This is a genomic window from Rhizobium leguminosarum (genome assembly GCF_004123835.1).
GTDB lineage: Bacteria > Pseudomonadota > Alphaproteobacteria > Rhizobiales > Rhizobiaceae > Rhizobium > Rhizobium leguminosarum_M.
The window spans coordinates 1,403,653-1,516,098 of sequence record NZ_MZMU01000003.1 but is presented as its reverse complement, the minus strand read 5'-3'; the positions used below and the strand labels follow the sequence as shown (position 1 = coordinate 1,516,098).

Here is a 112,446-nt window from a genome sequence, read left to right as displayed (position 1 = left end):
AAGCGTGCCGGCATGCCATTGTCGCATTCCGGTTCTGCTGGTAGAAACTTGGCAAAGCGCTTCGGAAGTGAGCGAAGCCGCAGTCAAGGTCGCATCATGGGAATAACCAAGTCCGCAGACAAATAAGCCGCAACAACTCTGCCCTGTTGTTGCGGCGTCTGTCCGGCCAATCCCGATACTGCTGAAGAGACAGATCGCCGCCGAATGAAATCATTTGAGCGGGTTCTTTTCCATGTCTTATCCCAAAATCCAACGCTGGACCTATTCCTTGCCGGCAGCCTTGCTGCTGATGGCGCCTTTCGACATCCTGACCTCCCTCGCCATGGATATCTATCTGCCGATTGTGCCGATCATGCCGGAGGCGCTCGGCACTTCGCCGGCGGTCATCCAACTGACCCTCAGCCTCTACATGCTGGTGCTCGGTGTCGGCCAGATCATCTTCGGCCCGATTTCCGATATTGTCGGACGACGGCCCGTCCTGCTCGGAGGCACGGCACTCTTTGCCGCTTCCTCCTTGCTGCTTGCTGGCACCTCGTCGGCATCGCTCTTCGTGACCTTGAGATTGCTGCAGGCAGTGGGTGCGTCGGCCGCCCTTGTCGCAACTTTCGCAACAGTGCGCGACGTCTACGCCGGGCGTCCTGAAAGCAGCACGATCTATAGCCTGCTCGGCTCCATCCTCTCCTTCGTGCCTGCATTGGGCCCGATCGCCGGAGCCTTGATCGCCGATCGCTTCGGCTGGCGCGCCATCTTCCTCGTCATCGGCCTTCTTTCGGTTATCGCCCTTTTCAACGCCGGTATGCGGTGGCATGAGACCCGTCCCGCCGCCACCGCGAAGATCGCTCCCCGCCCGATCCTCACAAGCTTTGCCTTCTGGGTTTATACCGGCGGATTCAGCACGGCGATGGGGGCCTTCTTCGTCTTCTTCTCGACGGCACCTCGCATCTTGATCGATAGAGCCGGTTTTTCCGGCATCGGCTTCAGCTTCGTCTTTGCCACGGTGGCGCTGGTGATGGTCGTGACCGCGCCTTTCGCCAAACGTTTCGTCATGCGCTGGGGCATTGCAGGCAGCCTTGCCAGAGGCATGGTGATGCTGCTTCTCGGCGCCGTGCTGCTTGCCTTGGGAGAGTTGTTTCTGCAGCCCTCCCTCGTCAGCTTCGTCGTGCCGATGTGGATCATCGCGATCGGCATCGTCCTGGCGACGGCGGTCACCGCCAACGGCGCGCTTGAGGCCTTTGGCGACACGGCGGGAACGGCGGTCGCGTTCTATTTCTGCGTCGAGAGCATCATCGTCGGCTTTGCCGGAACCGTCTTCGTGCTTCTGCTCGGCGGGGACAGCGCCTGGCCGCTCGTGGGCTATGTCTCAGCGAGTGCGCTGGCGACGCTCGCCGGATTATGGTCCCTGCGGCGGCTGGCCTGAGAGCAGATAGTCAAGAACGGCCGCTCGACCGGAACGAGCGGCCGTCATCCGATCGATGGCTTGAAATCTGCGGGTACCTCGCCTACCCCTTTCTGCGCGCAAGGGATCAGCCAACTCCTTTGCGAGACCCGCCACCCGACGCTTTGGCGTCGAACGGTGATGATGCAATGCAGCGTCCGCATCGAACGCGACTATGGTTTTGCGACCGAAAAAAGGAGCATGACTTGGCGAACAGATCGATTGACCACGCCTTCACGGCGACCAGCCTGACCTCCGCCGCCAGCGATCCGACCTTTGCCGGCGCGCTGTCCTTTATGCGCCGCCGCTTCACCAAGGAGCTCGCCGGCGTCGACGTCGCCGTCTGGGGCATTCCCTTCGATGCCGCCACATCGAACAGGCCGGGCACACGCTTCGGGCCGCAGGCGATCCGGCGCGCCTCGGCGATCTTCGACAATGATGCGCAATATCCCTTCAACCGCGATCTCTTCGCCGAAATGGCCGTGATCGACTACGGCGATTGCCTGCTCGACTATGGCAATCATCAGGACACGCCAGCCGCTATCGAACGCCAGGCGAATGTCATCCTCGACAGCGGCGCCTTCCTGCTGACGCTCGGCGGCGATCATTACGTCACCTGGCCGCTGCTGAAAGCGCATGTGGCAAAACATGGCCCCCTCGCTCTCGTGCAGTTCGACGCGCACCAGGATACCTGGTTCGACGAGGAACGCCGCATCGACCACGGTTCTTTCGTGGCGCGGGCCGCGCGCGAAGGCATCATCGATCCCGACCGCTCCATTCAGATCGGCATCCGCACCCATGCGCCTGAGGATTGCGGCGTCAATATTCTCTACGGTCATCAGGTCGAGGAGATGAGCGCCAGCGATATCGCCTCGGCGATCATCTCCCAGACGCGCGGGGCGCCGGCCTATCTCACCTTCGATATCGATTGCCTCGATCCGGCCTTTGCGCCGGGCACCGGCACGCCGGTTTCAGGCGGGCCATCGAGCGCCAAGATCCTCTCGGTGCTGCAGCGTCTGCACCAGCTCGATATCCGCGGCGCCGATGTCGTCGAGGTATCGCCGCCCTACGATCATGCCGACATCACCGCCATTGCGGGGGCAACGGTGGCGATGTATATGCTGGGGCTTCATGCCGAGCGACGCGCCATCGCCGTGTCACAAGGCTGACCTATCATCCTCAAACTGAATCCGGAAACCTTCAGAACCCATTGAAAGCGCAGGTTTAACATGGCACCGAAAATCTTCATCGACGGCGAACACGGCACGACGGGTCTGCAGATCCGCACGCGTATGGCCGGCCGCCGCGATGTCGAACTTCTGTCCATACCCGAAGCCGAGCGGCGCAACGCCGCCATGCGCGAGGACATGCTGAACGGCGCCGACATCGCCATTCTCTGCCTGCCCGACGATGCGTCGAAGGAAGCGGTGCAGATGGTTTCAGCCAATAACAATGTGCGCGTCATCGACACCTCGACCGCCTTCCGCGTCAATCCCGCCTGGGCCTATGGTTTTGCGGAAATGGACAAGCAGCAGGCCGACAAGATCGCTGCCGCTCGTTTCGTCGCCAATCCCGGCTGCTATCCCACCGGAGCGATCGGCCTTATCCGGCCGCTGCGCGCCGCCGGCATTCTGCCGGACGGTTATCCCGTCACGGTCAACGCGGTCTCCGGCTATAGCGGCGGCGGCAAGCAGATGATCGCGCAGATGGAAAACCCGGATCACCCGGATGCGATCACCGCGCCGCATTTCCTCTACGGCCTGCCGCTCACCCACAAACACGTGCCCGAGATGACCGTGCATGGCCTGCTCGACCGCGCGCCGATCTTCTCGCCGTCGGTCGGCAAGTTCGCGCAAGGGATGATCGTGCAGGTGCCGCTGCATCTCGACGATCTCGCCGAGGGCACGACGATGGAGAGCATCCATGCCGCCCTCGTTGCCCATTATGCCGGCCAGGATATCGTCAGTGTCGTGCCGTTGGCCGAAAGTAAGGCCCTGCCCCGCGTCAATGCCATCGAGCTCGAAGGCAAGGACACGATGAAGCTATTCGTCTTCGGCACACCAGGCGCTTCGCAGGTCAATTTGGTGGCGCTGCTCGACAATCTCGGCAAGGGGGCGTCGGGCGCTGCCGTCCAGAACATGGACCTGATGCTCGCCTCGTAAGGCGCAGACGACGGCATCAGCGTGGATGCCGTTCGAGCTTTGTATCGATGTCTTCATCATGATCTTTCCGCGGCCGCTTGCATCGGCGGCCGCAGCATCGCTTTCGCGCTCGATCATCGATGACGATTGGGCTATGAAACCGGATCCTTCCTCGCTGCCCATCCCGAATCACGGAGCCGATGTCATGACGCTGGATGCGCTTATCGCTGGCGTCGGCGCATGGTTTGCCGCAGCCTTGCCCGATCATGGCATCTATGCGCTGATGGCATTTGCCTTCATCGCCGGGCTTGCCCGCGGCTTTTCGGGCTTTGGCGCCGCGTTGATCTTCATTCCGCTCGGCGGCGCGATCGTCGGGCCGAAGCTGATCTCACCGATCCTGCTCGTCATTGACGGCATTGCCACACTTGGGATGATCCCGCCGGCCTGGCGCGGCGCCAACCGACCCGAGGTTTTCGTCATGGCGGCGGGTGCCGCGCTCGGCGTCCCGGCCGGCACGGCGATGCTGGCGCTGCTCGACCCGATGCTGTTGCGCTGGAGTATCACGATCATCGCCATCTCCTTGCTCGCGCTGCTGGTATCGGGATGGCGCTATCACGGGGAGGCGTCCGCACCGCTCACCAGCGGAGTCGGGCTGATCGCCGGGCTTTTCAGCGGCGCTGCGCAGCTCGGCGGGCCGCCGGTCGTCGCCTACTGGCTCGGCGGCAAGAGCGACTTCACCCGCGTCAGGGCGAATGTCGTGCTCTACTTCTCGATCTCGTCCGTCTTCAGCGCCATCAGCTATTATATCGGCGGACTGTTCGTGCCCGCCGTCTTTGCGCTCACCGTCGTCATCCTGCCGAGTTATGTGGTCGGGCTCTACGGCGGCTCGAAACTGTTCGGGCTTGCTAAGGAACGAACCTTCCGCATCGCCTGCTACATCCTGATCGCCGCCTCTGCAATCATCGGCATGCCGCTGCTCGACAGCGTATTGCGTTAGACCGGTTGTGGATTTTTGCCGCTGGCGATCTTCTGTAGGTAATCCTCTGCGAAATCCGTGTCGATCTCCAGCCAGAGCGGTGCATGATCCGACATCTGCCAGGTCCGCCATTTCTCATAGAGCGCTTCCGGCGTCTTCGCCTTGAATTCCGGGTTGGTCTCCGGATCGCTTTTCGGCAGATGTCCGGCATAAATTGCCTATCCCCGTCATTGGAGCGGAAGACATCGGCATACATGTCGACCATGCCGCCGGTGATCACCTTAAACCGCTTATCCATAACGCGCACGGCAATCTGGTCATAGAAATGGTCGCCGAGCTTGCGCACTTTCTCGCCGTCGATTTCGGCCGGGACCACGAAACCATGGCTTTTCAGAGCCTTCATCGTCTTGTGCTCAGGGCTGACGACGTTGAAATCGCCGAGCAGGATGTAGTTTTCGACGGCGCCGCTCCGGTCAAGTTCCTGGGTGCTCGCCTCGTCCTGCCGCTCGGCGAAGAATTCGACGAGCCGTTCGATCTCGCCAATGCGCCTCTTCAACTGCGGGCCGGAGTCGGCGCCATAATAGATATGCACGGTGCAGAGGCTGAAGCGGAACCAGCCGGACTGGAACGCCACGAGAAACGGGCTGCGGGCGAATTGCTGTTCCATCTCGACGGTCTTCGGCTCGACGTCGGGCTGATTCTTCGGAGCCTTGACCTTCTTGCTCGAAACGACGAGATGGCCGTCCGGCAGCACGATTTCCCCGGCGACCTTGCGAAACCAGACCTTCTCGGTGTTGTAGACGAAGGCCATGCGCTCGGAATTGCCGCCGGACCCGGCCGTCGTATCCGTTGCGATATAGTCCCATTCCCGGCCGAGAATCTTCATCACCTTTTCCAGGGCCGAAAGATCGCGGTTGACCTCCTGGATCGCCACCAGATCGAAGCAGGCGATCATCTCGGCGATATAATAAAAGGTCTCCGGCAGGCGTGGACCGAAGCCGAATTTGTTGGAATCGAAATCGCGGATGTTCCAGGTCGCCAGCAAGAGCGAGCTGTCTTTCTTCTGGGTGCGCAATGGCGTTAGCGTCTTGCGAATGTCGAGAAGGCGTTGCGCGCAGCGCTCGATCGTTCCCTTCGGTTGCCCCTCCAATGCCCTGCGCATTCCGGCATAATTATTGGACATCGCCCCCTCCACGCTGTCGCCGTTCGCCGAACCTAACCCAGTTGCATATATCGATGCAATATTACACGTTTAAGTCAGCAAGCGCCCGTTGGTCGTGAACGATTACATCGGTCCGCGGCGCCACGGTGAGGCCCAGCTTCAATCGCGCTCGGCGATCATCGTCCCGTGCGGATATTCGCCGTAAAAGCCGCGCCAGTTGGCAACCGCGAAGCCGAAAACGACAAGCGCGCCGGCCTGGTGCAGCAGGCCCCAGTGAAGCGGCACCTGCATCAGCAGTGTCGCTATGCCGATCGCTGCCTGCAGCGTGACCAGCACGAAAAGCAGGATGGCGCGGCGTGCGTGGGTGGTCCAAGGTGCTGCGCGAAGGGCGATCACCATGTTGATCAGCGTCAATGCGAAGAGCGTATAGGCGCCGATGCGATGGATGAACTGCACCGTCTTCGGGTTCTCGAAAGCATTGATCCAGAAGGGCTGCTGGATCAGCAGATCGGAAGGGATGACGGCGCCATCCATCAGCGGCCAGGTATTGTAGGAGAAACCGGCATCAAGCCCCGCCACCAGCGCGCCGAGATAGATCTGGAACAGTGAGAAAATGGCGATCGCGGCGGCAAAACCGCGCGAGCTTCGTGCCGGCTGCGGATCGTCGGAATGCGGTGAGAGACCACGCATGATCCACATGCAGGCGGCAAAGATCAGGCAGGCCATGACGAGATGCGTCGCCAGCCTGTACTGGCTGACGTCGGTGCGGACGGAAAGCCCCGAGGACACCATCCACCAACCGATAAACCCCTGCAGGCCGCCGAGCGCCAGGATGCCGACGAGCGGCCAGCGCAGGCGCTTTTCGATCCGCCCGGTCAGCCAGAAATAGATGAGCGGCAGCGCGAAGATCACGCCGATGGCACGCGCGATCAGCCGGTGCGCCCATTCCCACCAGAAGATGCCCTTGAACTCATCGACGGTCATGGAACTGTTCAACTGCTGAAATTCGGGAATGCGCTGGTAGAGGCGGAATTCCTCCTCCCATTCGGCGGCGGACAGCGGCGGGATGACGCCATGAATCGGCTTCCACTCGGTGATCGACAGGCCGGAATTGGTCAGCCGCGTGGCGCCGCCGACGAGCACGAGACAGAAGAGCGCCAAAAGCACGAAGCCGAGCCAGAGGCGCAAGGCGCGGCGGTCGCGATTCTGCTTGCGCATTTCGCTCAGGATCGCCTGTTCCGTGGTCGGGTTTGCGACGGCCATGATGTCTCCTTCTATCCGGCAGTTGATTTGCCCCACCGGCTCATGCAAAACAAGCCCCGAACCTTTGCGGCATGCCGTCGCGCCGGTTCGACCCCTCCATGCCGAGAGATAACCGATGCCCGTCCGCCTCCGCAAATTCATCGGCACGATCCTCATCATCGTGCTCGTGGTCGTCTATGCGCTGGTGGCGAATACGATCGCGGTGGCAACGCTCGGCAACGCGCCCTGGTGGGGACATCTGCTCTATTTCCTGCTCACCGGTCTGCTCTGGGTATTGCCGGCGATGGTGATCATTAAATGGATGGCCGGACCACCGCAGCGCTAAAGCGCGTCGCGATCTTTCAGATTCGCTTGTCGCGCTTTAGGTCTTTGTTTTTACGCACGTCGTTGTCGCAAAACCGCTGCACACTTTTGCGCGACATGCTTTAGGGCCGTTAACGGCCGAATAACCGTGATCTGCGGAAAACCTCGCCCATCGCCTGCGGTTAAACCAAATATACGTCCGGCATACCTACCTTTCCGTTCAGCATTCTTGACCGGAGAAAACCGTGCAGACGCAAAAGCTCGATGTCCATGAACAGCCGTCCGACGACGTGGCGCTGGCCGATACGGCCATTTCGCGCCTGCGCCAGCTGAGCATGAAACTCGCCATGGCCCAACTCGACATCGAAGTCTTCGACGTAATGCAGCCGCTGGAGGATGACTGGCGGGCGCTGGAGCGCGACAACCTCCAGTCCCTGCATCAGAGCTACGACTGGTGCGCCGCCTGGGTGAGCGCCTTCCAGCGGCCGCTTGCGATCCTCAAAGCCACTCATGCGGGTCAGACCTCCTTCATTCTGCCGGTCGAGATCGTCAAGTCTCGCGGCCTCAGGACGGCGAAATTCATTGCCGCCGATCACAGCAATATCAATACCGGCCTGTTCGCAGAGAGCTTTGCCGAAGCAGGCAGGACCATCGACCCCCATGAGTTCGCCGGCCGGCTCCGGCATGCGCTGAAGGGCCGCGCCGATCTGCTGCTGCTGCAGAACATTCCGCTGGAATGGCGCGGGCGAGAGAGCCCACTCGCCGGGCTGCCGATGGTGCAGAACCAGAATCACGCCTATCAGCTGCCGTTCCTTACCGCTTTCGAGGACACGCTGAAGCAGCTCAACGCCAAGAACCGGCGCAAGAAATTCCGTGTTCAGTTGAAGCGTCTCGAGGCGGCCGGCGGCTTCGCATACGTCATTCCCGAGACATCGGCAGAACAGCACGGCCTGCTCGATATCTTCTTCCGCCTGAAAAGCGCCCGCTTCGCCAGCCTCGGCCTGCCCGACGTTTTTGCCGACAGGGAAACGCAGACCTTCCTGCACGGTCTCATCGACAAGCAGGACGACACCAGGCAGTACTTCGGGCTGCAGATGCATATGCTCCGGCTCAAGGGCGAGCATGAGGGTAAGATCGCCGCGATTTCGGGGATTTCGCGCAAGGGTGACCATATCATCTGCCAGTTCGGCGCGATCGATGAAGAGCTCGTGCCGGATACGAGCCCCGGCGAATTTCTCTATTGGCAGACCATCTCGGGATTGCATGGCAAGGGCGTCGCGCTGTTCGATTTCGGCCTCGGCGACCAGACCTACAAGCGTTCCTGGGCGCCGGTCGAGACCGTGCATTACGACGTGGTGCTGCCGGTATCGCCGTTCGGCGTCGTCGCCGGCGCCGCCCACCGGATGGTCACCCGCGGCAAGGCGCACATCAAGGCCCGCCCGAAGCTCTATAAATTCGCCCAGGGTATCCGGGCACGGATCGGCTAATCTTCAAGCGGCCTGGCCGAGTGTCTGCTCGGCCCCTTCGCCGCCCGACATCAGCACGACGCGCTCATAGCCGGCAGCCTGGAATTCCGTCATCAGTGCCACGAAAATGGTCTCCTCAACCTCAGGCAGCGAGAGGATGATCTCGACGTCCCGGCTGCGCGTCAGCCGCGAGACGCCGGCGACATCGGCCGAACCGCATTCGACCACCACGAGGTCGTAGGCGGCGGCGAGCGCATCGAGCAGCAACGACAGCCGGTCGACACCACGCATGGCGCGGCGCACGTCGCTCTGGCCCTGGGGGATCAGATGGGCATCGGAAAGGCGGTCGCCGTGGATCGTGTCGCCGAAGGCGGCCTCGCCGCAAAGCAGATCGGTGACGCCAAGGGCGGCCTGGTCCTCGGCCATCAGTTCCGTGGGGTAGCCGGAGCCGGTCATATCGATCAGGATGACGCGGTGGCCGGCATCGGCGAGCATGCGGGTCAGCGAAACCGTCGCCGCCGAGCCATTGTCACCAGTCGGAGATATGGCGATTGCCAACGGGGCGCGGCTGCCGGTGAGATAATCCGCAACTGAGGCGACGGAGAATTCATTGTCATCCTCCGGCTCGTCCTCTGGCCCCTCATCGGCAACCTTCACGTCCTCGATCGTATCCTCTTCGTCCGCGACGACGGCGAGCATGCTCGGCTGAACGGGTTTTCCGACGGCAGCGGCGATCGGAGCGGCCTGCGGCACATGTTTCTCCTCGACGACTGCTTCTGCCTCGATTGTCTCTGAAGCCGCATCTGTCGGGCGGAGTGCCCGGCCACTGAAGAGTTCGGCCAGCATGATGACGATGGCGCTCATGATCAGCGTCGCGACGGCAGCGACGACGACGATCGGCACCACCTTCGGGAAATAAGGATCGACCGGCTCGACGGCCCTCGAAACGATCCGGGCATCGGCCGGGCTCGAATTGCTGTCGGCGCGGGAAGCGGCCTCGCGGTAGCGCACCAGATAGGTTTCGAGCAGCTGGCGCTGGGCGTTCGCCTCGCGCTCCAGCGCATTGAGACCGACCTCGTCCTCACCGGCGCGGGCGCTGTTTGCCTGCACCGTGTCCGACTGGCGCTCGAGCTCGCTCGCCCTCAGATCCGCGACCTTCGACTCGTTCTCGATGCTCGCCAGGATCTTCTGCGTCTCCTGGCGGATCTGGGTGCGGATATCGGAGAGCTGGGCGCGCAGGCTTTTCAGCCGTGGATGGTTGTTGAGAAGGCTGGTCTGCAGATCGGAGATCTGCGACTGCAGGCCGGATTCCGTCGCCTTCAGCCGCTGGATCGCCTGGGAGGACATGATGTCAGGCAACGTGTCGGAGGCTTCGCCCGAAGACAGTGCATTGCGCACCGCCTGCGCCCTCGCCTCGGCATTGGCCTTGTCGCCCCGCACGCGGGTCAGCTCAGCGGAAATATCGTTCAGTTGCTGGGCCGGAAAAGTGGTCGTGCCGTTCGTCTGCAACAGCCCGTGCGAGGTGCGGTATTCGGCGACCTTCTTCTCGGCTTCACTGACCTTCCGGCGCAGACCTTCGATCTCCGGCTCCAGCCAGCGGGTCGCCTCGGAATTGGAATCGAGCTTGGCGCCGCTCTGGGTCGAAAGATAAACATTCGCCATGGCGTTCGGGATGGCGGCGGCGAGCTTCGGATCCTTGGAAGTGAAAGTGATGCCGATGACGCGTGAACCCGGCACCTGATAGACCTGCAGGCGTTCGACGAAGGCATCGATGACGCGCTCTTCCGGCGGATTTTCCAGCGGGTTCTTCTTCAGGTGCAGCTTCACCAGAATACTGCTCATGGCCGAGCCGCTGGCGGCATCGTCGAATTCCGGCAGGTTATAAAGCTTCAGATCGTTGATGACCTTCTTGAGAAGATCGGCCGATTGCAGAAGCTGCACCTGGCTGGCGATATTCAGTTCATCCATCAGCGGACCGGCGCTGGCGTCATTGGCCTGCTGCGTGCTGGCGAAAGCCGGCGCACGGGGTTCGATGAGGATGCGCGTTTCGCTGCGATATTGCGGCGACATAATCTTGGCGCCGGCAAAGGCGACGCCCGCCCCCACGAGGGTGATTGTCAAAATCCGCAGGCGGCGCGCCCAGACCGCACGGACCAACTGGCCGAGGTCGATGTCCACATCCTGATCACGAGCTACGCCGGACATGCTCTTACTCCACAACAAAGGTGCCGTAAGCGTAAACGACCATGGTAACTCAACGGTTAATGGCGATCTCGCCGGGAAAGAGCGATGATCGATGAAGGAAACCGGGAAATTGCACCGCGCCCTTTACCGGGCATTAACCCTAACGGATCGATAACGACTGCACCGAGTTCATTTTTGTGAGCACAAGCGGATGTCTGTCGTCCAGCCCAAGATCCTTTTGGCCCTGAGCCTTGCAGCCATGACGGCAGCACTGAGCGGCTGCACGACGTACAGGCCGGCGCCGAAGGCCTTCAACGAGGCCACCATCCAGCCCTATACGCTGGACAGCGGCGATCGGCTGCGCATCACCGTCTTCGACCAGCAGAGCCTGACCAATACCTATACGGTGGATCAGGCCGGCTATGTCGCCTTCCCGCTCATCGGCCAGGTCCCTGCCCGCGGCCGAACCCTGCAGCAACTCTCGGGACAGATCGCCCAGAAACTGCAGCAGGGCTATCTTCGCGATCCCGACGTCACCATCGATGTCGATCGCTACCGTTCGGTCTTCATCATGGGTGAAGTCGGCCAGCCCGGCCAGTATGCCTATGTTCCCGGCATGACGGTGCAGAATGCCATCGCGGTCGCCGGCGGCTTTACCAGCCGCGCCAACCAGCGCATGGTCGATGTCACCCGCAAGATCAACGGACAGGTGCTGACCGGCCGCATCAACATATCGGGGCCGATCATCGCAGGTGACACGATCTACGTTCGCGAACGGCTTTTCTGAGCGATGGCAAAACAGCAGCCGCTCCGCATCCTTCATTGCTTCAGGTCGCCGGTCGGCGGAATTTTCCGCCATGTCCGCGATCTCGTCGAGGAGCACAGCAAGGCCGGCCATGAAATCGGCATCCTCTGCGACAGCTCGACCGGCGGCGAATACGAGGACAGCCTGTTCGACGATATCCGTCCCTATCTCTCGCTCGGCCTGACGCGCGTGCCGATCCGGCGCTCGATCAGCCCGTCCGATATTGCGACGATGTGGGATACATACAAGAAAATCAAAAGTTTGCGGCCGGACGTGCTGCACGGGCACGGCGCCAAGGGCGGCGTGCTCGCGCGACTTGCCGGCTCAGCGTTGCGGGTGAACAGGTATCGCGTAGCCCGCCTCTATACCGCGCATGGCGGAAGCCTGCATTATTCGCGCTCCTCGCTCAGCGGACAGTTCGTCCTCAGGATGGAGCGTCTGCAGGAATATTTCACCGATGCGCTGGTCTTCATCTGCGAGTATGAGCGCGACATCTATGCACGCAAGGTGGGCAAGCCGCGGACGAAGACGAGACTAATCTACAACGGCATCGGCGAGCGCGATTTCGAGCCGATCCCGACCCGCTCGGATGCCGTGCATTTCATCTATGTGGGAATGCTCCGGGACCTCAAGGGTCCCGATCTGTTTGTCGATGCCTTCGCCAAGACCGAACGGCTGCTCGGCAGGCCGCTGTCGGCGCTGATGATCGGCGACGGTCCGGATCGCGACCGCTACCGTGAAATGATGGTCGAACGCGGCCTTGGCAAACGCATCGGCATGCTGCCGGCAATGCGGGTCCACGAAGCCTTCTCCATGGCGCAGAACCTCGTCGTTCCCTCGCGCGCCGAAGCCATGCCCTATATCGTGCTCGAGGGGCTCGGCGCCGGCAAGACGATCATTGCAAGCCGTGTCGGCGGCATTCCCGAGGTGCTCGGCGCGGACAGCGCAGCACTGGTGGAGCCCGGCAATTCCGACGATCTCGCCCGCGTCATGGCGGAAACGCTGACTACGCCCGGCTGGCACGCCAGGACGATGCCGCAGCCCGAGGCGGTAAAGGCGGTGTTTTCCTCCGCCGTCATGGCACGGGATGTCCTAAAATTGTACCATGAGCTCGTCGATCCCGCCGCCGGCTGGGCAATGCCCGCCGCCTCGTAAATATTTCTTAGGGGCTTTCTGGTAATCGCTTGGTGACAACGAGCGAAAAGCCCCCATGAACAAGCTGGAAAAAGGCGATCAATTCGACGTGGAAGCCCTGCGCAAGCAGGTCTCCGACATCGAGGCGCGCGGCGGCGCGGGTCAGGAGAAGCCTTCCGACCCGACCGAAATCAACCCCTATGCCCGGCAGATCGCCGAACAGTTCCGCGACGGAACCAATTCGCCGGTGATCATCATCGGGCAATTGCGGCTGCTGGAATTCCTGGCGCTCTTCGCGATCGCCCTGATCGTCCACTATTTCTGGCCCGGTGACGGCAGCGATTCCACCTGGATGCGGACGGGCATGGCAGCGATTGCTTCGGCCCTGACCGTCATCGGCCTGCAGCTTGCCGACACCTACACCATTCCCGCCCTTCGGGCGAAGCTGCGGCTGATGCCGCGCATCGTCGCCGCGTGGACGACCGCGCTTCTCCTAACCGTCGGCCTGTTCGCGCTCATTCGCGGCACCACATGGGCGATGGTCGATGCCTATATCCCGTGGTTCGCTGCAGGCGCGCTCTTCCTTGCGGCCGAGCGGTTCCTCGTCGCCTACGGCATCCGCAATTGGGCGCGCAACGGCATCATGGAACGCCGCGCCGTCATCGTCGGCGGCGGCGAGCCGGCCAAGGACCTGATCCGTATCCTCGAACAGCAGGCCGACAACGACATCCGCATCTGCGGCATCTTCGACGACCGCGGCGAGAAACGCTCGCCGCTCATGGTCGCCGGTTATCCGAAGCTCGGCACCGTGGCCGAACTCGTCGAATTCGTGCGGCTGACGCGCATCGACATGCTGATCATCGCCCTGCCGCTATCGGCCGAAGCCCGTATCTACGACCTTTTGAAGAAGCTCTGGGTTCTGCCGGTCGATATTCGTCTTGCCGCGCATGCCAACCGGCTGCGCTTCCGGCCACGCGCCTATTCGCATGTCGGCTCGGTGCCGATGCTCGATATTTTCAAGAAGCCGATCCGCGACTGGGATTCCGTCGCCAAGCGCGGCTTCGACATCTTCTTCACGCTCGTCGCACTTGCGCTGCTCTGGCCGATCATGGTCACGACCGCGATCGCCATCAAGGTGACGTCGGAAGGCCCGGTCTTCTTCATGCAGAAGCGCCACGGCTTCAACAACGAAATCATCAACGTCTTCAAGTTCCGCTCGATGTACACCAACATGGCCGACCCCACAGGCAAGGCCGCGGTGACCAAGGGCGATCCGCGCGTCACCCGCGTCGGCCGCTTCATCCGCAAAACCTCGATTGACGAATTGCCGCAGCTTTTCAACGTTTTGAGGGGCGAGCTCTCGCTGGTCGGCCCACGCCCGCATGCGGTTCTCGCCCAGGCGCGCGATCGCGCCTTCGCCGATGTCGTCGAGGGTTATTTCGCCCGCCACCGCGTCAAGCCCGGTGTTACCGGCTGGGCGCAGATCAACGGCTGGCGCGGCGAAGTGGACAATGACGAGAAGATCAAGTTCCGCACGGCCTACGACCTCTACTACATCGAGAACTGGTCGCTCTGGTTCGATCTCAAGATCCTGTTCCTGACGCCGATCCGACTGCTCAACACGGAAAACGCCTATTGACCGCGATCGAGGCGACATATCCCCGTGTCGCCCAACCGCAGCGGATGACGCTGCGCCTGATCGGCTCGGCCTTCGTCGCCTTCGGCGTCTTCCTTTCCGGTTTCGTGATCGACGAGCCGGCACCTTATGAACTCTGGATGGCGGGACTGATCGGCCTCTGGTTCATCCTGGGCCTCAGGATTTCGCGCAGCGTGGCGCCGCTGCTTGCCCTGCTGCTGACCTTCAATATCGGCGGCATGCTGTCGCTGACGCAGATGAAGGACCTGGCAACGGCGCCGATGTATATCGCGGTGTCGACCTTCCTGGCGCTGACGGCGGTCTTCTACGCAGCAATCATCGAGGACAGCCACAAGCGGCTGCCGCTGATCTTCAACGCCTGGACCTTCGCCGCCGTCGCCACCTCCGCGCTCGGCATACTCGGTTATTTCCACGCCTTCCCGGGCGCGGAAATCTTCACGCTCTACGACCGCGCCAAAGGCGCCTTCCAGGATCCGAATGTTTTTGGCCCCTTCCTGGTGCCGCCATCGCTCTATCTGGTCCACGGTATCCTGGTCGGCGACCTGAAGAAATCGCCACTGAAGGCCGCCGCCCTGCTCGTGCTTGCGCTCGGCATTTTCCTCTCCTTTTCCCGTGCCGCCTGGGGGCTCTTCGCGCTCGGCGTAGGGCTGCTGATCTTCATCATGCTGCTGAAGGAGCGCAGCGGCGCCTTTCGCTTGCGAGTCCTGGTCCTGTCGCTGGCGGCGATCATCATGCTGATCGCGTCGCTGCTGGTGGCGCTGCAGATCCCGAAGGTCGCCGAATTGTTTTCGGCGCGCGCCCAGTTGGTACAGCAATATGACGGCGAACATCTCGGCCGTTTCGAGCGTCACCGGATCGGCTTCACCATGATGATGGAGCGCCCGCTCGGCATCGGCCCCCTGGTATTCGGCACGATGTTTCCCGAGGACGAGCACAATATCTGGCTGAAATCGCTCACCTCCTATGGCTGGCTCGGCTTCGTCAGCTATGTCGGCATGCTTGTCTGGACGCTGGCTCTCGGTTTCCGGAACCTGCTGCTCGACCGGCCGTGGCAGCCCTTCCTGATGATCGCCTGGATCTCGGTTCTCGGCCATGCGACAATCGGCAACGTCATCGATATCGACCACTGGCGCCATGTCTATCTGCTGCTCGGCACGGTCTGGGGCTGCGCGGCGCTGGAAGTGCGCCACAAGCGCGAGCGAAGACTGAGGGGCGCGGCGTGAGGTCTTGCCGCCGACCGCATTGGCTGTCTATTTCGTCGCTCCTGCCGTCAAGCCAGCAATAAACCGCCGCTGGAAAACGAGATAAGTCACGATGAGCGGGAAAATGACAATCACCGCGCCGGCGGTCAGAACCGGCGTGTTGACGGTATAACGCCCTTGGAAAAACAGCATGCCGAGGGGCAACGTCCGATAATCGTCGTCGTTGACCAGGATGAACGGAATCAGAAACTCGTTCCAGGTCCATATGAACAGGAACAGCGCCAGTGTCGACATTGCCGGCACCATGAGCGGGACGACGATCTTGCGCAGGATATAGAAGCGTCCGGCGCCATCGAGAACCGCCGCTTCGAGAACTTCTTCCGGCAGCTGCTGCATCGCGCTGGCGAGGAAGATCGTCGAGAATGGTATCGACATCGCGATCTGCGGCAAAATCAGAGCCGCATAGGTGTTGATCAGCCCCAGATACCGCATTTCATAATAAAGCGGGATGATGAAGGCCTCCGCCGGCACCATCATGCCGAGCGTCAGGATAGCGAACAGCGTGCGCCGGAACGGAAACGACAGGTAGGCGAAGGCAAAACCAGTCAGCAGGCCAAAAAAGACGCTTGCAGCAACGACGGGTATGACAACGATGATGGAATTCCAGAAGTAAATGTTGAAATGTCCGGCATTCCAGGCATCGACGTAATTTTCGAAATGTGGATATGCCGGCAATGCGAACGCACCCTGCAGAACGTCGGCCTTGCTCTTTATCGACGTCAGAAGCAGAAGCAGAAACGGCGTGATCGTGACGAAAGCAAGAAGCCAGAGAACAATGCGAAGGAATAGCGTACCGGCGGGGATGTTAGACCAGCGGTTCATCAAGCCCGTCCTTTGTTCTGCGATCCCACAAATCTGTGAATTGCAAAGTTGATGACGAATGTGAGTACCGCACCGACAATGGCGATGGCCGCCGCGGCGCCGAAGCGATTGAGCTCGAAGCCGAGCTGATACATGTAGATATTCGGCACGAGCGTCGCGTTGGCGGGTCCGCCCCGGGTCATTGTAAAAATCAGGTCGAAGCTTTTGATTGACGCTATGACCGTCAGAAGCAAAACCACTCTTATTTCAGGCAAGAGAAGCGGCAGCGTTATCCAGAAAAAGGTTTTTCGCGCCGAAGCGCCATCGACCTTGGCAGCGTCGAAAAGAGACGGGTCGATGCGCTGAATTCCGGTCAGGAAGATGACCATGCAAAAACCAAAGAAATACCATGTGGCAACGATCCCGACCGCGGGAAGCACAAAATTGAAATCTCCCAGCCACGGGAGTGCGAAGGCGCCCAACCCCACTGCTCTCAGAAACTGATTGAACGGGCCAAATGCGGGATTGTAGAGCCATGCCCAGATGATGCCCAACACGGCAGTCGGCATGATATAAGGCAGGAACAAGAAGGTGCGCAGGGCGAGTTGTTCGCGTTGCTTCAGATTCCAGACGCACGCAGCAAGAGTTATGCCGAGCACGAGCGGCAGGACACAGTAGAAAATCATAAGCTCGGCATTGTTACGCAAGGCAATATAAAAACGGCTGTCAGAAAAGAGATCGACGTAATTGCCGAGACCAACCCACTTGGGCATGCTCAGGCCGTCCCAGCTGGTCAGGCTCAAACCCAAAGCCGCGACGATCGGTCCAAAGACAAAAGCCGCGTAAAACAGCAATCCAGGCAATAAATAGATAAAATTGGTCTGTTGCGAGCCATCAAGTGCGGAGCGTTTCATCCATTACTCCATAAAGCCAAAGCTGTGGTCGTCGCGCAGCACGCCGATCGCAGTGCTCATTTATTTGGATCGACGAGACTGAGGTCACGACCGCAGGGGACGGCCGTGACCAGTGCCCGCAATCTTTATTTCTTATCCTTCAGGTACGCCTGATAATCCTTGTCCATAGCATCGACAAAGGCTTCGGGCGTGATATTGCCGGACAGAAGAAGCGGCGTGTTGTCGTCTATTGTCTTCAGCATCGTCGGGCTCGACCAGTCGGGGTAATGGCCGAGAGCGTCGTTTGCGTTGAGTGTCTTCCACATTTCGATGCCGGAGCTGAGGAGCGGGGTGAGCTTTGGCTTTGCGTCAGCCGCGAGCGAAGTTGCCGGAAGATAGCCAGCATTGGCCCAGGTTTCAGCAGCCTTTTCCGAGACCATATAATCGATATATGCGCCGGCCATGTCCTGTGTCGGCTTGGTTTTGGCAAGGCTCGTTATCGCCCAGGCAAGATCCACGCCGCCAACACTCATGGGCTTGGAAATACCTTTCGGGGCGGGAATGGCCATGAAGCCGATATCCGGATTGTGTTGCATGTCACCGAAATACCAGGTCCCTGAGATCAGGAACGCGCCCTGCCCGGAAATGAAAAGCTGGACGGCGTCGTCACCCGAGATGCCTTCGAAACCGGGGAAAAAATAACCGCCCTGTGCCCATTGCTGCACGAGTTTGGCGGATTCGATGTTCCCCTTGGTGTTCCAGGAGCCGCCCCGGCCGTAAATCAGATCGTCAAGCTCGGCACGATTGCTCGCGTCGATATGCGCTTGCTCGATGGCGCCGATCATGTGCAGGGCCAGATGCTGCTTTGCCGAGCCCATCATGAACGGCGGGACGCCCTTTTCCTTCAGCTTATCAAGGCCGGCCAACAGCTCCTCGAAGGTTTGCGGCAGCGCTACTCCCGCATCGCCGAGGATCTTTTTATTGTAGTAGAGGCCAACGATCTCGCCGAGGCCTGATATGCCGTAGGTTTTACCGACCCCAAATTTTCCATCTTCCCAGCGGTCTCGAGCAAGCACCGAATCCGACTGACGCTTATCCCAGCCATATTTTTTGATGTAATCGTCGACCGGCAGGAGCAATCCTTCCTTGACCATCGCCCCCATGTCACCGGCACCCTGATTGACTTTGGTGATGACAGGGCCATCACCTGCCGAAACCGCAAGCTTCAGCGTCAACTTCATGTCATCAAAGGTGCGGGCGGTGCGCTTGATCGTGACGCCCGGATTCGCTGCTTCGAACTCCTTGTTGAGCTGCTCTATGACCGCACTCTGACCTTCATAGGTTTGGTCATCCCACACAGGCAGGTCGTCGGCGCGCGCGGCTGCCGAAAGGCCAAAACTCAAAAGCGCCGCGCCAGCAAGCGCGACAGCTGCTTTCAATCGGTATGCCGGCAGTATGCTGATCGATTTCACGGTTCTTTTCATCTGCTCCACCTCATCTGGTTTATTCTCCACTCCCCGTTCAGGCCTTGCGCCAAGCAGCGGCCGAACGTTTTCTTCCCCCAGAGCTTTGCCTGGCTGGCGAATCTGAGGTAATCGTCAATGCATCAGCTCCTCTCGCGACCTAAAATGACAAAGCGCCACGCAGGAGGTGGCAAAGTGATGGACACCAGCTGCTTCATCCGCCCCGCGATTGAAGCGGATATCGACGCCCTTTTCGACATCTGCCTGAAAACCGCGAATGGCGGTGAGGATGCCAGCGCGCTTTATAGCGACCCGCATCTGCCCGGCTACGTGTGGTCGGTACCCTACCTCAAATTCGCCAAGGACTTTGCCTTTGTTCTCGTTCAGGACGACCGGCCGGTCGGCTATGTCGTAGGGGTGCCGGACACCAGCAGGTTCGACAGAGACTTGCAGACAAACTGGTGGCCGTTCGTCCGCCAACAGATTGCGGGACTGACACCCACTCGTCCGCGCGACGCCGACGTGATGGAACGAATTCAAAATCCGCGCAGCGGAACGGCGTGGCTTCAGGACCAATACCCCGCACATCTCCACATCAACATCCTTCCCGGACTTCAGGCAAGCGGTTGGGGGCGCAGGATGATCGGCACGGAGCTTCAGGCGCTTCGAAACCACGGGGTCGGAGCCGTGCATCTCGGGGTCGACCCAAACAACCAAGGCGCCAGGGGTTTCTACCGTCATCTCGGCTTTTCCGAATTCGAGCAGGATGGCTCCGTCGCCTTCGCAATGCGGATCGATGAGGGATTGGGTTGAAGCATTTCCCGGTTTCTCCGAGCCACGGAAAGGCCCTGTCTCCCCCCGGGTATAAGCACCTTTGATTGGAGAAAATCTCACACGCCCAAAGCTGCCTGCTCCCCACAAGGTGAGGTCAAAGTAACCATCCGGATGAACGTCCGCCTGAAGGCGTGATACTATCGGCAGTAAAACTGGCTGCTCGGCGAAAAGCTGTCCATCAGTCGAGGGCTTCATCATGAGCAACTCCTCGCCAGCCAGGTTCAAGGAGTAGGCGGCACGCAAAAAAGGAAATAGCCAGGCAAGCCCAGGCCAGTTCCTCTTTGGGCGATCTTGGCAGGCGCACGGCTAACCAGACGATACGTATGGCGCATACTTCTCCTCGACCCTCTTTATTTCATCGCGCATTTTCATCGCGCGTTGATCCAAAGCCTACAGCTGGCCTCCCATTTGTCAAGGACATAGACAAATTGCGTGCTTCAATGTATTGAATTCCGGTTAGTCGCGATAGTTTGGAACCCAATATCGCCCGATTAAGTATGCGCTCCGAACTAATTGGACTGAGCTAGCCGGATGGCAATGACATCTTCTGTCGCACAGACTCCGATCGCACGAAAAATTTCAACCAATGCCGTCATCCGAACCGTGTTCGCGAACGGGTCGATCTCTCGGGCCGATATTGCCAAGCTGACCGGCTTGTCAAAGCAGACGATTTCCGATGTCGTGCGCGACCTTGAGGATGACGGATGGCTGAAACCAGTCGGGCAGACTGATGGTCGCCCGGGCCGGAATGCGATCACCTATGAAATCAATGCCAAGGCGGGACTGGCCGTCTCCATCGATCTCGGGAGCACCAAGATTGCTGCCGCTATCTGCGATCTGTTAGGGAACGTGGTTGCCGAAACCAAAGTATCCACCGATCCGCGCGGCGGAATGCATCTCGTCAATCAATTCAGTGATCTTATCGTGGAACTCGCGTTTGCGGCCGGGACGACTGCCGACAAACTCCGTCTCATCGTTCTGGGCAGTCCCGGTGTGCTCGATCCGGCTACCGGACATATCAACGTAGCGCCAAGCATCCCCGGCATCGACGCAATAAATCTGCGGCAAGTCTTCAGCGACAGAATGGGGATACCCGTGATCGTTGAAAATGACGTCAACCTGGCCGCCCAAGGGGAGAGATGGCGGGGACACGGTGTCGAAACCAGCAATTTTGCTTTCGTTGCTCTCGGCACGGGCGTCGGCATGGGCATCATCGCCAACGGAACTCTGTTGCGCGGCGCGCGTGGGGCGGCCGGCGAAATCGCCTATCTTCCGATCGGCGGAGATGCTTTTGATCCTGGCGGATTTACGCTTGGAACCTTTGAGAGTGCGGTCGGCAGCGTCGCGATGTTGCGCCGCTACGTCGGTTTCGGCGGCCGCAACGCATCCACCGTGGCCGATCTCTTCGCCGCGTTTAATGCAGGAGAAACGAGCGCCGCGGCGGCAATCGAAGAGACGGCAAGGCTGGTCGCAGTCGCCATTGCTGCAATCGGAGCGGCTCTCGATCCTGAACTGGTGATCACCGGCGGCAGCATCGGCGCAAGACCGGAACTCGTAAACGCCATCCGCGGTTTCCTGCCGCGTTGTACGCCTTATCCGCCGCGCATCGAGATCAGTCGCTTTGGGAACCGCGCCGCCCTGATGGGAGGAATGGGGATCGCGGTCGAGCGCATGCATGACGATCTATTTGGTGTCAAATTGAGGGAAGTTTGAACAGCGCATGCCGTGCGGCCAACGTGCAGCGCCGCCACTTGAGAAGCGCTGGAAATGCGCTAGATTTTCCATCATGATAACAGCAACGCAGATACGCGGCGCGCGCGCCATGATCGGAATGAGCATCGAGGAGCTTGCCGCCGCCTGCGGCCTGCCGGTCGAGACTGTGATGGCGCTGGAAAACGGCGAATTCGCGGGCGAGCCGCACGCGCTGTTCGATGTGCGCAGCACGCTCGAGGCGCACGGCATCATCTTCCTGTCGAGCGGCAATCAGGATGAAGGCGGCCCCGGCATCCGGTTGCGTGCACGCACCTCCAGCGATGACGGCATCCGGCCGGAAAACCTCAACGCCGCCAACGACGACTGACGGAACCAATCGCTCGCCCGGGCGTTTCGTGGTCCCATAACATATCGGGGCCTATAACATATCGGGGGCAGTCTTTTGAACCGCAGCAATGGTCTCTACGTCATCATCGGCGTTCTTGTCGTCGCCGTCATCGGCCTCGGCGCCTATATCTTCCACGAGGAAAGCAAGCCGCGAGGCATTGAGATGAGCATCGGTAAGAACGGTGTCTCGATCGAGCAGAACTGATCGTCAGAGATAAGTTTTTGCAAGGTCGGCGAGTTTGCCGCCATCCTTCACGCCTTGCCTGTAGAGCTGAATGATGACCGCACCGATCCGCTCGGCCTCCGGTGTCGTCCTGGCGAGGCCGCGTTCATCGCAGACCTTGTCGAGCACTTGCGAGAGCAGATCGAGATCTTCCGAAAATAGCGGTAAATCATGCGGATGAATTGATGATCGTAACATCACGCCGCATCTCCTCCGAGGGCAAACGCATCCACGCTTGCATCGCCGGCCGCCCTCCGCAACCGACCATAAAGTCATTATGCGCGAGGGTCTGAACTTTAGCAACTGCGCAAATTTCTGTGGAACAAAATTATGGAACAAAATTCTATCACGCGCGTTCTGGCCGCGTTTGGTAGCAGGAATCAGTGAGTGCAGACGTGAGTGAAAAACGCTTTCCCTCCCCCGTCCGGGTCGTTTCTCCAAATAGCAGCCTGATCGTTTCCACCGTCTGGGAGGCCGTCGAATATCTGAAGCGGTGGCCGAGCAAGCGTGGGCGCGATTATCGCGTTGCGCGCCAGCACTGCCTGGATGCGCTCGATGGACTGCGCAGCCCGCGTGCAGCACAGGTTTCCTTCATCACGGCAGCGAAAACGGCGGGATTGCTGGTGTAAGATCGTTAGCTGTTACGTCCACCGCCGGCAGCGATGAGCTGAGGATGGGCGGAGCCTTCCATGATCACCTTGGCGGTCACCTCAATCACCCGTTCCTCGGCGAGTTCAGCAAGCGCGAGGGCGACATCGCCTTCCGACCAGCCGGCTTTGACGGCCTCGTCCGACAGAGCCTGGAACGCGCTGGCGAGGCTCTGCCTGCAAGTTAGATTGTGCTTCATATCCGCCATGCTCGACTAGGCTATCTGTGACAGGGACAATGTTAATCTACACCTATTCACGGGAATGCGAAGAGGCTTCAGTTTTTTTCAATCCAAAATTGGGCTGTTAACTTCCAAATTGGGTATAGCCTTAACAAAAGGCAACAAATACCACATCTCCCAACTGAGGGAGTACCAAAAAGAACTAAAGGATTTATTTGCGATGCACCTTCAAAGGGTATTTCATCGCGTTATTTAGTTTAAATGGTCGAAACTGGCGGAGCCGGATGCAGCGGCGCGTTGAACCACCAGAATGCGGCAAATCTGAACGCGGGCCGTTTTCAGCATCTTCAGGGCACCCTGTCAATCAGCTTCGGGATCCGGCGGGCGAGGGTCGGGCGTGCTGGAGAATGTCTCGCGCTGTCGGTGCTGCCAATCGGCGCTGACGCTTAGTCGCCACGAACGCCTTCGGCGTTAATCACCGTAATACCACAACGACACCACACTCCCGTCAAAGTCCGCCGTACCATTGGCGGCTCACTTCTTCAGGTTTTCAGGAGTTAAAATGTCTATCGAACTGGACGCTACTACCTATATACACGCCAAACCGGCGACCGCCCATTCCTATATTCTGCCGGCCGTTGTCGATGTTCTCGAGAACAGTTTCCAGGAGGCAAATGAAACCGCAGTCTTCGACCTCGGTTGCGGCACCGGCGGTGCTGCAGCCGTGCTTGCGGAAAAAGGATATGACGTCGTCGGTGTCGATCCCTCGAAGGACGGCATCGCCAAAGCGAGAACGGCCCACCCCGATCTTCCGCTGGAAATCGGCTCCGGCTACGAGGATCTTTCCAGCCGGTATGGGACCTTCGATGCGGTGATAAGCCTTGAAGTGGTGGAACATGTCTATGATCCCAAGGCCTTCTCGACGACTATTTTCGACCTGGTGAAGCCTGGCGGCATCGCGGTCGTATCGACGCCTTTCCACGGCTACTGGAAAAATCTGGCTCTAGCCGTGAGCGGAAAGATGGACGACCATTTTATGCCTCTGAAGGACCATGGTCATATCAAATTCTGGTCTCCCGGAACGCTCAGCACGCTGCTCGTTGAAACAGGCTTCGAAGACGTCGACTTCGAATATGTCGGGAGAATTCCGCTGCTGGCGAAATCGATGATCGCGATCGCTCAAAAACCGCACTGAAAGCGGTCGAAGGCCCACCATCCCTTTGCAATGGCGGTGCTACAGCTCGCCTGCAACATGAACAAATGACATCTTTGTTCGGGACGCTCGGCTCCCGTTTCAGCATTTCTGCCAATGCCTCGTTCCGTTTTCCGCCGCTAGCGGGACGAAGAAAACTGACATTCTGACTGGGACTTCAAGGGGATAAATGGTCGGGGCGACTGGACTCGAACCAGCGACCCCTTGACCCCCAGTCAAGTGCGCTACCGGGCTGCGCTACGCCCCGACCTGCCGAAACGGCATGCTTCGTTTAGTTTTTCAACGCGTGCAATGCAAGCGGAAAAACCTTGCCTCCAACAAAAAGGAGGCGGTTTGCGCGAATGGTCAGATCGCCGCGAGCTTCAGCCGGCCTTCGGCGGTTTGACGAGGCTGCCATGCCTGGTAGTTGGCGATCGAAAAATGCGGTGTTTCGAAGGGCGTGGCGTGGGTTTCGGTGATGACGGTGACGTCGGCGCCGGCGGCCTCGCCGGCGAGGATGCCGGCGACCGCATCTTCGAAGACCAGGCATTTTTTCGGATCGACGCCGAGACGGCTTGCGCCGAGCAGATATCCTTCGGGGCTGGGCTTGCCTGATTTGACCTCTTGGCCGCTGACGATGACCCTCGGCATCGGGATACCGGCGGCGGCCATGCGGCGCCTGGCGAGCTCGATCGGCGCCGAAGTGACGATTGCCCATTTGCCATCGGCAATGGCGGAGAGGAAGCGGATGGCGCCGGGGATCTCGACAATGCCGGAGACATCCTCCATTTCCTCGGCGAGCAGCAGATCCGCCTCATGGGCAGGATCGACGCCGGGCAGGCCAAGCCCGCGGATGACGTCGGAGGCGCGGATGCCGTGGATCGTCTTCAGGAAGACCTCCGGCTCGAAGCCGTGGCGTCTTGCCCATTCACTCCAGACGCGTTCGACGACGGCAATGGAATTCAGCAGCGTTCCGTCCATGTCGAGAAGGAAGGCGTCATAAGATCTGTCGAGGATGTCATGGAGAGCGGGCACAGGCTTTTCCTTGCAAGCATGAGGCCGGGACGGCCCCTGCGCAGGCGAGTAGCGGAGAGTGAAGGCGACGTCAACGTCAGTTGTTGGTGTCTGGGTGAGTGACGCTACGGACGTCGGCAAGACCGCGGGCGGCGTCGCGGCTGCCGGTCGCGGCAGCGGCTTCGAAGATACGGGTCGCATCGCCGTGCATTTTGAGCCGCGCAGAACCATCAGGTCGATGCGCCCCTGCTGCAGCTGGGCGCGCTGATCGAGATAGATGAGGGTTTCGCGGTAACGTCCGGCGTCGAAGGCTGAAAGCGCACGGTCGGCGAGGATCGCCACCTGAAGCTCGGCGGCGCGCTGGCGGTTCTGCGGCGCCTTGGTGGCCGCGACAGCGGCATTGCCGGAGAGGCCGGCGCGGAGATAGGCAAGGCTCTGGCCATAGGCTGCGTCTTCACGAACCTTGCGGGATGGGCTTTGCAATGCCGCCTCGAAGGCCGAGATCGCCTCCATCGGTCGGTTGATATCCATCAGACACCAGCCGCGCGACAGCGCATCGGCCGGCTCAAGCTGCCCCGCATCGATGGTCGTCGAGCAGCCGCCAACATGGTTAACGAAGGTAAAGAACCGGCCCCTGGTGTCACCGGGCAAACTCGCGCTGAACGTTATTCGGACAGCTCAACCGTATGATGCAGAAATTAATTTAGTAACAACTTACTTACTCTCATTGCGCCTGTCTTCCGCTGTGGCGAAAGCCCGCGGGGAACTATGCCGCATGGCCAGCGTTGCCTTGATGTCTCAGGTAGGAAAAGGAGAAATCCCATGCGCAAGACCATGCTGGCTGCGGCCGCCATGCTGACCATCAGCTCCGCCGCCTTCGCGCAGAGCACTGTCATCGTCACCGATCCCGCACCCACCGGCTCCGTCGTATTGCCCGGCGAGGTGCGCACCTATGTGATGGAGCAAAACACACCGTCCGTCGTCTATGAAGGCGATATCGCGGTCGGCACGACGCTGCCCGATACCGTCGAAGTGCACACCGTGCCAAATATCGACGGCTACGGCTATACCGTGGTCAACGAGCGGCGCGTGATCGTCGAGCCGAAGACGCATCGCATAATCCAGGTCTTGGAATAACGCGGATAGAGAATTGCGGACGTGCGGCCGTATTCCGGCTTCACGTCCGCTCGTCTCCCACCCTCACCGCGACATTCAGAAGTTCGCGGATCTTATGAGCGAGCTGCTCCAGGCTGAAGGGCTTGGCAAGCAGGGAAACGCCGTAATCGAGCACACCATTATGGACAATGGCATTGCGGGTGTAGCCCGTCGTGTAGAGGATCCGGATCGCCGGCCATTTTTCCTGGACGATATCGGCAAGCTGGCGTCCGCTCATCTGCGGCATGACGATATCGGTGAAGATCAGGTCGACTGCAGCATTCTGCTCCAGAAGCATAAGCGCCTCCATACCGCTAGCCGCCTGCAACACGGTGTATCCGAGTTCATGCAGGCTTTCGGCAGTCATGGTGCGGACGTTCTCATCGTCCTCCACCACCAGGATCGTATCTTTGACGCTGCCCTGAGGAAGCGGCTGGGCCCCGGCGACGTTCAACCGGGCATCCGCCGTGCCGACATGACGGGGAAGATAGATCTTCAACGTCGTGCCCCTGTCGATCTCTGAATAGATCTTGATGTGGCCGCCGCTCTGCTTGATGTAGCCGTAGACCTGGCTGAGGCCGAGACCGGTGCCTTTGCCGGGTCCCTTGGTCGTATAGAACGGGTCGAAGGCACGCTCGATCACCTCCGGCGACATGCCGGTGCCGGTGTCGGTCATGCTGATCATCACATATTGACCTGCTTCGACCTCCGAATGCATGCGCGAATATCGCTCGTCGAGTTCGGTATTGGCGGTCTCGATCGTCAGATTTCCGCCGCCCGGCATAGCATCGCGGGCATTGACGGCAAGGTTCAGGATTGCATTCTCGAGCTGGCTCAAATCGGCAAAGCTCGGCCAGAGACCGCCGGCAAGCACGGTCTCGATCCGGATCTGCTCGCCGAGCGTGCGCCGCAACAGCTCCGACATGCCGCCGACCAGCTTGTTAAGGTCGATCACCTCCGGCGCGAGCGGCTGCTGGCGCGAGAAAGCGAGAAGACGCGCGGTCAGCACCGCCGCTCTCTGCGCACCGTCTCTGGCATTCTGGATGGAGTATAGCAGGCGAGGATCCTCGCTGCCGGTCAGGCGCCGCTGGGCGAGATCGAGGTTGCCGATGATGATTGCCAGCATGTTGTTGAAATCATGGGCGACACCGCCGGTCAGCTGGCCGATCGTTTCCATCTTCTGCAATTGGCGGACCTGCGCCTGAGCGGCGGCATTCTCTTCCATCTCGTGCCTGAGCTCGGCAGTGCGCTGGACCACTGTCTGTTCGAGGCGCGTGTTGAAGCTGTTCAGCTCGCTGCGAAGGCGGCTCTGCCTGCCATGGGCGATGAGGATCATCTCCATCAGGCCGACGATGATCACGGCATTGATGAGATAGGTGGAAAGGCCTACCCATTGGCCGGCGGTGGCCGGCCAGAAAACATTGTGCGGCTCGACGAAAAACTGCTGGACAATGAAGCCGGCAACCAAGGCCGCGACAAAGCCCGGCCCGGCGCCGCCTATGAAACTCGCGAGCAATATCGCCGGAAGGAAACTCAGGAAGGAAAAACCGGAGAGAGTGTCGCTGGCGGCAAGCCTCAGAAGAAACGTCAGGCCAACGAAGGCAATGGCCAGCGGATATGTATAACCCGGCCTGTGACGCAGCCAATCCGTGGCACTCAGCAAATCCATTCGACACCCCTTCTTACAGCGCCGCCATGTCTTTTCAGACGCGCAAAAGACGCTGCAACGCTTTGAATTGCTGCATAATTTCGTCCATAAATCGATTCCGATTTAAGGAATTACGCAGGAGCCGATGCGGAGACGGCATCCCAGCTTTTGCACATCGAATTTCACCCGGCAATATGCTGTTTCTCGCACTGCCGGGCACGGCGTCTTGACGAGCCGTGCAAGCAGTCCACATAAACCCCCATGCCCGGCAAGGGGAAATGGGTGAACGGGATCATGAAAGACATATTCATCGTCGAAGACGACGCACTGATTGCCATGCTGCTCGAGGACATGCTCGCCGATCTGGGCTACCGGGTCTGCGCCAGCGCCCCCGACCTGGAACGGGCGCTGACAGCCGCCAGGGATACGGAGTTCGACGCTGCAATTCTCGATGTGTCGCTTGCCGGGCAGAGTTCGTTGCCGGTCGCAAAGCTGCTCGACGAGCGCGGCAAACCCTATCTCTATGCGACGGGATACGGTACCGCACCTGATGGCAGCAGCCCAAGCACGCTGCCCGTGCTGCAAAAACCCTTCCAGCTCAGCGAACTCGAACAGGCGATGAAGCGGCTTACCGAAGCCTGACGTTCCTATTCAGCGCACCTGATCGAGCAGACGCTTGCATTCCAGGAGGTCGTAGAGCGCCTCCTGCAGCAATGCCCTGTCTTCCTTGCCGACGCTCGATTTGCCGATCGAGACTTCCTGCTCGTCGTCTCCGGCGACAAAATTGAAGAACCGGCGGGTGATCGGCGGCTTGGCGCGGCCGACAATCTGGTCTTCATCGGCCATGCCGACGCGCGGTTCCCCGGCACCCGTGTCCTGCACGCCCGACGCGAGCGCCTCGACGCTGGCGAGATCGCCATGACCGACCGATATGACGAACTTGTTGCCGTTGGTCTTCAGAAGCTTCTGCACACCCTTGATCGTATAGCCATGATCATAGAGCAAATGCCGGATTCCCTTGAGGAGGTCGACGTCCTCCGGCCGATAGTAGCGACGGCCGCCGCCGCGCTTCATCGGCTTTATCTGGGGAAAACGCGTCTCCCAGAAGCGCAGCACATGCTGCGGCAGATCAAGATCGTCTGCGACTTCGCTGATGGTGCGAAAGGCATCGGGGCTCTTGTCCAACGTCATACTGCTACGCGACCTCGCGGCTCGATCCTACGGCGACTCATCATATTTCAACGGTTTGGCGCCGACAATTCAAGTCATGTCTCGACGTTGCGCACAAGGATCGGGAGTGCGAGAGAGAAAAAAAGCCGTTTCCGAAACGGGAAGCCGATGATCAGGGAGCCGGATTCAGCGGCTTCAGCTTGATCTTGCGAGCGACATGCGATTTGAGGATGCGTGTCTTCAACACGTTCGACGCCTTGAAGGTCATGACCCGGCGGGGGGAAATCGGAACCTCCTCGCCGGTCTTCGGGTTGCGGCCGATCCGCTCGTTCTTGTCGCGCACCTGGAAGGTGGCGAAGGAGGAAAGCTTGACGGTTTCGCCACGCACGATGGCGTTGCAGATCTCGTCGATGACGGTTTCGACCAGTTCGGCAGATTCGGTCCGGGAAAGCCCAACCTTTCGGAAAACGGATTCCGCCAGGTCTGCTCGCGTCACTGTTTTTCCGGTCATGGTTTCCCCGCCCATACAAATATTTTGTGAAATCGCACGAAGAGTATTTGTCTTGCGCCTTACGGTCAAGCTCTTGTTCGCCGCCAGTTTTTTAGGATTCGTGCCTACCAGCGCAGCAGAACCGCACCCCAGGTAAAGCCGCCACCCATCGCTTCGAGCATCACCAGGTCGCCCTTCTTGATGCGGCCGTCACCGGCAGCGGTCGCAAGTGCCAACGGGATCGAGGCAGCCGACGTATTGCCGTGCAGGTCGACGGTGATGACGACCTTCGCGGCATCGATGTTCAGCTTCTTCGCCGAACCGTCGATGATGCGGCGATTGGCCTGGTGCGGCACCAGCCAATCGAGGTCATCGGCGGTGGTGCCGGTCGAATCGAAAGCCGCCTGAATGACATCGGTGATCATGCCTACGGCATATTTGAAGACCTCGCGGCCTTCCATGCGCAGCTTGCCGACAGTGCCCGTCGTCGACGGTCCGCCGTCAACATAAAGCTTTTCCTTGTGCGAGCCGTCGGAACGCAGATGTGCGGTCAGCACGCCGCGATCGGCAACGGTGCCCTCGCCTTCGGTCGCTTCGAGTATGATCGCGCCGGCGCCGTCGCCGAAAAGCACGCAGGTGGTGCGGTCGTTCCAGTCGAGAATGCGCGAAAAAGTTTCGGCGCCGATGACGAGAACGCGCTTGGCGAGCCCGCCGCGGATATAGGCATCCGCAGTCGTCACCGCATAGACGAAACCGGTGCAGACAGCCTGGACGTCGAAGGCGAAGCCATGGTTCATGCCGAGGCGGTTCTGGATGTTGACCGACGTGGCCGGAAACGTGTTGTCCGGCGTCGAGGTGGCACAGATGACAAGATCGATATCGGCAGGCGTCAGGCCGCCATTGGCAAGGGCTGCGCGCGCGGCGGCCTCGCCCAGCGACGCCGTCGTTTCGTCATCGCCGGCGACATAACGCTGGCGGATGCCGGTGCGCTGGACGATCCATTCGTCTGATGTATCGACGATGGCCTCCATGTCACGATTGGTCATCACGCGCTTCGGAAGTGCGGCTCCGAACCCGCGAACCACTGAACGGATCATCTTTGATTGAACCCCATCGCTCATGCCGCTTCCGGGCCCATCGGGGGCAGCCGCTTGGCATGATATTTCTTAAGATCGTTTTCTATTTTCTGATTGAGGCCGTTCTTGGCCATGTCGTAGCCGACTTCGATGGCGGCTGCGATGCCCTCGGCATTCGCCCCGCCATGGCTCTTGATGACGATGCCGTTCAGGCCGAGAAACACGCCGCCATTGACCTTGCTCGGATCGAGCTTCTCGCGAAGCATGTCGAAGGCGCTTTTGGCGAAGAGGTAGCCGATGCGGGCGAGCAGCGTGCGCGACATGGCGGCACGCAGATACTCGGCGATCTGCTTGGCTGTACCTTCAGCGGTCTTGAGCGCGATATTACCGGAAAATCCTTCGGTGACGACGACGTCGACCGTGCCCTTGCCAAGGTCATTGCCCTCGACAAAGCCGGAATATTCGAGCGAATCGATGTTCGCTTCGCGCAACAGCCGGCCGGCTTCCTTGACCTCCTCCTGGCCTTTCATCTCCTCGACGCCGACGTTGAGCAGGCCGACCGTCGGACGTTCGACCTCGAAAAGCGCACGCGCCATGGCGCCGCCCATCAGGGCGAAATCCATCAGCTGCTGGGCATCGGCGCCGATCGTCGCCCCGACATCGAGCACGATGCTCTCACCCTTCAGCGTCGGCCAGATCGCGGCGATCGCCGGACGCTCGATATTGGCCATGGTGCGCAGACAGAATTTCGCCATCGCCATCAGCGCGCCGGTATTGCCGGCCGAGACCGCGACATCGGCCTCCCCCGTCTTCACCGCCGCGATCGAGCGCCACATGGTGGAGATGTAGCGGCCACGGCGCAGCGCCTGGCTCGGCTTCTCATCCATGGCGACAGCAAGCTCGCAGTCGTGAAAGATCGATTTTTCCTTGAGCTTCGGAAACTTGGCGAGAACCGGATCGCACTGTTCCTTGAGACCATAGAGAACGAAGGAAATATCAGGATGCCGATCCAACGCCTTGGCGGCGCCGGGGATGACAACCTGGGGACCAAAGTCGCCACCCATGAGGTCGAGAGATATTCTGATCACGCGTCCCTGATCCTTCTTTTCGCCGAGGGCGAAATTTCGGCCAAAATACCGGTTTTGGCGTCGCTTACAACTGAATTGTGTCAAATGCCAGAGGGGCTTCAGTCCTTTTTCCAGTCCTTGAGGGCTGCGAAAGCGGAGGGCTTTTTATCGTCCTCGCCGCTGTCTTCGACATGGCCGGCGAATTCGATACCCTGCTTGCGCGGATAGGGATCGATCGCCAGAGCGGCGAATTCGGCAACCACCTCGCCGGCGTCGATCGTATCGCCGACAAAGTTTTCGGGCAGATCAGGACCGTCGGGATCGAGCAACATCTCGCCCGCGTCGTTGCCGGCCTGACGGGCAAGCTTGGAGCCCTCCGGCACGAAGATCTGCTCGAAGCTCTCGTCGATGGCGGATTCGACAGGTTCCAGCGTCACGACGCAGGACTGGACGATCTTCGCCTGCACGCGGCCCTTGATACGCACGCCGTCGCGCTTCCAGCGGGCGATCTGCAGATCGGCGCTGAGATCATCGACGGAGACGACGTTCCAGGTCTTGGCAAGCGCCTTCAGTTCGCTGGCGTCGGCCTCGACATGGACCTCGACGGGGTTGGCCGAGATATGGCCGACCTTGACGTGATAGGAGAAGGGAACATCGTCCCGATCATTCTGCATCGTTTCCTCCTTCAGATGACCGGTGGGCAGGCGACCGGCGGGAGCGTTGCCGAACCGGTGGCGATCACCTCTTCGGCAGCGGCGGACAGATGCGCTTCTGCGGCCATCATCCAACCGGCGAGGCCGGACATATCGGCCGGCATCGCGGTTTCGGGGTAAATATTGCGCTGAAGGGCAAGAGCGAGGGCTTCGGCATCGCCTGTGTCCATCGCCTTCGAATAGGCTTCGAGCCGGCCGTAAAACATACCGGCGAGCTTTTTCATGCGCTTCGGCACGCTGTTGTCGCCGATGCCGAGTTCGCGGATCGAATAGTCGATATCCTGGAAGAACGCGTCGACGATCTCCTGGGCGATCTCCTGGCCGCTGATGGCGGAAGCACGGGTGCGGCGAAAAAACAGAATCATGGCGATCGACAGCATCTCGAAACGGCCCATGACCGTATCCGGCACATTGAGCCGCTCGTAGAGTTCCGGCATGCGCGCGGCCGCCGCTAACGCCGCATATTGCCTGTCGACGATCGCCTGATTGTTGTTTTTCTTGCGGAAGAGCCCGAAGATCATTGTTTTTTCCGGAAATGCCTCATTCTTCATGCCGGCTGGCGTCTGGCCTTGTTGCATGATTTCGAAAGCTGGTTTACCGAAGCAGGCGCGAATTGCAATGCCGATCATGGCCAGTTTCGGGACGCGCCCTCGATGCGTCAGCGAAGCGAATTCGGGAAATTCGACCCGGAATGGCCACAATGGTTTTGCAGGAGGAAAGCGTGCAAGGCCCCAAATGGCTGCTATCGACACTCACAGGGAGTAGATGTCGTTGAAGAAACGGTATTTCAAGTCTGATATGAAATTCTTCAGCAGTGCGGCCATTGCCTTCATAATTGCCTCCACTACCGCTCTCTCCGGTTGCCAGACCAGCACCGTGCTCAATGGCGGCTACGTCGCCGACCAGCAGTCGCTGAACCTCGTTCCGGAAGGCTCCAGCCGCGAGCAGGTGCTGCTTTCGCTTGGCACCCCGTCGACGACCGCGACCTTCGACGGCGAAGTCTTCTATTACATCTCGCAGCGGCGCACGCGTGCGGTCGCCTTCCAGAAACTGAAGGTCGTCGATCAGAGCGTTCTGGCGATCTATTTCGACAAGGACGGCGTCGTCAGCCGCCGCGCCAACTATGCGTTGCAGGACGGCAAGGTGTTCGACACGATCGGACGCGTTACGCCGACCGGCGGCAAGGAACTCACCTTCCTGCAACAGATGCTTTCCGGCGGCAGCGCCGCGAGTGCTGCCCGCAGCCTGTTCGGCGGTGGCGCCGGCGGCACGCCGCAGAACCCAAGCAGCCTGCGCTGATCGGACACGCCCCACACGAAAACCCGCCGGATCGCTCCGGCGGGTCTTTTAATGGCCTCTGCTTGGCCGTGAAGTGTACCAGCCAAGCCGGCGGCGTTGTTTATCCGGCGAGAACGGCGAGTAGCAGAAGTGCCACGATATTGGTGATCTTGATCGCCGGGTTGACGGCCGGGCCGGCGGTATCCTTGTAGGGATCGCCGACGGTATCGCCGGTGACGGAGGCCTTGTGCGCATCCGAACCCTTCATGTGACGCACGCCGTCCTTGTCGACAAAACCGTCTTCAAAGCTCTTCTTGGCATTGTCCCAGGCGCCACCGCCCGATGTCATCGAGATGGCGACGAAGAGACCGTTGATGATGACGCCTAGCAGCGATGCGCCGAGGGCGGCAAAGGCGGAGGCCTTGGAACCGGAGATGAGAAGCACGCCGAAATAGACGACGATCGGCGCCAGCACCGGCAGCAGCGACGGCACGATCATCTCGCGGATGGCGGCCTTGGTCAGAAGGTCGACCGCCCTGCCGTAATCCGGCTTTTCCGTGCCCTGCATGATGCCGGGCTTTTCCTTGAACTGACGGCGGACTTCCTCGACGATCGCGCCGGCCGCACGGCCGACGGCGGTCATCGCGATACCGCCGAAGAGGTAGGGAATGAGACCTCCGAAGATCAATCCCGCCACCACGTAAGGGTTGGAAAGATCGAAGGAAATTTCGCCGATGCCGGCAAAATAAGGGAACTTGTCGCCATTCGCCGCAAAATATTTGAGGTCATAGGAGTAGGCCGCGAAGAGCACCAGGGCGCCGAGACCGGCAGAACCGATGGCGTAGCCCTTGGTCACGGCCTTGGTCGTATTGCCGACGGCATCGAGCGCATCGGTGGATTTGCGCACCTCCGGCGGCAGATGCGACATTTCAGCGATACCGCCGGCATTGTCCGTCACCGGTCCGAACGCGTCGAGCGCGACGATCATTCCGGCGATGCCGAGCATGGCCGTGACCGCAATGCCGGTGCCGAACAGGCCGCCGAGCTGGTAGGTGGCGAGAATGCCGCCAACGATGACGATCGCCGGCAGTGCCGTCGATTCCAGCGAGACGGCCAGGCCCTGGATGACGTTGGTGCCGTGACCGGTAACCGAGGCCTGAGCGATCGAAACGACCGGGCGCTTGCCCGTGCCGGTATAATATTCAGTGATCACGACGATCAGCGCGGTGACGACGAGGCCGATGATGCCGCAGAAGAAGAGGTTCGCGCCTGATATGTCGGCGCCTCCGACGGAGCCGATCGATCCCCAGCCGATGGTGAGCGAGGTGGCAGCGCCAAGACCGACGATCGACAGCAGGCCGGTGACGATGAGGCCCTTGTAGAGAGCGCCCATGATCGAGCCATTCGAGCCGAGCTTGACGAAGAAGGTGCCGATGATCGAGGTGATGATGCAGGCGCCGCAGATCGCCAGCGGATAGACCATCGCAGACTGGAGGATCGGCGCGCCGGCAAAGAAGATCGCGGCGAGAACCATGGTGGCGACGACCGAGACCGCATAGGTCTCGAAAAGGTCGGCAGCCATGCCCGCGCAGTCGCCGACATTGTCGCCGACGTTATCGGCGATCGTTGCCGGGTTGCGCGGATCGTCTTCGGGAATGCCGGCTTCCACCTTGCCGACGAGATCTCCGCCGACATCGGCGCCCTTGGTGAAGATGCCGCCGCCGAGACGGGCGAAGATCGAGATCAGCGACGCGCCGAAGCCGAGCGCCACCAGCGCATCGATGACTTCGCGCGAGCCGCTCTCATGGCCGAGCCCGACGGTCAAGACCGTATAGTAGATGGAGACGCCGAGCAGCGCCAGGCCTGCCACCAGCATGCCGGTGATCGCACCCGACTTGAAGGCGATGTCGAGGCCGGCGGAAAGGCTGACGGAAGCTGCCTGAGCGGTGCGCACATTGGCGCGGACGGAGACGTGCATGCCGATGAAACCGGCAGCACCGGAAAGCACGGCGCCAATCAGGAAGCCGATCGCGGCCTCGCCGGAAAGAAGCAGCCAGGCTAAAATGAAAACAACAACGCCGACAATGGCAATGGTTCTGTACTGGCGCGTCAGATAGGCTTGCGCACCTTCGCGGATATAGCCCGCGATCTCCTGCATGCGGCTGTTGCCCTGATCGGCGGCAAGCACCGACCGGGTTGCCCAGGCGGCATAAACCACCGAGAGCAGACCGCATGCGATTACGCATAAAAGAATCGTCATTTCGCTCTTTCCTCCCATAGGCCGGAGCTCACTCCTTCTCCGGCAAAAACGCCGCCGAATCGCCTTCCTCTCCACAGAAATGCCACAGCTAAGCGGTGCGGAGATTGCTTGGTCGATCACGTGGCGTCAAGACCGCAACGGGCGAAAACCATTGCGGTACGAAGAAAGACGTAGGGGGATTGTTTGGCGGCTAAAGACTTATTTCTTCGCCTCGCCGCGGACCTGCTTTGCGATGCGGTCGAGCACGGCGTTGACGAGCTTCGGCTCGTCGTCATCAAAGAAGGCCTGGGCAATCTCGACATATTCGGTGACGATGACCGCCACCGGAACGTCCTTGCGGTCGGTGATCTCGAAAACGCCGGCGCGCAGGATGGCGCGCACGGTGCTGTCGAGGCGCGACAAGGCCCAATCATCCTGCAGGGCTGCGGCAATCAGCGGATCGAGGCGGACCTGATCGCGTACGACACCGGAGACGATGGAACGGAACCAGGCGGCATCGGCTTTCAGATAAGTCGCGCCATCGATTTCCTGACCAAGACGGTGCGCCTCGTATTCAGCCACTATTTCCAGAACGCCCGTGCCGCCGACATCCATCTGATACAGTGCCTGAACGGCAGCAAGACGGGCAGCGCCCCGCTGGTTCGCAGTCTTGACCGGCCGTTCCGTCTTGTCGTCGTTCATTCGTTATGCACCCAGTTTCTGCTTCAGCTCGATCATGGTCAAAGCTGCACGAGCGGCAAATCCGCCCTTGTCCTTTTCCGAACGGCGCACCCGCGCCCAGGCCTGTTCGTCGTTTTCGACGGTCAGGATGCCATTGCCGATGGCAAGGGACTCGCTGACCGCAAGATCCATCAAAGCGCGCGAGGATTCGTTCGACACGATATCGAAGTGATAGGTCTCGCCGCGAATGACCATGCCAAGGGCGACATAGCCGTCATAATGCGTTCCGCCATTGTCGTCTCCATCGAGCGACATGGCAATCGCCGCCGGAATTTCCAGTGCGCCGGGAACGGTGACGACCTCGAAGGTGGCGCCGGCCTCCGTCAATGCGAGGGTCGCGCCTTCGAGCAGGGCGTCGGCCATGTCGTCGTAGAAGCGGGCCTCAACGATCAAAATATGGGGAGCGGTCTCTCTCGACATGGTTCACCTTCGGTTGGCGGGACATTTACCCACTCGGCAGCCCGCGGTCAAAACATGCCTTCGTCCGAATGGCAAGCAATTTCGCCGGATGCCGCAATGGGAAAGAGGAAATATCTGCAAGGGGATAGCCGCGCCCTGTATGCACAGCTGGGCAAGCCTCTGAATTCAGCTTTCTCGGACGCCTGGAAAGCGGCAATTCGAAGGCAGTTTTCATGAACAATTCTTAATGGCTTTTCAGTGGCTTAACCCATTGAATCGCGAATGGGAGAACGCCAATTCCATGTCGTGACGCAGACGATCCCCTGCAACGACAGCCGACCGTCTAAGCAGATGAAAGGATACAAATCATGCACCGCGTTCTCACTATCACCCTCGCTGCCGCCCTCTCCTCCCTCGCCTTTGCCGGCGTCAGCCGGGCCGAAAGCCTTGGGATGAACACTGCCCAGGGCATCGAGCAGACACTCCGGACCTTCCACGGCAATGAATTCAATGTCGAGCAGGTCTATAACTGGCGCAATCGCGATGACGAGACGACCGGTCCGCGCTCGGCACCGGAACGTTCCGGCCAGGCCGTTCACGGCATCCAGGCCTCGATCGACGCCAACCGGTCGCTTGCCCACCGGCTTAACAACGAAGGCGTCGACGTCCGCAACATCGTCAACGCCGAGCAGGCAGCTGACGGAAGCTTGACCTTCTACGTCCGCTGACGCTCCAGCGCATACCCCCGAAAACTTCGGGGGTATGCGTGGGTTGAAATGATCGAGCGTCCTTAACGCGTCCTATTCGACGCACGGCGCTCAAAGCATGGGCGGCGGTCTCCTCTCCGCCCATGCTGGGGATATCAGAGATAAGCATTGAATTTTCCTGGGATGACGGCTTCTCTTCTGGAAACAGGAGGACGTCATGGCAACGGAACAGGAGGCGGTGATCAATACCGCCGATCTCAAGCTCGAGCACTGGAAACAGGGCGAGCTCTACGAAAGTACCGACACCTCTTTCGGCGCGCTACTTGGCCTAACCGGCCTCGGCGTCAGCTACAACGAGGTACCGCCCGGCAAATCCGGCTGCCCCTTCCACAACCACCACGTCGAAGACGAGCTTTTCTATGTGATCGCCGGTACCGGCGAATACCGCTTCGGCGATGCGTGCCATGCGATCAAGGCGGGCGACGTGCTCGGCGCGCCGGCGGGCGGGCCTGAAACGGCGCACCAGATCATCAACACCGGCACGGCCACACTCGTCTATCTCGGCATCTCGACGATGGCGAAGACCGAGATCGTCGAATATCCCGATTCCGGGAAGTTCCTTGCCAAGACAAACAGGGCAAAGACGAACAGTGATGGTACAGAAACCGGGCGCTTCCGTCATATCGGACGGCCGGAAGGCGATCTCGACTATTGGGACGGCGAGCCCGGCGCCTGAGCGCGATGCCATAAGGACCCATGATGACTGACATTCCGACCCTCGAAACGGCGCGGCTGACGCTTCGCCCTCACCGCCTCGACGATTTCGACGCGCATGCGGCACTATGGGCGGACGAGGATGTCGTGCGCTTCATCACCGGCGTGCCATCGACGCGCGAGCAGAGCTGGAGCCGCATGCTACGCGTTGCCGGCATGTGGCACCATATGGGCTTCGGCTTTCTGGCGATCGTCGAAAAGGAGAGCGGCCGGTTCATCGGTGAAGCGGGCTTCCTGGAAGCCCGCCGCGAGATGGAGCCCTTGATCGAGGGGACGATGGAGGTCGGCTGGGCGCTGATGCCTTCGGCGCACGGTCGCGGTTATGCCACCGAGGCGCTGACAGCCATGATCGGCTGGGCGGAAGCGCATTTCCCCGGAAAACCGATGAGCTGCATCATCAGCCCCGAGAACCAGGCCTCGCTGCGGGTCGCATCCAAGCTCGGCTTCCGCGAGACGGCGTGCACGCAGTACAACGGCGAGATCATACAGTTTTCGCGGTAGGCCTTGGGGCGTGCCACTTTTCTTCCAGAAATCATCGTCTACCGGGCAAGATCAGCGGCCCTATTGCCGCTTGCGCCCCTCCTTCTGCGCAAGCCTCGCGTAACGCCCGCGCTCTATGGTCATAGCAAATACTCTGCTCCGGTCGTTCGGAGCGCCGATCACCGCTCTCGCTGGCGGAGGTTGGAGAGAGGCTTATCAAGGGGAGAAACATTTGCCTCGCGTGTCGATCTGTATACCGGCCTACAAGCCCGATTTCTTTGAACTCGCCCTGAAGAGCGCAATCGCGCAAAGCTATACGGATGTCGAGATCATCGTCTCGGACGATTGCCCGACGGATGCCATCGAGAAGATCTGCGACAGATATTCCGGTTTTGTAAAATACAGCCGCAATCCGGATCCCGCCGAGTACAAGAACGTCATTCGCCTCGCCGGGCTCGCCAGCGGCGAGTACATCAAATATCTCTTCGACGATGACGTCCTCAATCCGTTCTGCATTCAATACCTGCTCCAGGCGCTTGAAGCGACGCAGAGCAGAGGCACGAAGCTTGCGTTTTCCCCACGCTATTTCATCGACGAGCGGAACCAGATTACGAATCTCGGCAACGGCTTGACGGTCGAAGGCTCTCTGAAGGTGATCGAAGGCTGCGACTTCATACGCATCACCGCTATCAACCATCACAATCTGCTTGGCGAGTTCTCTTCGGTGTTACTGAGAACCGCCGATTGCTTCGATGAACTCGGCCGCTTCAGTCTTTTCAGGGTCGTCGACGGCATCATTTCCGGGCCGCTCGATCTTTCCTCCTGGGTCGCGCTTTCCCTCCGCGGGGCGATCGTCGGGCATCCCATGCCCCTCTCCTACTTCCGCCAGCACTCCAATTCACAGTCCAACCCGGCGGCCAACCGCTATTTCATCTACTCGATCACCTATTACGAGGAAGTGCTCGATCTCGCGATCGAGAAAGGCTTCCTGCAGCCCTCCGATCTGCCCGTCGCTTATCGGAACCTCGTCAATCACTATTCCTACTGGAGAGGATCGTTCCCGGAACTGGGTGAACGGATCGCCCGTATCAGCACGCGTCTCTAAGTTCCATGCAGGCGCAGTAGAAATCGCAAAGGATCAAATCACAATGGATGGAATCACGGGATCAGGGATGCAGAAGCTCATCGAAAGTGCCGCGGCGTTACGCTCCGCGCTTGCCGCGAAATCGGGAATTTACGAACTGAAATTGCGCGCGCTTTTGGAACTCGCCGACGAATTGAAGATCGCCAAAGAGTATACCGCTAGCCTGCCGCCGATTGAAATTGGCAGCATCACGCTTGTTGACCAGGTTGTCCTGGTGCTGCTCGCCAAGATCGTGACGCCCCGCAAGATCATCGAGATCGGCACGTACAAGGGTTTCACTACACGCCTTTTCATCGAAAACACGCCGGAAGACTGCGACGTGGTCTCCATCGACTTGCCGAAGGGCCTCACGGCGCATCTAGCCGAGACCGACGAGCGCAGTGCGTTGTCGTCCGCCGAGCAGAATGACGATTATCTCCGCAAGCGCCAGGAAATCGACGGCGAAGCCTATCTCACATCGATCACCGAGGCGCAAAGGAAGCGCCTCACACTCGTCAAGGAAGACTCGACGACGATCAATTTCAAGGAGGCCTTCCAGTCGGCCGAGATGATCTTCATCGATGGCGGACATGAGCACCAGATTGTCCGGGCGGATACGGAAAACGCATTCGGCATCGTCAAGCGCGGCGTCATCGTCTGGCATGACTACAATTCTAAGATCCACGGGGACGTCACCGAGTATTTGGCGGAGTTCTCGAAATCGCAGGTGGTCTTCCATGTCGCAAACAGCCTTGTGGCCTTTGCGTTGGTTAACATAGAGCTCTGATCATGGGTGCTAGCGAGATCAGAATCGGCAGCCTGTTGACGAAGGACGAGTTCCGGGAACTCACGGCATCGAACGACCGGATCGCTTATTCCCACCTCGCGCTCAGGATCGGCATCCATGCCGGCCTACTTTTCGCGATGGTCCGCGCATGGGAAGGCGGCTATCCCGCGCTTGCTTTCGCAGCCTTTTATCTTAACGCCGTCCTATGGCAGTTCGCCGGCTATGCCGGCATCGGCCATGAGCTGTTTCACAAGAAGGTCTTCAGCAGGAAATGGCTGAACACTCTGTTCTTCAAGCTGTTTTCCTATCTGACCTGGAACAATCCGAGCTATTTCGAAAAAAGCCATCAGTTCCACCACGCTTCCACTTTCCATGAGGATGACAGCGAAATCTATCGCGATTTTCCGCTCGACTTGCTGGGCGCAGCGCGTCTCGTCCTGCTTGATTATCAAAGCCTTTGCAGGCGGATCCTCTATGCGCTCTGCAATGCCTTCGGCTACGAAGCGTATTTCGGCAAGGGCATCCGATTGAAACTGATGCCCGCCGAACGACGCGCGGCTCAATCCGATGCGATCTTCATGCTTGCGCTCAACGCCATCTGCCTGGCGCTGTTTGTCCTTGCGACGCGGTCGCCTGCCCTGACGTTCATGTTTTTCATCACACCGTTCGTCGGATCGCTCCCAAATCGTGTTCTGGCGCTGGCGCAGCACGTCGGCCTCGAAGATCACAAGGACGAAAGCGCGCTTCTTTTTTCAAGAACGGTCAATCTGCCGACACCGATTGCATTCTTCTATGCCAACATGAATTATCACGCCGAGCACCACCTGCTGCCGTCGGTTCCCTATTACAATTTGCCGAAGCTGCACGATATCTTGAATGCCAAGCTCAAAGTGGAGCGCGAGGAAAAGGAATTCGGCTACCTCTTCACCCGGGACTTCTGGAGCTCGGTGGGAATATCGGCAAGATTGGAAGGCAATGCCGTGGCTGAGTGACAGTTTGGAGCGCTTGCGTGCGCTCTAAACTGTCGGCGCAATCAGCCTTTGGGCGTCAAGAGCATGAAGCGCATAATGTTTGGCCGACCCTCGGAGCAAATGAGGTAGCGGTTGTCGTCGGTGAAATCGTTCAATTCCGGAAATTGCGTCAGATCTCTGATGGCGGGCGCAATGAATTCGACATTGAATAACGCTGAAGCCGAGGTGAGGAGACGGGTGTACTTGTCCCAGAAACCCTCGACCCAGTTGTGAATCTCGATGACAATCGTCGCCTGTTTCAATGCCGATAAGGAGTCATCGTCAAGGATTTCGAACTCCGCACCCTCGGCGTCAACGAGGACGACTGTTTTCGCCAGATCAAGATGGCTGAGCTTTTCATAGAACAGCCTGTCTGCGGCGCCGAATATTTCCAGCCTGTCCGACACGGAATTCGCCTCGGCGTTCGATGCAATGGTGCGCTGCCCTTCCTCGCTCAGTTCAAAGCAGGCGGCGTTTTTCGCCCGACCCGACCGAACCATGCCGATCGCGTAATATCCGTCGGCGGCGCCGACATCGACGAAGCTCTCAACGGCATCCAATCTTTCGGAGAACAGGAAATCCAGTACTTCCTTCTCATAGAGGCCCAAGAGCATCGACCCGAAATCGCCACCGCCCCACCAATTGTTCTTCGCAAGCGACAGCCCCTTGAACGGACCGTATTTCACGACCCCACCAAGCAGATCGTAGATCTCAGACGACACGCGTCTTCTGCGCTGAAGAATCGTTTCCGCGCGCCATTGCTCCCGCATCTCCATTGTCGCGCGGGACTGCCGTTCGAACACCTTTTGGAAGAAGATACGCTCGCCTTCAATCAGATCAGGCAGTTTTTCGTTCATTGCGCGGTGTCTCTTTTCGCTGCTGCAGTCTGCATCTTTGTCCGATGCCGACGTTGGAATCACAGCCGAAAGCGTATGAGATGGTACTCGGCTTAACAAGGCGGCCGGTCTGCTTCCCACAAGCAAGGCAGCGGCGCCGGGATGAACACAGACGCCGCCCAGACCTCCAGGCGGCAAGCCTCGGGTAACGCCCGCATCCTATGACTCTCGCTATCGCGTCCGTTTCGGTCTTTCGCATATCGAAAACGGACGAAGTGGGACTGCACACCCTGTTTCGGGCTGCGCCGTTCCAACAGGCCAGCCCGGGATGCGTGGAATGGATTTGAGAATGACCAAGAAAGCATTGCTCGTCGGCAGTAACTTCAGCGCAGGTCCCCTTCTATTCGCGTTGAAAAGGCGTGGCCTTCATATTTCCGTTTGCGGAAACCGGCCGGATGAGCCCTGCCACGCACATGCGGATCAGTCGCATTTCATCGACTATAGCGATCCGAACACGCTGCTCGCCCTCGTCGAGAACGGCGATTTCGATTTCATCATGCCGACGGGCAATGACGTTGCCTATATGTCGACCACCTTCGTTGCCGAAAAACTCGGATTCCCGCGCTTCGATTCGATGGAAACCGCGACCATCATCCACACGAAGCAAGCGTTCCGTCGCTTTACCGAGCAATACGATATCCCCGCCCCGCGTTCGGTGCGCCTGCATGGCGACTCGCCGGTCGAGACTGGCGCGTTGCGCTATCCGCTGCTGGTGAAGCCAAGCGACAGTTTCAGCGGCCGTGGCGTTACGAAGGTTTTCGACCGGACAGAACTTGCCGATGCCATCGCCGATGCCCGGGGAAACTCGCGCGCGGCGGAGATCGTTATCGAGGAATTCATCGAAGGCAGCCTGCACAGCCATTCCGCCTTCATCAAGGACCAGGAGGTCGTCTTCGACGTCTTCGTCGACGAATATTGCACCGTCTATCCCTACCAAGTCGATTCATCGAACCATCCCTCGCGCCTTTCCGAAACTGTCCGCTCGAAGACGCGGGCTATTATGGCGCGCATCGTCAAGCTGCTCGGACTGCAGGACGGCCTCATTCACACGCAGTTTCTGTCGAATGGCGACGATGTCTGGATCGTCGAATGCATGCGGCGCTGCCCGGGCGATCTTTACGGCTCACTTGTGGATCAGTCTCTCGGCATCGATTATGCCGACCTCGTCATCACGCTGCTGCTAGGTGAGGAATTTTCGGTCAACCCGCGCTTCGATCCGCCACTGTTCTTCGGGCGCCACACCATCACCTCCAACATGCCCTCGACGCCGTTTTCCTTCTCGCATTCCATTCCATCATCCGATGTCCGCATCGCGCAGCTCAAGATCACCGGCAAGCCGATGAATTCGGCACCGTACGACAAGCTCGCCATCCTCTACGCCCGTTTCGAGTCGCGGGAGGAGATGCTGAAGGTGGTGCCGAATTTCAAGACCTTCATTTCGCTCCAAACGATGCAAGGAGACCTCGCATGAGCCGATCAAGCCAGGGAGTACCGGAAAAGCTGCGCCTCGCCTTTCTGGGCGGCGCCGTCAATTCTGCTGTAGGTCGCGCTCATCGCGATGCAATCGAGCTTGATCAGAAATTCGATCTGGTCGCCGGCTGCTTCAGCCGCCATGACGACATCAATCGCGAAACGGCGGGGCAGTACCGCATTTTGCCGGAGCGCTGCCACGGTGACTTCGATACCTTGCTCTCGAAAGAGGCCGGCAACATCGACGCTCTCGTCGTGCTGACGCCGACGCAGCAGCATACGAAGCAGGTTGTCGCCGCACTCGAGGCAGGTGTTTCGGTGATCTCGGAAAAGGCCCTTGCCGGTTCAAGCGCCGAGACGCGCATGATCGGCAATGCGCGCAGTAACGGGGCCTTTTTGGCCGTAACCTACAACTACACGGGATACCCCATGCTCCGCGAAATCCGCGGCATGGTCGAGCATGGTGTTTTCGGCGAATTGCAGCAGATCCATATTGAGATGCCGCAGGAGAGCTTCCTCCGTTTCCGCCGTGACGGGACGCCGATGACGCCGCAGGATTGGCGCCTGCACGATGGCGCCGTGCCCACGGTTTCGCTCGATCTCGGCGTTCATGTGCACTCGCTGCTTCATTTCCTCACGCGGCGGGAGCCGGAAGAAGTCTGTGCAACGGGCCAGAGTTTCGGTCACTTTCCGCAGGTGCTCGACAATGTGCAGGCGCTCGTGCGCTGCGCCGGCGGCCTGCATTGCAGCATGTGGTACGGCAAGACCGCACTCGGGCAACGCAATGGACTGCGTGTGCGGCTCTACGGCTCCAAGGCATCGATCGAATGGCTTCAGGAAACCCCCGAGCTTGCCTATTTCTATGACTGCAACGGCCGCAAGCAGATCCTCGATCGCGCCAGCCCGGATATCATGATCGCTAACAATACCCGCTACGAGCGGTTCAAGGCAGGCCATCCGTCGGGCTTCATCGAAGCCTTCGCGAATTATTATGCCGACCTTGCCGACGCCCTGCTGCAACGCAAGATCAATACCGCACGTCTGCCCCATCCCTACGTGCTTGGGCTCGATGAGGCGGAGGAAGGACTACGGCTGCTGGAAGCGATCGAATGCTCGCGGCTTGAAAACCGCTGGGTCGAGATTGAGCCGCGAGGCGTACAGCGCCCGGTGACGGAGCGGCTCGAAATCCGACCTCCGCAACTGGCGCTTTAAATCTGGCCTCTATGAGATGAAGAAAGCGGCGTGATCGATGGTCACGCCGCTTTCGTATGAGCAGCCAGGCGCAACGCGCCGGCTGCGATTTCTTATCTGGCAGGCAGAGCTCGCGCTTCAAGTCTTTGCTGACAAGTGAGGCGGCTAGAACAGGATGTCGCCCGAAAACCGCTTATACTTTTCGGCATCATGCTCTGACCGGCCTATTGGCGCACGATCTCGCACCGCAGATACTTTCGATCTCCGGTGCGAGATGACAGTCGAAATACCTTTTTTTAAGCCGACTCGATCAGCGCACAGACCTTGTCGACGATCTCCATCTCCATGTCCGGATAGATGGGAAGGCAGAGCACCTGTTGTGCGGCTTCGGTTGCGACCGGCAGATTCGAGGGCTGCGCGGAAGGCAGGCTGCGGTACATCGAGAAGCTTGAAATCAGCGGATAGAAATAGCGGCGCGGATGAATGTTATTTTCTTTCAGCCATTCATAGAGCCCATCGCGTGAAATGGGATAGCCAGGGCGTACGAGGATCGGGAAATAAGAGAAATTGGAGACGGTCTCGCCGGAACGGTCCAGGCATTCTATGCCCACAACGCCGCGGAGCCGCTCGCGGTATGCACGGTCGATGAGCTCACGCTTTTCGAGTACGAACTTGATGTATTTCAGCTGCAACAGGCCGAGCGCAGCGTTGAACTCGCTCATCTTGCCGTTCGTGCCTGGCGCCACCACGGTCACTTCGTCGACGGAACCGAAGTTCTTCAGCTGGTCGATGCGGGTCTTCGTCTTGACATCCGGGCAGACAATGGCCCCGCCTTCGAATGTGTTGAAAACCTTTGTCGCATGGAAGCTCAGGATGGCAAGGTCGCCGTGATTGAGAACGCTTCCCCGCTCGTCCTCCACGCCGAAGGCATGGGCAGCGTCATAGATGACCTTGAGATTGTAGAGATCGGCGATCTTCTGGATCGCATCGACGTCGCAAGGGTGGCCGTAGCAATGCACCGGCATGATCGCCGTTGTCTGCTGCGTGATCGCCGCCTCGATCTTCGCTGGATCGAGATTGAGCGTCACCGGGTCGATGTCGACGAAGACGGGCTTTAAGCCGTTCCAGAGAAGCGAATGCGAAGTGGCCACGAAGGAATAAGGCGTGGTGATGACTTCGCCCGTGACGCGGAGCGCCTGAAGCGCCGTCAGCAACGCGACGGTGGCGTTGGTAAAGAGGCTGATATGCTTCACGCCGAGATGGTTGCAGAGCTCCTGCTCCAGTTGCTGGTGGAATGGCCCGCCATTGGTCAGGATGCGATTGTTCCAGATTGCTTCCAGCGAAGGAATGAATTCTTCGAGCGGCGGCAGGCTGGGCTTCGTTACATAGATCTTTTCGTTTTTCATGACGCCGTCCGGAGGTTGGGCACTATCGCGCAATCGGGCCTGGTGCGAACATCATGGCTTAACCTGTTCCCAGGCTGACCAGCGAAAATCCCGCCAACAGTGTGGCGCAAGCTTCACGTCCAATAGTCGGCACCCAAACCAGCCCGAATGCCGTTGCATGAATCACGGAGTCGGCGACCATGTGCACGAAGGACGATGCCTTGACGATCAATCAGCCCATTTCCGCTCTGCCGGCCGGTCTTCCTGATCTGGCGCTTCTCACGGAGAAGGCTGCCGGCACGGGATCCGTCATTATCTATCAGCCTTATCTCGATCCTTCGCAGCGCAGCCAGCTCGATGCGGCTGCCATGCCGCTCGACATCTCGTTCAATACGCAGGATACGACCCGCGAATACGAGCTCTTCCTCACCCTGCATCAGCATCACGAGGCGATCGGCCTCGGTGACGACGTGTTTTGGGGGCTGCTCTCCAGTAAATTCGAGATGAAGTCGGTGACGAGCTTTCCGTCTTTTGTCACGGAGGCGGAAAAGGCCAGGGCAGAAGGTGCGGACGCCTATCTTTACAACCCGCTGATCGGCCACGCGGCGATCTACAGCAACGTCTGGGAACATTCGCTGCTTGGCGGTCACCCCGGCATGGAGCCGATCTTTCTACATATCCAGGAGTTGGGCTATCCGATCGCGCCGCCGCAGGACAAGACTGCCTTCATGTTCTGCAACTATTTCTGCGGCAACCGGAAATTCTGGTCCGGGTATTTCGCCTTTTGCGAACGCATTCTCGAATCGCTGGAAAACCAAGCGCGCGCCGGCACCGCGGCGGGCGCCGCCTATGCCGGTTCGGCTCACTATTCACGCGATGCCAACGCGAAGATGCGCCCCTTCGTGATCGAGCGTCTGCTCGGACTTTATGTCCAGCAGGCTACCGCCTCCGGACTGAAGATCGCCGCCTTCGTACCGACCGTTGCCGATTTCGAATGGAAGTTCGGTGTCCGCCTCGGCCGGATGCTGCATGGCCTCTTCGCCGCCAAGGAAGCTTTTCTGCGGAGCCGTGACCAGGCTCTCCTGACCTCGTGGCAGCAAGGCCGCCAGCCGCTCATCAAGCAGCCGCACCTGATCTGGGGGGCTGATGATCCGCCCGGCTGGATGCCGCGCGGCCAATTTATCGGCGGCCGCGAATTGATGCGCGCCTATGCCCAGCCGGCGTCAGGCGCTTCCCCGATACCGCAGCAGCCGGTGCGGACGGAAAGGCCGGCTATGCCAGCCGCGCCGAAGATCGAGCAGCCGCTCCGCAACCTGTTGCAGCCCTTTGCCGGCGGATGGCAGGCACACAAGGACCGTCATTGCATCTGGATCGTGACGCCCGACAACTACAATCACAGCCACGCCTTCGACGAAGTCGCGCTTGGCCTACAGGGCGCCTTCGAGGAACTCGGCGGCTCGGCACCGATCACCCGGGACATGAACGCATTCGCCGGCCGTGCGCCGATCATCTATGGCGGCAATCTTCTCCCCGCCGAAATTGTCAGCCATCTGCCGAAGGACAGCGTCGTCATCAATCTCGAGCAGGTGTCCGAAGAAAGCATCTGGATCAATTCGCGCTACACCTCGATCCTGAAGTCGCTTCCGGTTCTCGACTACAGCCCGCGCAACCGGGAGAATCTCGCCGCCAAGGGCGTTGATCACGCCGGCGTGCTCGAAATCGGCTATAGCCGCTGCCTCAGCCAGATACAGCACGCCGCAGTCAAAGATATCGACGTGCTCTTCTACGGCTCGATGAACGAACGCCGCCACCATATCCTGAAGACGCTGAAGGACGGCGGGCTCAAGGTCGCGCACCTCTTCAACATCTATGGCGCGGAACGCGACGCGGCGATTGCCCGCGCCAAGATCGTGATCAACATCCATCATTATGCGAGCGGCGTCTTCGAGATCGTGCGCATTTCCTATCTGCTCGCCAATCGCGTTTGCGTGCTGACGGAAGGCGACCTCCGCGATCCAGACCTTCAGCCCTTCATCGGCGGCTTGGCAATTGAGCCCTATGACGACATGATCGAGCGCTGCTACAGACTGATCGCAGATGCCGACGAGCGCGATGCCATTGCCGCGACAGGCCTTGCGGCCATGCGAAGCCGCTCGCAGGCGGACATGCTGATGAGCGTCATGAGGGCGGGCGCCTGATGAAGACCGCAGAAAAGGTACGTCATGCGCATTGAGACCGCGGCCATCGAGGGCATCGTTGCAATCACGCCGCCACGCTTCGGCGATCACCGCGGCTACTTCTCCGAGGTATTCAAGGATGCCTGGTTCCGGGAAAATGTGGCCGACGTCACGTTCATCCAGGACAATGAATCGCTTTCGGCGCAGACCGGCACCGTCCGGGGGCTGCATTTCCAGATACCACCCTTCGCACAGGGCAAGCTGGTGCGCTGCCTTGCCGGCCGGATCATGGATGTCGTCGTCGATATCCGCGAGGGATCACCGAGCTTCGGCAAATGGCTCTCTCAGGAGCTCTCGCCGGAAAATGGCATGCAGCTGTGGGTACCGGCCGGTTTCGCACACGGATTCGCAACGCTCGAGCCGAACAGCATCATCAGCTACAAGGTAACCGCACCCTACAGCCCGCAGCATGATCGGGGCATCGCGTGGAACGATCCGGCGATCGGTATCCGCTGGCCCTTCAATGAGAGAGACATGGTATTGTCCGACAAGGACAAGACGCTGCCGCGGCTCGCCGATCTGCCAGGCCATTTTTCCTATTCAACACAGCAACCCAAGGATTGATCGACGATGCACATCCTGGTCACGGGCGGAGCGGGCTTCATCGGATCGGCATTGGTGCGTCATCTCGTCAGCGAGATCGGCGCCGAGGTGCTGAATGTCGACACGCTGACCTATGCCGGCAATCTGGCGTCACTAAAATCCGTCGAATCGGCGCCGAACTATCAATTTCTGCGCGCCGACATCTGCGACCGCGCCGGGATGCAGGAAGCATTCGCGTCCTTCCGCCCTGATATCGTCATGCATCTCGCGGCCGAGAGCCATGTCGACCGCTCGATCTTGGGCGCGGCCGATTTTATTCAGACCAACATCGTCGGCACATTCAGCCTGCTGGATACCGCACGGCACTATTGGGATGAGCTTGACGCTCGCCGCAAGAGCGCCTTCCGCTTTCTGCATGTCTCGACGGACGAGGTCTACGGCTCGCTCGGCGACGAGGGCCTCTTCGAGGAGACGACACCTTACGATCCGTCCTCGCCCTACTCTGCCTCCAAGGCCGCCAGCGACCATCTGGCGATCGCCTGGCACCGAACCTACGGCCTGCCCGTCGTCGTCTCCAATTGCTCCAACAACTACGGCCCGTTCCATTTCCCCGAAAAGCTCATTCCGCTAATGATCCTGAACGCACTGGAGGGTAAGCCTCTTCCGGTTTACGGCAATGGCGCGAATGTCCGCGACTGGCTCTATGTCGAAGACCACGCCCGCGCGCTATTGACGATCGCATCCAGAGGGCGCCCCGGCGAAAAATACAATGTGGGCGGCCGCAATGAGCGCAGGAACATCGATGTCGTTCATCGCATCTGCGCTATTCTCGACGGCGTCTACATTGACAAGGGACCGCATGCACGTCTGATCACCAACGTCACGGACCGCCCCGGACACGACGCACGCTATGCGATCGATGCCTCCAAACTGGAAAGCGAACTCGGCTGGAAGGCGCAAGAGACTTTCGAAACCGGCATCGAGAAGACCGTGCATTGGTACTTGGAAAACGAATGGTGGTGGAGGCCGCTGCGCGAAAACGTCTACTCCGGCGAACGCCTCGGCGTTTTCAAGGGACGATAAGCGATGCGCATTGCCGTCACCGGCAAACAGGGCCAGGTCGTTCAGTCGCTGCTTAGACGTGGCGCCGAAATGGGCGTCGAAATCAGCGCGGTCGGGCGCCCGGAAATGGACCTCGCGGATCCTGCAAGCATCGCAGCCGCCTTCTCGGCTCTGCGGCCGGATGTGATCGTCTCCGCCGCCGCCTATACGGCGGTCGACAAGGCCGAGAGCGAACCCGAGCTTGCTTTTTCCGTCAACGCAGCAGGCGCCGGGGCGGTTGCCGAGGCTGCCGCGCGGATCGGGGCTCCGGTCATCCACATTTCGACCGACTACGTCTTCAGCGGCGACAAGGCCTCCGCGTATTGCGAAGAGGATGCGACGGCGCCGATCTCCGTCTACGGGCGTTCGAAGCTCGCGGGCGAGAAGGCCGTCGCGGCGGTGAACCCGAACCACGTCATCTTGCGCACCGCCTGGGTCTATTCGCCCTTTGGCACCAATTTCCTGAAAACGATGCTGCGGCTTTCCGAGACGCGCGATCATCTTCGCGTTGTCGCCGATCAGACAGGATGCCCGACCTCGGCACTCGACATCGCCGACGCGATTCTTGCGATCGCATCCCGTATCGTAGCGGACCCTGCGCCATCGCTGCGCGGCACCTTTCACCTGACCGGCAGCGGCGAAGCAAGCTGGGCGGACTTCGCCGAAGAGATACTCACGGAGTTTTCTAAATCCGGCAGCAGAAACGTCGGCGTCGAGCGCATCCCGACGGCGGACTATCCGACACCGGCGAAGCGTCCCGCCAATTCACGTCTCAACGGCGACAAGCTCGCCAGAACATATGGAATCCGGCTGCCGGAGTGGAAGCAGTCTATGAAGATTGTCATGCGAGACCTTTTGAATAAAGGTCTTTAGGGAGATAGGCATGAAGGGGATTATTCTCGCCGGCGGCACGGGCACGCGTCTGCATCCGATTACGCAGGCCGTCTCGAAACAGTTGATGCCGGTCTACGACAAGCCGATGATCTACTATCCGCTGACGACGCTCATGCTCGCCGGCATCAGGGAGTTGCTGATCATCACCACGCCTCACGACGTCGAAGCCTTCAAGCGCCTTCTCGGCGACGGCTCGCAATGGGGAATTTCGCTGACCTATGCCGTACAGCCGAGCCCGGACGGCCTCGCCCAGGCCTTCATCATCGGCGCCGACTTCCTGCACGGCGACAGCTCGGCACTCGTTCTCGGCGACAACATCTTCTACGGGCACGGACTGCCGGAAATCATGAAATCCGGCACGAGTCGGCGGGAAGGCGCAACGGTGTTCGCCTATCACGTCACCGATCCGGAACGCTATGGCGTTGTCGGCTTTGACAAAAAGATGAATGCCCTGTCGATCGAGGAGAAGCCGAAGAAGCCAAAATCGAACTGGGCCGTGACCGGCCTCTATTTCTACGACCAGCAGGTGGTCGATATCGCCGCCAACCTGAAGCCGTCTCCGCGCGGTGAATTGGAAATCACCGATGTCAACCGCACCTATCTTGAGCGCGGCCAGCTTTTCGTGGAGCTGATGGGTCGGGGCTATGCCTGGCTCGACACCGGCACGCCGGACAGCCTGCACGATGCCGCAGGTTTTGTCAGCACGCTGGAGAAACGCCAGGGCTTCAAGATCGCCTGCCCCGAAGAAGTCGCCTGGCGCATGGGTTACATCTCGCAGAACGACCTCGCCAAGCTCGCAGAGAAACTCGGCAAGAGCGCCTACGGCCAGTATCTGACGAAGCTGTCCCCGGATTGGTGAGCTATTGGGCCGCGCCGCAGACGTGCAGTTGGATGCGTCGACGAGCGCCTGATGTTGTTCCGCGCCCAGCATGCCAGTCGTGGTGTGACCCTGGAAACCGTTATAGGTTTTTGATTCAGGTGCTCGGGAATTCCGCCAGCCGGGCGGCGTAACGCGCCATGGTGTCGACTTCGAAATTGACGAAATCGCCGGCCTTGCGATCGCCCCAGGTGGTGACCTCGAGCGTGTGGCGGATGAGCAGCACGTCGAAATCCGTGCGGTCGACCGCATTGACCGTCAGCGAGGTGCCGTCGAGTGCGATCGAACCCTTGGGGGCGACGAATTTCGCCAGATGTTCGGGCGCGCGCAGGCGGTAGCGCGTGGCGTCGCCCTCTGCTGTCACCGAGAGGATTTCCGCCTTGCCGTCGACATGGCCGGAAACGATGTGGCCGCCGAGTTCATCACCGATCTTCAACGACCGTTCGAGATTGATGCGGCTGCCCTCCTGCCAGGCGCCGATCGTCGTCAGCCGCAGCGCCTCTTCCCAGGCCTCGACCTCGAACCAGCGACCATTGCTGCCTTCCTGCGGCAGGCCGGTGACGGTGAGGCAGATGCCGGAGTGAGAGATGGATGCGCCCATATCGATGGTCGCCGGGTCGTAGCTCGTCGCAACGCGGAGCTTGATGCCCTCCTTCAACGGCGAAACGGATTCGATCGTACCGATATCGGTGACTATTCCGGTGAACATCAAAACCCTCTTTCGTATTCGTCCAGGCGATCTTCGCCGAACATCAGCGTGCCCGTATGGGCAAAACCCGATGGTATGTCGGTTGCATCAAGCGGGGATTCAATACCGCCCTCGCCGATGACAACAGGCGCCCGATAAAGCTGGATGCGGTCGACGAGGCCAGCCTCGAGGAAAAGCCGCGCCGTCTTTGCACCGCCCTCGACCAGAAGCGAGGAAATACCGCGCGTCGCGAGTGCCGGCAACAGGACTTCCGGATGATAGGGATTGCAGTAGAGCACCTCGACGCCGGCGGCTTCTAGCGCGGCACGGCGGGAGTCCATGTCGGTGGCGTCTGCGGGTGCGTTACCCCCCTCTGCCCTGCCGGGCGTTCGGCGCTGCGATTGATCCACTGGATCGATCGCTCCGGCTTCGCCGGCACGCGCCTCACCCCCCACAGGGGGGGAGATTAGCTGGGGGCTTGCTCCCCGTCCTAGATCTGCCGTCGCTGGTGATGACGAGCCAGCTTGAGAATTCGGATCGCGCCTCTTGCCGATCTCCCCACTTGTGGGAGAGATGCCCGGCAGGTCAGAGGGGGGTAAACCTTCCGCCTCCAACAACGACACTTCCTCGCTCGCCACCACGATGACCGGCACTTCCCGCGCCGTCTCGACCAGCTTGCTGGTCAGCGGCAATGCCAGCGAGGGATCAAGCACGATGCGGATCGGCGATTGCGATTCAAGACCTGATACCCGCACCGTCAGCAGCGGATCATCCGCAATCGCGGTGCCTATGCCGACCAGGATCGCATCGGTTTCGGCACGCAGCGCCTGCACCTGGGCGCGGGCCTCCGGGCCTGTTATCGCCACCTGCCCTGCCCCCTCGCGGCCGATCATGCCATCGGCGGAAACGGCAAGTTTGAGAGTCACATAGGGCCGGTCCTTCGTCTGGCGGGTGAGATAGGGGGCAAGCGAGTGCCGGCCCTCCGCCTCCAGCACGCCGGCATCCACCTCTATGCAGGCTTCGCGCAGCATGGCGATGCCGCGGCCGGAGACCCGCGGATCGGGATCGGTGACGCTGATGACGACGCGGGCAACGCCGTAGGCGATCAGTGCCTCGGCGCAGGGCGGTGTCTTGCCGTGATGCGAGCAGGGTTCGAGCGTCACATAGGCAGTGGCGCCACGGGCGAGCGCGCCGGCTTCAGCGAGCGCCTGCGTCTCGGCATGCGGGCGGCCACTGAGCGCCGTCACCGCACGGCCGACGATGACACCGTCCCTGACGATCAGGCAGCCGACGGAGGGGTTGGTGGCGGTGCGGCCGAGATGCCAGCGCGACAGGCGGATCGCAGCCGCCATGAAACGTTCGTCATGCGGCGTGATGCTCATGGCTCACCTGTCCAGCGGGTCGCGGGCGATCTTGGCGTTGATTTCGGAAATGACCTTCTCGAAATCCTCGGCAAGCGAGAAATCCCGATAGACCGAGGCGTAGCGCACGAAGCCGACATCATCGAGGCTCTTCATGGCTTCCAGCACCTGCAGGCCGATCTGTTCGGAGGAGATCTCGGTCTCGCCGGAGCTTTCAAGCCGGCGGACGATGCCGGAGACGGCGCGCTCGATGCGGTCCCGCTCGACCGGGCGTTTGCGCAGCGCCACCTCGAAGGAGCGCACCAGCTTGTCGCGGTCGAAGGGCACCTTGCGGCCGGTCTTCTTGATGACCATCAGCTCGCGCAGTTGCACACGCTCGAACGTGGTGAAGCGGCCGCCGCAATCCGGGCAGATGCGCCGCCGGCGGATGGACGTGTTGTCCTCCGCCGGGCGCGAATCCTTGACCTGAGTATCTTCCGAACCGCAATAGGGGCAGCGCATCCCTACTCCTTATCCCATGTAGCCGTACATGGGGAAGCGGTCGGTGAGGCTGACCACCTTGCCGCGCACGGCGGCTTCGACTGCGGCGTTGCCTTCATCGGAATTGGCGACCTTCAGACCGTCGAGGACCTCAACGATAAGATTGCCGATCTCGCGGAATTCCGCTTCCTTGAAGCCGCGGGTCGTGCCGGCCGGTGCGCCGAGGCGCACACCCGAGGTGACGAAAGGCTTTTCCGGATCGAAGGGGATGCCGTTCTTGTTGCAGGTGACGTAGGCGCGGCCAAGCGCTGCCTCGGCGCGCTTGCCGGTGGCATTCTTCTTGCGCAGGTCGACCAGCATCAGGTGGTTGTCGGTGCCGCCGGAGACGACGGCGAGGCCGCCCGATATCAGCGTTTCGGCAAGAGCCTTGGCGTTCTTGACCACCTGGGCCGCATAGTCCTTGAATTCCGGCTGCAGCGCCTCGCCGAAGGCAACGGCCTTGGCGGCGATGATGTGCATCAGCGGGCCACCCTGCAGACCAGGGAAGACAGCCGAATTGAACTTCTTCGCCAGATCCTCGTCATTGGTGAGGATGACGCCGCCGCGCGGGCCACGCAACGACTTGTGGGTCGTCGTCGTCGCGACATGGCAATGCGGGAACGGCGACGGATGAACGCCACCGGCGACAAGGCCGGCAATATGGGCCATGTCGACCATGAGGTAGGCGCCAACCGAGTCGGCGATCTCGCGGAAGCGCTTCCAGTCCCAGATACGGGAATAGGCAGTGCCGCCGGCGATGATGAGCTTCGGCTTGGTTTCCTCGGCCTTGCGGGCGACTTCATCCATGTCGAGCAGGTTGTCACCTTCGCGCACGCCGTAGGAGACGACGTTGAACCACTTGCCGGACATGTTGACCGGCGAACCATGCGTGAGGTGGCCGCCCGAATTCAGGTCGAGCCCCATGAAGGTATCGCCGGGCTGCAGCAGCGCCAGGAACACGGCTTGGTTCATCTGCGAACCGGAATTCGGCTGGACGTTGGCGAAATTGACGCCGAACAGCTTCTTGGCGCGCTCGATCGCCAGTTCCTCGGCAATATCGACGAACTGGCAGCCGCCGTAATAACGCTTGCCGGGATAACCCTCGGCATATTTGTTGGTCATGATGGAGCCCTGGGCTTCCAGCACGGCGCGGGAGACGATGTTCTCAGAAGCGATCAGTTCGATCTCGTGCCGTTGGCGACCGAGTTCCTTTCCGATCGCGCCGAAAATGTCCGGATCGACGTCCGCAAGCGAGCGATTGAAGAAGGATTCGGTGGAAGCATTGGTCATGGGCGGGCTCCTCAACTGGAATGCGCTGAGGTATTAGCCTTCCCCCGTGGCGAGGGCAATACGGAGAACGACATTTGCTGAGCAAAGCGCGCGCGCCCGCTCTTTTGCGGTCGTACGACGCCGAAGCCTGGCGCCCATACCAGGGAGTGCCTCTCCGGACATAAAAAACCGCGCCGGAAAAGCGCGGTTTTCAATCACGGTGCAGAGGTCGCCGCTTATTACTGAACCGGCTGTTCCATGCCAGCCGTGGTGTCGAGCGCCAGCTCGGCATTGCCGTCCATCTGATAGATGTCGTCGCGGAACTGGACGATGCCGTCGGGCATGCCCCAGGCAGAGATATAGACGAAGTAAACCGGAACTTCCGCAGCGAGTTTGATCGGCGTGTTGACGCCGGTTGCGATCACCTGCTCCATCTGCTGGCGGTTCCAGCCGGGGGTTTCGCGCAGCAGCCAGTTCGTCAGGTCGCGCACGTTCTGAACGCGGACGCAGCCCGACGATTCAAAGCGCATGAGCTTGTTGAACAGGCCCTGCTGCGGCGTGTCGTGCATATACTCGCCGTTCTTGTTGTAGAAGTTGATCTTCGTCGACGCCATGGCATTGGTCTTGCCGGGGTCCTGACGGAACATCAGGTTCGGCGCCTCGCCGTTCCAGTCGATGGTCTCGGGGGCGACTTCATTGCCCTTGCCGTCCAGCAGACGAATGGCATTCTTTTCGAGATAGGTCGGATCCTTGCGCATCAGCGGCATGATGTCCTTCTCGACGATCGAGCGCGGCGCAGTCCAATAAGGATTGAGGATGACCTCGTAAATCTTCGAGTTGACGAGATGCGTCGGGCGACTCAAGCGGCCGACAACCGCGGTGTGGCGCGTCGCGACACTGCCGTCTTCAACAGCCTCGACATAGGCGGCCGGGATGTTGACCATCAAGTGACGGCGGCCCAAATCTTCAGGGAAGGTCTGCAAACGGACGACATTGGTGTTCAGCTGCTGCAGGCGGACATCGGCGGGGATGTTCATCGCCTTCAGCGTGAATTCGCCGAGAACGCCGTCGGCCGGCAGGCCGTGACGCGCCTGGAAGCGCTTGACGGCGCCGTCGACATAGGAATCGAAGGCGTTGGACAGGCCGGCCTCGCGCGGCAGATCGCCGGTGATCGCAAGGCGCTGGCGCAGCGCCTGGACGGCGGGAGAGCTGACGCCGAGCTGCAGGCGCTGGTCACCGGGATTGACCTCAGGCCAGCCGCCGGCTGCGGCGATCTGCTGATACTGCATAATTGCCTGCTGGGCGCTTGCGACCGATTGAGGCCCGAGGATCGGCGTGTTGGAAACCATGGCGGTTGCCGTGCGCGACGCCGCCTTGGCGTCGAACTGGTCGTCCCAGTTGCCGCGGCGCGGCGCATTGATCAGCGTATCGAGCGCCGATTGCGCGAATGCCGGCGCGGCAAGCGCGCCGGCGCCAACCGTTGCCGCAGACGCAAGGAAGGCGCGGCGCGAGAGAGCTTCAATTCCGTTTTTCTTCGACATAGTCCCAACCACTGAATGCCGCTATAAAGAGAATCTGCGGCCTTTTGCGATATCACTGCGCTTTAACGCAGATCCCAGTCCATTCGTTGTTCCGGCGCACCGAAAAATTCCGCTTGCCCCATCACAAGATTGCGACGCGGCAGCCTGAACATCCTGATCGGTCTATTGAAAGCGCCGGTTGTTAAGCCTTCCGCTGCCACACCAATATGGCCAATTCGTGTTGCCGGCCGGAAGACGGACTTGCCGACTGCCGGAAACAGGACGCAACGAACCATATGACGGGGTAAAGCGTGCCGGTTAATAACGGCTAAAAAACGGCTTGAATACACGCGAGAACGCTTGACCCGCCCTGCGTTGCAAAGATGCCACGCGAGAACAAACGGCAAAACCGGACGCGCAGGGACGCATCCGGTTTTGGTCAACCCTGGAAGGAGGTCAGGGGTCTCAGAGGCGATACAAGATCTGGTCGTTCCAGAAACGGTCCAGACGCTGCAGCAGTTTGTTCATCTGCGTGAACTCGTCGGTGCCGATGCCGCCGACCTTGTCGATCGAGGCGATGTGGCGTTCGTAGAGCTTGGCCACCGTTTCGGCGATGTCCTGGCCGGTCTCGGTCAGGCTGATGCGGACCGAGCGGCGGTCGATGCGCGAGCGCTGGTGGTTGATGAAGCCGAGATCGACCAGCTTCTTGACGTTGTAGGAAACGTTGGAGCCGAGATAGTAGCCACGCGAGCGCAGCTCGCCGGCGGTCAGCTCGGAATTGCCGATGTTGAAAAGGAGCAGCGCCTGGATGGCGTTGACATCGCTGCGACCCTGACGGTCGAATTCGTCCTTGATGACGTCGAGAAGACGACGGTGCAGACGTTCAACGAGATGAAGGGATTCCATGTAAAGATCACGGATGTCGTGGTCCTGCTGGTCACGGAAGGTCGATACCGCCTGCGGCTTGATTTTCGTGTTCATGTTAACTGCCTCACTGTTTGTTTAGCGGTGTGTTTTCTTCCCGCCTTGAGTGAGACCCTATCGAATACATATAAAATTCGACTTAAACCGCAGGCTTAACGGAGCCTTACCGGTAACTCCACGTTGTCTCAGGGTAAATCAACACTTACCTGGCGGCGATGCCGGCGCTTTTCCAGCCAGAGCAGCAGGCGGAAAATCAAGTAGACCGCGGCGACGATGACATGCAGCAGGATGATCAGCTGATTGGGGCCGAAAATATCCGGCAGCAGGCCATACATGAGGATTTGTCCGCCAGCGGCCAGCACCCAGATGACCGGCCCCCAGGAGACGGTCAGCCAGAGGCCGAGGGAGGCGACGGGGAAGAGCACGGCGAGGCTGGTGCTCGCCACTTTCCATGGCAGGCTCAAAAGATCGAAGCGGCCGGCGCCGACCAGCGAATAGCCGACGAGCATCGCCCAATATTGCAGGCCGAACCAGAAGCAGGATAAGGCAACCAGTCTCAGGAAGAGAATGAAGAGGATATCCGCCAGTGTGCGTTTCGGTATCGTCGGGGATTCGGTTTCCATAGCGCAGACATCGGTTTGGGGTTGCATCTTCATAAAGAACGCTGCGTGTCTGACAAGACGCGCTGGAGAACGCTTTATCACTTTGAGTTTGCGCATACCCCCGAAAAATCGATTCCGATTATCGGCATCATGCGCCAGAGGTTCTTCCGCCGCGGCCAATCGTCCGGTTTGGATTTTCCAGGCGCCATGATAATGAGCGCTCCGATAAATGGAATGGGCCAGGGACAGATATCATGCAGGACAGGACTCATCTCGTCGACGACATCACCGGCCATCGCCGCATGCGGCGCAACCGAAAGGCGGATTGGACACGCCGGCTGGTGCAGGAGAACCGGCTGACGGTCGACGACCTGATCTGGCCGATCTTCATCGTGCCGGGTTCGGGCATCGTCGATCCGATCCCGGCCATGCCCGGCGTCAACCGGATGAGCATCGATAAGGCCGTCGAAGCCGCGCGCGAAGCGGCGGGCCTCGGCATTCCCGCACTCGCCACCTTTCCGAATATCGAGATGGAACTGCGCGACGAGACCGGCTCGAACAGCCTCGAAGCCAACAACCTGATCAATCAGGCGACGGCGGCGATCAAGAAGGCGGTGCCTAATATCGGCATCATCACCGACGTCGCGCTCGATCCTTTCACCAGCCACGGCCATGACGGCATCCTCAGAGGCGGCGAGATCGTCAACGACGAGACGGTCGACCAGGTGGCGCGCGCCGCCGTGATGCAGGCGGATGCGGGCGCCGATATCATCGCGCCGTCGGAGATGATGGACGGACGCATCGGCGCGATCCGCATGGCGCTGGATGCAGCCGGCCACCAGAGCGTCGGCATCATGAGCTATGCGACGAAGTTTGCCTCCGCCTTCTACGGTCCCTATCGCGAGGCGATCTCGACTGGGGGGCTGCTGAAAGGCGACAAGAAGACCTATTATATCGACCCCGCCAACGGCACCGAGGCGATCCGCGACGCGGCCCTCGACGTCGAGGAAGGCGCCGACATGCTGATGGTCAAGCCCGGCCTGCCCTATCTCGATATCTGCTGGCGGATGAAGGAGGCCTTTGGGTTGCCGACCTTCGCCTACCAGGTTTCAGGCGAATATACGCAGATCAAGGCGGCGGCGATGAATGGCTGGATCGACGGCGAGCGGGCGATGCTCGAAACGCTGCTGTCGTTCAAGCGGGCGGGATGCGACGGTGTCCTCACCTATTTCGCGGTCGAAGTGGCAAAAATTCTCGCAAAGCGGTGATTGGGCCGAACCGGCCCAAAATCATCCGAATCTAGGGCAAATATTGCATTTTGCCCTGCCGATACCATATCAGCGGCATCGTTTTTCCGCAGGAGATTGAGATGAGCTACAACCCCAATCCGCTTTATGCCGCACCGGAGGACTGGCGCGCCTATAGCGGCGTGTTGAGCCGCCGGGTCTTCGCCTTCATTCTCGACTACGTCATCGTGGCGCTGCTCTGCATTCCCGCAGCGATTGTGCTGTTCTTCCTGTCGATCGTCACGTTGGGGCTCGGCTTCTTTCTCTACCCTGCCCTCTTCGTCATCGTCGCCGGCATTTACTTCGGCCTGACGGTGGGCGGACCGAGCCAGGCCTCGCTCGGCATGCGCGCGATGGGGATCGCAATCGTGCGCGTCGACGGACGGCCGATGGATTTCATGACAGCGATCGTGCATCTGGCGCTGTTCTGGATCCTCAACTCGGTGCTGACGCCGCTCATCCTGCTTGCCGGCCTGTTCATCGAACGCAGCCGTCTCGTTCACGACCTGCTGGTGGGCACGGCGACGGTGCGCACGGCCTGAGACTTTGGCTGAAACCCTAACTGCAATCCCGGGCGGAGACGAAATAAAGTCTCCGCCTTCTCTTTGCCGACGAGCGCCGGCGCTCCATATCTAAAATTAGAAGACTGATATGAAGGGCGAAGAGCGCCCCGCTGTTGACGTTTTTTATTCTTAGGTCATGCTGTCAGGAAACGGCACGGTCTCGACAAGGAAATTTCCGCGACAAATGAATACGCAGACGACGCCATCCCCGCAGTTTTATCTGACGGCCCCGGCTGCGTGTCCGTACCTGCCGCATGAGATGGAGCGCAAGGTGTTCACCCATCTGGTCGGCCCGCGCGCCGCCGAGATGAACGACATCCTGACGCAGGGTGGTTTCCGCCGCTCGCAGAACATCGCTTATCGCCCGGCCTGCGAATCCTGTCGCGCCTGCGTTTCCGTGCGAATTCTCGCCCAGGAATTCGAGCCGACGAAATCGATGAAACGGGTGCTTGCCGCCAATTCCGACGTCATCGCCACCGAATTCGCAGCCCAGCCTTCCAGCGAGCAATATTCGCTCTTCCGACGCTATCTCGATTTTCGCCACCAGCAGGGCGGCATGTCCGACATGACCGTGCTCGACTATGCCATCATGGTGGAAGACACGCATGTGAATACGAGAATCATCGAATACCGCCGGCGTGAGGAAGGCTCGGGACTGGAGCAGCGTCCGAAGGGCGAGCTGCTTGCCGCCGCCCTCACCGACACGATGAGCGACGGGCTGTCGATGGTTTATTCCTATTTCAATCCGGCGCTTGAGCGGCGTTCGCTCGGCACCTTCATGATTCTCGACCATGTCAGGCGCACAAAAGCGCTGGGACTGCCGCATGTCTACCTCGGCTACTGGGTTCAAGGGTCGCGGAAAATGGACTACAAGACGCGCTATCAGCCGCAGGAGCATCTGACCCCGCGCGGCTGGGAACGCTTCGATCCCTCATCCATGCCCGAGAGCACCCACGACTGAAATGACTGCTCTTTCCGACCATCGGAAGGGCCTGCTGCTGACGGCGATCGGCGGACTGGCGCTTTCCGTGGATATCCCGCTGATAAGGCTTGCAGACGGCGAGCTGTGGTCGATCCTGGCCGCGAGAAGCATCGCGACCCTTATCGTGACGCTTCTGGTCGCCACCGTGCTCAGGATTGCCAAGGGGCGATGGCCAGTGCTCGTGCCGGGCTGGCCGGGCCTCGTCACCGGCCTGCTTTACGGGCTGACGACGGTGATCTTCCTTCTCGCCGTTTTCAACACCTCGACGGCCAATGTCGTTTTCATCGTCGCCTTCAATCCGATGTTCGCCGCGCTTCTTTCCTGGATTTTCCTCAAGGAGCGGCCGGCGCTAGCAACGCTGATCGCCATGGGAGCGATGATCTTCGGCGTCGGCCTGATCGTGCGGGACGGGCTTTCGGGCGGCCATCTCTTCGGCGATATCATGGCGCTGCTGACCGCCTTCATCATTGCCGCCGCCATCACCATCAGCCGCGCCTCCCGCCGGGAGATGGGCTTCGTCTCGCTGCTTTCGACGGCGCTGCCGGCGGCGGTCGGCCTGATCTCGGTCATGCCGGCAGGTGGTTTTTCGATCGAGCATCCCGCCTGGATCCTCTTCAACGGCGCGGTGATGATGCCGCTTGCCTTCTGGTGCTTGGCAACCGGACCGCGTTACCTTTCCGCGCCTGAAGTCGGCATGTTTTATCTGCTCGAAACCGTACTTGCACCGATCTGGGTCTGGCTGATCTTTGCCGAAACGCCGGCGAGGATGACACTGGTCGGCGGTGGCATCCTGGTGGCGGCGATCGCAGCGCATTCGGTCTGGATGGCGCGAAGGAAAAGCATCGTTCAAATGGCAGGCTAGGACATTGTCGCCGTTTCGCCACCGTGTTATAACGCCGTTACCACACAGAGGATGAAGCGATGAACGTCACAATTCGCAAGATCGGCAATTCCGAGGGTATTATCATCCCCAAGGAAACCCTCGACCGTCTTGGATTGAAGACCGGCGATTCACTGGAATTGCAGTTGGAAAACGGCGGCATCACTTTGAAGCCAGCCGATGAGGATTTGTCTCGTCAGCTCGAGGCGGCACGATATTTCATGGACAAGTATAAGGTCGCCTTGAAAAAGCTGGCCGAATAATGGCTTTCAAATTCCTGACGAGACCGTTGGTCGAGAGCCTGCAGAAAATGCAGATCGAGCGCTTCGGCGGTCTCCCGGGACTGCGTGACGAAGGCGCGCTGGAATCTGCTCTCGGCCGGCCGATGCACAAGGCAAATTACGGCTGCGACGACGTCATCGAACTCGCCGCCGCATATCTTTTCGGCCTTGCCCGCAACCACGCATTCGTTGACGGCAACAAGCGCATCGCGATCGTAACCGCCGGCGTGTTCCTTCTGGAAAACGGCTACGAGATCGAAACGACCGATGCCAATCTCTACGCTTTCGTTCTTGCCGTAGCCGCCGGCGAGATCGACGAAGAAGGTGCGACCCGCTTCCTGCAAGATTTCAGCATACCGCTTAACCCGTCGCCTTGAACTGCTCCTGCTCCAGTTCCCTGCCAAGACCTTCGACCACATGCGCCCAGCCTTGCCGGGTCTTTTCCTCGTGTTCGGCCCATTCGGCGCACATTTCATGGGTCAGCGTCAAACGGCTGCCGCCGCCGAGAGGCTCGATGTTGATCTCGACGCGGTCGCAATTGTGATCGTGCTCCTCGACGGAGAAGCTGAAGACCATGCGCTGCGGGCGCTTCAATTCCAGGAAGACGCCTTGGTGAAAGGCGTCGCCGGTCGGGCGGCGGTCGACGACGAAGAAACGGCCGCCGACACGCGGATCGATATCGGCGCGGATGACATGACCGTCATCCGTCGCAAACAGAAAGCGGCGCGCGATTTCAGGGTTGAGCCAAGCGTCGTAGACGACAGCAGGCGGCACTTTGTAGGTGTGGCTGACATGCAATTTTATGGTGCTCGCGGGCATCGATTTTCCTCCGGTAGTGGCGCGCACACTCCTCCCGTGCACGGCCTGCGGCCATTCCGTCCGCCTCCGGGGTCGGCCTGCTCATATTTTTGCTAACATCTTTGAGATAGAGGAGTTGTCGCCTCCGCCAAGACGCGGCAGCGGAATTTACTGCATCATTTTATCCTTATATCGAAATCGATTTATGGATGAAACGATGCAGCAACTCCAAGTTTTACAACGTGCATTGCGCGTCTGAAAAGACGCACAGCGTTGTCACACCTCAGCCGGCGAATTTGCCGCTGCGCGGGAAGCCCTTGGGCACGGTGCGGCCGGCGGTGGCGCGGTCGGCCAGCCATTCGGCAAGCTCGTCCTTGTTCTTCGTGAACGTGCGGCCGGCGCTGTCCTCCCAGACAAGGCCGTCTGATATCGCGAAGCAGCGGACGTCGGAAATGCCGCCATCCTTGTAGCGCTGCAGACGCACGCCCTTGCCGCGCGACATTTCCGGCACCTGCGCCAGCGGGAAGACCAGCAGCTTGCGGTTTTCGCCGACGACGGCGACATGGTCGCCGCTGACGGGCACGAGCAGCTGCGTTTCCTCGGGCAGCCCGACATTCATGATCTGCTTGCCCTTGCGCGTATTGGCGACCAGCTCGGCCTCCGGAACGACGAAGCCGTTGCCGGCGGTCGAGACGATCAGTTGCTTGCGCGAGGGATCATGGACGAAAGCGGTCAGCACCGCCTGGTCGTTATCCATATCGACGATGATGCGAAGCGGCTCGCCGTGACCGCGACCGCCCGGTAGTTTGTCGCCGCCGAGCGTGAAGGCCTTGCCGCCTGTCGTAACGATCAGGATCTTGTCCGTCGTCTGCGCCGGGAAGGCGATCTTCAAGCCGTCGCCTTCCTTGAAGGTCAGCGTCGCCGTATCGGCGATATGGCCCTTCAATGCGCGGATCCAGCCCTTTTCGGAAATGACGACGGTGATCGGTTCCTTCTCGATCATTGCCTGCTGGATTGCTTCCTCGTCGGTCTCGGGCGCGTCGGCAAACTGGGTGCGGCGGCGGCCGACTTCGGTCGCCTTGGCGAATTTCTTCTTCACTTCGCCGATTTCCCAGGCGACCGTCTGCCACTGCTTGTCGTCGGAGGAAAGCAGTGCCTCGATCTCGCCCTTCTCCTTGGTGAGTTCGTCGAATTCCTTACGGATCTCGAACTCTTCCAGCTTGCGCAAGGCGCGCAACCGCATATTGAGGATCGCTTCGACCTGATTGTCGGTGAGATCCCAGCGCGCCATCATCACAGGCTTCGGCTCGTCCTCCTCGCGGATGATGCGGATGACCTCATCGATGTTGAGGTAGGCGACCAGCAGGCCGCTGAGGATTTCGAGGCGTCTGTCGATCGCCGCCAGGCGGAAGCGCGAGCGGCGCTGCAGAACTTCGCGGCGGTGGTCCAGCCACTCCTTCAACACCTCGTTCAGCGCCATGACCCGCGGGATGCGGCCCATGGAGAGCACGTTCATGTTGAGCGGGAAGCGGCTTTCCAGCTCCGTCAGCTTGAACATCGATTCCATCAGGATCGTCGGATCGACGCTGCGGGTCTTCGGCACGAGCACGACACGAATGTCTTCGGCCGATTCGTCGCGGATATCTTCCAGCAGCGGCAGCTTGCGGGCGATCAGCAGTTCGGCGATCTTCTCGATCAGCCGCGATTTCTGCACCTGGAAGGGAATTTCGGTGATGACGATCTGGTAACCGCCGCGGCCGAGATCTTCCGTCTGCCATTTCGCCCGCACGCGGAAACCGCCGCGCCCGGTGCGGTAGCTCTCGATGATGCTGTCGCGGTTGTCGATGATGATGCCGCCGGTGGGGAAATCCGGGCCGGGAATGAATTCGACCAGCTTTTCGACGGTCGCATCGGGATGTTTGATCAGATGCAGGGCGGCGTCGCATAGCTCGTGGGCATTGTGCGACGGGATCGAGGTTGCCATGCCGACGGCGATGCCGGAGGAGCCGTTGGCGAGCAGGTTCGGGAAGGCGCCCGGAAGGACGACCGGCTCGGTATTCGATTCGTCGTAAGTATCACGGAAATCGACGGCATCCTGATCGATGCCTTCGAGCAGCAGTTCCGAGACCGCCGTCATCTTCGATTCGGTGTAACGCATGGCGGCGGGGCTATCGCCGTCGATATTGCCGAAATTGCCCTGGCCGTTGACCAGCGTGTAGCGCTGCGAGAAATCCTGGGCGAGACGAGCAAGCGCATCGTAGATCGACTGGTCGCCGTGCGGATGGTAGTTACCCATCACTTCGCCGACGATCTTGGCGCATTTCCTGAAGGCTGTATTCGGCCTCAGCCCCATCTCGTTCATCGCATAGACGATGCGGCGATGGACAGGCTTCAGCCCGTCGCGCACGTCAGGCAAAGCGCGGTGCATGATGGTCGACAGCGCATAGGCGAGATAGCGCTGCTCGAGCGCCGCCTTGAGGTCGACCGGCTGGATGTGATCGTCGTCTCCGCCTGAAGGCGGCAAAATCTCTTGTCCCATAGGTTCTGACTAGCTCAGAAGAGGCCGGCGGGCAAGGAATCGGGGCCATTGCAGCTGTGGATGAAGTCTTGGGACCGACATCAAAGGATGAGACAAACGCTCCGCCCCAATTTGGACTTCGTTTGCCGTTCCTCTCAACAAAAATTTAGAGGTCGGCAAATATAAAGCAGGCCCAATCCGTAGTAGCGTCACTGCAGATTTCCAACCGCCACCACGCCACCAGAGGAATCACCCCATGAACTTTTACCGGACAACGCGGCTGATGCTGTCGAGCGCAGCCTTTTTCTCGCTTGCGGGCTCGGCTTTCGCTCTCGACGGCGCCGATCTGCTGAAGAAGCTCAATGCCGCCTATGCCGCACAGGGCGGAACGATTTCGGCTGACAGCGTCGATATCGACGGCACGACCGCGACGCTGAAGAATGTCAGCGTCAAATCGGCCGGCGGCGAAAGCCTGGCCGTTGGCGAAGTCACCCTTTCCGGCGTCGAAGAAGACGAGGACGGCGGCTATTACATCGAAGAGGCTGCCTTCCCCGATATAAACACCACGAAAGACGGCGTCACGGTCACCGCGCAGGAGCTGACGCTCGGCGGCATCTCGATCCCGGCAACGCCGGGCGGCGATACGCTCGATACCATGATGCTCTACGAAACTGCCCATACCGGACCACTGAAGGTGGTCAAGGATGGGGCGGAATTGTTCTCGGTGCTCGAAAGCGACGTCAACCTGACGCTGCGCGAAGACGAATCCGGCTTCGATTTCGACGGCGCCTTCAAAAGCATGAAGGCCGACCTCAGCAAAGCCGAGGATCCGCAGAGCAAGGACGCGATCGAGAAGCTGGCCCTGCAGCACGTCCAGGGCGACATCACCATGAAGGGCGCCTGGGAACTCGCCCCCGGCACGATCGACATTTCGGAATTCGCCTTCGACTTCACCAACATCGGCAAGCTGAACCTCGGCTTCAAGATCTCGGGCTACACGATGGCCTTCGTGAAGTCGCTGCAGGATGCGATGAAGCAATCCGAAGCCAACCCGAACAAGGAAGAATCGCAGCAGGCGCTCGGTCTTGCCATGCTCGGCCTGATGCAGCAGCTGTCCTTTGAGGCCGCGCAGGTGCGTTTCGAAGATGCCTCGATCACCAAGCGCGCGCTCGATTATGCCGGCGCACAGCAGAACATTTCCGGCAAGCAGATGGCGGATTCGCTGAAGGCGATGACCCCGATCATGCTGGCGCAGCTCAATATTCCGGAACTGCAGAACGCCGTTTCGGCTGCCGTCAACACCTTCCTCGACGATCCGAAGAGCCTGACCGTCAAGGCCGCTCCCGAAAAGCCGGTGCCGTTCCCGACGATCGTGGGCGCCGCCATGGGCGCTCCAAACACGCTGCCGCAAGTGCTTGGCGTCAAGGTTACCGCCAACGACTGATCGCTTTGATCTTGCGATAAGGGGCCCGGCAGTCGTGAACTGCCGGGCCTTTTCGTTTTCAGGCGCGGTGGCGGCCGACCTCGGCGATGGCGAGGGCTGCGAGGTCAAGCAATTCCTCTAGCGATGCACCGTCCCTCGCCTGCACCGACATTCCCTGGATGATGGCGCCAAGAAACCGCGCCAGCGCGCGAGCATTCGTCCCGGTCTTGATGTCGCCCTCGCGGATGCCACGCTCGATCCTTGCCGCGAAAGCATCCAGCGACCGACGACGCAGCGCCGCAACATGGTCGGCGATCACGGCGTTCTCGCTGGCGCAGTTCAGCACAGCCGTCGAGATCATGCAGCCTTTCGGATGCTCCGGAGCCGAGAAAATCGCGGCCGAGCCCCGCAATATGCGCTCGAATGCGGAGACGGTGTCGATCGGCTCGCTGAGCGCGGAAAACGTATCGGCGCCCAGCCCGCGATATTGCTCCAGCGCCGCGCGATAAAGATCGGCCTTCGAGTTGAAGGCGGCATAGAGGCTTTGCGGTGTGATGCCCATGGCGGCGGTGAGATCGGCGATCGAGGCGCCCTCATATCCATGCGCCCAGAAGGTCTCGCGCGCCGCCGACAGCACGGTCTCGCGGTCGAAAGCCGGCGGTCGGCCGCGTCGGCGGGAGGTAGAATTTTTCATGTCCGTAGTATTTTTCACAATGATCACTCTATAAATTCGAAGCGGCTTTCTATATTCAGGAACGGTCATTGTGATTATAGAAGGTTTAATCTGATGAGTCTTCCCCTCGAAATGGCAGACGCCGACAGGAATTCATCGCTTGCAGCTGCAGTCGATGCGGCCATCACAAGTGCTCTCGACGACAAACGGCTTGTGGGAACGGTGGTGCTTATCGCCCGTGACGGAGAGATCGTCCATCGCCGCGCCGCCGGCCTTGCCGACCGCGAAAGCGGTCTGCCGATGCGCGAGGACACTATTTTCAGACTTGCCTCCATCACCAAGCCGATCGTCACCATCGCCGCGATGCGGCTCGTCGAGCAGGGAAGAATCGGGCTCGACGACCCGGTGACGAGGTGGCTGCCGGACTTCCGACCGAGGAAGCCTGATGGCAGCGAAGCAATCATTCGCATTCGCCACCTGCTGACCCATACGTCCGGCCTCAGCTACAGCTTCTTCGAAGAGGACGGTTCTTATGCCCGCGCCGGCGTTTCCGACGGCCTCGACGAACCGGGACTGCCGCTGGCCGAGAACCTGCGTCGGATCGCCAGCGCGCCACTGCGCTTCGCGCCGGGCAGCGACTGGCAATATTCCGTCGCCATGGATGTTCTGGGCGGCGTCATCGAGGCGGAAACCGGCGTGCCGCTGGGCGAGGCCGTCGCCGATCTGGTGACGAAACCGCTTGGCCTTGCCGATACCGCCTTTTCGGTTCGCGATCGCAGCCGGCTGGCAGCGGCCTATATGAACGCTTCACCGGAACCGGCGCTGATGGGCGAGACTGCGCTGGTGATGTCGCTGATGGGTCCCATCCGCTTCGCGCCGAACCGCATCTTCGACCCCGCCTCCTATCATTCCGGCGGCGCCGGCATGGCGGGAACGGCGGGTGATATCCTCGCCATACTCGAAACCATCCGTAGGGGCGGCGCACCGCTGCTCTTGACCGAAACCGCAGGGATGATGACGACGGACCAGGCCGACGGCCACCGCCAGCAGCACGAACCCGGCTCCGGCTTTGGCTTCGGCTGGTCAGTCATCACCAATCCGGCCGAGGCAGGCGTCCCTTTCCCCAAGGGTACGTTGAAATGGGGCGGCGTCTACGGCCATAGCTGGTTCATCGACCCGGTCAACGGGCTGACCGTCGTTGCGCTGACCAACACGACGCTGGAAGGCATGTGGGGCAAGTTCACGGTCGATCTTCGCGAGGCGATCTACGCGTCATTGTGAGCGACCGAACAAAATGAAAAGCCCGGCGATTTGCCGGGCTTTTGCATTTTGGATCAGATGATCTCAGTCTTTCTTGACCGGCGGGATCGGCCGGATCGAGAGCTCGCGCAGCTGCGTCGGCGCTGCCGGGCTCGGCGCGCCCATCAGCAGGTCCTGGGCCTGCTGGTTCATCGGGAACAGCGAGATTTCGCGCAGGTTCTTCGCGCCGACGAGCAGCATGACGATACGGTCGATACCGAAGGCGGCGCCACCATGCGGCGGGGCGCCGTACTGGAAAGCACGGTAGAGGCCGCCGAAACGATCCTCGACGTCCTGCTGGCTAAGGCCGACCTTCTCGAAGGCGGCGACCATGGTTTCCGGCGACTGGTTACGGATCGAGCCCGAGGCAATTTCGAAGCCGTTGCAGACGGCGTCATACTGGAACGCCTTGATGGTCAGCGGATCCTGGTTCTGAAGCGCGTCGAGGCCGCCCTGCGGCATGGAGAACGGGTTGTGCGCGAAATCGACCTTCTTTTCTTCCTCGCTCCATTCGAAGAACGGGAAGTCGACGATCCAGCAGAGTTCGAAACGGTCGCGATCGACAAGGTTCAGCTCTTCGCCGGCCTTGGTGCGGGCTTCACCGGCAAACTTGTAGAACTTCGCCGGATCGCCGGCAACGAAGAAGCAGGCGTCACCGTCATCGAGGCCGAGCTGGGTACGGATCGCGTCGGTGCGCTCCTCGCCGATGTTCTTTGCAAGCGGGCCGGCGCCCTCGAGCTTGTCACCTTCCTTGCGCCAGAAGATGTAGCCGAGGCCGGGCTGCCCGGTCGACTGCGCCCAGGCATTCATGCGATCGCAGAACGCTCTGGAACCGCCGGTCTTGGCCGGAATAGCCCAGATCTCGACCTTCGGGTTGGAGGCGATCATGCCGGCGAAAACCTTGAAGCCGGAGCCGGCAAAATGCTCGGTCACGGCCTGCATGACGATCGGGTTGCGCAGATCGGGCTTGTCGGAGCCATATTTGCGGATCGCCTCATCATAGGGGATGCGCGGCCATTCCTTGGTGACCGGCTTGCCTTCGGCGAATTCCTCGAAGATCGAGGTCATCAGCGGGCCCATCGTGTTCCAGACGTCTTCCTGGGTGACGAAGCTCATTTCGAGGTCGAGCTGGTAGAATTCGCCCGGCAGGCGGTCGGCGCGCGGGTCTTCATCGCGGAAGCACGGCGCGATCTGGAAATAGCGGTCGAAGCCCGCCACCATCAGCAGTTGCTTGTACTGCTGCGGCGCCTGCGGCAGCGCGTAGAAAGTGCCGGGATGGATGCGGCTCGGCACCAGGAAGTCGCGCGCGCCCTCCGGCGAGGAGGCCGTCAGGATCGGGGTCGTATATTCGGTAAAGCCGACATTGCCCATTTCGCGGCGCATGGCCGAGATGACCTGGGTGCGCTTGACGATGTTCTTGTGCAGCGTTTCGCGGCGAAGATCGAGGAAACGATACTTCAGGCGGACGTCTTCGGGATAGTCCGGCTCGCCGAAGACCGGCAGCGGCAATTCCTTCGCGGCGGAGAGGACTTCGATCTCCTGCGCGTAGAGCTCGATCTCGCCGGTCGCCATGGTCTTGTTGACGGTGTCTTCCGTGCGGGCCTTGACGAGGCCATCGATACGGATGACCCACTCACCGCGCACGGTTTCCGCCATCTGGAAGGCCGGGCTGTCGGGATCGGCAACGACCTGGGTGATGCCGTAATGGTCGCGAAGGTCGATGAAGAGAACGCCGCCATGGTCGCGAACGCGGTGAACCCAGCCGGAGATACGGACGGTCGAGCCGACATCCGACTTGCGGAGGGCGGCGCATGTGTGGCTGCGATAGCGATGCATGATCTCAAATCCTGGCATGTGGCTTAAGACGGCAGCAAGGGTTCCAAGACCCTCAAGCGCCGACAAGAAAATCGGGCGGAAAAGCGCATGGACGCTCCGATTTGTCAAGGCTTGGCGCACGCGGACGAGCGTTTGGCACGCGTTTATGGCGAGGCTGCGACCGGTATGCTGCGGCAGTTTGGCCGCGCTTCCTGTATTGATGAAGATGCCGGTCAACTTTAAAAGGATCGGCATTCTCACCGTGGAGCATCCGCATGCCTCTCCTTAACCGCCGCAACCTTCTAAAGGCATCCGCTGTGGCGGGTGCTTATGGCGTCGGCATCGGCATTGCCGGTAAATTCGGGTTTGCCGAGGCGGCTCCCGAGCCGCAGCTGCTGACGGCGGTGAAGACCGAGGCCATGCTGACCGAGGCGGGACCGACCAGGGATATCATGAGCTGGGGCCATGACGGCATGCCGCCGGTTCTGAGAATGACAAAGGGGCGACCCTATGCGGCGCGGCTGCAAAACGGGCTCGACGAGCCGACGACGATCCACTGGCACGGGCTTCGCATCGACAACCGCATGGACGGCGTGCCGTTCATGACGCAGCCCTACGTCTATACCGGCGACAGCTTCGACTATGCCTTCACGCCGCCCGATGCCGGCACCTTCTGGTATCATCCGCATTGCAACACGCTGACACAGATGGGGCACGGCATGACCGGCGTCATCGTCGTCGAAGATCCGGCCGATCCGCAATTCGATGCCGAGGTGGTGCTGAACCTGCGCGACTGGCGGCTCGGCGGCAACGGACAATTCATCGCCCCCTTCCGGCCGCGCGACGCTGCCAAGACCGGCACCTACGGCACGGTGCGCACCGCCAACTGGCACCAGGAGCCGCGATATGACGCGCCGGCCGGCGGGCTTGTGCGGCTGCGCATTGCCGTCACCGACGTGACGCGGATCTTCTCGCTGAAGATGGAAGGCGCCGAGGCCATCGTCATTGCGATCGACGGCAATCCGGTGCCGAAGCGTTTCCCCCTCGACCTCCTGCAGATCGGACCGGGTCAACGGCTCGATCTTGCCGTGCGCATGCCTGATGGTGAAGGCGCGGTCGCGACGCTCGAGGATATCCGCGGCACGGCGCCGAAGACGATCGCCAGCCTGCGCGCGGTCGGATCAACGTTGAAGCGTGCCATCGGCGATCTTGGGCCGCTTGTCGACAACCCCGTCCCGAAGGCCGATCTAACCGCTGCCGAGCAGATCCCGCTGATACTGAGCGCCACCGCCGAGAATGCCGCCGTCGAAAGCATCTGCGGCACGCTCGGCTACAGTTTCTGGGCCATCAACAAGGTGCCGTGGCCAGGCGACACGCCCGATCCGACGGCGCCGCTTGCGGAATTGAAGCTCGGCAAGAGCTATGTCTTCAATCTGGAGAATACAACGCCGCATGCCCATCCGATCCATCTGCACGGGATGAGCTTCACGGTGATCTCCTCCTCGACGCGGGAGGTGATGCCGCTCATCTCCGACACCTATCTCATTCAGCCGGACGAGAAGGTGCAGCTTGCCTTCGTCGCCGACAATCCCGGTGACTGGCTGCTGCATTGCCATATCATCGAGCACCAGAAGACGGGGATGACGAGTTATCTCAGGGTCAGCTGAGGATTCCTGCACTTTCACCGCGATTGCCGCCGTGCATCGCGCCGTGCCTCAGTTTGGACGTGATTCTTAGCCAGCAATGCTCGAAGCGTATGCTGTTGTATTGACATATCGAACCGAAAGGAGAAGGAAGGTTTAACCGACCTTTTCCTTGCGAATGAATTGATATGATCGAAACCACCGCCGATTTGGCGGCCGCCTGCAAAGAGCTGGCCAAGTCCGACTTCATCACCATCGACACCGAATTTCTGCGCGAAACGACCTTCTGGCCGGAGCTCTGCCTGATCCAGATGGCAAGTCCAACGACGGAAGTTCTCGTCGACCCGCTGGCCAAGGGCATCGATCTCGCCCCCTTCTTCGAGCTGATGGCCGATACGAAGGTGCTGAAGGTCTTTCATGCGGCGCGTCAGGACATCGAAATCATCTTCAATCGCGGCAATCTCATTCCGCATCCGATCTTCGACACGCAGGTCGCCGCAATGGTCTGCGGCTTCGGCGACAGCGTCTCCTATGACCAGTTGGTCAGCCGCATCAAGAACGTCCATATCGACAAGTCGTCGCGCTTCACCGACTGGAGCCGCCGGCCGCTCTCGGACAAACAGCTGGATTATGCGCTGGCCGACGTCACCCACCTGCGCGACGTCTACCTGTCGCTGAAGGCGGAACTCGAACGCGAAGGCCGCACCTCCTGGCTCTCCGAGGAAATGGACATTCTCGAGTCGCGCGAAACCTACGACATGCATCCAGACGATGCCTGGCAGCGGCTGAAGATGCGCCTGCGCAAGCCGCAGGAGCTGGCGATCCTGAAATATGTCGCCGCCTGGCGTGAACGCGAGGCGCGGGCCCGCAACGTGCCGCGTTCGCGGGTGCTGAAGGATGATGCGATCTACGAGATCGCCCAGCAGCAGCCCAAGGATACCGAGGCGCTCGGCCGTCTGCGCACCATTCCGAAGGGTTGGGAGCGTTCGACTTCCGGCGCCGCGGTCATCGAGGCCGTCAACACCGCGCTTGCTCTACCGAAGGCCGATATGCCGCATGTGCCACGCCAGGCGCAGGCGCCCGAAGGGGCCGCTGCTGCCGTCGAATTGTTGAAGGTTCTGCTGAAGCTGATTTCGGAAAAACATGGCGTGGCGCCGAAGGTGATCGCCAATAGCGAAGATCTCGACAAGATCGCCGCCGAGGGCGAGAAGGCCGAAGTCGCTGCCCTGCACGGCTGGCGGCGCGATCTTTTCGGCGAGCCGGCACTGCAACTGATCCAGGGCGCGATCGCCCTGCGCTTCGTCGACCGGAAGGTCGAAACCGTCAGCCTCTGAGGCGACTGCATCACGCCTTAAATCGGCATCGATTTAAGGATAAAATTATGCACCCATTCAAAGTGCTACAGCGCCGCGCGTCTGAAAAAGACGCGCGGCGCTGTAATTTCGAATTCGCTTGACGGTTTTTTCCGGCCTGAAACAATGGCGGGAAGAAACATCACGGCGCAGAGGCGGCATGCGGGAAATATCTCCGACACAGAATTGGATCCTGATCACGATCGTCCTTGCGGCCAGCGGCGTCATCTATGATCTGATGTTCTACTCCAATCAGACGCCGGTTATCGGGGCGATCTTCGCGCTCTTCATCGGCATGCCGATCCTCGCCTTCGAGCGCAAGGTGCTGTTTCGAGCACTTTACAGGCGCATCCAGAAGCTGCCGACCTTCGCCTTCATCATCACCGAGCTGCTGATCTACGAAATTCTGATGAGCATCGGCTTTGCCTGCGCCGGCCTGCTGCTCTGGTGGCTCGGCATGGTGAAGCCGGTGTCGCTCCTCGACCTCGTCATCATGCCGTTCGAGGTCTTCCTCTATGCGCTTGCGGTCTGCACGATGCTGATCTTCGTCTTGCGCGTGCGGGAACTGCTTGGTCGTGAAGTTTTCCTCAGCATGCTCATCAGCCGCTACCGCAATCCGGTCAGGGAAGAGCGCGTCTTCCTGTTCATCGACCTCGTCGATTCGACGGCATTTGCCGAAAAGCACGGCGACCTCAGGGCGCAACAGCTGCTGAGTTCGCTGTTTGCGACCTTCGCCGAGCCCGTCAGGCGTCACAAGGGCATGATCAACGACTATGTCGGCGATGCTGCGATCATCACCTGGCCACTTGCCCGCGGCGTCAAGGATGCGCGTTGCGTGCGCTGCATCTTCGATATCCTCGCCGATATCGAAGCCAATGCCGCCGGCTGGCGAAAGAATTACGGGCAAGTGCCGAAGCTCCGCGCCGCCCTCCACGGCGGCGAGATCATCACCGCCGAAATCGGCGTCGACCATCACAAGATCAGCTATTTCGGCGATACGGTGAACACCACCGCCCGGCTGGAAACGCTCTGCCGCAGTCTGAACCGATCGGTTCTGATCTCCAGCGAGCTTGCCCGCCGCATGAAATTTCCCGACGACATATCCTGCGAGGATCTCGGCACCCATGCCGTGAAGGGCCGCGGCCAGGCGCTCGGCGTCATGGCGCTTTCCTCGCGCGCGGTCACCGTGCTGAACACGCCGGCGGTCATTCTGCACGGCTGAGCAGGACGTCACCAAAGCTTCACCCAACCGTCAATTCGCTGACACGGAAGCCCTGCTAAGCGGAAGGCCTTTGCAATCCGTTCCACGGGGATATTATGAAGAACGTCCTTTTTGCTTCCGTATCGCTTTTCATCCTGGTCGCAGGCGCCGCTTCCGCCGACCAGCAGCAGTTTCCGGCCAAGCTCGCCGGCCAGGCGATCCTGCCTGCCAACACCATGGTTCCGGCGCCGTCCGATGCCCCCGAATTTCTCAAGCATTCCGGCAAGTTTACAACGCCGGACCGCAAGCGCACCGAAGCGCTCGGCACCGTTCCCGGTAAGGATGGCGCCCGCGTCACCGATCTGAAGCTTCCTTTCGACGGCCAGCCGATCCAAGGCTTCTCCGGCGTCAAGACGATGGCCGACGGCACCTTCTGGACGCTCTCCGACAACGGCTTCGGCTCGAAGTCCACCTCGTCGGACTCCATGCTCTTCCTACACCAGATGAAGTTCGATTGGGCCGGCAACAAGGCTGAAGTCGTCAAGAACCTCTTCCTCTCCGATCCCAACAAGATCGCTCCCTTCCCGATCGTTCTCGAAGGCACCGACACGCGTTATCTCACCGGCGCCGACTTCGACATCGAATCGATCCAGCCGGTCGCCGACGGTTTCTGGCTCGGCGACGAATTCGGTCCCTACATTCTGAAGTTCGACACGTCAGGCCGCCTCACCGACGTCATCCCGACGACGCTCGACGGCAAGCCGGTGCTTTCGCCCGACAATCCGCTTCTCTCGGTCCCGGCCAACCCGGCCGCCAAGATGCCGGTCTTCAATCTGAAGCGCTCCGGCGGCTTCGAGGGCCTCGCCATGTCGAAGGACGGCGCCAAGCTCTACGGCCTGCTCGAAGGCGCCATCTACAAGGATGACGGCACGGTGGAAACGGTCGACGGCCACACCGCCATCCGCGTCATCGAGTTCGATGTCGCTTCGAAGAAGTGGACCGGCCGCAGCTGGCTCTATCCGTTCGAGGACAAGGGAGTGTCGATCGGCGACTTCAACATGCTCGACGACACCACCGCTCTCGTCATCGAGCGCGACAACGGCGCCGGCACGACGGACAAGGCCTGCGCCGACCCGAAACAGCCGAAGCCGGATTGCTTCGAAGCTCCGGCCGTGCTGAAGCGCGTCTACAAGATCGAGTTCAACGATGCCAATGTCGGCAAGTCTGTCCGCAAGATCGGTTATATCGACCTCCTGAACATCCAGGACCCCGACAACAAGAAGAAGGCCGGCAGCAAGGACGGCGTCTACGACATGCCGTTCGTGACGATCGAAAACGTCGACCGCGTCGACGCCACGCACATCATCATCGGCAACGACAACAACCTGCCCTTCTCGGCCGGCCGCGCCGTTGACAAGGCCGACAATAACGAGTTCAGCCTGCTCGAGGTCGGCGAGTTTTTGAACGCGAAGTAATTCGAGCGTGATGTGAGATAGAGAGGGCGGTGCGCAGGTGCCGCCTTTTTGTTTGGGGCAGCAAGTCATTGCCTCAACCTCTTCCATTCCCGTGACGAGCACCGGTGAAAGAGCAAGCAGCCGCCTCGTCCGTTCCCTCGGCTTCTGGTAGATGAGAGAGGAATGCGGCGCAGCTACATACCTCTTCTCCCCAGCGGGGAGAAGGTGCCGGCAGGCGGTTGAGGGGGTGAGCGGCAAGGCCGCGAATGCACTGAGCGCAAGCGAAGGGCAGCATAAAGGGGCGTGCCGTGCGACCCCCCTCATCCGACCCTTCGGGCCACCTTCTCCCCGCTGGGGAGAAGAGGGAACAAGCAGCGACCTGAGTATCCCATCACGGGGCGAACTGCGGGACTGCGCTACTCGAACCGAAACGCCAACCGCTTGTTCGTCAACTTCGAAAGCTGCTGCAGGCGGCCGTCCAGGCGTTCGCCGGCGAAGTCGCGATACTCGGGAGGCACGACGAATTCGAGGTCGAGGTCCGGGCTCGAGGATTTGCGGAAGGTCAGGTTCTTGACGATGCCGGGCATCGAAGCCGAGAAGAGGTAGACGACACGCAGCATGCCGCCGAGCAGCTTGGCGCGCTCGATGAGCTGCGGCGTGGCGATCTGCGCCAGCGGGCCGGTGGCGCCGTCGTCATGCAGGCCTTCGAAGCGGTAATAGTTGGAAAGCGCGATGAAAGCGCGGCCGGGATGACTGATGCCGACGAAGGAAGAGTGGGCGATGACGTTCAGCGCCTGCAGGCCGCGATAGTCGGGATGAGCGCGCCAGCTGATATCGGCCAGCAGACAGGCGGCCTGACGGTAGCGGCTTTCCTCGCCGGTTTCCTGGATGCCGAAAAGGGGCATCATGCGGCCGGTCCACTCCGCCAGCTCGCGGGCATGCTCCGGCGAACGGGCACGCAGGATCGCCAGTTCGCCGGCGGCGGCAAGCAGCGGATCCAGGCGGCGCTCGGACTCCGACAGCAGCGAATAGAGATACCCCTCGCGCACGCCCTGCGCCGAGAAGGAAATCACCGACGGCTTCATCGCGCTCAGCACTTCCTTCATGGCGATAGCGCCGAAGGGCAGCAGCGAACGGCGGTGCTTGGAAACGGCCTGCAGCGCCGGCTCCCTGGAATCGCGCGCAGTCACCTGTTCGAGGAACAGCATCATCGCTTCGAAAGACACCTCATAGCCCTGCATCATATGCAGCGGATAATGGGTGATTTCCATGTGCAGCTTGGCAATGTTTCGCCAGGTGCCGCCGACGGCGTAGAAGGTGCGCCCCTCGCCTTTCGACAATAGCTTTGCCGTTTTCAGCTGCTTGCGGGCAAAGGTCTGGGCCTTGGAGAGCGAACCGCCGGCATATTCCGACAGGCGCAGGCCGCCAAGCGGCAGCGTAATGCCCTTGCCGACTTCCTTGCCCTTGATATCGATCAGCTCGAGCGAGCCGCCGCCGAGGTCGCCGGCAATGCCGTCAGGATTGTAGAAACCGCTGATGATGCCGAGCGAGGCGAATTTCGCCTCCTCCTCGCCGGAGAGCACGCGGACCTTGCGGTTAAGGATGGTTTCTGCCTGATGGATGAAATCAGGACCGTTGCTCGCCTCGCGTGCGGCCGCCGTCGCCAGCACATACATAGTGGCAGCGCGCGCCTGGTCGGACAGGGCCTTGAAACGGTGCAGCGCCGCCAGAGCCCGGCCGACGCTGTCTTCATCCATCTTGCCGGTAAGGGCGACGCCCTTGCCGAGGCCACAAAGGACCTTTTCATTGAAGAGGACGGTCGGCGAACGGGACATGCCTTCGTAGACGACAAGACGAATGGAATTCGATCCAATATCGACGACGGAGACCGGGGCGATCCCCGGAAGGCGCCCCTGGGCTTCAGATTCAACCATTTAGGTCCAGTATTACTTGTTGTTGCGGCCTTCGAGCAGGCCGGCGATCAGCTTCGGCGCACTGGACTTCAGAGCTTCACCACGGCCTGACAGGCTCGGATTGGTCATGAAATACTGCTGCGCATTGAACGGTTCTTCGCCCCTGCGCACTTCCATGCGTCGCGACGTACCGTCGGGCAATATCTCGTAGCTTTGTTGATTGTCAATCACGTTGCCGAGCATAATCTGTGACAAGACCTGCTCGTGAACGGTCGGATTCGTCAACGGAACCATGGTTTCGACGCGGCGATCGAGGTTTCTCGGCATCATGTCGGCCGAGCCGATGTAAACCAGCGCCTTGTCGGACGGCAGGCCGTGGCCGTTGCCGAAGCAGAAGATGCGGCTGTGTTCGAGGAAGCGGCCGACGATCGACTTGACGCGGATCTTTTCCGAAAGGCCGGGCACCTGCGGACGCAGGCAGCAGATGCCGCGCACGACGAGATCGATCTCGACGCCGGCATGGCTGGCGCGATAGAGCGCGTCGATGATGTCGGGATCGACAAGCGAATTCATCTTCATCCAGATCGCCGCCGGCGCGCCGTTCCTTACATGCTGGACCTCTTCCTCGATGTGACGCAGGATGCGCGAGCGCATCGTATAGGGCGAGATCGCGAGCTGCATGCCCTGTTCCGGCTCGCCGTAGCCGGTGATGAAGTTGAAGATGTTCGCCATGTCGTGGGCGATGACCGGATTGCAGGTGAAGTAGGAAAGATCGGTATAGATCTTCGCGGTGATCGGGTGATAGTTGCCGGTGCCGAGATGGCAATAGGTGCGCAGCTTGCCTTCCTCGCGGCGGACGACCATCGACATCTTGGCGTGCGTCTTGAGCTCGATGAAGCCGAAGACGACCTGCACGCCGGCGCGCTCGAGGTCACGCGCCCAGCGGATGTTCGCCTCCTCGTCGAAGCGGGCCTTGAGCTCGACCAGCGCCGTCACCGACTTGCCGGCTTCGGCGGCGTCGATCAGGGCGCGGACGATCGGGCTGTCGTTGGAGGTGCGGTAAAGCGTCTGCTTTATCGCCAGGACGTCAGGATCGCGCGCAGCCTGGAGAAGAAACTGGACCACCACGTCGAAAGATTCGTAGGGGTGATGGACGACCATGTCCTTTTCGCGGATGGCGGCGAAGCAATCGCCGGCATGCTCACGGACGCGCTCGGGAAATCGCGCATTGTAGGAAGGAAATCTGAGATCCTCGCGCGGCGCCTTGGTGATCTCGGACAAGGTGTTCAACGCCAGAAGGCCCGGCAAAACGGCGACGCGATTATCAGGGATATTGAGCGCCTGAACGACGAACTGACGCAGCGAGGCCGGCATTTCCGAATCGGTCTCGATGCGGATGACCTTGCCGCGGCGGCGGCGTTTCAGCGCCGTTTCGAAGAAGCGGACGAGATCCTCGGCCTCTTCCTCGACTTCGATATCGCTGTCGCGAATGACGCGGAACGTACCGGAACCCTGCACCTCGTAACCCGGGTAGAGCCGATGGATGAAGATATTGGCGACATCTTCCAACGTGATGTAGCGGATCGTGTTTCCATCATCCGGCAGGCGGACGAAGCGGTCGAGCGCCACCGGCAGGCGCAGCAGCGCCGTCATCGGCTCGCGGCCGTTCTTGCTGACGAGCTGCAGACCGATCGAGAAGCCGAGATTCGGAATGAAGGGGAACGGATGGGCCGGATCGATCGACAGCGGCGTCAGCACCGGGAAGATCGCCTGTTCGAATTCGGCGGCCAGCCACTGGCGGTCGCCATCGCTCAAGGCGCCGGGGCGCACGATCAGGATGTCTTCCTTGGCGAGATATTGTTGCAGCACGGCGAGCGAGGCCTGCTGCTCCATCTGCAGATGGTCGATCTCCTGCAGGATCGAATCGAGCTGCTCGGCCGGCGTCTTGCCGTCGGGGCTGCGCACGGCGATATTCTGGCGTACCTGGCCCTCGAGGCCGGCGACGCGCACCATGAAGAATTCGTCGAGGTTGGCGGCCGAGATCGACAGGAAGCGGACGCGCTCGAGCAACGGGTGCTCGGTATTCAGCGTCTCTTCCAGGACACGGCGGTTGAACTGCAACCAGGAGAATTCACGGTTGATGAAGCGCTCGGGGCTGGTGAGCAGCTGTTCCAGCGAGGGGGTGTTGTCGTTGGTTCCCGGAGTGAGTTCCTGATGTTCTGCGACTGCACTATCCATGGTCCGCTTACCCCGTTTTCAATCGCCGAAGGCAATTATATCAGTTTCACGACGGAACTGTGACAGTCAATCGGCCGGTTCCGAATTTCCCAATTCATTCAATACTTCGGCAGCAAGAGACCGGGTGATTTTCGTGCCCCGCGACAGGGCCAGCCGGTCAAGCCTTTCGACGATCGTCTGGGCCGCATTCAGCGACCGCTCCATCCGGTTCACGATATAGAGCACGAGTTTGTCATCTATATAAAGCTGCCGGTCGGCGAAGAGCTTGACGATCACCTGCGACAACAGCGCCTCATCGGGTTCGCCGATCTCGACGACGGTTGCCGCTTTCAGGCGCGAGCGCAGATCGGGCAGCAAAACCGGCCACGACATCGGCCAGAGACGGCTGGTGATCAACAGGCTGGTGCCGTTTTCGCGCACGCTGTTGATGACGTGGAACAGCGCCTTGTCATCGAAGCCGAGGCGGTCGGCGTCCTCGAACAGCACCGGGCCGGCGGCGGCGGCAACCGCGGCATCCGAGCCAAGCTCGGGATGGATGTGGACGGCGCCGCTCAATTCCCGCCAGATGCGGGCGAGATGCGATTTTCCCGAGCCGACGGGGCCGGCGAGCACGACGACCGGCGATGGCCATGCCGGCCAGGCATCGACGATCGAAACGGCGGCGGCAAGACGCTCCGAGATCAGGAGGTCGTCGCGGCCGCTTGCGGCATCATGCGAAAAGACCAGCGGCAGCTGCTCTCCGGCCTTGCGCTTCGGATCAGCGTTCTTCACGTCATTCATTGGGAACTGATTTCATCTTCCGGGCGCGGGCGCTCGGCGCCCCGCCAAAATAAAGATCGCTCTGAAGGTAGCGTGAAAGCGCGAAACGGACAAGGACGCCGACGGCCGCCGCCGCCGGCACGGCGACCAGAAGCCCGACGAAACCGAAGAGCGCGCCGAAGGCAAAGAGCGCAAACATCAGCCAGACCGGATGCAGGCCGACGCTGGAGCCGACGAGCTTCGGCTGCAGGATATTGCCTTCCAGGAACTGGCCGCTGAAGAAGACGACGAGCACCAGGCCGATCCAGGGATAATCCGGCCAGAACTGCACGAGCGCCACGCCGACGGACAAAACCAGACCGACCAGCGAGCCGACATAGGGGATGAAGCTGATCATGCCGGCGAAGAGGCCGATCAGCAGGCCGAAATTCAGGCCGACGAGAGAGAGGCCGGCGGCATAATAGATGCCGAGGATCAGGCAGAGCGAGCCCTGGCCGCGGATGAAACCGGCGATCGCCTGGTCGATTTCCCTGGCGATCTGGCGGACATCGCTGACATAATCGCGCGGGATCCACTGATCGACTTTGGAGACCATGCGATCCCAATCGAGCAGGATATAGAAGGCGACGACGGGGGTTACCACGAGCAGCGATATGACGTCGACGATCGCCTTGCCGGAATTCCAGATCTGCGCGAAGAGCCCGGTCAGGAAGCCCATACCTTCGGAGAGGATGCCGGAGAAATTGTCCTTGATCGTGCCGGCCTGGCTCCTGATCCATTCCGGCAGCAGCGAGTTCTTCGAATTGTCGATGAACTGCTGCAACTGGCTGATATAACCGGGCAGCCGCTCGGCGAAATCGTTGAACTGGCTGACGAGCACGGGAATGAGGATCATCAGCGCCAGTGTGAAGATGATGATGAAGGCAATCAGGATGACGATCGTCGCCATCATGCGGCTCAGGCCCAGCCGCTGTAGCCTGTCTGCCACAGGATCGAGGAAATAGGCGATCGCCATGCCGGCCACGAAGGGCAGCAGGATCGAACTGAAGATATACAAAAAGACGATAAAGAAGACGAGCACCGCCAGCCAGAAGAAAATCTGACGCTTGAGACTGTTGCCGCTGACTTGCTGTGGCATTGCTTCCCCGCTGATCGCTCGCCGCCGCCTGACCGCATCCGATCCGAAGCGGCCATTCAGCACATAGGATGCAGGCGCAAAGATGGTCAACCCTGTCGCGCCAAATCCCGGAAAGGTCGGAAGAAGACGCGGGAAATTGGGGGCTTTCGCCATGCAACGCTTGCATAAAAGCCCCTGTCATGCAATTGCGACCGGCAGATGACGCGGCACGTTTGCCGCCTGAAATAGCCATCGGAGACCAGCATGAGCCAGTCTGGGAAAAACGGCCTGACATATAGCGATGCGGGCGTCGACATCGATGCCGGCAACCTCCTCGTCGAGAAGATCAAGCCGGCGGTGCGCTCGACCCGCCGTCCCGGCGCCGATGGCGAGATCGGCGGCTTCGGCGGGCTTTTCGATCTCAAGGCGGCAGGCTTTACCGATCCTGTTCTCGTCGCCGCCAATGACGGCGTCGGCACCAAGCTGAAGATCGCGATCGATGCCGACTATCACGACACGGTCGGCATCGACCTCGTCGCCATGTGCGTCAACGATCTCGTGGTGCAGGGCGCCGAGCCGCTGTTCTTCCTCGATTATTTCGCGACCGGCAAGCTCGACCCCGACCAGGGCGCGGCCATCGTCGGCGGCATTGCCGCCGGCTGCCGCGAGGCCGGCTGCGCGCTGATCGGCGGCGAGACGGCCGAAATGCCCGGCATGTATTCTTCCGGCGATTACGATCTCGCCGGCTTTGCCGTCGGTGCTGCCGAACGCGGTAAGCTGCTGCCCTCCGGCGATATTGCCGAGGGTGACGTGATCCTCGGCCTCGCCTCCTCCGGCGTCCATTCCAACGGATTCTCGCTGGTGCGCAAGATCGTTTCGCTCTCCGGCCTCGGCTGGGATGCGCCGGCGCCGTTCGCCGAAGACAAGAAGCTCGGCGAAGCCCTGCTCGAGCCGACGCGCATCTATGTGAAGCCGCTTCTGAAGGCGATCCGCGAGACCGGCGCCATCAAGGCGCTGGCGCACATCACCGGCGGCGGCTTCCCGGAAAATATTCCGCGCGTGCTGCCGAAGCATCTGGCGGCCGAGATCGATCTTGCCGCCGTCAAGGTGCCACCGGTCTTCTCGTGGCTCGCCAAGACGGGCGGCGTCGAAGCCAAGGAAATGCTGCGCACCTTCAACTGCGGCATCGGTATGATCGTCGTCGTCGCCGGCGAGAATGTCGCGGCGGTTTCCGCGGCACTCGAAGCCGAGGGCGAGACGGTTATCACGCTCGGCCGCATGATCGCCCGCGACGGGGGCGCGGCCGGCACGGTCTACAAGGGCACGCTTGCCATATGAGCTCGCCGCGCAAACGCGCCGTCGTCTTCATATCAGGCAGCGGCTCCAACATGATGGCGCTGGTTGCGGCGGCAAAGGCAGCCGACTACCCGGCCGAGATCGTCGGGGTGATCTCCGACAAGATGGATGCCGGCGGGCTTGCCAAGGCCGCAGCCGAAGGCATCGCCACCTTCGCTTTTCCCCGCAAGGACTACGCCAGCAAGGATGCGCATGAAGCGGCGATCTTTTCGGCGCTCGACGAGCTTAAACCCGACATTCTCTGTCTGGCAGGCTATATGCGGCTGCTGACACCGACCTTCATCCAGCGTTACGAAGGCCGGATGCTCAACATCCACCCTTCCCTGCTTCCGCTGTTTCCCGGCCTGCATACGCATCAGCGTGCGATCGACGCCGGCATGCGGATCGCCGGCTGCACGGTGCATTTCGTCACCGAAGGCATGGATGAGGGGCCGGTGATCGGCCAGGCCGCCGTCCCGGTTCTTTCCGGCGACACGGCCGAAAGCCTTGCCGCACGTGTGCTCACCGTCGAACACCAGATCTATCCGCAGGCACTGCGGCTCTTTGCCGAAGGCCGAGTGACGATGGAAGGCGGCAGGGCCGTCGGCGCCGAAGCTTCGACCGTTGCGCCCAAGGCCCAACTGATTTCGCTGATCGGCGACCGCGCTTAGGCCGCCAGCGCCCGCAACGGATGCAGCGTGCCGTCGCTGTAGACGAAGCGGCCGGCGCGGAAGGTGGCGCGGATGCGGTGGACATCGCCCGGCTCGACCACGACCAGATCGGCGCGCTGGCCGATAGCGATCTCGCCACGATCCAGGAGGCCGGCGGAACGGGCCGCGTTGCCGGTCGCCATGGCAACGGCGGCTGGCAAGCCGCCTTCCACCATATCGGCAAGCTTGAAGATGCCGGGCACGAAGGCAGCCGGATGATAGTCGGCGGCGATGACGCTCAGCAGGCCTGCCCTTGCAGCATCGAGCGCGCTGAGATTGCCTGACATCGACTGACCGCGCAGGGCGTTGGGGGCTCCCATCAGCGTCCAGAGGCCGCGGCGACGCGCCTCTTCTGCGGCGGGTGCGGTGACTGGAAACTCGCTGATGGTGACGCCGAGATCGTGCATTTCGGCGACCTTTTCGACGCTGTCATCGTCATGCGAAGCGAGCGACAGCTTGTGCTTCAGCGACAGCGCGACAATTTCTTTCAGCTTGGCTTCGATGTCGGGATTGTTGCGCATGGCGATGCGCTTGGCAACGATCTCCGCCGCCATTTCCTCGGAGACGGCACGGCGCTCGGAAATGCTGAGGATGTAGCTCTGCAGGTTGTTGTACTGGCCCTGGCCCGGCGTGTGGTCGGTGAGCGAAACCATGTCGATCTGATCGGCATTCAGCAGGCGCTCGAGTGCCGCGGCTGCACCGACATTGGTGATTTCGTAGCGGGCGTGGACACGGTGGTCGACCAGCAGATCGTCACGCAGGCGGTTAATGCCTTCGATCACCGCCGATGTCGTCTCCAGCGAGCGGACGTGGCCGTAGACGCTTTCGGTCGCAAAGGAGACGGCGGCAAACGCCGTGGTGACACCGGCAGCGGCTAGCTTCTTGTCGAGTTCGTGGATGCCGAAATCGATCGGCATCGTCGCGTTCGGCCGCGGGGCGATCTCGCGCTCGATCATGTCGCCGTGGAGATCGACGAATCCGGGCATCAGCAGCCGCCCGCCACCATCGATGGCAGCACCGGCGACCGGCTCCGGCCTGATCTCGGCGATGACGCCACCCTCAACACGCACGGAACCTTCACTCACCACCTCGTTTGGGAGAACGAGGGTGAAATTGCTGAGCCACATGGGCTTTCTCCTGACCACATCCGATGATTGGTAAACTGCAGCGCATAGAACTGCTTCGTGACAACTGCATGAAGAACTTCCAAACTTCTTACTCTTTCCGTTCCTGCTTTGCCATACATGACCAATCAGTTGACCAAGTTTTGGCGCGACATTACATTAGAGAGCGCCGTGCGTCCTTTCGGACGCACAAAGGACGCTCTAACTTTTTGAATCTACGCATCGTGCTTTCCGAAAATCGATTCCGATTTTCGGGCCGATGCGCTAGAGACAAAGTGGACGGTGGCTATGACGATCAAAGTGAAAGTGGCAGAGGCAAAAACGCATCTCTCGGAGCTTCTGACAAAGGTGGAAGCAGGCGAAGATGTGGTGATATCACGCGGCAACAACGCGGTAGCCCGCATGATCAAGATCGATGACCGTCGCCAGAGGCTCGACGCCATCCGTGCACTCCGCAGCGAACGGGCAGAACGCGCCGGAGCGACCGCGGCTGAAATTCAAGCCTGGCGGCGCGAAGGCCAGCGCTGATGCCGTTCGTGGTTGATGCTTCGGTTGCGGCGGCTTGGTTGCTTGCCGATGAGGAAAGCCGGACTGCCGAAGAAGCCCTGTCTTTTCTCGAAACGGAAGATGCCTTGGTGCCCGATCTTTTCTGGCATGAGATACGCAACATCCTGTTGACCGCGGAACGGCGGAAACGCATCTCCAACGAGGATGTGCTCGCTTGCCTCATGCGACTCACCAGCCTGCCGCTGCGCACTGTCTCAAGCGAAGACCATCTTCCGATCTTGCGACTTGCCGGAAAATATCAGCTATCGGCCTATGACGCCGCTTATCTGGCGCTTGCGGTCGCAGAGAACGTATCGCTTGCGACGCTGGACGCCAGACTGGAACGTGCCGCGTCAGCGGAAAATCTCGCCTTCGCTCGGGGTTAGGAAAGCTTCCCCCTGTTCAACAGCGCCCATTGCAGAAGCATGATCGTCTTGGCGTCGAAGATTTCGCCGGTTTCGATCATCGCCGCCGCCTCGTCGAGCGGGATCTCGAGGACTTCGATATCCTCGTGCTCCTCGTCCAGGCCGCCGCCTTCGGCCACGCGATCGGCGGTGTCGATGAGGGTTGCGAAGAAATGCACGACTTCGGTGACGGCACCCGGCGAAGTATAGGATTTGAACAGGAAGCGCGCATCGCGCAGGCGATAGCCGGTCTCCTCCATCGCCTCGCGACGGATCGCTGCTTCCGGATGGTCGTCGTCGAGAAGGCCGGCCGGCACCTCGATCATCCAGGCGGGATCGCCGTTGAGATGAACGGCGAGGCGGAACTGGCGGACGAGAACGACGAGGTCGCGCTTCGGATCATAAAGCAGGATGCAGGCGGCCGGCGTGCGGTGATAGACTTCCCGCTTCAACCGCTGGGTTGCGCCCTTGCGGTCGATATAGTCGAGAAGGTAGCTGCTCAGCCGCGTCCACCCGTTCGACAGGGTTTCCTCGCCGGCGATCTTCACGCGTGATTTCGGCTGCATCATGCTGCGTCCCTGCGAAGCCAGACCTTATTGTCGTGCACGGCCGCCCCGCCATAGGGCGCGACCGGGTCGGCGCCGGTCAAGACGTTGATGCCCTCGCCGTCGACATGCGCCTTGTTCGGCCAAAGCCCCTCGGCAATCAGCACGCCTGATTTCACTTCGGTGGTGATGCGGGCGTGGATGCGCAGATCGCCGCGGCTGTTGCCGATGCGGACAAGATCGCCGTGGGCGATGCCGTTGGCTTCGGCGTCGGCCGGGTTGATCATCACCTCGGGGCGGCCTTCTTTCTGGCGTGAGGTCTTGGTCTCGGAGAAGCTCGAATTCAGGAAGTTGCGCGCCGGCGACGTGGCGAGGCGGAAGGGATGCTCGATATCGGCGACTTCGATGACATCGACCTGATCGGGGAAGGCCGGTAGCGCGGCGTGCGGACCAAGCGCGCCGATCGCCGCCGGTGGCTTGTTCGGCGCCGGCTGATTGATCCAATCGGGGCGGAAATGGAACTTGCCATCCGGATGGGCAAAGCCGTTCAGGTAATGCGCTTCCTCGAAAGCAGGCTGGCGATCGAACCATTTGTGTTCGAGGAAATGGTCGTAATCCGGCAGGCCGCTCGATTCGAGGATGCGGTCGACCATCTCCCGGGCGGTGAAGCCGAAGCCGGGGCGATCGGCGACGCCGAGGCGTCTGGCCAGTTCCTCGATGACGAAGAGATTGGTGCGCACGGTTGGCGGCGGCTCGACCAGCTTCGGCCCCAGCAGGATATGGTTCTGGCCGCCGGCGCGGTAGATGTCGTCGTGCTCGACGAACATCGTCGCCGGGATGACGATATCGGCGATCTCGGCCGTTTCGGTCATGAACTGCTCATGCACGGCGACGAAGAGGTCGTTGCGGGCAAAGCCGCGTCTGACGAGGCGCTGCTCGGGGGCGATGTTGGCGGGATTGGTGTTCTGGATCAGCATTGCTGTGACCGGGCCGCGGTGGCGTAGCGCCACGGCATCGCCGGTCAGCACGCGGCCGATCTGCGACTGATCGAGCATGCGGATATCGGCATCCTTCATCGACCGGCCGGTCAGTTCGGCGCTGTTCATGCGGAAGATGTCGCTGTTCGAATGGAAGGCGCCGCCGCCCTCATATTGCCAGGAGCCGAGAACGGTGGCGATCGAGGCGGCCGCATGCATGGCGACGGCGCCGTTGCGCTGGCGGGTGAAGCCATAGCCCAGGCGGAAGAAGGTCTTCTTCGTCGTGCCGACAAGGCGGGCGAAGGCTTCGATTTCCTCGACCGAAAGGCCGGTGATATCTGCCGCCCATTGCGGCGTCTTCGTCTTCAAATGCGCTTCGAGACCGGAGGGATCGTCGGCGAACTTCGCCATGTATTCACGGTCGGCATAGCCGTCGCGGAAGGCGATGTGCATCACGGCACAGGCGAGCGCTGCATCGGTACCGGGCCTGACGATCAACGCCATATCGGCCTGCTTCATCGTCGGGTTGTCGTAGATGTCGATGACGACGATCTTGGCGCCGCGCTCCTTGCGCGACTTGATGGCGTGGGTCATCACGTTGACCTGGGTCGACACCGCGTTGGTGCCCCAGATGACGACGCAATCGGTGCGGCCCATCTCGCGCGGATCGGGACCGCGCAACGTGCCGGTCGCCATGGTGAAGCCGGTCCAGGCGGGGTTGGTGCAGATCGAGGAGAAGAAGCCGGAGTAACGCTTGGCATGACGCAGGCGATCGATGGAATCGCGCTGCACCCAGCCCATGGTGCCGGCGTAAAAATAGGGCCAGATCGTCTCGCTGCCGGCCCTTGCCTCGGCCTTCACAAAGGCTTCGGCGATCTCATCCAGCGCATCGTCCCAGGAAATCTGCTGCCACTGCCCTGCCCCCTTGGCGCCGGTGCGGCGCAACGGATGCATCAGGCGGTCGGGATGGTAGAGCCGCTCGGCATAACGGGCGACTTTGGCGCAGATGACGCCCGATGTGTAGGAATGGTCGCCCGCGCCGCGCACACGGCCGATGCGGCCATCCTCCGATATATCGACCTCCAGCGCGCAGGTAGAGGGACAGTCATGCGGACAGGCCGTGTGGCCTACCCTGTTGTCCGGCTTTTCTGATTTGGCGTGGATGGGGGTCGCAATGTTCATGGCATTTGTATATTCCAAGGCTTGCACGGCCAAAAGCCACAAAAATTTCCCATGACGCGAATTCATACGGACATCAGCGAAAATGAACTATCGCCACATCTATCACGCGGGCAACTTTGCCGATGTGCTGAAACATGTCGTGCTGACGCGGCTGATCCGTTACATGCAGAAAAAAGACGGCGGGTTCCGCGTGCTCGACACGCATGCCGGCATCGGCCTCTATGACCTCTCCTTAGAAGAAGCGCAGAAAACCGGCGAATGGCTCGATGGCATCGGCAAGCTGATGGAGGCAGACCTCGGCCCTCAGGTTTCCGAACTGCTGGAGCCCTACCTCTCGGCAATCCGCGAACTCAACCCTGAGGGCGGCATCCGTTTCTATCCCGGCTCGCCGAAACTAGCGCGCATGCTGTTCCGGCCGCAGGACAGGCTGTCGGCGATGGAACTGCATCCCGAGGACTACGTCAGGCTGCACCGGCTTTTCGAGGGCGATCACCACGCCCGCATCACCGAGCTTGACGGCTGGCTGGCGCTCGGCGCGCATCTGCCGCCGAAGGAGAAGCGCGGCATCGTGCTGGTCGATCCGCCCTTCGAGGAAGAGGACGAATATCAGCGCCTGGCCGAGGGGCTGGAAAAGGCCTATCGGCGCTTTCCCGGTGGCACCTATTGCCTGTGGTATCCGCTGAAGAAGGGCGCGCCGATCAAGGAATTCCACGAGACCCTGCAGGCGCTCGACATCCCGAAGATGCTCTGCGCCGAACTTGCCGTTCGCAGCGACCGCGGCATTACGGGACTGACGGGCTCAGGCCTCGTCATCGTCAACCCGCCGTTCACGCTGAAGGACGAGTTGCACCAATTGCTACCCGCATTGAAGGACCATCTGGCGCAAGACCGTTTCGCCTCGCACCGTGCCTTCTGGCTGCGCGGCGAGAACAAGGCGGTCAAGGACGATTGACCAGCTAAGCGCCTTCAGGAATAGTCCGCGCGCAGTCCAATATCTCATCAGGTGTCCCATGAAGCTCCTTTGTTCGCCCGCCTCGCCCTATTCCAACAAGGTGCGGATGGCCGCGCATTTTCTGGGCCTGGAGTTGAACGCCATCCGGGTCGACACCAATACCGGACCGGCGATCCTGGTGGACAACAATCCGCTCGGCAAGATCCCGACGCTTCTGACCGATGACGAGGTCTCGATATACGACAGCGTGGCGATCATGCATTATTTCGACCGGTTAACGAAGGGCGGGCTCTACCCTTCCAAGAAGGGCAAGCGTACGGATGCGGAAATCCTCGAGGCGCTCTGCGACGGCATCTGCGATTGCCTGCTGGCGATCGTCTATGAGCGGCGCTTCCGCGACGAGGAAAAGGTTCACCAGCCGTGGATCGACCGGCAATGGAAGAAGGCGACGAGCGGGCTCGCGCATCTCAGCGCCAATCCGCCGAAAACAGGCAAGAAGCTCAATGGCGGACATTTCGCGCTGGCCGCAACGCTCGATTATCTCGAGCTGCGCTTCCAGGACCAGTGGGAAGCCGATCATGCGCCGCTGATCGACTGGCAGCGGCAGTTCGACAAGAAATTCCCTGCCCACAGCGAGCTCAAGTCTGAGGGTTGAGCTCCCGGAAACAACGGGCAGACAGCAAAAAAGCCGGGCAAGGTGCCCGGCTTTTCCATGTTCGGATATTCGACCAGCTTAGAACTTGACGCCGATACCGAGCTTGACGCTGTTCTCGTCGTAACCGCGCGAGAAGCTGCCGGAGTCGAGGTCGTAGTCCTTGCTCTGGTAGTCGGTGTAGCGATATTCGAGGCGCGTCGTGATGTTGTTGGTCACGAAGGCTTCGACGCCGGCGCCGACCGTATAGCCGAAGTTCGTCTTGCTTTCGTCCGAAGTGTCGTCGGAAACCTTGACGTCGCCGATGGCAAGACCGGCCGTGCCGTAGAGCAGGAAGGGGTTCATGTCGTAGCCGACGCGGCCACGGACGGAGCCATTCCAGCCATACTTGTTCTTGACGCCGCCCGAGGAGACGTCGTCGCCGCTGTAGCCAAGATCGGATTCAACGCCGTAAACGATCTGGCCGGCCTGCCAGTTGTAGCCGGTGAAGACCTGGCCGCCGAAACCGTAGGTGTGACGGTCGGAACCGAAGTCACCCATGTTGTAGGTGCCGGCGCCGCCGAGGTAGAAGCCTTCCCAGTTGCCTGCCGGCTTGACTGGAGCGTCCTGGGCGACCGGTGCTTCCGGAACCTGGTCGACGGCATCGGCCGCCTGAGCTGCCGAGACGCCCGCAATTGCAAAAACGGAGGCCATGAGGCCAGCAATGAGTACACGCATACTTAGTCTCCTTTCAGTCCCGCGCCGCTTGTCATCTGTCTATCAGTGAAGCATTGGCGGGATATTGCCAGATGTCCCTTCCGGATCGAGACTGAAATTGGAACTCAAATGCGGATTTGAAAGAGCCAAATTGTGATATCATTGTGGCTGCCGCATGGCTGAAATTCGATGTTGCTTTGGGGCAACATACACTTCATTAACCCTACTGAAGTGTTAAACTGAAAATACTTATTTTAAGAAATCGCATTCTTAAATAATACATAGAATATCCGGCTCCCGGACGCAACCACAACGGCCTATTTATATAATCTCCGCTGGCCCCTATATAGTCTGCAGACAGACTCGCGGGATCAGAAGGCAAGATTTTGAACCACAAAAGACTTCGCTCGGCTCTTATAACAGGGGCTGCTAAAAGAATAGGCCGGGCAATCGCCGAAGACCTTGCTGCAAATGGCTTTTCCGTTGCGATCCACGCGAACGGCTCCATCGGTGAGGCTGAAGAGCTGGTGGCGGAATTGCGGCGAAAGGGACAAAGGGCGATCGCGCTGCAGGCCGACCTCACCGATATTGGCGAAACGGCAGAGCTCATTGCAAAGGCGTCGGAAGCGCTCGGGCCGCTCGATCTGCTCGTCAATAATGCGTCGGTCTTCCAGCATGATTCAGCGCGTAGTTTCAATGCCGCCACATGGGCATTGCACTTCGACCTGCATGTACGGGCACCCTCTATCCTTGCGGCGGCCTTCGCGCAGCAGATGCCCACTGAGGCGGCGGGCCTGATCGTCAATATCATCGACCAGCGGGTTTGGGCGCTGAGGCCCAGCTTCTATTCCTATACCCTCTCCAAATCCGCGCTGTGGACGGCGACGCAGACGCTTGCACAGGCATTGGCGCCACGCATCCGCGTCAATGCCATCGGCCCCGGCCCCTCGATGCCGAGCGAGCGGCAGGCGATAGAGGACTTCCAAGCGCAGGTATCAGCCCTTATCTTGCAGCGAGGGCCGGCGCTGGAGGAATTCGGACAAACGATTCGCTTCCTTTACGACACGCCCTCGATCACCGGCCAGATGATTGCCCTCGACGGCGGCCAGCACCTCGCCTGGCAGACGCCCGATGTGGCGGAGATTACGGAATGAACGGACGAAAGCTGCCGGATGGCGGCGTTCTCTACGACGACACGGATGAGAGCGAAGACGATATCGAAGTGGAAGGCGACGCTTCCGTCGCCGTGCCGCTTGCGGCTGCGGTCGACTGGAATGCGGGCAGCCTCAATGAAACCGGGCTCCTCGGTGCGGAACTGATCGGCGAATTCGTCAAGCGGCTGCCGAACAGCCCCGGCGTCTACCGGATGTTCAATACCGAGGGCGACGTGCTCTATGTCGGCAAGGCGCGTAGCCTGAAGAAGCGCGTCAACAATTACGCCGTCGGCCGCGTGCATTCCAACCGCATCGCCCAGATGGTGCGCCAGACGGCGAATATGGAATTCGTGACGACGCGCACGGAAACCGAAGCACTGCTGCTGGAAGCGAATCTGATCAAGCGCTTGCGGCCGCGCTTTAATGTGCTTTTGCGCGACGACAAGTCCTTTCCCTATATCCTCATCACCGGCGACCACCGGGCGCCGGCGATCTTCAAGCATCGCGGTGCGAGAGCGAGGAAGGGCGACTATTTCGGACCCTTCGCTTCGGCCGGCGCGGTCGGGCGGACGATCAATTCGCTGCAGCGCGCCTTCCTGATCCGCACCTGCACCGACAGCGTCTTCGAAACGCGCACCCGACCCTGCCTGCTCTACCAGATCAAGCGCTGTTCCGGGCCGTGCACCCACGAGGTCAGTGATGGGGGTTACGCCGAACTGGTGCAGGAGGCGAAGGACTTCCTCTCCGGCAAAAGCCAGAAGGTGAAGTCGCATATGGCCGAAGCGATGAACCAGGCGGCCGAGGACCTCGACTTCGAGCGGGCGGCGATCTATCGCGATCGCCTGGCCGCACTGTCGCATGTGCAGAGCCACCAGGGCATCAATCCGGCCGGCGTCGAGGAGGCTGACGTTTTCGCCATCCATCACGAGGGCGGCATCTCCTGCATCCAGGTGTTTTTCTTCCGCACCGGCCAGAACTGGGGCAACCGCGCCTATTTCCCGAAGGCCGATCCGCAGCTTTCGAGTGCCGAAGTGCTGAATTCCTTTCTCGCGCAGTTCTACGACGACAAGCCGGTGCCGAAGCAGATCATGCTGTCGCAGACGGTCGAGGAGCTGGAGCTGCTCGCCGCAGCACTCAGCGAAAAGGCCGGCCACAAGGTTTCCATCCTGGTGCCGCAGCGCGGCGAGAAGCGGGATCTGGTCGACCATGTCGTCGGCAATGCACGCGAGGCGCATGGACGAAAGCTTGCCGAAACGGCGTCGCAGTCGCGGCTGCTAGAGGGTTTCAAGGAGACGTTCGGGCTTGCCTATGCACCGCAGCGCATCGAGATCTACGACAACTCGCATATCATGGGCACCAATGCCGTCGGCGGCATGGTAGTCGCGGGGCCGGAAGGTTTCGTCAAGAACCAGTACCGCAAGTTCAACATCAAATCGACCGACATCACGCCCGGCGATGACTTCGGCATGATGAAGGAGGTGATGACGCGGCGGTTCTCGCGACTGATCAAGGAGGAAGGCATTCCTGACCGGACGGCGCAGGTGGCCACTCCTGATGCAGCCGACATGCCCTTCCCCACCTGGCCCGATGTGATCCTCATCGACGGCGGCCAGGGGCAGATGACGGCGGTGCGCGCCATCCTTGCCGAACTCGGCATCACCGACAGCGTGACGGCGATCGGTATCGCCAAGGGCGTCGATCGCGATGCCGGGCGCGAACGCTTTTTCCCGCCGGGACGCGAGAGCTTCACTCTGCCGCCGCGCGATCCGGTGCTCTACTTCGTCCAGCGCATGCGCGATGAGGCGCATCGTTTCGCGATCGGTTCGCACCGAGCGCGGCGCAAGAAGGAAATGATCAAGAACCCGCTCGACGAGATCGGCGGCATCGGCCCGTCGCGCAAACGCGCGCTGCTCCAGCATTTCGGTACGGCGAAGGCGGTTTCGCGCGCCGCCCTGTCCGACCTGATGGCGGTCGAAGGCATATCGGAAGCCGTCGCCAGACAGGTCTATAACCATTTCCACGACGACGCCGCGAAATAACCGGCGTCCGTCGCAAATTCCACGCAAAGGCGGTGAAAAGACAGAAAGAATGTTGACGGTCCGCAGCCAAAGCCGTCATCTACCGCATCGGCCCGAGCATGATGCGGAGGTTCTAAAGTGTTACAGTGTCCTTGGCTCGTCTGAAAAGGCGCGGGGCGCTGTAGCGGTGCATCAATTCAGAGAAACGATCCCATGGCATCGCGTGCGTACAGCATTCCCAATCTTCTGACCTACGGCCGCATCCTCGCCGTACCGCTGATCGTTCTCTGCTTCTTCATCGAGGGCAGGCTGTCGATCAGCAATACGGCGCGTTGGGTAGCGCTGTGGATCTTCGTCATCGCCTCGCTCACCGATTTCCTCGACGGTTATCTCGCGCGCATCTGGAACCAGACGTCGAATATCGGCCGCATGCTCGATCCGATTGCCGACAAGCTGCTGGTCGCCTCGATCCTTCTCCTGGTCGCGGCCGACCAGACGATCGCCGGCTGGTCGATCTGGGCGGCGATCACCATTCTCTGCCGCGAGATCCTGGTGTCGGGACTGCGCGAATATCTGGCGGCGCTGAAGGTCAGCGTACCAGTGACGCGGATCGCCAAGTGGAAGACGACACTGCAGCTCGTCGCCATCGCCTTCCTGCTCGCCGGCCCGGCCGGCGACGAGATTTTCCCCTATACGACGCAGACCGGCATTGCGCTGCTGTGGATCGCGGCGCTGCTGACCATCTATACCGGCTATGATTATTTCCGCGCCGGGGTGAAACATATCGTGGATGACGAGGAATGACGCGGCTTGTCTATTTCGCCTGGGTGCGCGAGCGCATCGGCAAGGGCGAGGAGGAGATCGACCTCCCCTCCTCCGTCGTCACCGTCGCCGATCTGCTGAATCATTTGAAGACGCTGGGCGAAGAATATGAGACCGCACTTCAATATCCCGACGTGATCCGCGTGGCGCTCGACATGGAGCATGTCGAGCATGACGAACCGATATCAGGCGCGAAAGAGATCGGTATATTTCCGCCGATGACGGGGGGATGATTGGGATGAGGTCGGGCGCGGCATATTCCTCTCCCTTCTCCCCAGCGGGGAGAAGGTGGCCCGAAGGGTCGGATGAGGGGGCCGCTGCCACTGGGGCTGCCCTTCGCTTGCGCTCAGTGCGTTCGCGGCCTTCGCCGCTCACCCCCCTCATCTGTCCTTCGGACATCTTCTCCCCGCTGGGGAGAAGGGGGAGGTCGCATTGACCATCACCCCCACCATCCGCGTCCAGCATGAGGATTTCGACCTGCAGGCCGAGGTCGATCTGCTCTCCAAGGGCAAACCCGGCATCGGCGCCGTCGTCACTTTTTCCGGCCTCTGCCGCGATGAAGGCGGGACGCTGGCTGCCCTCGAACTCGAGCATTATCCCGGCATGGCCGAAACGGAGATGCGACGCATCGGCGATCTTGCCATCGCCCGTTTCGGACTTCTCGGGCTGACCGCCATCCACCGTTACGGAAAGATCACCGCCGGCGAGAATATCGTGCTCGTCGTCGCAGCCGCGCCGCACCGGCAGGCGGCGTTCGACGGCGCCAATTTCGTCATGGACTTCCTGAAGACGGCAGCCCCCTTCTGGAAGAAGGAGCACGCCAGGGATGGCGCCATCGGCGACTGGGTCGCGGCGAAAGACGCCGACGACGCAGCCCGCGACAAGTGGAAATAAGTTAGAGCACCACGCGCTCCCGGCGACTCATGACCAAGAGCAGGACGAGCAGCGAGAAGACGACCAGATCGCGCCAGACGAAGGGGCCGTAGGCGCCCCACATGGTTTCAACGACGGCAAGCCCGGCAGCGCCGCCTGCTGAGCGCAGCGGATCGGAATAGCCGCCGACGGCTGCGATCAGCAGCACCTTCAGCCCGAACATCAGGCCGGCGCCGAAGTCCATCGAGCCGTAATAGAAGGTCGCGAGGATGCCGCAGATCGTGGCGACGAGGGCTGCGGCTCCATAGGCGACAAGAAAGACGCGATTGGCGCTGGTGCCGCAGAGTTCGGCCGCCAGCGGGTCATCGGTGACGGCGCGCCAGACGCGGCCCCAGGCCGTGCGTCTGAGGATCAGCGTACCCACTGCGACGATGGCACACATCAGTGCGGTGTCGATCAACTGGATATGGGTGAGCGTCACCTTGAACGGGCCGTCGCTCCAGAAGACGACCGTGTCGTTCAGGAACGGCGGCAGCCAGATGGCGCGGGTATTGGCGGCAAGCCGGGCGGTCTCCATCAGCACGATCATGATGCCGAGAGCGGCGACGATGACCGTATTCGGCGATTTGCTGACCAGCGGCAGCATGATCGAGCGGCCGATCCATAGGCCCGCCGCCAGCGAATAGACGATCGAAGCGCAGGCGCCGACGGCAAGGGCGGCCGGCAGCACCAACCAGAAGCGGTTGAAAGCGAGTTCGGTGAAGAGCAGCAGGATCTGGCCCGCGAAGGCAAAGATCGCCCCATAGGTGATATCGGCCCGCTTCGTCACGCCGAAGGCGACGGCATAACCGAAGGCAAGCGCGGCATAGAGGGCGGCCAGCGGAACCGCATTCGCCAGCTGCTGCAGAAGATAGGCCATTCCTGACACTCCGCGTCACCAAAATTATAACTGGTAAAACCTATTTCGCCAGTTATAATTTATCATGAGCTTTTCCTGGACCCCTCACCGCTTTGCCGGCGGCGCACTGGCGCTCGATGTCGCAAACAGCGTCGTTCTGCGCCACGATGCAACGCGGCGGATCGACCGCTTCGCGGTCAGGGATCAGATGCGGAGCTTTCCGCGCGCCGCGGCCGAATTCTGCGCCGAACGTGCCCTCTTCGGCGACATCGCACCCGTGGCGGCGGAAAACGAAGCGGATTTCATCGCGCTGCGAGAAGAGATCGACCTCTATTTCCGCAAGCGTATACTGAATGGCGGCGATGACCAATTGCTCGCCAGCCTGCTGGAGGCGCTAGCGAAGGCGTTGCGCGACACGAGCCCCAGCAGCCTGGCCGCGGCGACCGCCCATTCGGTGTTGCGGCTGATCGCCATGCCTGATCCCCAGCGCATGAAGATCTGCGGCAATTGCGGCTGGCTGTTCATCGACCGCAGCAAGAACAGGAGCCGGGCCTGGTGCGACATGGCGGTCTGCGGCAACCGCGCCAAGGCGAACCGGCACTATCGCCGCAAGAAGGAGGAGACGCCATGAGGAAATATATGATCGCGATGGTCGCAGCAGCGGCCCTTCTGCTTTCCGCTTGCCAGCGCCAGGCTGAAAACCTGGTCGAGGTCACCGGCCATCTCTTCGTCTTCAACTATCGGGTGGCGAGCGCCACCTATCTGCTGACGCTGAAGAAGACGGGGCCCATCCCGGACGGTTCGGTCATCATCGCCGAATTCGAAAATCCTGAAGGAGGCGATCCGCTGGTGCTGAACCAGAAGATCTATCCGATCGACGACAAGATCGCGCTGCAGAGCGAAAACCTGCACTGCGTGCGCAAGGATCGTCCCTATTCCGTGAGTGTCCGGCTGGTCGACAAGGACGGCAAGGTGCTGCAGGAATTGAAGACGCAGTTCCGATCTGACCTCGACCAGACCGTCCTGCCGAGCAAGCCGCTCGTCATCGGCGCGCTTTATGACAAGAACCCGGAGGTCTTCAAGCCTGACGGCAGCGTCGATTTCTCGAATACCGACAAATGCCCGGCATAGAGAAATGCATGGAAAAAGCCGGAGCGAGGCCCCGGCTTTCGAGAGTCAATTCAAGGCATTGCCGGCGAATGCCGAAGCGTGGCCTCAGCCGACGATTTCGGTGTCGGAGAACCAGTACTTGATTTCCTGGGCAGCCGTTTCCGGAGCATCCGAGCCGTGAACGGAATTTTCGCCGATCGACAGCGCATGAACCTTGCGGATGGTGCCTTCGTCAGCGTTTGCCGGGTTGGTCGCGCCCATGATCTCGCGGTTCTTGAGGATCGCGCCTTCGCCTTCCAGCACCTGGACGATGGTCGGGCCGGAGGTCATGCCTTCGACCAGTTCGCCGAAGAAGGGACGGTCCTTGTGAACGGCGTAGAAGCCTTCGGCTTCGCGACGGCTCATCCAGACGCGCTTGGAAGCGACGACGCGCAGGCCGGCATCTTCGAGCATCTTGGTGATGGCGCCCGTCAGGTTGCGCTTCGTTGCGTCCGGCTTGATCATCGAGAAGGTGCGTTCAATCGCCATAGTCAAATCCTCTGTTTTCTCGGGAAAAGTGGGCGGTCTTTACCCGCCCCAACGCCCGAAAACAAGAGGTAGGCGGCAATTTCACGCCGCTGTCACAGTCCTGCCGCGGCTTTGGTGAAGATCGAGGCAGCGTTCGAACCAGGCCATGACGGGATCGTCGGCGGCTAGCATGGCAAGACCGGCGGACACACGCAGCCATTGCAGCGCGCCGAAGACGATATAGTCGGCAAAGAGCGGTGTCTGCCCGCCGATGAAGGGCTGGAACTTCAGCATGTGGCGGAGCGGCTCCAGCTTGGCGCCGAAGGAAGCCTTCTCCGCTTCGCTGTCGGCGGCAACCACTTCCAGCGGCTTGCCCAGACGAACCTCCCGACTTTCGCGGAAATAGGCCTTATCTCCCTCGTCGAGGTTCGCATGAATGTCGAGAAGGGCGATGCGCATGATCGCCGGATGGATGATCATCTGCGAATAGCCTTCCACCATCCGCGACAGCGCCTTGCCGCCCTCGCCGCCAAACAGTGACGGCCGCTCAGGATAGGCCTCCTCCAGATAAAGGGCGATGTCGAAACTGTCGGGGATCAGCCGGCCGTTGTCGTCGAGCACCGGCACGGTCGGCGAGACGCCGCCGCCGATCGCGCGGATGCGGGCGTAGGTCGTCGGAATCTCCTCGAAATCGAGCCCCTTATGCGCCAGCGCCATCACCGCCTTCCAGCAATGGGGCGAAAAGAAGCGCCGCTCATCGGCGCCGCAAAGGGAATAGAGGGCTCTGGTCATAACAGTCCTTTCGAGATCGCAGCTCCTTCCATTCCACGACAGAAAGCGGCTGCAATCAAATCAGGAAATTTCATGGGCGCATCACTGCGATTTGCGGGGAAACCAGGCTAGACTGCTGCGACGATCAGGGGAACCGGATGCTCAGACATTACAGGATGTTCGCCGCCTATAACCGCTGGGCCAATACTCAGGTCTACGCGGCCGCGGCCGAACTCAGCGACGCAGACTTCCGCAGCGACCGTGGCGCCTTCTTCGGCTCGCTGCATCGCACGCTCAATCATCTGCTCGTCGCCGACCGAATATGGATGAAGCGCTTCACCGGCGCCGGCGAAGCGCCGACGACACTCGATGCCGTGCTCTTCGAAGAGCTGGACACGCTGGCCGCCGCCCGCAAGGCAGAAGACGAGCGGATCATTGCCTGGACGGACATGCTGGATGAGGCAACGCTTGCTGCCAACTTCACCTATGTCACGGTGGTACAGCCGGTGGAGATCACCCAGCCGCTGGCATCGGCGCTCGCGCATTTCTTCAACCACCAGACCCATCATCGCGGCCAGTGCCATATGACGCTGACGGGGCTCGGCAAGCCGAGCCTCACGCTTGATCTCATCTACTTCCTGCGCAGCGAGGGCCGGGAGTGGATGTGAGGCCCGTTCCAAATTAAAAAGTTAGAACATGATGTTGTAGCGCGCAAAATCAGATGACAATTCGCGCAAGATCAAATGGCAACAGAAACCAGCTCAGTCGGATGAGGCGTTTGCCTTCAACCAATCCAGCCAGTCGTGCAGCGGTTTCAACTCGCGTTGGTCGCCGGCTATGGTTCTCAACTGCTGCTCAAAGCGAAGGATGAATGGGGCCAATTTGATAAGATTCTTCTTTTGAGTTGGGTCGTTGATCGCATCACGAAGAGCGTTTGCAGCACTATTTCCGACGTCTGTCCTTTTAAGCCCCTCTGCAGCAAAGACCGTTGTGAACCAAGACGCCGTGATAGATCCCGTTACAAGGCCGACGGCCGCTGAAGGCAGTTGGTAGGTCCCTACTCTCTATTCATCTCCTCACGCCAAATGAAAAAACTTAGGAGCGGATTTTCGAGTATGAACTCCCTTTTAGCTTTATCCTTGCGCAATTCTCGCCAGGACCTCGTGGCAAGATAACTCCACAGGCTGAATGGCATCAAGGCAACGATAAAAAACCAAAGTACCTTATATAGATACAGATAAATTCCATGCGTATTTTCTACCCCGCCATTTAACAGCTGCACAGCATATGCTCCCGCGAAGCAGAAGAAGAAAGCTACCAGACAGATAAGATTTACGCGTTTTGTCACTTGGTCCTCCGAAGAAATTGCACTCAAGCATGCGGCGTCCGCTCTATCCACATCTGCACTACGCCCCCGACCGCACGACGGCCTCTATCCAGCGGGCGATATAATCACCTCCATGACCTTTTTGCTATGCCCTCCGCCGGCGACCGAATATGTGCAGTCGACCACTTCAATGTAGAACTTCGAGAAGGTTTCAAAGACACCTTGAACCGCATTCAAAGACAGAATGAACCGGCCTCGAATTCGGCTGAGGACGTCCGCCAGCTCCGCGAAATCATCCCTGCTGAAGACAGCTCGGCCGTAGTCGTCCTCATTTCCCCAATACGGCGGGTCGAGATAGAACAGCGTGCCGGGCCGATCGTAGCGCTCGATGAAGCGCCGCCAGGGCAAGTTCTCGATAACGACACCAGCCATCCGACGTGGATCTTCGCCGAAACATGCTCGTCGGTCAGTCGCGTGATTTCGATTTCATAGCGACCGTGCGTCGGCAGCTGGAATGTGTACTGCCGGAAAAAGCCTTCCGCCTTCTCGAGATGAAGCCAAGCCCTGTCAATCAAGGCGTTCACCGCCAGTTCCCATGTTCTGGCATCAAGACTGAATTAACCGCCTTTGCCGGTTCTGCCGCCAATCCACGGGTTCCCCGTCGAAATTCAGCCTCTCTTAAAAGCTTGCAGGCATAGCGTGATGTGAGAGATGAGGCCGGGCCGCGAGGGATCGTCATGCAGAATGCAAGCGCAAACGCACTGGTGCCGCGCGAGGCGGCACGCCCGGCGCCGATGGCGGATATTCAGAAGATCGCCCAGCACATGGCGCGCCTGAACGTCGCGGCACTACCGCGCAATTACGAACTCTTTCACGAGGCGATCGTCGGGCTCAATGCCGGCCTTGCGCAGGATATCGCCGCACTCGGGCCGCAGCCGCAGCAGCCGATGCTCGACGAACTCGGCCTGAAATACCGCCTCGTCGGCCATTGCGGGCTGGCGGGCGAGACCTCACGGAACGAGGCGAGCCGGATGCTACGCGACGTGGCGGAAAGGCTTGCCGAAGGGCTGAAGCACAAGAACGCCTTTGCGCGCGCCTGCGGCACGATCCTGAAATCCGTTTCAGGCCATGACGATCAGAGCCTTGCCGCCTTCCTCAGCGAGATCGACTACCTCACTGCCTCGCTTTCGACCGTTCTTGCAGCGGAGATGGAAATCGGCGCGAAGCTGCAGGACGATATCAAGACGCTGGAAACGCTGGAGCGCGGCATTTCGGCGATGCAATCGGCCGCGATCGCCGACAGGATCACCGGACTTCCGAACCGCATCGCGCTGAACCGGACGATCGCCGATCTCTACAAGCGCGAAGAAGGTGCCGCCGGCAGCGCGCTGATCATGGTCGATATCGACAATTTCACCGATCTCAACGACAAATACGGCACCCAGGCCGGCAACAAACTCCTGAAGAAGCTCGCCGGCCTGTTCAGCAAGTCGGTCAAGAAAAACGATTTCGTCGCCCGCACAGAGGCTGACGAATTCGCCCTGTTGTTTTCCAATGTCGGAATGCAGGATGCGATGACGATTGCCGAACGCCTGCGCGCCTCCGTCGAAGACAATCTGGTCTTTGCGACATCCGACAAGGCCGATCCCGGCAGGCTCACCATCTCGATCGGCGTGGCGCTCAGCACCGACGCGGCAACGCCGGGACAATTGCAGGCCAATGCCCGCGTGGCGCTTCTCGCCGCGCAGTCGAACCCCCGACAGCCGGTGCAAGCTTTCGGCCGCTGAGGCGGCGGACAAGCAAGCTTGGGCGGACAAGCAAGCTTGCCGCGAAAAGAAGCGCTCTTGCCTTGGCGAGCGCTTTCGGCCAAAACGCCGGCCATGATCACGCTCACCGATATTTCCGCCCGCATCGCCGGGCGCCTGCTTCTCGACAATGCCAGCGTTTCGCTGCCTTCAGGCACGAAGGCAGGGCTCGTCGGGCGCAACGGCGCCGGCAAGTCCACGCTTTTTCGCGTCATCACCGGCGATCTCGGCTCGGAGAGCGGATCTGTGTCGATCCCGAAGGCCGCACGCATCGGCCAGGTGGCGCAGGAAGCGCCCGCAACCGAGGACGCCCTGATCGAGATCGTGCTTGCCGCGGACAAGGAACGCACCGCCCTCGTTGCCGAGGCGGAAACGGCAACCGATCCGCACCGCATTGCCGAAATCCAGATGCGCCTTATCGATATCGACGCGCATTCGGCCGAAGCGCGCGCGGCGAGCATTCTTGCCGGCCTCGGCTTCGACAAGGCGGCGCAGGCCCGCCCCGCCTCCTCCTTCTCCGGCGGCTGGCGCATGCGCGTTGCCCTTGCCGCCGTGCTGTTTTCCGAGCCGGATCTGCTTCTGCTCGACGAGCCGACCAACTATCTCGACCTCGAAGGCACGCTGTGGCTGGAAGATTATGTCAGGCGTTATCCGCACACCGTCATCATCATCAGCCACGATCGCGACCTGTTGAACAACGCGGTCAATGCGATCGTCCATCTCGACCAGAAGAAGCTCACCTTCTATCGCGGCGGCTATGACCAGTTCGAGCGGCAGAAGGCGGAAGCCGACGAGTTGCAGACCAAGGCCAAGGCCAAGAACGACGCGGCACGCAAACATCTGCAGGGCTTCATCGATCGCTTCAAGGCCAAGGCTTCCAAGGCCCGGCAGGCGCAATCGCGCGTCAAGGCGCTCGAGCGCATGGGAACGGTCGCGGCGGTGATCGAGGACCACGTACAGCCGATCACTTTTCCCGAGCCGGAAAAGCAGCCGGCCTCGCCGATCGTCGCGATCCAGAGCGGCGCCGTCGGCTATGAGCCCGGCAATCCGATCCTGAAGAACCTCAATCTTCGCATCGACAATGACGACCGCATCGCCCTGCTCGGCTCGAACGGCAACGGCAAATCGACCTTCGCCAAATTCATCTCCGGCCGGCTGGCGCCGGAGAGCGGTGAAGTGAAGATCGCGCCGAGCCTGAGGATCGGCTTCTTCGCGCAGCACCAGCTCGACGACCTCATCCCCGAGCAATCGGCGGTGGAGCATGTGCGCCGGTTGATGCCGGGCGCGCCGGAAGCCAAGGTGCGCGCCCGCGTCGCCCAGATGGGGCTTGCGACCGAGAAGATGGCGACGGCCGCCAAGGATCTCTCCGGCGGCGAAAAAGCCCGATTACTGATGGGGCTTGCCGCCTTCAATGCGCCCAATCTGCTGATCCTCGACGAGCCGACCAACCACCTCGACATCGACAGCCGCCGCGCGCTGATCGAGGCGCTGAACGACTACGAAGGCGCCGTCATCCTGATCTCGCATGACCGTCACCTGATCGAGGCGACGGTCGATCGGTTGTGGCTGGTCAATGGCGGCACGGTGACGACCTTCGAAGGCGATATGGACGAATACCGCGACCTCATCGTCACTTCCGGTAAAAAAAAAGAAGAAAAGCCGCAGCTAGTTGAAGACGCGACGTCGAAGGCCGACCAGCGCAAGCTCAATGCCGAACGTCGCGCCTCGCTGACGCCGCTCAGGAAAAAGATCAACGAAATCGAATCCTTGACGGCGAAGCTGGAGAAACAGATTCAGGCGCTTGACGCGGAACTTGCGGATCCGGCCCTTTATGAGAAGACGCCCGCCAAGGCCGCCGAGAAGGCAAAGCAGCGCGGCGAAGCTGCGGCGAAACTCGCTGCCGCCGAGGAAGACTGGCTGATGCTGTCTGCCGAATACGAAGAAGCGATGGCGGGATAGCCACAGGGTGACGCTGAAATTCAAGAAGACCGAGGTGCCCAACACCGTCGTCGCCTCGGCCGATTTCGTGACATCCGCTAGCGCATCGGCGCGTCTGAAGAGACGCGCGGCGCGGTAAGGCGGGTTGCCAAGTCGGAACCGGCTGCCTAGATCTGTCCGACGTCAACGGAAGCCGGCAGGTCAGATATGAACCTTCATCTCGAAACGGACGACGATCCGCGCACCCGCCAGTTCATCGACGAGCACAACCGGGTTTCCGACGCGGCACTGAGAACACCTGAATTCGAGAGGGATCGCGACGCGATCAAGGCGCTGATCGAGCGGCAGGACAGGCTGATCGTCCCGATGCGCCGAGGCGAGTGGCTGTTCGATTTCCGCCAGAGCAAGGACAATCCTCTCGGCATCTGGCTTCGCCTGCCGGCAGATCAGGAGTCACTGCCGGACGCCGCCTGGGAGCCGGTCTTCGACCTCGACGCCTTCTGCATGAGCGAAGGCAAGCGCTGGAACTGGCGCGGCGCCGTCACCTGCCCATGGGAGCCGACGCGGGTGCTGCTGACGCTTTCGGACGGCGGCTCCGACCTTCTCCGGCTGCTCGAATTCGACGCCGAGCGGAAACAGATCGTCGAGGGCGGCTTCGATACACCGGCCGCACGATCGCATGCCACTTGGCTGAGCCGCGACGAAATCTGCTATTTCGGTTCCATCGACCAATTTTCGGCAACCCGCTCGGGATGGCCGCGCGTCGGACGGCGATTGAAGCGCGGGCAGCGACCGGAAGATGCCGCCGTCATGTTCGAAGCCGCGAACGAGGACGTCTACGGCTTCAATCTCGTCATCGACCCTGCCCTATCAGGCGCTTCGGCGGATCGCGGATTGATCGATATTTTCGTCGCCGCCCACGAGATCGGCGTCGCGAGCGCTTTCCTGATCGCCAACGACGGCACACAGCGGCGCATCGATCTGCCTAAGGAAGCCGATTTCCAGTTCAATCATGATCATTGCCTTTGGCGGGCAAAGACCGATGAACGCGTTGCGACCGGCAGCCTCGTGCTGCAACGCTTTGATCCCGCCTCGGAGACGGTCCTGCTCGGGCCGGAGCGGATCCTGTTTCAGCCTGGCGAGGGCCAGTCCATCGCGCAGATGATGCTGATGCAGGAGTGGTGCGTCTTCATCATCTCCGATCGGCTGCGTCCGCGTCTCATGGTGCTGGACCTGACAAGGCCCGATGCCGAACAGCGCGAGATCGCACTGCCGGCGGATATGCAGACGGCTCACTTCAGGCCGCTTCATGCAGATCTGCATCTTGGCGACGATACGCTCCACATCGTCGGCCAGGGCTTCCTGCAGCCGCCCGTCAGTTACCGCCTCGAGCTGTCGGATCGCAGCAAGCAGGCCGAGCCGATTTTCGTCGCCGCAGCGCCGAGCTATTTCGATGCGACCGATATGTCATCCGAACTGCTGGAGGCTGTTTCCGAGGACGGAACGAGGGTTACCTACCGGCTTGTCCTGCCGAAGCAGTGGACCAAGGGCGCGCTGCCGGTGCTGCTTTACGGCTATGGCGGCTTCGATGTCCCGTTGTCGCCAAGCTATTCCGGCGTGACAGGACGCTGGCTGGAACAAGGTGGCGCCTATGTGCAGGCCTATATTCGCGGCGGCGGCGAATTCGGGCCCGACTGGTATCGCAGTGCCAAGCGGCGGGGGCGAGACCGGGCCTTTGCCGATTTCGTCGCCATCGCGCGCGATCTCGTCGCCCGCGGCTATACCGTGCCGTCGCGGATCGCCTGCCAGGGCGGCAGCAATGGCGGTCTGCTGACCGGCGTGATGCTGACGCGCTATCCCGACGATTTCGGCGCCGTCTGGTGCCAGGTGCCGGTTCTCGACATGACACGCTTCCACCTGTTCAGCGCAGGGCAAGCCTGGATGGACGAATATGGCGACCCGGAGACGCCGGTGGACCGGGATTTCATGCTCGGTTATTCGCCGCTTCATAATGTCGGACCGGCGACCAAGGTCAGCTATCCACCGATCTACATCGAAAGCTCCGCCAATGACGACCGCGTGCATCCCTCGCATGCGCGCCGCTTTGCCGCACGGCTGGAGGAAGAAGGACACCGGCCGCTCTTCCATGAATTCGGCTCTGGCGGGCATGGCGGCGACGGCAATTCCGAAGAGCGCGCCGCCCGAGCGGCGATGGGTTACAGCTTCCTTCGCCAAACTATCATGAGGTAGACGGGCCATCATGCGCTAGGATGCCATAGAATGGAGGAGGAGAGCTTGTCGGCGCGCCTCTTTCTGATACAAACGCGTCAATAAATCATACTTTTCATACAGACTCGAGCGAAACACCATGTCTCCTATCAACCTCGCCATCGTCGGCGTCGGCAAGATCGTCCGCGACCAGCACCTTCCCTCCATCGCCAAGAACCCGGATTTCGAACTCGTCGCCACGGCAAGCCGCCACGGCACGGTCGAAGGCGTCAAGAGTTATACGTCGATCGAAGCGATGCTCGATGCCGAGCCCTCGATCGATGCCGTTTCGCTCTGCATGCCGCCGCAATATCGCTACGAGGCAGCCTATAAGGCACTCGTCGCCGGCAAGCACGTCTTCCTGGAAAAGCCGCCCGGCGCGACGCTCAGCGAAGTGGCAGATCTCGAAGTGCTGGCGCACAAGCAGGGTGCGTCGCTCTTTGCCAGCTGGCATTCGCGCTATGCGCCAGGTGTCGAGGCGGCCAAGGCGTTTCTTGCCTCGACGACGATCAAAAGCGTGCATGTGATCTGGAAGGAGGATGTCCGCCACTGGCATCCGAACCAGGAATGGATCTGGCAGGCCGGCGGCCTCGGCGTTTTCGATCCCGGCATCAACGCGCTGTCGATCGTCACCCATATCCTGCCGCGGCCGATCTTCATCACCGAGGCCGTGCTCGAATTTCCCGAGAATCGCGATGCGCCGATCGCGGCCGACATTCACTTCCGCAATGCGGACGGCCTGCCGGTTCACGCCGAATTCGACTGGCGCCAGACCGGCAAGCAGAGCTGGGACATCGTCGCGGAGACGGCAGCCGGCCAGATGGTGCTCGCCGAGGGCGGCGCCAAACTTTTGATCGACGGCGCGCTGAGATTCGCCGAGCCGGAGCAGGAATATCCCTCGCTCTACCGTCGCTTTGCCGAAATCATCAAGGCCGGCAAATCGGATGTCGATCTCGCGCCGCTGCGCCACGTCGCCGATGCCTTCATGCTCGGCAAGCGCAAATTCGTCGACGCCTTCCACGACTGAGCGTCGCAATAACGTCATAGAAACCGGCAAGATTTGCTGGCCTATGGCAATAGTGTTCGGGGGCAGCCGCTCATGAGCAACAAAATTGGCCGCAAGGGCCGATTTTTCCGCGTGTTGAAGATTGGCATCCTTGTGGTGCCGCTTTTCGGCCTTGCAGCATGTTCGGGCGAACAGGTCGTCATGCCGCCCGATGCACCGGGCGTTTCCCGATCCGAGGAATATTCCTTCGGATCGGCGACCCAGGCCCAGGATTGGCAGGCCACCCGCAAGGTGCTGGGCCAACTGGAAGGGCGGTTCGGAGAGAAGTCCATGCGTATCCTGGCGCGCAATCTCGCCAGCACTGCCGACCCGCAGACCATCAAGACTTATTATTCCGAACGCCTTGTCCATCAAGCCGGCTGGGCGGAAATGCCGGTCAGCACCTTTGCCGACAAGGCGTGGGCATTCGCTTTTGTCAGTCCGAATGGAAAGCATGTTTTGGCAGTCGAGGCGCTCGACGCGTCGGAAAGTGCTGGCGGGATCGTACCCCTCAATATCCTGACGAACCTCGATGAGGATAAAGGTTCGAAACGGTGAGATCATTTCACCAACCGCATTTCACGCAAGCAGAGCTGACCAGTGTCTCGCCGGCCGGCGGGCTTGCTACTGCGTTGCTAAAGGCGCTTTCAAGCCGCCTTGCCGAGTCGGCGACCCGCCACCAGCCGAGTACGACGCGAGCATCCCGTCCCCCCGGCCCGGCGAGATCGCTACGCCAATGCTTCACACAGCGTAAATCGAAGGAAGTTTGGATGAACAGCGGGACATTTCGCTCCTTACTGGCGATCCTTTTGTTTGCCTACGCGGGGTCTTGCATCGATGCCGGCGCTCAGGACAGCTTACAGGTCCTTCCCAACGACTACATAATGAACGACATCCTCAATCAGCAGAGAGTAAAGTCCGCGATCGAGTTTCACGGGGATGAGACGCAACCGCGCAAGAAAAAGGACCCTCTTGCCGTCACAACAGGCAAAACGAGCTATGTCTCGTCGCAGCAAGTCAGTCTGCGTGTGCGCCAACAATTCGCCGATAATCTAAAGGCATCGGTCGGGGTAGATGGTGCGCGGCTTGTTGCTGATGCCTTGAAAAAAAGCGATCCAGTCGCAGAATGGGCGGCGATCGTTGGCGGCGACGGACTACGCCCGGGCGATGTCGCCGACGTCGTTGCAAGCTACTGGATCCTGAACTGGGTCATGGCGAATGGCAGCGACAGTACCGACAGGCAGGCACAGGCCGTACGTGAGCAGATCAGACCGATCATTGCAGCCAACACGGGACTGAATGATGCTCAGCGGCAAGAAATAGCGGAAGTCCTTATTCTGAATTTCCTGATGCAGCGCACTGCATATGTGAACGCGCTGAACAAAGGCGACGCAGCGACTGCTCGCAAATTGGGGGATGCAGCCGTAAAGCGCTTCAGCGACGAAATGGCGGTCGATCTGAAAAAGCTGGAGCTGACGGATAATGGTTTTATCGCCAGCGGCCCCCGATAATAAAAATCGCTTTTCTTATGCCTTCTTCTCCCATCGCCCTTCCGGTGTCTGCTGCCAATAGGTGAGGTTATGTCCCTCGCCTTTCAGCTTCTTCCACTGCGCACGGGCGGCGTCCAGTTGCTCTTGGTCGTGGCCGTCGAACATGAAGACGATGCGCTCATAGGCATCGGCCGGCGGCGGCTCGGCGCCGTCGATGATGAAACGCACGGTTGCCGCATTGGCATTGTCCGGCGTCGCGGTCAAAAGCACCGGCTGGCTTTCGGCGAAATCCGCCTCGTCGGTGCCGTGCGGCAGGAAGCTCTCCTCGCGGAAAGTCCAAAGATGCTGATCGAGAGCATCACGCCGCGCCGGCTCGCGCGTCTGGACGGCAACGCGCCAGCCACGCTCGACGCTTTTGTCGATGAGCGGCGGAAGCGCGTCCTCCAGCCTGGTTTCGGTCAGATGATAGAAGAGAACGTCTGTCATCAGGATTCATAATGGGCGCGAACGAGCTCATCGAGCAGGCGCACGCCGAAGCCGGAACCCCAGGATTGATTGATCTCGTCCTGCGGCGAGCCCATCGCCGTGCCGGCAATATCGAGATGCGCCCAAGGCGTGTCCTGCACGAAGCGCTTGAGGAAATGCGCGGCCGTGATCGAGCCGGCCTGTCGGCCGCCGGTGTTCTTCATATCGGCGAACTTGCTGTCGATCAGCTTGTCGTAATCCCTGCCGAGCGGCATGCGCCAGAGTTTTTCGTTGCTCGAAAGACCGGCTGCCGTCAATTGGGCGGAAAGCTGGTCGTCATTGGAGAACAGGCCGGCATGCACATTGCCGAGCGCCACGACGATCGCCCCGGTCAGCGTGGCAAGATTGATCATAAACTGCGGCTTGAAGCGGTCGTTGCAGTACCAGAGCGCATCGCAGAGCACGAGGCGGCCTTCGGCATCGGTGTTGATCACCTCGATCGTCTGGCCGGACATCGAAGTGACGATGTCGCCCGGACGCTGGGCGTTACCGTCAGGCATGTTCTCGACCAGACCGATGATGCCGACGGCGTTGACGGCGGCCTTACGGGAGGCGAGCACATGCATGAGGCCGGTGACGGCTGCCGCACCGCCCATATCGCCCTTCATATCTTCCATGCCGGCGGCCGGCTTGATCGAAATGCCGCCGGTATCGAAGACGACGCCCTTGCCGATGAAGGCGACGGGACGATCCTTGCCCTTGCCGCCCTTCCACTGCATGACCGCCAGGCGCGGCGGGCGCACGGAGCCCTGGGCGACGCCGAGAAGGGCGCCCATGCCGAGACGGCGCATCTCCTTCTCGGTCAGGATTTCCACTTCGACGCCGAGCTTTTCCAGCTCCTTCGCCTTGGCGGCGAACTCGACGGGACCGAGCACGTTCGGCGGTTCGTTGACGAGGTCACGGGCAAGATTGACGCCGCCGGCAATCGCTTCGGAATCGGAAAACGCCTTCTTGGCACCACCCGGATCGGCGGTGACGATCGTCACCTTGACTGACTTTGCCGGTTTTTCCTCCTCATCGCCCTTCTTCGTCTTGTAGGTATCGAAGCTATAGGCGCGCAGCAGCATGCCGAGCGCGAAATCGGCGGCTGCCCGCGCGCTGGTCTC

The 112,446-nt window shown here is 60.6% G+C and carries 110 protein-coding genes, 1 tRNA gene and 1 pseudogene (1 of these 112 only partly in view); 64 read left to right on the top strand and 48 right to left on the bottom strand.

From position 1 onward, the window contains the following. Positions 1 to 232: 232 nt before the first annotated feature. The 4 genes from cml (at position 233) to B5P46_RS11330 (ending at position 4,573) form a co-directional block, all read left to right on the top strand. Positions 233 to 1,417 carry a CmlA/FloR family chloramphenicol efflux MFS transporter gene (gene cml, locus B5P46_RS11345; protein ID WP_129418721.1) on the top strand — a complete coding sequence of 395 codons (1,185 nt, stop codon included), beginning with the start codon at positions 233 to 235 and terminating at the stop codon, positions 1,415 to 1,417. A gap of 224 nt (positions 1,418 to 1,641) precedes the next feature. Beyond that, on the top strand, positions 1,642 to 2,604 hold the full coding sequence (gene speB, locus B5P46_RS11340) for an agmatinase (protein WP_129418720.1): 963 nt from the start codon (positions 1,642 to 1,644) through the stop codon (positions 2,602 to 2,604). 60 nt (positions 2,605 to 2,664) lie between these two features. Continuing rightward, complete coding sequence (argC, locus tag B5P46_RS11335) at positions 2,665 to 3,597, top strand: N-acetyl-gamma-glutamyl-phosphate reductase (RefSeq protein ID WP_129418719.1); 933 nt, start codon at positions 2,665 to 2,667, stop codon at positions 3,595 to 3,597. Between the two features lie 184 nt (positions 3,598 to 3,781). Continuing rightward, entirely contained in the window at positions 3,782 to 4,573 is a 792-nt protein-coding gene (locus B5P46_RS11330) for a sulfite exporter TauE/SafE family protein (RefSeq protein WP_129418888.1), read from the top strand. On the opposite strand, the gene B5P46_RS11325 is transcribed toward B5P46_RS11330, so the two are convergent. Beyond that, complete coding sequence (locus B5P46_RS11325; RefSeq protein ID WP_245456135.1) at positions 4,536 to 5,735, bottom strand: endonuclease/exonuclease/phosphatase family protein; 1,200 nt, start codon at positions 5,733 to 5,735, stop codon at positions 4,536 to 4,538. The two genes, B5P46_RS11330 and B5P46_RS11325, sit on opposite strands and share 38 nt — an antisense overlap. Before the next feature lie 138 nt (positions 5,736 to 5,873). Further along, entirely contained in the window at positions 5,874 to 6,977 is a 1,104-nt protein-coding gene (locus tag B5P46_RS11320; protein WP_129418718.1) for a COX15/CtaA family protein, read from the bottom strand. A gap of 115 nt (positions 6,978 to 7,092) precedes the next feature. Between B5P46_RS11320 and B5P46_RS11315 the strand changes: the two genes are divergently transcribed. Both B5P46_RS11315 and B5P46_RS11310 read left to right on the top strand, forming a co-directional pair. After that, complete coding sequence (locus tag B5P46_RS11315) at positions 7,093 to 7,302, top strand: DUF2842 domain-containing protein (RefSeq protein ID WP_003547289.1); 210 nt, start codon at positions 7,093 to 7,095, stop codon at positions 7,300 to 7,302. Between the two features lie 223 nt (positions 7,303 to 7,525). Further along, a complete protein-coding gene (locus B5P46_RS11310) occupies positions 7,526 to 8,767 on the top strand; it encodes a GNAT family N-acetyltransferase (protein ID WP_129418717.1) in 1,242 nt (413 codons plus the stop codon). A gap of 3 nt (positions 8,768 to 8,770) precedes the next feature. Here the strand turns inward: B5P46_RS11310 and B5P46_RS11305 are convergent, their stop codons facing one another. After that, entirely contained in the window at positions 8,771 to 10,951 is a 2,181-nt protein-coding gene (locus tag B5P46_RS11305) for a GumC family protein (RefSeq protein ID WP_129418716.1), read from the bottom strand. A gap of 190 nt (positions 10,952 to 11,141) precedes the next feature. Here B5P46_RS11305 and B5P46_RS11300 point away from each other — a divergent pair, with 190 nt between their 5' ends. The 4 genes from B5P46_RS11300 to B5P46_RS11285 are packed head-to-tail and all read left to right on the top strand — an operon-like array spanning position 11,142 to position 15,749. Further along, on the top strand, positions 11,142 to 11,717 hold the full coding sequence (locus B5P46_RS11300; RefSeq protein ID WP_017959905.1) for a polysaccharide biosynthesis/export family protein: 576 nt from the start codon (positions 11,142 to 11,144) through the stop codon (positions 11,715 to 11,717). Between the two features lie 3 nt (positions 11,718 to 11,720). Beyond that, positions 11,721 to 12,890: a glycosyltransferase gene (locus B5P46_RS11295; RefSeq protein WP_129418715.1), complete on the top strand. Its 1,170-nt coding sequence runs from the start codon at positions 11,721 to 11,723 to the stop codon at positions 12,888 to 12,890. A 55-nt stretch (positions 12,891 to 12,945) separates the two neighbouring features. Further along, on the top strand, positions 12,946 to 14,508 hold the full coding sequence (locus B5P46_RS11290) for an undecaprenyl-phosphate glucose phosphotransferase (protein ID WP_129418714.1): 1,563 nt from the start codon (positions 12,946 to 12,948) through the stop codon (positions 14,506 to 14,508). Beyond that, positions 14,505 to 15,749 (top strand): O-antigen ligase family protein, encoded by a 1,245-nt coding sequence (locus tag B5P46_RS11285; protein ID WP_129418713.1) that lies wholly within the window; start codon positions 14,505 to 14,507, stop codon positions 15,747 to 15,749. Before B5P46_RS11290 ends, B5P46_RS11285 begins: the two co-directional genes overlap by 4 nt. 27 nt (positions 15,750 to 15,776) lie before the next feature. Here B5P46_RS11285 and B5P46_RS11280 read toward each other — a convergent pair whose 3' ends face one another. The 3 genes from B5P46_RS11280 to B5P46_RS11270 form a co-directional block, all read right to left on the bottom strand. Then, a complete protein-coding gene (locus B5P46_RS11280; RefSeq protein ID WP_129418712.1) occupies positions 15,777 to 16,610 on the bottom strand; it encodes a carbohydrate ABC transporter permease in 834 nt (277 codons plus the stop codon). Then, positions 16,610 to 17,503, bottom strand: coding sequence for a carbohydrate ABC transporter permease (locus B5P46_RS11275; RefSeq protein ID WP_129418711.1), 894 nt, complete (start codon positions 17,501 to 17,503; stop codon positions 16,610 to 16,612). Before B5P46_RS11275 ends, B5P46_RS11280 begins: the two co-directional genes overlap by 1 nt. Before the next feature lie 125 nt (positions 17,504 to 17,628). Then, on the bottom strand, positions 17,629 to 18,966 hold the full coding sequence (locus B5P46_RS11270) for an extracellular solute-binding protein (RefSeq protein WP_129418710.1): 1,338 nt from the start codon (positions 18,964 to 18,966) through the stop codon (positions 17,629 to 17,631). A 177-nt stretch (positions 18,967 to 19,143) separates the two neighbouring features. Here B5P46_RS11270 and B5P46_RS11265 point away from each other — a divergent pair, with 177 nt between their 5' ends. The 4 genes from B5P46_RS11265 (at position 19,144) to B5P46_RS34375 (ending at position 22,084) form a co-directional block, all read left to right on the top strand. Then, complete coding sequence (locus B5P46_RS11265) at positions 19,144 to 19,758, top strand: GNAT family N-acetyltransferase (protein ID WP_129418887.1); 615 nt, start codon at positions 19,144 to 19,146, stop codon at positions 19,756 to 19,758. Between the two features lie 552 nt (positions 19,759 to 20,310). Next, on the top strand, positions 20,311 to 21,492 hold the full coding sequence (locus B5P46_RS11260; RefSeq protein WP_129418709.1) for an ROK family transcriptional regulator: 1,182 nt from the start codon (positions 20,311 to 20,313) through the stop codon (positions 21,490 to 21,492). 73 nt (positions 21,493 to 21,565) lie between these two features. Further along, the gene (locus tag B5P46_RS11255; RefSeq protein WP_129418708.1) at positions 21,566 to 21,859 is read left to right on the top strand and encodes a helix-turn-helix domain-containing protein; all 294 of its coding nucleotides are present in this window, start codon (positions 21,566 to 21,568) and stop codon (positions 21,857 to 21,859) included. A 75-nt stretch (positions 21,860 to 21,934) separates the two neighbouring features. Continuing rightward, a complete protein-coding gene (locus B5P46_RS34375; RefSeq protein ID WP_164986471.1) occupies positions 21,935 to 22,084 on the top strand; it encodes a hypothetical protein in 150 nt (49 codons plus the stop codon). A 3-nt stretch (positions 22,085 to 22,087) separates the two neighbouring features. Here the strand turns inward: B5P46_RS34375 and B5P46_RS11250 are convergent, their stop codons facing one another. Continuing rightward, on the bottom strand, positions 22,088 to 22,300 hold the full coding sequence (locus B5P46_RS11250; protein WP_029872887.1) for a hypothetical protein: 213 nt from the start codon (positions 22,298 to 22,300) through the stop codon (positions 22,088 to 22,090). 197 nt (positions 22,301 to 22,497) lie between these two features. On the opposite strand from B5P46_RS11250, the gene B5P46_RS11245 reads away from it, so the two are divergent. Then, positions 22,498 to 22,731, top strand: coding sequence for a DUF982 domain-containing protein (locus B5P46_RS11245; RefSeq protein ID WP_129418707.1), 234 nt, complete (start codon positions 22,498 to 22,500; stop codon positions 22,729 to 22,731). A 5-nt stretch (positions 22,732 to 22,736) separates the two neighbouring features. On the opposite strand, the gene B5P46_RS11240 is transcribed toward B5P46_RS11245, so the two are convergent. Beyond that, positions 22,737 to 22,958, bottom strand: coding sequence for a hypothetical protein (locus B5P46_RS11240; RefSeq protein ID WP_129418706.1), 222 nt, complete (start codon positions 22,956 to 22,958; stop codon positions 22,737 to 22,739). Positions 22,959 to 23,493: 535 nt separating this feature from the next. On the opposite strand from B5P46_RS11240, the gene B5P46_RS11235 reads away from it, so the two are divergent. Then, entirely contained in the window at positions 23,494 to 24,126 is a 633-nt protein-coding gene (locus B5P46_RS11235; protein ID WP_129418705.1) for a class I SAM-dependent methyltransferase, read from the top strand. Between the two features lie 188 nt (positions 24,127 to 24,314). Here B5P46_RS11235 and B5P46_RS11230 read toward each other — a convergent pair. From B5P46_RS11230 to B5P46_RS11220, 3 genes and pseudogenes are all read right to left on the bottom strand, one after another. Then, positions 24,315 to 24,391: transfer RNA gene (locus B5P46_RS11230), tRNA-Pro, on the bottom strand. 98 nt (positions 24,392 to 24,489) lie between these two features. Then, entirely contained in the window at positions 24,490 to 25,158 is a 669-nt protein-coding gene (locus B5P46_RS11225) for an HAD family hydrolase (RefSeq protein WP_129418704.1), read from the bottom strand. A gap of 76 nt (positions 25,159 to 25,234) precedes the next feature. Continuing rightward, positions 25,235 to 25,737, bottom strand: a pseudogene (locus B5P46_RS11220) (cellulose synthase); the annotation flags it as partial. A gap of 222 nt (positions 25,738 to 25,959) precedes the next feature. On the opposite strand from B5P46_RS11220, the gene B5P46_RS11215 reads away from it, so the two are divergent. Beyond that, a complete protein-coding gene (locus B5P46_RS11215; RefSeq protein WP_129418703.1) occupies positions 25,960 to 26,274 on the top strand; it encodes a DUF1236 domain-containing protein in 315 nt (104 codons plus the stop codon). 40 nt (positions 26,275 to 26,314) lie between these two features. Here B5P46_RS11215 and B5P46_RS11210 read toward each other — a convergent pair whose 3' ends face one another. After that, on the bottom strand, positions 26,315 to 27,961 hold the full coding sequence (locus B5P46_RS11210) for an ATP-binding protein (protein WP_129418702.1): 1,647 nt from the start codon (positions 27,959 to 27,961) through the stop codon (positions 26,315 to 26,317). A gap of 273 nt (positions 27,962 to 28,234) precedes the next feature. Here B5P46_RS11210 and B5P46_RS11205 point away from each other — a divergent pair, with 273 nt between their 5' ends. After that, positions 28,235 to 28,582 carry a response regulator gene (locus B5P46_RS11205; RefSeq protein ID WP_011651319.1) on the top strand — a complete coding sequence of 116 codons (348 nt, stop codon included), beginning with the start codon at positions 28,235 to 28,237 and terminating at the stop codon, positions 28,580 to 28,582. A gap of 9 nt (positions 28,583 to 28,591) precedes the next feature. Here the strand turns inward: B5P46_RS11205 and B5P46_RS11200 are convergent, their stop codons facing one another. From B5P46_RS11200 to B5P46_RS11175, 6 genes are all read right to left on the bottom strand, one after another. After that, positions 28,592 to 29,131 carry a MerR family transcriptional regulator gene (locus tag B5P46_RS11200; RefSeq protein WP_003558354.1) on the bottom strand — a complete coding sequence of 180 codons (540 nt, stop codon included), beginning with the start codon at positions 29,129 to 29,131 and terminating at the stop codon, positions 28,592 to 28,594. A 151-nt stretch (positions 29,132 to 29,282) separates the two neighbouring features. Then, positions 29,283 to 29,621: an integration host factor subunit alpha gene (locus B5P46_RS11195; RefSeq protein ID WP_003547228.1), complete on the bottom strand. Its 339-nt coding sequence runs from the start codon at positions 29,619 to 29,621 to the stop codon at positions 29,283 to 29,285. Positions 29,622 to 29,725: 104 nt separating this feature from the next. Further along, positions 29,726 to 30,697 carry a beta-ketoacyl-ACP synthase III gene (locus tag B5P46_RS11190; RefSeq protein ID WP_026160184.1) on the bottom strand — a complete coding sequence of 324 codons (972 nt, stop codon included), beginning with the start codon at positions 30,695 to 30,697 and terminating at the stop codon, positions 29,726 to 29,728. A 20-nt stretch (positions 30,698 to 30,717) separates the two neighbouring features. After that, on the bottom strand, positions 30,718 to 31,764 hold the full coding sequence (plsX, locus tag B5P46_RS11185) for a phosphate acyltransferase PlsX (protein WP_129418701.1): 1,047 nt from the start codon (positions 31,762 to 31,764) through the stop codon (positions 30,718 to 30,720). Positions 31,765 to 31,862: 98 nt separating this feature from the next. Beyond that, positions 31,863 to 32,417, bottom strand: a complete 555-nt coding sequence (locus tag B5P46_RS11180; protein ID WP_011651315.1) for a YceD family protein — start codon at positions 32,415 to 32,417, stop codon at positions 31,863 to 31,865. A gap of 11 nt (positions 32,418 to 32,428) precedes the next feature. Further along, positions 32,429 to 33,085 carry a ubiquinol-cytochrome C chaperone family protein gene (locus B5P46_RS11175; RefSeq protein ID WP_129418700.1) on the bottom strand — a complete coding sequence of 219 codons (657 nt, stop codon included), beginning with the start codon at positions 33,083 to 33,085 and terminating at the stop codon, positions 32,429 to 32,431. A gap of 136 nt (positions 33,086 to 33,221) precedes the next feature. Here B5P46_RS11175 and B5P46_RS11170 point away from each other — a divergent pair, with 136 nt between their 5' ends. Further along, complete coding sequence (locus tag B5P46_RS11170) at positions 33,222 to 33,755, top strand: outer membrane protein assembly factor BamE (protein WP_025394043.1); 534 nt, start codon at positions 33,222 to 33,224, stop codon at positions 33,753 to 33,755. Positions 33,756 to 33,855: 100 nt separating this feature from the next. Here the strand turns inward: B5P46_RS11170 and B5P46_RS11165 are convergent, their stop codons facing one another. From B5P46_RS11165 to ribH, 3 genes are all read right to left on the bottom strand, one after another. Next, positions 33,856 to 35,994, bottom strand: coding sequence for a sodium-translocating pyrophosphatase (locus B5P46_RS11165; RefSeq protein WP_129418699.1), 2,139 nt, complete (start codon positions 35,992 to 35,994; stop codon positions 33,856 to 33,858). A gap of 198 nt (positions 35,995 to 36,192) precedes the next feature. Then, a complete protein-coding gene (gene nusB / locus B5P46_RS11160; RefSeq protein WP_017959878.1) occupies positions 36,193 to 36,675 on the bottom strand; it encodes a transcription antitermination factor NusB in 483 nt (160 codons plus the stop codon). 3 nt (positions 36,676 to 36,678) lie between these two features. Continuing rightward, complete coding sequence (gene ribH, locus B5P46_RS11155; protein WP_129418698.1) at positions 36,679 to 37,134, bottom strand: 6,7-dimethyl-8-ribityllumazine synthase; 456 nt, start codon at positions 37,132 to 37,134, stop codon at positions 36,679 to 36,681. 347 nt (positions 37,135 to 37,481) lie between these two features. Between ribH and B5P46_RS11150 the strand changes: the two genes are divergently transcribed. The 6 genes from B5P46_RS11150 (at position 37,482) to B5P46_RS11125 (ending at position 41,976) form a co-directional block, all read left to right on the top strand. Further along, a complete protein-coding gene (locus B5P46_RS11150) occupies positions 37,482 to 37,841 on the top strand; it encodes a hypothetical protein (RefSeq protein ID WP_129418697.1) in 360 nt (119 codons plus the stop codon). A 196-nt stretch (positions 37,842 to 38,037) separates the two neighbouring features. After that, positions 38,038 to 38,556, top strand: a complete 519-nt coding sequence (locus B5P46_RS11145) for a cupin domain-containing protein (protein WP_129418696.1) — start codon at positions 38,038 to 38,040, stop codon at positions 38,554 to 38,556. 23 nt (positions 38,557 to 38,579) lie between these two features. Beyond that, entirely contained in the window at positions 38,580 to 39,095 is a 516-nt protein-coding gene (locus B5P46_RS11140) for a GNAT family N-acetyltransferase (protein ID WP_129418886.1), read from the top strand. 220 nt (positions 39,096 to 39,315) lie between these two features. Further along, the gene (locus B5P46_RS11135) at positions 39,316 to 40,179 is read left to right on the top strand and encodes a glycosyltransferase family 2 protein (protein WP_245456149.1); all 864 of its coding nucleotides are present in this window, start codon (positions 39,316 to 39,318) and stop codon (positions 40,177 to 40,179) included. A 67-nt stretch (positions 40,180 to 40,246) separates the two neighbouring features. Beyond that, complete coding sequence (locus B5P46_RS11130; protein WP_164986470.1) at positions 40,247 to 40,984, top strand: class I SAM-dependent methyltransferase; 738 nt, start codon at positions 40,247 to 40,249, stop codon at positions 40,982 to 40,984. A gap of 2 nt (positions 40,985 to 40,986) precedes the next feature. Continuing rightward, complete coding sequence (locus tag B5P46_RS11125) at positions 40,987 to 41,976, top strand: fatty acid desaturase family protein (RefSeq protein ID WP_129418693.1); 990 nt, start codon at positions 40,987 to 40,989, stop codon at positions 41,974 to 41,976. A gap of 41 nt (positions 41,977 to 42,017) precedes the next feature. Here the strand turns inward: B5P46_RS11125 and B5P46_RS11120 are convergent, their stop codons facing one another. Next, positions 42,018 to 42,851: an FkbM family methyltransferase gene (locus tag B5P46_RS11120; protein ID WP_129418692.1), complete on the bottom strand. Its 834-nt coding sequence runs from the start codon at positions 42,849 to 42,851 to the stop codon at positions 42,018 to 42,020. A 328-nt stretch (positions 42,852 to 43,179) separates the two neighbouring features. On the opposite strand from B5P46_RS11120, the gene B5P46_RS11115 reads away from it, so the two are divergent. Together B5P46_RS11115 and B5P46_RS11110 are read left to right on the top strand one after the other, a co-directional pair. Continuing rightward, entirely contained in the window at positions 43,180 to 44,361 is a 1,182-nt protein-coding gene (locus tag B5P46_RS11115; protein ID WP_245456134.1) for an ATP-grasp domain-containing protein, read from the top strand. Then, positions 44,358 to 45,572 carry a Gfo/Idh/MocA family protein gene (locus B5P46_RS11110; RefSeq protein ID WP_129418690.1) on the top strand — a complete coding sequence of 405 codons (1,215 nt, stop codon included), beginning with the start codon at positions 44,358 to 44,360 and terminating at the stop codon, positions 45,570 to 45,572. Before B5P46_RS11115 ends, B5P46_RS11110 begins: the two co-directional genes overlap by 4 nt. A gap of 275 nt (positions 45,573 to 45,847) precedes the next feature. Here the strand turns inward: B5P46_RS11110 and B5P46_RS11105 are convergent, their stop codons facing one another. After that, entirely contained in the window at positions 45,848 to 46,957 is a 1,110-nt protein-coding gene (locus tag B5P46_RS11105; protein WP_129418689.1) for a DegT/DnrJ/EryC1/StrS family aminotransferase, read from the bottom strand. A gap of 200 nt (positions 46,958 to 47,157) precedes the next feature. On the opposite strand from B5P46_RS11105, the gene B5P46_RS11100 reads away from it, so the two are divergent. From B5P46_RS11100 to rfbA, 5 genes are read left to right on the top strand one after another with little or no spacing between them, the layout of a single operon-like run. After that, on the top strand, positions 47,158 to 49,134 hold the full coding sequence (locus tag B5P46_RS11100; RefSeq protein WP_129418885.1) for a glycosyltransferase family 1 protein: 1,977 nt from the start codon (positions 47,158 to 47,160) through the stop codon (positions 49,132 to 49,134). A 24-nt stretch (positions 49,135 to 49,158) separates the two neighbouring features. After that, complete coding sequence (rfbC, locus tag B5P46_RS11095) at positions 49,159 to 49,737, top strand: dTDP-4-dehydrorhamnose 3,5-epimerase (protein ID WP_129418688.1); 579 nt, start codon at positions 49,159 to 49,161, stop codon at positions 49,735 to 49,737. 6 nt (positions 49,738 to 49,743) lie between these two features. Continuing rightward, positions 49,744 to 50,799 carry a dTDP-glucose 4,6-dehydratase gene (gene rfbB / locus B5P46_RS11090; protein WP_129418687.1) on the top strand — a complete coding sequence of 352 codons (1,056 nt, stop codon included), beginning with the start codon at positions 49,744 to 49,746 and terminating at the stop codon, positions 50,797 to 50,799. A gap of 3 nt (positions 50,800 to 50,802) precedes the next feature. Next, the gene (rfbD, locus tag B5P46_RS11085) at positions 50,803 to 51,690 is read left to right on the top strand and encodes a dTDP-4-dehydrorhamnose reductase (protein ID WP_129418686.1); all 888 of its coding nucleotides are present in this window, start codon (positions 50,803 to 50,805) and stop codon (positions 51,688 to 51,690) included. Between the two features lie 10 nt (positions 51,691 to 51,700). Further along, positions 51,701 to 52,570, top strand: a complete 870-nt coding sequence (gene rfbA / locus B5P46_RS11080) for a glucose-1-phosphate thymidylyltransferase RfbA (protein WP_129418685.1) — start codon at positions 51,701 to 51,703, stop codon at positions 52,568 to 52,570. A 115-nt stretch (positions 52,571 to 52,685) separates the two neighbouring features. Here rfbA and B5P46_RS11075 read toward each other — a convergent pair whose 3' ends face one another. The 7 genes from B5P46_RS11075 to B5P46_RS11045 all read right to left on the bottom strand — a co-directional run bounded on the left by B5P46_RS11075 (position 52,686) and on the right by B5P46_RS11045 (position 59,492). Continuing rightward, positions 52,686 to 53,297, bottom strand: coding sequence for a riboflavin synthase (locus B5P46_RS11075; protein WP_129418684.1), 612 nt, complete (start codon positions 53,295 to 53,297; stop codon positions 52,686 to 52,688). Next, positions 53,297 to 54,658, bottom strand: a complete 1,362-nt coding sequence (ribD, locus tag B5P46_RS11070; protein ID WP_129418683.1) for a bifunctional diaminohydroxyphosphoribosylaminopyrimidine deaminase/5-amino-6-(5-phosphoribosylamino)uracil reductase RibD — start codon at positions 54,656 to 54,658, stop codon at positions 53,297 to 53,299. The genes B5P46_RS11075 and ribD overlap by 1 nt, the downstream gene beginning before the upstream one ends. Positions 54,659 to 54,661: 3 nt before the next feature. Then, positions 54,662 to 55,138 carry a transcriptional regulator NrdR gene (nrdR, locus tag B5P46_RS11065; RefSeq protein WP_003547190.1) on the bottom strand — a complete coding sequence of 159 codons (477 nt, stop codon included), beginning with the start codon at positions 55,136 to 55,138 and terminating at the stop codon, positions 54,662 to 54,664. A gap of 9 nt (positions 55,139 to 55,147) precedes the next feature. Continuing rightward, positions 55,148 to 56,446, bottom strand: a complete 1,299-nt coding sequence (gene glyA / locus B5P46_RS11060) for a serine hydroxymethyltransferase (protein WP_129418682.1) — start codon at positions 56,444 to 56,446, stop codon at positions 55,148 to 55,150. A 218-nt stretch (positions 56,447 to 56,664) separates the two neighbouring features. Next, complete coding sequence (locus B5P46_RS11055) at positions 56,665 to 57,966, bottom strand: L,D-transpeptidase family protein (protein WP_077976188.1); 1,302 nt, start codon at positions 57,964 to 57,966, stop codon at positions 56,665 to 56,667. Between the two features lie 444 nt (positions 57,967 to 58,410). Then, positions 58,411 to 58,926 carry a transcriptional regulator LdtR gene (ldtR, locus tag B5P46_RS11050; protein WP_003547156.1) on the bottom strand — a complete coding sequence of 172 codons (516 nt, stop codon included), beginning with the start codon at positions 58,924 to 58,926 and terminating at the stop codon, positions 58,411 to 58,413. Positions 58,927 to 59,054: 128 nt separating this feature from the next. After that, on the bottom strand, positions 59,055 to 59,492 hold the full coding sequence (locus tag B5P46_RS11045; RefSeq protein WP_129418681.1) for a DUF6163 family protein: 438 nt from the start codon (positions 59,490 to 59,492) through the stop codon (positions 59,055 to 59,057). Between the two features lie 233 nt (positions 59,493 to 59,725). On the opposite strand from B5P46_RS11045, the gene hemB reads away from it, so the two are divergent. The 6 genes from hemB to B5P46_RS11015 all read left to right on the top strand — a co-directional run bounded on the left by hemB (position 59,726) and on the right by B5P46_RS11015 (position 63,840). After that, positions 59,726 to 60,739 (top strand): porphobilinogen synthase, encoded by a 1,014-nt coding sequence (gene hemB / locus B5P46_RS11040; RefSeq protein ID WP_062940718.1) that lies wholly within the window; start codon positions 59,726 to 59,728, stop codon positions 60,737 to 60,739. Positions 60,740 to 60,840: 101 nt separating this feature from the next. Continuing rightward, entirely contained in the window at positions 60,841 to 61,299 is a 459-nt protein-coding gene (locus B5P46_RS11035; protein WP_003547150.1) for an RDD family protein, read from the top strand. 205 nt (positions 61,300 to 61,504) lie between these two features. After that, positions 61,505 to 62,281 carry an arginyltransferase gene (locus B5P46_RS11030; RefSeq protein ID WP_129418680.1) on the top strand — a complete coding sequence of 259 codons (777 nt, stop codon included), beginning with the start codon at positions 61,505 to 61,507 and terminating at the stop codon, positions 62,279 to 62,281. Between the two features lies 1 nt (position 62,282). Further along, the gene (locus tag B5P46_RS11025; RefSeq protein ID WP_129418679.1) at positions 62,283 to 63,164 is read left to right on the top strand and encodes a DMT family transporter; all 882 of its coding nucleotides are present in this window, start codon (positions 62,283 to 62,285) and stop codon (positions 63,162 to 63,164) included. Positions 63,165 to 63,223: 59 nt separating this feature from the next. Next, positions 63,224 to 63,445, top strand: a complete 222-nt coding sequence (locus tag B5P46_RS11020) for an AbrB/MazE/SpoVT family DNA-binding domain-containing protein (protein WP_129418678.1) — start codon at positions 63,224 to 63,226, stop codon at positions 63,443 to 63,445. Then, the gene (locus tag B5P46_RS11015; RefSeq protein WP_129418677.1) at positions 63,445 to 63,840 is read left to right on the top strand and encodes a type II toxin-antitoxin system death-on-curing family toxin; all 396 of its coding nucleotides are present in this window, start codon (positions 63,445 to 63,447) and stop codon (positions 63,838 to 63,840) included. Before B5P46_RS11020 ends, B5P46_RS11015 begins: the two co-directional genes overlap by 1 nt. On the opposite strand, the gene B5P46_RS11010 is transcribed toward B5P46_RS11015, so the two are convergent. Together B5P46_RS11010 and parC are read right to left on the bottom strand one after the other, a co-directional pair. Next, positions 63,824 to 64,282, bottom strand: a complete 459-nt coding sequence (locus B5P46_RS11010; protein ID WP_129418676.1) for an SRPBCC family protein — start codon at positions 64,280 to 64,282, stop codon at positions 63,824 to 63,826. The genes B5P46_RS11015 and B5P46_RS11010 overlap by 17 nt on opposite strands. 262 nt (positions 64,283 to 64,544) lie before the next feature. Then, positions 64,545 to 66,800, bottom strand: a complete 2,256-nt coding sequence (gene parC, locus B5P46_RS11005; protein ID WP_129418675.1) for a DNA topoisomerase IV subunit A — start codon at positions 66,798 to 66,800, stop codon at positions 64,545 to 64,547. A 235-nt stretch (positions 66,801 to 67,035) separates the two neighbouring features. On the opposite strand from parC, the gene B5P46_RS11000 reads away from it, so the two are divergent. Beyond that, positions 67,036 to 68,223 (top strand): hypothetical protein, encoded by a 1,188-nt coding sequence (locus B5P46_RS11000; protein ID WP_129418674.1) that lies wholly within the window; start codon positions 67,036 to 67,038, stop codon positions 68,221 to 68,223. A gap of 58 nt (positions 68,224 to 68,281) precedes the next feature. Here the strand turns inward: B5P46_RS11000 and B5P46_RS10995 are convergent, their stop codons facing one another. Further along, positions 68,282 to 68,923 (bottom strand): TetR/AcrR family transcriptional regulator, encoded by a 642-nt coding sequence (locus B5P46_RS10995; protein WP_129418673.1) that lies wholly within the window; start codon positions 68,921 to 68,923, stop codon positions 68,282 to 68,284. Between the two features lie 66 nt (positions 68,924 to 68,989). On the opposite strand from B5P46_RS10995, the gene B5P46_RS10990 reads away from it, so the two are divergent. Continuing rightward, on the top strand, positions 68,990 to 70,156 hold the full coding sequence (locus B5P46_RS10990) for a serine hydrolase domain-containing protein (protein ID WP_129418672.1): 1,167 nt from the start codon (positions 68,990 to 68,992) through the stop codon (positions 70,154 to 70,156). 63 nt (positions 70,157 to 70,219) lie between these two features. On the opposite strand, the gene aspS is transcribed toward B5P46_RS10990, so the two are convergent. Further along, the gene (gene aspS / locus B5P46_RS10985; RefSeq protein WP_129418671.1) at positions 70,220 to 72,010 is read right to left on the bottom strand and encodes an aspartate--tRNA ligase; all 1,791 of its coding nucleotides are present in this window, start codon (positions 72,008 to 72,010) and stop codon (positions 70,220 to 70,222) included. A gap of 254 nt (positions 72,011 to 72,264) precedes the next feature. Between aspS and B5P46_RS10975 the strand changes: the two genes are divergently transcribed. From B5P46_RS10975 to B5P46_RS10960, 4 genes are all read left to right on the top strand, one after another. Next, the gene (locus B5P46_RS10975; protein ID WP_129418670.1) at positions 72,265 to 73,656 is read left to right on the top strand and encodes a multicopper oxidase family protein; all 1,392 of its coding nucleotides are present in this window, start codon (positions 72,265 to 72,267) and stop codon (positions 73,654 to 73,656) included. Positions 73,657 to 73,820: 164 nt separating this feature from the next. Beyond that, a complete protein-coding gene (gene rnd / locus B5P46_RS10970; RefSeq protein WP_025394006.1) occupies positions 73,821 to 74,966 on the top strand; it encodes a ribonuclease D in 1,146 nt (381 codons plus the stop codon). Between the two features lie 178 nt (positions 74,967 to 75,144). Further along, positions 75,145 to 76,206 (top strand): adenylate/guanylate cyclase domain-containing protein, encoded by a 1,062-nt coding sequence (locus B5P46_RS10965; RefSeq protein ID WP_129418669.1) that lies wholly within the window; start codon positions 75,145 to 75,147, stop codon positions 76,204 to 76,206. A 95-nt stretch (positions 76,207 to 76,301) separates the two neighbouring features. Then, the gene (locus tag B5P46_RS10960) at positions 76,302 to 77,660 is read left to right on the top strand and encodes an esterase-like activity of phytase family protein (RefSeq protein ID WP_129418668.1); all 1,359 of its coding nucleotides are present in this window, start codon (positions 76,302 to 76,304) and stop codon (positions 77,658 to 77,660) included. A gap of 395 nt (positions 77,661 to 78,055) precedes the next feature. On the opposite strand, the gene ppx is transcribed toward B5P46_RS10960, so the two are convergent. From ppx to B5P46_RS10940, 4 genes are all read right to left on the bottom strand, one after another. After that, on the bottom strand, positions 78,056 to 79,573 hold the full coding sequence (ppx, locus tag B5P46_RS10955) for an exopolyphosphatase (protein WP_129418667.1): 1,518 nt from the start codon (positions 79,571 to 79,573) through the stop codon (positions 78,056 to 78,058). Between the two features lie 12 nt (positions 79,574 to 79,585). Beyond that, the gene (locus tag B5P46_RS10950; protein WP_129418666.1) at positions 79,586 to 81,790 is read right to left on the bottom strand and encodes an RNA degradosome polyphosphate kinase; all 2,205 of its coding nucleotides are present in this window, start codon (positions 81,788 to 81,790) and stop codon (positions 79,586 to 79,588) included. Positions 81,791 to 81,856: 66 nt separating this feature from the next. Then, on the bottom strand, positions 81,857 to 82,570 hold the full coding sequence (gene hdaA, locus B5P46_RS10945; protein WP_129418665.1) for a DnaA regulatory inactivator HdaA: 714 nt from the start codon (positions 82,568 to 82,570) through the stop codon (positions 81,857 to 81,859). Continuing rightward, positions 82,563 to 83,687, bottom strand: coding sequence for an AI-2E family transporter (locus B5P46_RS10940; protein WP_129418664.1), 1,125 nt, complete (start codon positions 83,685 to 83,687; stop codon positions 82,563 to 82,565). Before B5P46_RS10940 ends, hdaA begins: the two co-directional genes overlap by 8 nt. A 243-nt stretch (positions 83,688 to 83,930) precedes the next feature. Between B5P46_RS10940 and purM the strand changes: the two genes are divergently transcribed. Together purM and purN are read left to right on the top strand one after the other, a co-directional pair. Next, positions 83,931 to 85,004 carry a phosphoribosylformylglycinamidine cyclo-ligase gene (purM, locus tag B5P46_RS10935; protein WP_129418663.1) on the top strand — a complete coding sequence of 358 codons (1,074 nt, stop codon included), beginning with the start codon at positions 83,931 to 83,933 and terminating at the stop codon, positions 85,002 to 85,004. Continuing rightward, a complete protein-coding gene (purN, locus tag B5P46_RS10930; RefSeq protein WP_129418662.1) occupies positions 85,001 to 85,672 on the top strand; it encodes a phosphoribosylglycinamide formyltransferase in 672 nt (223 codons plus the stop codon). Before purM ends, purN begins: the two co-directional genes overlap by 4 nt. On the opposite strand, the gene B5P46_RS10925 is transcribed toward purN, so the two are convergent. Next, positions 85,669 to 86,838 carry an alpha-D-ribose 1-methylphosphonate 5-triphosphate diphosphatase gene (locus tag B5P46_RS10925; protein WP_129418661.1) on the bottom strand — a complete coding sequence of 390 codons (1,170 nt, stop codon included), beginning with the start codon at positions 86,836 to 86,838 and terminating at the stop codon, positions 85,669 to 85,671. The genes purN and B5P46_RS10925 overlap by 4 nt on opposite strands. 285 nt (positions 86,839 to 87,123) lie before the next feature. On the opposite strand from B5P46_RS10925, the gene B5P46_RS10920 reads away from it, so the two are divergent. Further along, positions 87,124 to 87,363, top strand: a complete 240-nt coding sequence (locus tag B5P46_RS10920) for a type II toxin-antitoxin system Phd/YefM family antitoxin (RefSeq protein WP_017959842.1) — start codon at positions 87,124 to 87,126, stop codon at positions 87,361 to 87,363. Continuing rightward, on the top strand, positions 87,363 to 87,767 hold the full coding sequence (locus B5P46_RS10915; RefSeq protein ID WP_129418660.1) for a type II toxin-antitoxin system VapC family toxin: 405 nt from the start codon (positions 87,363 to 87,365) through the stop codon (positions 87,765 to 87,767). Before B5P46_RS10920 ends, B5P46_RS10915 begins: the two co-directional genes overlap by 1 nt. Here the strand turns inward: B5P46_RS10915 and B5P46_RS10910 are convergent. Together B5P46_RS10910 and B5P46_RS10905 are read right to left on the bottom strand one after the other, a co-directional pair. Continuing rightward, positions 87,764 to 88,354 carry an NUDIX domain-containing protein gene (locus B5P46_RS10910; protein ID WP_129418659.1) on the bottom strand — a complete coding sequence of 197 codons (591 nt, stop codon included), beginning with the start codon at positions 88,352 to 88,354 and terminating at the stop codon, positions 87,764 to 87,766. The genes B5P46_RS10915 and B5P46_RS10910 overlap by 4 nt on opposite strands. Further along, a complete protein-coding gene (locus B5P46_RS10905) occupies positions 88,351 to 90,555 on the bottom strand; it encodes a molybdopterin oxidoreductase family protein (protein WP_129418658.1) in 2,205 nt (734 codons plus the stop codon). The genes B5P46_RS10910 and B5P46_RS10905 overlap by 4 nt, the downstream gene beginning before the upstream one ends. Positions 90,556 to 90,571: 16 nt before the next feature. On the opposite strand from B5P46_RS10905, the gene B5P46_RS10900 reads away from it, so the two are divergent. Both B5P46_RS10900 and B5P46_RS10895 read left to right on the top strand, forming a co-directional pair. Continuing rightward, entirely contained in the window at positions 90,572 to 91,441 is an 870-nt protein-coding gene (locus B5P46_RS10900) for a 23S rRNA (adenine(2030)-N(6))-methyltransferase RlmJ (RefSeq protein ID WP_129418657.1), read from the top strand. 58 nt (positions 91,442 to 91,499) lie between these two features. After that, entirely contained in the window at positions 91,500 to 92,096 is a 597-nt protein-coding gene (locus B5P46_RS10895) for a glutathione S-transferase (protein WP_129418656.1), read from the top strand. Positions 92,097 to 92,174: 78 nt separating this feature from the next. Here B5P46_RS10895 and B5P46_RS10890 read toward each other — a convergent pair whose 3' ends face one another. Beyond that, positions 92,175 to 92,810, bottom strand: a complete 636-nt coding sequence (locus B5P46_RS10890) for an outer membrane protein (RefSeq protein ID WP_025570209.1) — start codon at positions 92,808 to 92,810, stop codon at positions 92,175 to 92,177. 365 nt (positions 92,811 to 93,175) lie between these two features. Between B5P46_RS10890 and B5P46_RS10885 the strand changes: the two genes are divergently transcribed. The 5 genes from B5P46_RS10885 (at position 93,176) to B5P46_RS10860 (ending at position 97,677) form a co-directional block, all read left to right on the top strand. After that, a complete protein-coding gene (locus B5P46_RS10885; RefSeq protein WP_129418655.1) occupies positions 93,176 to 93,943 on the top strand; it encodes an SDR family oxidoreductase in 768 nt (255 codons plus the stop codon). Continuing rightward, complete coding sequence (gene uvrC, locus B5P46_RS10880; protein WP_129418654.1) at positions 93,940 to 95,982, top strand: excinuclease ABC subunit UvrC; 2,043 nt, start codon at positions 93,940 to 93,942, stop codon at positions 95,980 to 95,982. The genes B5P46_RS10885 and uvrC overlap by 4 nt, the downstream gene beginning before the upstream one ends. A 192-nt stretch (positions 95,983 to 96,174) precedes the next feature. Further along, on the top strand, positions 96,175 to 96,765 hold the full coding sequence (gene pgsA / locus B5P46_RS10875) for a CDP-diacylglycerol--glycerol-3-phosphate 3-phosphatidyltransferase (protein ID WP_003547103.1): 591 nt from the start codon (positions 96,175 to 96,177) through the stop codon (positions 96,763 to 96,765). After that, positions 96,762 to 97,016 carry a molybdopterin converting factor subunit 1 gene (gene moaD, locus B5P46_RS10870; protein WP_012756855.1) on the top strand — a complete coding sequence of 85 codons (255 nt, stop codon included), beginning with the start codon at positions 96,762 to 96,764 and terminating at the stop codon, positions 97,014 to 97,016. The genes pgsA and moaD overlap by 4 nt, the downstream gene beginning before the upstream one ends. A 199-nt stretch (positions 97,017 to 97,215) precedes the next feature. After that, positions 97,216 to 97,677, top strand: a complete 462-nt coding sequence (locus B5P46_RS10860; protein WP_129418652.1) for a molybdenum cofactor biosynthesis protein MoaE — start codon at positions 97,216 to 97,218, stop codon at positions 97,675 to 97,677. Position 97,678: 1 nt separating this feature from the next. On the opposite strand, the gene B5P46_RS10855 is transcribed toward B5P46_RS10860, so the two are convergent. Next, positions 97,679 to 98,575, bottom strand: a complete 897-nt coding sequence (locus B5P46_RS10855) for a branched-chain amino acid ABC transporter permease (RefSeq protein WP_129418651.1) — start codon at positions 98,573 to 98,575, stop codon at positions 97,679 to 97,681. A 64-nt stretch (positions 98,576 to 98,639) separates the two neighbouring features. On the opposite strand from B5P46_RS10855, the gene B5P46_RS10850 reads away from it, so the two are divergent. Beyond that, positions 98,640 to 99,185 (top strand): CGNR zinc finger domain-containing protein, encoded by a 546-nt coding sequence (locus B5P46_RS10850; RefSeq protein WP_129418650.1) that lies wholly within the window; start codon positions 98,640 to 98,642, stop codon positions 99,183 to 99,185. Further along, entirely contained in the window at positions 99,182 to 99,685 is a 504-nt protein-coding gene (locus tag B5P46_RS10845) for a hypothetical protein (RefSeq protein ID WP_129418649.1), read from the top strand. The genes B5P46_RS10850 and B5P46_RS10845 overlap by 4 nt, the downstream gene beginning before the upstream one ends. An 84-nt stretch (positions 99,686 to 99,769) precedes the next feature. Here B5P46_RS10845 and ndk read toward each other — a convergent pair whose 3' ends face one another. Both ndk and B5P46_RS10835 read right to left on the bottom strand, forming a co-directional pair. Continuing rightward, positions 99,770 to 100,192 (bottom strand): nucleoside-diphosphate kinase, encoded by a 423-nt coding sequence (gene ndk / locus B5P46_RS10840; RefSeq protein ID WP_003547097.1) that lies wholly within the window; start codon positions 100,190 to 100,192, stop codon positions 99,770 to 99,772. Between the two features lie 81 nt (positions 100,193 to 100,273). Further along, the gene (locus tag B5P46_RS10835) at positions 100,274 to 100,963 is read right to left on the bottom strand and encodes a glutathione S-transferase family protein (protein ID WP_129418648.1); all 690 of its coding nucleotides are present in this window, start codon (positions 100,961 to 100,963) and stop codon (positions 100,274 to 100,276) included. Positions 100,964 to 101,100: 137 nt separating this feature from the next. Here B5P46_RS10835 and B5P46_RS10830 point away from each other — a divergent pair, with 137 nt between their 5' ends. Then, entirely contained in the window at positions 101,101 to 101,610 is a 510-nt protein-coding gene (locus B5P46_RS10830) for a DinB family protein (RefSeq protein WP_129418647.1), read from the top strand. Positions 101,611 to 102,374: 764 nt separating this feature from the next. On the opposite strand, the gene B5P46_RS10820 is transcribed toward B5P46_RS10830, so the two are convergent. Next, entirely contained in the window at positions 102,375 to 102,701 is a 327-nt protein-coding gene (locus tag B5P46_RS10820) for a DNA adenine methylase (RefSeq protein WP_348639845.1), read from the bottom strand. Positions 102,702 to 103,006: 305 nt separating this feature from the next. Here B5P46_RS10820 and B5P46_RS10815 point away from each other — a divergent pair, with 305 nt between their 5' ends. The 6 genes from B5P46_RS10815 (at position 103,007) to B5P46_RS10790 (ending at position 110,836) form a co-directional block, all read left to right on the top strand. Further along, complete coding sequence (locus B5P46_RS10815) at positions 103,007 to 104,056, top strand: GGDEF domain-containing protein (RefSeq protein ID WP_129418645.1); 1,050 nt, start codon at positions 103,007 to 103,009, stop codon at positions 104,054 to 104,056. A 93-nt stretch (positions 104,057 to 104,149) separates the two neighbouring features. Next, positions 104,150 to 106,033, top strand: coding sequence for an ABC-F family ATP-binding cassette domain-containing protein (locus B5P46_RS10810; RefSeq protein WP_129418644.1), 1,884 nt, complete (start codon positions 104,150 to 104,152; stop codon positions 106,031 to 106,033). 186 nt (positions 106,034 to 106,219) lie between these two features. After that, positions 106,220 to 108,262, top strand: a complete 2,043-nt coding sequence (locus tag B5P46_RS10805; RefSeq protein ID WP_129418643.1) for a prolyl oligopeptidase family serine peptidase — start codon at positions 106,220 to 106,222, stop codon at positions 108,260 to 108,262. Between the two features lie 118 nt (positions 108,263 to 108,380). Continuing rightward, a complete protein-coding gene (locus B5P46_RS10800; protein WP_129418642.1) occupies positions 108,381 to 109,307 on the top strand; it encodes a Gfo/Idh/MocA family protein in 927 nt (308 codons plus the stop codon). Between the two features lie 72 nt (positions 109,308 to 109,379). After that, entirely contained in the window at positions 109,380 to 109,883 is a 504-nt protein-coding gene (locus B5P46_RS10795) for a hypothetical protein (RefSeq protein WP_129418884.1), read from the top strand. Positions 109,884 to 110,095: 212 nt separating this feature from the next. Then, positions 110,096 to 110,836, top strand: a complete 741-nt coding sequence (locus B5P46_RS10790) for a DUF6683 family protein (protein ID WP_129418641.1) — start codon at positions 110,096 to 110,098, stop codon at positions 110,834 to 110,836. A gap of 15 nt (positions 110,837 to 110,851) precedes the next feature. Here the strand turns inward: B5P46_RS10790 and B5P46_RS10785 are convergent, their stop codons facing one another. Together B5P46_RS10785 and B5P46_RS10780 are read right to left on the bottom strand one after the other, a co-directional pair. Continuing rightward, positions 110,852 to 111,301: a DNA polymerase III subunit chi gene (locus B5P46_RS10785; RefSeq protein WP_129418640.1), complete on the bottom strand. Its 450-nt coding sequence runs from the start codon at positions 111,299 to 111,301 to the stop codon at positions 110,852 to 110,854. Next, a protein-coding gene (locus B5P46_RS10780; RefSeq protein ID WP_129418639.1) for a leucyl aminopeptidase crosses the window boundary here: on the bottom strand, positions 111,301 to 112,446 show its 3' portion. Its footprint extends 345 nt past the window's final position; 1,146 of the gene's 1,491 nt are visible here — the last part of the coding sequence; its start codon lies off the right edge, out of view — the gene reads right to left on this strand; it ends in the stop codon at positions 111,301 to 111,303. Before B5P46_RS10780 ends, B5P46_RS10785 begins: the two co-directional genes overlap by 1 nt.

Coding starts and splice junctions, on each gene's coding strand:
- cml (WP_129418721.1), top strand. CDS start 233: ATGTCTTATCCCAAAATCCAACGCTGGACCTATTCCTTGCCGGCAGCC.
- argC (WP_129418719.1), top strand. CDS start 2,665: ATGGCACCGAAAATCTTCATCGACGGCGAACACGGCACGACGGGTCTG.
- B5P46_RS11330 (WP_129418888.1), top strand. CDS start 3,782: ATGACGCTGGATGCGCTTATCGCTGGCGTCGGCGCATGGTTTGCCGCA.
- B5P46_RS11325 (WP_245456135.1), bottom strand. CDS start 5,735: ATGTCCAATAATTATGCCGGAATGCGCAGGGCATTGGAGGGGCAACCG.
- B5P46_RS11320 (WP_129418718.1), bottom strand. CDS start 6,977: ATGGCCGTCGCAAACCCGACCACGGAACAGGCGATCCTGAGCGAAATG.
- B5P46_RS11315 (WP_003547289.1), top strand. CDS start 7,093: ATGCCCGTCCGCCTCCGCAAATTCATCGGCACGATCCTCATCATCGTG.
- B5P46_RS11305 (WP_129418716.1), bottom strand. CDS start 10,951: ATGTCCGGCGTAGCTCGTGATCAGGATGTGGACATCGACCTCGGCCAG.
- B5P46_RS11300 (WP_017959905.1), top strand. CDS start 11,142: ATGTCTGTCGTCCAGCCCAAGATCCTTTTGGCCCTGAGCCTTGCAGCC.
- B5P46_RS11295 (WP_129418715.1), top strand. CDS start 11,721: ATGGCAAAACAGCAGCCGCTCCGCATCCTTCATTGCTTCAGGTCGCCG.
- B5P46_RS11290 (WP_129418714.1), top strand. CDS start 12,946: ATGAACAAGCTGGAAAAAGGCGATCAATTCGACGTGGAAGCCCTGCGC.
- B5P46_RS11280 (WP_129418712.1), bottom strand. CDS start 16,610: ATGAACCGCTGGTCTAACATCCCCGCCGGTACGCTATTCCTTCGCATT.
- B5P46_RS11275 (WP_129418711.1), bottom strand. CDS start 17,503: ATGAAACGCTCCGCACTTGATGGCTCGCAACAGACCAATTTTATCTAT.
- B5P46_RS11270 (WP_129418710.1), bottom strand. CDS start 18,966: ATGAAAAGAACCGTGAAATCGATCAGCATACTGCCGGCATACCGATTG.
- B5P46_RS11265 (WP_129418887.1), top strand. CDS start 19,144: ATGGACACCAGCTGCTTCATCCGCCCCGCGATTGAAGCGGATATCGAC.
- B5P46_RS11260 (WP_129418709.1), top strand. CDS start 20,311: ATGGCAATGACATCTTCTGTCGCACAGACTCCGATCGCACGAAAAATT.
- B5P46_RS11255 (WP_129418708.1), top strand. CDS start 21,566: ATGATAACAGCAACGCAGATACGCGGCGCGCGCGCCATGATCGGAATG.
- B5P46_RS11250 (WP_029872887.1), bottom strand. CDS start 22,300: ATGTTACGATCATCAATTCATCCGCATGATTTACCGCTATTTTCGGAA.
- B5P46_RS11240 (WP_129418706.1), bottom strand. CDS start 22,958: ATGGCGGATATGAAGCACAATCTAACTTGCAGGCAGAGCCTCGCCAGC.
- B5P46_RS11235 (WP_129418705.1), top strand. CDS start 23,494: ATGTCTATCGAACTGGACGCTACTACCTATATACACGCCAAACCGGCG.
- B5P46_RS11215 (WP_129418703.1), top strand. CDS start 25,960: ATGCGCAAGACCATGCTGGCTGCGGCCGCCATGCTGACCATCAGCTCC.
- B5P46_RS11210 (WP_129418702.1), bottom strand. CDS start 27,961: ATGGATTTGCTGAGTGCCACGGATTGGCTGCGTCACAGGCCGGGTTAT.
- B5P46_RS11205 (WP_011651319.1), top strand. CDS start 28,235: ATGAAAGACATATTCATCGTCGAAGACGACGCACTGATTGCCATGCTG.
- B5P46_RS11200 (WP_003558354.1), bottom strand. CDS start 29,131: ATGACGTTGGACAAGAGCCCCGATGCCTTTCGCACCATCAGCGAAGTC.
- B5P46_RS11195 (WP_003547228.1), bottom strand. CDS start 29,621: ATGACCGGAAAAACAGTGACGCGAGCAGACCTGGCGGAATCCGTTTTC.
- B5P46_RS11190 (WP_026160184.1), bottom strand. CDS start 30,697: ATGATCCGTTCAGTGGTTCGCGGGTTCGGAGCCGCACTTCCGAAGCGC.
- B5P46_RS11180 (WP_011651315.1), bottom strand. CDS start 32,417: ATGCAGAATGATCGGGACGATGTTCCCTTCTCCTATCACGTCAAGGTC.
- B5P46_RS11175 (WP_129418700.1), bottom strand. CDS start 33,085: ATGATCGGCATTGCAATTCGCGCCTGCTTCGGTAAACCAGCTTTCGAA.
- B5P46_RS11170 (WP_025394043.1), top strand. CDS start 33,222: ATGTCGTTGAAGAAACGGTATTTCAAGTCTGATATGAAATTCTTCAGC.
- B5P46_RS11165 (WP_129418699.1), bottom strand. CDS start 35,994: ATGACGATTCTTTTATGCGTAATCGCATGCGGTCTGCTCTCGGTGGTT.
- nusB (WP_017959878.1), bottom strand. CDS start 36,675: ATGAACGACGACAAGACGGAACGGCCGGTCAAGACTGCGAACCAGCGG.
- ribH (WP_129418698.1), bottom strand. CDS start 37,134: ATGTCGAGAGAGACCGCTCCCCATATTTTGATCGTTGAGGCCCGCTTC.
- B5P46_RS11150 (WP_129418697.1), top strand. CDS start 37,482: ATGCACCGCGTTCTCACTATCACCCTCGCTGCCGCCCTCTCCTCCCTC.
- B5P46_RS11145 (WP_129418696.1), top strand. CDS start 38,038: ATGGCAACGGAACAGGAGGCGGTGATCAATACCGCCGATCTCAAGCTC.
- B5P46_RS11140 (WP_129418886.1), top strand. CDS start 38,580: ATGACTGACATTCCGACCCTCGAAACGGCGCGGCTGACGCTTCGCCCT.
- B5P46_RS11130 (WP_164986470.1), top strand. CDS start 40,247: ATGCAGAAGCTCATCGAAAGTGCCGCGGCGTTACGCTCCGCGCTTGCC.
- B5P46_RS11125 (WP_129418693.1), top strand. CDS start 40,987: ATGGGTGCTAGCGAGATCAGAATCGGCAGCCTGTTGACGAAGGACGAG.
- B5P46_RS11120 (WP_129418692.1), bottom strand. CDS start 42,851: ATGAACGAAAAACTGCCTGATCTGATTGAAGGCGAGCGTATCTTCTTC.
- B5P46_RS11115 (WP_245456134.1), top strand. CDS start 43,180: ATGACCAAGAAAGCATTGCTCGTCGGCAGTAACTTCAGCGCAGGTCCC.
- B5P46_RS11110 (WP_129418690.1), top strand. CDS start 44,358: ATGAGCCGATCAAGCCAGGGAGTACCGGAAAAGCTGCGCCTCGCCTTT.
- B5P46_RS11105 (WP_129418689.1), bottom strand. CDS start 46,957: ATGAAAAACGAAAAGATCTATGTAACGAAGCCCAGCCTGCCGCCGCTC.
- rfbC (WP_129418688.1), top strand. CDS start 49,159: ATGCGCATTGAGACCGCGGCCATCGAGGGCATCGTTGCAATCACGCCG.
- rfbB (WP_129418687.1), top strand. CDS start 49,744: ATGCACATCCTGGTCACGGGCGGAGCGGGCTTCATCGGATCGGCATTG.
- rfbD (WP_129418686.1), top strand. CDS start 50,803: ATGCGCATTGCCGTCACCGGCAAACAGGGCCAGGTCGTTCAGTCGCTG.
- rfbA (WP_129418685.1), top strand. CDS start 51,701: ATGAAGGGGATTATTCTCGCCGGCGGCACGGGCACGCGTCTGCATCCG.
- B5P46_RS11075 (WP_129418684.1), bottom strand. CDS start 53,297: ATGTTCACCGGAATAGTCACCGATATCGGTACGATCGAATCCGTTTCG.
- ribD (WP_129418683.1), bottom strand. CDS start 54,658: ATGAGCATCACGCCGCATGACGAACGTTTCATGGCGGCTGCGATCCGC.
- nrdR (WP_003547190.1), bottom strand. CDS start 55,138: ATGCGCTGCCCCTATTGCGGTTCGGAAGATACTCAGGTCAAGGATTCG.
- glyA (WP_129418682.1), bottom strand. CDS start 56,446: ATGACCAATGCTTCCACCGAATCCTTCTTCAATCGCTCGCTTGCGGAC.
- B5P46_RS11055 (WP_077976188.1), bottom strand. CDS start 57,966: ATGTCGAAGAAAAACGGAATTGAAGCTCTCTCGCGCCGCGCCTTCCTT.
- ldtR (WP_003547156.1), bottom strand. CDS start 58,926: ATGAACACGAAAATCAAGCCGCAGGCGGTATCGACCTTCCGTGACCAG.
- B5P46_RS11045 (WP_129418681.1), bottom strand. CDS start 59,492: ATGGAAACCGAATCCCCGACGATACCGAAACGCACACTGGCGGATATC.
- hemB (WP_062940718.1), top strand. CDS start 59,726: ATGCAGGACAGGACTCATCTCGTCGACGACATCACCGGCCATCGCCGC.
- B5P46_RS11035 (WP_003547150.1), top strand. CDS start 60,841: ATGAGCTACAACCCCAATCCGCTTTATGCCGCACCGGAGGACTGGCGC.
- B5P46_RS11030 (WP_129418680.1), top strand. CDS start 61,505: ATGAATACGCAGACGACGCCATCCCCGCAGTTTTATCTGACGGCCCCG.
- B5P46_RS11025 (WP_129418679.1), top strand. CDS start 62,283: ATGACTGCTCTTTCCGACCATCGGAAGGGCCTGCTGCTGACGGCGATC.
- B5P46_RS11020 (WP_129418678.1), top strand. CDS start 63,224: ATGAACGTCACAATTCGCAAGATCGGCAATTCCGAGGGTATTATCATC.
- B5P46_RS11015 (WP_129418677.1), top strand. CDS start 63,445: ATGGCTTTCAAATTCCTGACGAGACCGTTGGTCGAGAGCCTGCAGAAA.
- B5P46_RS11010 (WP_129418676.1), bottom strand. CDS start 64,282: ATGCCCGCGAGCACCATAAAATTGCATGTCAGCCACACCTACAAAGTG.
- parC (WP_129418675.1), bottom strand. CDS start 66,800: ATGGGACAAGAGATTTTGCCGCCTTCAGGCGGAGACGACGATCACATC.
- B5P46_RS11000 (WP_129418674.1), top strand. CDS start 67,036: ATGAACTTTTACCGGACAACGCGGCTGATGCTGTCGAGCGCAGCCTTT.
- B5P46_RS10990 (WP_129418672.1), top strand. CDS start 68,990: ATGAGTCTTCCCCTCGAAATGGCAGACGCCGACAGGAATTCATCGCTT.
- aspS (WP_129418671.1), bottom strand. CDS start 72,010: ATGCATCGCTATCGCAGCCACACATGCGCCGCCCTCCGCAAGTCGGAT.
- B5P46_RS10975 (WP_129418670.1), top strand. CDS start 72,265: ATGCCTCTCCTTAACCGCCGCAACCTTCTAAAGGCATCCGCTGTGGCG.
- rnd (WP_025394006.1), top strand. CDS start 73,821: ATGATCGAAACCACCGCCGATTTGGCGGCCGCCTGCAAAGAGCTGGCC.
- B5P46_RS10965 (WP_129418669.1), top strand. CDS start 75,145: ATGCGGGAAATATCTCCGACACAGAATTGGATCCTGATCACGATCGTC.
- B5P46_RS10960 (WP_129418668.1), top strand. CDS start 76,302: ATGAAGAACGTCCTTTTTGCTTCCGTATCGCTTTTCATCCTGGTCGCA.
- ppx (WP_129418667.1), bottom strand. CDS start 79,573: ATGGTTGAATCTGAAGCCCAGGGGCGCCTTCCGGGGATCGCCCCGGTC.
- B5P46_RS10950 (WP_129418666.1), bottom strand. CDS start 81,790: ATGGATAGTGCAGTCGCAGAACATCAGGAACTCACTCCGGGAACCAAC.
- hdaA (WP_129418665.1), bottom strand. CDS start 82,570: ATGAATGACGTGAAGAACGCTGATCCGAAGCGCAAGGCCGGAGAGCAG.
- B5P46_RS10940 (WP_129418664.1), bottom strand. CDS start 83,687: ATGCCACAGCAAGTCAGCGGCAACAGTCTCAAGCGTCAGATTTTCTTC.
- purM (WP_129418663.1), top strand. CDS start 83,931: ATGAGCCAGTCTGGGAAAAACGGCCTGACATATAGCGATGCGGGCGTC.
- purN (WP_129418662.1), top strand. CDS start 85,001: ATGAGCTCGCCGCGCAAACGCGCCGTCGTCTTCATATCAGGCAGCGGC.
- B5P46_RS10925 (WP_129418661.1), bottom strand. CDS start 86,838: ATGTGGCTCAGCAATTTCACCCTCGTTCTCCCAAACGAGGTGGTGAGT.
- B5P46_RS10920 (WP_017959842.1), top strand. CDS start 87,124: ATGACGATCAAAGTGAAAGTGGCAGAGGCAAAAACGCATCTCTCGGAG.
- B5P46_RS10915 (WP_129418660.1), top strand. CDS start 87,363: ATGCCGTTCGTGGTTGATGCTTCGGTTGCGGCGGCTTGGTTGCTTGCC.
- B5P46_RS10910 (WP_129418659.1), bottom strand. CDS start 88,354: ATGATGCAGCCGAAATCACGCGTGAAGATCGCCGGCGAGGAAACCCTG.
- B5P46_RS10905 (WP_129418658.1), bottom strand. CDS start 90,555: ATGAATTCGCGTCATGGGAAATTTTTGTGGCTTTTGGCCGTGCAAGCC.
- B5P46_RS10900 (WP_129418657.1), top strand. CDS start 90,572: ATGAACTATCGCCACATCTATCACGCGGGCAACTTTGCCGATGTGCTG.
- B5P46_RS10895 (WP_129418656.1), top strand. CDS start 91,500: ATGAAGCTCCTTTGTTCGCCCGCCTCGCCCTATTCCAACAAGGTGCGG.
- B5P46_RS10890 (WP_025570209.1), bottom strand. CDS start 92,810: ATGCGTGTACTCATTGCTGGCCTCATGGCCTCCGTTTTTGCAATTGCG.
- uvrC (WP_129418654.1), top strand. CDS start 93,940: ATGAACGGACGAAAGCTGCCGGATGGCGGCGTTCTCTACGACGACACG.
- pgsA (WP_003547103.1), top strand. CDS start 96,175: ATGGCATCGCGTGCGTACAGCATTCCCAATCTTCTGACCTACGGCCGC.
- moaD (WP_012756855.1), top strand. CDS start 96,762: ATGACGCGGCTTGTCTATTTCGCCTGGGTGCGCGAGCGCATCGGCAAG.
- B5P46_RS10855 (WP_129418651.1), bottom strand. CDS start 98,575: ATGGCCTATCTTCTGCAGCAGCTGGCGAATGCGGTTCCGCTGGCCGCC.
- B5P46_RS10850 (WP_129418650.1), top strand. CDS start 98,640: ATGAGCTTTTCCTGGACCCCTCACCGCTTTGCCGGCGGCGCACTGGCG.
- B5P46_RS10845 (WP_129418649.1), top strand. CDS start 99,182: ATGAGGAAATATATGATCGCGATGGTCGCAGCAGCGGCCCTTCTGCTT.
- ndk (WP_003547097.1), bottom strand. CDS start 100,192: ATGGCGATTGAACGCACCTTCTCGATGATCAAGCCGGACGCAACGAAG.
- B5P46_RS10835 (WP_129418648.1), bottom strand. CDS start 100,963: ATGACCAGAGCCCTCTATTCCCTTTGCGGCGCCGATGAGCGGCGCTTC.
- B5P46_RS10830 (WP_129418647.1), top strand. CDS start 101,101: ATGCTCAGACATTACAGGATGTTCGCCGCCTATAACCGCTGGGCCAAT.
- B5P46_RS10820 (WP_348639845.1), bottom strand. CDS start 102,701: ATGGCTGGTGTCGTTATCGAGAACTTGCCCTGGCGGCGCTTCATCGAG.
- B5P46_RS10815 (WP_129418645.1), top strand. CDS start 103,007: ATGCAGAATGCAAGCGCAAACGCACTGGTGCCGCGCGAGGCGGCACGC.
- B5P46_RS10810 (WP_129418644.1), top strand. CDS start 104,150: ATGATCACGCTCACCGATATTTCCGCCCGCATCGCCGGGCGCCTGCTT.
- B5P46_RS10805 (WP_129418643.1), top strand. CDS start 106,220: ATGAACCTTCATCTCGAAACGGACGACGATCCGCGCACCCGCCAGTTC.
- B5P46_RS10800 (WP_129418642.1), top strand. CDS start 108,381: ATGTCTCCTATCAACCTCGCCATCGTCGGCGTCGGCAAGATCGTCCGC.
- B5P46_RS10795 (WP_129418884.1), top strand. CDS start 109,380: ATGAGCAACAAAATTGGCCGCAAGGGCCGATTTTTCCGCGTGTTGAAG.
- B5P46_RS10790 (WP_129418641.1), top strand. CDS start 110,096: ATGAACAGCGGGACATTTCGCTCCTTACTGGCGATCCTTTTGTTTGCC.
- B5P46_RS10785 (WP_129418640.1), bottom strand. CDS start 111,301: ATGACAGACGTTCTCTTCTATCATCTGACCGAAACCAGGCTGGAGGAC.